This window comes from Chloroflexota bacterium (assembly GCA_034717495.1).
Classification (GTDB): Bacteria; Chloroflexota; Anaerolineae; order JAAEKA01; family JAAEKA01; genus JAYELL01.
The window spans coordinates 29,875-145,217 of sequence record JAYELL010000001.1; the positions used below are offsets into that span (position 1 = coordinate 29,875).

The following is a 115,343-nucleotide window of genomic DNA, read 5'->3' on the forward strand; positions in this document are numbered from 1 at the left end:
CGACCGGCTCCATGCCAGAAACCAGGACGGCGCAGGCCGTCCACTGGCCGTAGGCCCACAGAGCCGGACTTTATTTGGTGCTGCCTCTGCTTCTCGCCGAGTAAACTCGGACTTTTCAGGTGCTTCGCCCCAGCGGTCGACCTGCGTCGACCGGCTCCATGCCAGAAACCAGGACGGCGCAGGCCGTCCACTGGCCGTAGGCCCACAGAGCCGGACTTTAGTCGGCTCAGTATACCGCAGAATCGGAAGGATGTCAGGCCCTATGGCGGTCTCTCAGCAATTCTCAATATGACGAAACAGGGCGATGGAGTCGAGGCTTCAGGCGGTTCGTCAGCTGTTCTTACGCAGGACAAACGCGGCTAACCCAAAAAGGGGGCTGCGCACAGCCTCGACTCTTCTGCATATTGAGAATTCCCCCTTTTGCAAAAAATGGCTTGACAAGGATATGCAAATCTGTTATTATGGTTGGGAACGTTCCCAATCTCCACGTAGCACCCTGGAAAAAGCGCAACGTGAAATCAAGACCCACCATCATCGATGTAGCTGAAAGAGCCGGCGTCTCCAAGAGCACCGTCTCGCGAGTCGTTGCGGATGATGGTCAGGGGGTGAGCGACAGGGCCAGGGAGCGGGTGCAAAAAGCAATCGAAGAGCTGGGCTACGTGCCTAATGCGGTGGCCAGCAGCCTGCGCACGGCCCGCACCAACATCATCATGTTGACCATTCCAGACATCGCCAATCCCTTCTGGCCCGATCTGGCCCGTGGCGTGCAGGATGTGATGGATGAGGAGGGTTACGCGGTCGTATTTGCCAACAGCGACTGGGACGGCCAACGGGAGGCCACATTCCTGCAGATGGCCGGTCGCAATCGCCTGGATGGTATTCTGATCAACCCCATTCAGGTCAGCAACGAGGAACTTAAGGCGACCGGCATTCCCACGGTCGTGATCAGTTCCAGTGAACGATATCCTGACTTCGATGCCGTAGGCTCAGATAGCTTTGGCGCCGCTCAGCAGGCCCTCGCACACCTGACAGTCCTGGGGCATCGCCGCATCGGCCTGATCAGGGGGCGGCGCGTTCACCGGCTGCAGCATTCACGACTGGCCGGTTACCTGCACTATCTTCACGAGCATGGGTTGCCCATAGATGAAAACCTGATCGTCGAGGTTACTTTTGACGAGACAGGGGGCTTTCAGGCCATGGAACAGTTGCTGGCGTTACCCTGTCCACCCACAGCTGTCTTCGCCTCCAATGATCTCCTGGCCATCGGTGCCCTCCATGCAGCCCACGCAGCCGGTTTGCAGGTTCCAAGGGACCTATCCATCGTCGGTCTCGATGGTATCTTCGCTGCCTCTACCACCATCCCACCGTTGACTACCGTCGCCAAGCCCAAAGAAGTGATCGGCCGGCGAGCGGCTTGCCTGCTTCTGGAGCGAATTCGCCGCCTGGCGCCCTCGACGCCGAGGCGGGAAATCGTCGCCTGTCATCTTCAAGAGCGGGGGTCCACCGCCCTGCCAGGGGCCAGAAGATCCGATCAGGGCGGTCTGTCGTCTGTCACTCGATCGCTCAGGCAGGTAAGGTGACGGAAACACTGAACTGGCGAAAGGATCCATCAGATGATCGCACGTGCAACCTTGGCGCGCAACCGGAGTCTATGCGAGGACAAAGCCCTGGGCTGTATGCTGGGCCTGGCGGCTGGCGATGCCCTGGGCGACATCGGCCGCGACGATTCCTACCGCCAGCGCTATGGCATCATCACCAACCTGTATGCCGGTGCCAAAAGCACCGACGACACCGAGTTCGCCCTGCTCACGGCCCGCACCCTCATCGACAATGACGGCAACCTGACCACCGACGCGCTGCTGCGATCCTGGCAGCGTTATATCCTGGATCAGGGTGGCGTCTACGAACGGGGTGGAAAACCGCTGTACGGCGCGGTCGAGAACCTCAAGCGGGGTATGCGGCCTCCCCTCTCCGGCATCGACAATGTGGCCAACAACGACGACGGTGCGGCTATGCGCATCGCCCCCATCGGTATCGTGTGCGCGGGAGAACCTGAACGGGCTGCTGCCCTGGCCGAGATTGAGGCGCAAATCAGCCATCACGCCGACGGCATTTGGGCTGCCCAGGCGGTGGCCGCCAGCGTCGCTGTTGCGATGGTCGATGGCAGCACCGATGAGATCATCGAGGCCGGTTTGAAGCAGATTCCAACGGATAGCTGGCTGGGGCGAGCCATGGGCCGCGCCATGGCCATCTGCGACCAGGAAGGCACCATCGAGGACGCCTGGGAACGCCTGCATATCGACCTGTGGACACCATCCCATTCGACCAGTGCCGAGGCGATTCCCCAGATATATGCCCTGTTTCGGCTGACCGACGGCGATTTCCGCCGCAGCATGTTCTGGGGTGGAAATTTCGGACGCGATGCCGATACCATCTGTGCAGTGCTCGGCGCAATCAACGGCGCGAAAGGAGGGTTGTCAGTCATTCCGGAGACTTGGATAAAGAAAGTTCAACGGGCGGCGGGAGTCTGTCTTAGATTTGCTGCCCACGAGGATATCCCGACCTTGGCCAGGCAACTGGCCGCTTTCATTCGGTGATTGTTGAGAACCGAAACAAGGTTTGTTCACACATTTTCGAGATCCATCAAGGAGGATGAAAGATGAAGAATTTGCACGCTTCCCGTCATTTCGCTTTCGGCCTGATGCTTCTGGCTATCGTCAGCATGGCTATGGTCGCCTGTGTTGCCCCGGCAGCACCTGCCCCCGCACCTGCAGAGAAACCTGCGGCTGCTGAACCTTCCGCAGAGGAACCCGTTACGGAAGAGGCCGTAACCATCGAGTGGTGGACCGTGTCCTCGGAGGAGTATTCCGAGGAAGCCCAACAGGGCATGATCGACCAGTTTGAGGCAGAACATCCCAACATCAAGGTCGACATGACCATTCTGCCCGACAGCGCTTTCTCCGAGAAGATGACTACCGCCCTTGGCGCCGGTGAAGGGGTGCCCGACGTGGCCTTTTTCTGGGACAACAACTGGTTCCCCGAGGCCCTGGAACTGACGCCCTTCATCGAGGCTGACCCCGACTTCAGCACCGATATCTACTTCCCCGGCTTCTTCAAGACCCGCGCCACGTGGGGCGACAAGATCGTGGGCCTACCCCTGGGCGTTGGCGCCAACTTTGTGATGTATAACAAGGATGTTTTCGACGAGGCCGGTGTGGCCTATCCCAGCGAGGACTGGACCCCCGACGATTTCATCGAAATCGCAACCCAGTTGACCGATACCGACGTGAAACGCTGGGGTGGCGACCGGCCGCGCGGCCCCTACCGCGCCGTCTACTTCAACTACGGCGCTCGCCCTTACAGCGATGACAGCACTACCGTGGAAGGCTATCTGAACGGCCCTGAGTCGCTGGCAGCCTACACCTGGCTGTGGGATCTGATAAACAGCGGATCGACCCCCACCCCAGCCGATATCGAGGTTCTGGGCACGGAAGGCACCGGCCCGGTGGACCTTTTCCTGGCCGGGCGGCTCGCTATGGCGACCCTCAATCAGGGCCACATGCTCAATGCCGTGGAGGCTGACGCTAACTTCGGCATCGTGCCCGAACCTTTCCTGGCGGACAAGGAGAGTTACGTCCATGGCTGGGCGCTGACCTCCTCCATCTGGAAAGACACCGAACACCCAGATGAAGCGTGGCAATTCCTCAGCTACTGGGTTGGCCCTGAGGGACAGAAATACCTGATGGAGAACGGCAACCTCTTCCCCTCAATCCCCTCCGTGCTTGAGCAGTATGAGCACGCGGACGAGGAGTACGCCCAGGCGTTCTTCAAGGTACTCGAGCAGGAGCAGGACGCCGAGTGGCTCATGGAACACCCCTGCTATCGAGGCGCGGTGCAGCGAGCAGTCGGCGACGTGTGGGACAAGATCATGTTCGGCACCATGGAACGCGACCAGATCCAGGCCGAGTTGGATGCGCTTGTGCCCGCCGCTCAGCAGGCTCTCGACGACTGTGTCCCGCGCCTGGGTGGTTGATTCCGACATCTGAGTCCACCTGATTACCTGGTGGAGCTACGCAGTCGATCTTCCGGTAGGGACGGGCCATCCTGTTCCTACCGGCGGAAATCCTAATCGAAGTGCGAAATTCCTCACCCGAAAGGGAGAGATCGACGCAATTGGTTGTTGTTCCCTGTTCCGATGGGAGATCACGGTATGGCAAGTTGGCGTGAAATGTCCCCCAGAGCCAAACGCGAAGCCATCGACGGATACATCAGTATCTCGCCCTGGCTCATCGGGTTCCTGCTCTTTACTCTGGGGCCGATCCTCGCATCCGTATACTTCAGCTTCACCCAGTGGACCATCACCCGTCCGCCTGAGTGGGTGGGATTGGATAACTACGTGCGTATGTTCACCAGGGACCCTCTGTTCTGGACTGCACTCAAGGTGACGTTCACTTTCGTGATTCTGACCTTGCCGCTGCAGATTATTCTGGGCCTGGCACTTTCGCTGATGCTCAACCTCAAAGTGCGGGGCATGAATCTTTACAGAACGATCTTTTACATACCGGCCGTGATTTCGGGCGTGGCCGTATCTCTGATGTTCATCTGGCTGCTCCAGCCCGATACGGGAGTCATCAACACCCTTCTGGAGGGCATCGGCATCCAGGGGCCCAACTGGTTTTGGGATCCCAACTGGGCACTGCCCTCGGTTGCCCTGATGAGCCTGTGGGCGGTCGGAGGCGGCGCGGTGATCTATCTGGCCGGCCTGCAGAACATCCCTCCTCACCTGTACGAGGCCGCTGAGATCGACGGCGCCAACACCTGGTACCGCTTCTGGCGCATCACGTTGCCTCTGTTGACACCAACGCTGTTCTTCCAACTCATCGTCACGATGATTGGAGCCTTCAAGGTCTTCACTGAGGCCTTCGTTATCACGAAAGGTGGTCCCCTGAAAGCCACCTACTTCTACCTCTTTTACTTTTACGAGGAAGCCTTTCAGAATTTCAACATGGGCTATGCCTCAGCGCTGGCAATATTACTGATGTTGATCATTTTGCTTGCCACTGTCCTGGTCAATTTCACCTCAAATCGCTGGGTTTATTACGAATCAGATGGTGAGGGGGCAGCATGACACAGTCTACCGTGGCCGACACATCCCAGGCCCAGACACCATCCAACATCAAACAACCGTTGCTCTCGCGCCGGGCACGTCACTGGTTGGGGCATGGCGCGGCCTACATCTTCATGACCGCCCTGGCGCTGGTCTTCATGATTCCCATTCTCTGGATGCTTTCCACCTCCCTGAAAGCACGTTGGGAGGTCTTCGCCTGGCCGCCCCAGTGGATTCCGGAAACTATCCACTGGGAAAACTACGTCGAGGCCTTCACTCGTTATCCCATGGGCCGTTTCATGCTCAACTCCACCATCCTGGTCGCAGCCACCATTGTGGGCGAGTTATTTGCCGTGCCCCTGGTCGCTTACGGGTTTGCTCGCCTGCGTTTTCCAGGAAAAAATGTGCTCTTCCTGATCATGCTGGGCACCATGATGATTCCGGGACACATCAAACTGATTCCCCTTTTCACCATCTACCACCGCCTGGGCTGGATCGACACCTACCTGCCCCTGATCGTTCCCGCCTTTTTTGGCAGTCCCTTCTTCATCTTCTTGATGGTTCAATACATGAAAACCATCCCACGTGATCTGGATGATGCAGCCCGCATCGACGGCGCAGGCACCTGGGGCATACTCTACCGCGTGTTATTGCCATTATGTGTACCGCCCCTGACCATCGTCGTCGTTTTCACCTTTTTGTGGACCTGGAATGAGTTCCTGCATCCCCTCATCTTCCTCAACAGTTTTGAGCTTTTTCCTGTCCAGGTCGGCCTGGCCCTGTTCAAGGGGCGTTACAGCGTGGAATGGAATCTGTTCATGGCCGCCACGCTAATCTCAATCATCCCGATTCTGATCCTCTATTTCTTCAGCCAGAAACAACTGATCGGTGGCATTGCCTCGGTGGGACTGAAAGGATAGGTACTATGGCCGCACGGCCGATCATTCTGGACACGGACGTCGGCACCGATGTAGACGACGCCTTCGCTATTGCCCTGGCCGCCCGGTCACCCGAGCTCAAGCTGGAAGCCGTGACGACGGTCTTTGGCCATGTAACACGGCGCGCTCGCATGGCCCGCAAGCTGCTCGATCTGTTGGACCAGTCTGCTGTTCCGGTGGCAAGGGGCATGGAGAGCCCGATCACGCCCGGTAAGGAGGTCTATTGGGGTGGTTGGGAAGGGGAGGGTTTTCTTTCCACGGGGGACGAGTCCCTGCCTCTCGATCCCCGCAACGGTGTAGATCTCATTTGCGACTTGCTCGAAACAGCGGCCGAACCTATCACGCTGGTTGCCATTGGTCCTCTCACCAACATTGCCACCGTGATCCTTCTCAGGCCAGATCTGCTGCCTGCTATTGACGAGATCATCTGTATGGCAGGCACCATCGTGCCCGGGCAAGAGGAGTGGAACGTCCAGTGCGATCCGGAGGCGGCTCGGATCGTATTCCAGTCGGGACTGCCGATTACGCTGGGTACCCGATTCATTGTCAACCAGCCCCGGCTGACTCAGCTTCACCGCCAGCGACTGGCCGCCCGCTGCGATGACCCGGCAGTACACGCGCTTGTGGCCATGCTGGACGTGTTCCTGGACAGGAAGCAGCGCGACTCCACACCCATGTACGATCCTGTAACGTTGAGTATGGCGTTTACCGAAAAGTTTGTTCAGACTCAAGCCATGGCCGTTGCCGTTCAACTCGAGGACGGCGTACTGCACCTGACACCGCAGCCATCTGGCGAGCCGAACATGCACATCTCGGTCGGCGTGCAACCGGAACTGTTCGTCGACGCCTTGGTTGATCGCCTCCTTGGCCAACATGAACAGTGACCCTTTCTTTCTGGCACAGGACATATTTCCCGGCCTGTCTACTCATCCCTCGTGCCACGCCCCAACCATTATCGCTCTGCCTGACGACAGTTTGCTGGTAGCGTTTTATGCCGGCAGTCTGGAGAAGGCGTACGACGTCGCTATCTTGACCTCTCGATATCACCCGGCATCTCGGACCTGGTCATTGCCCCGGGTGGTCGTGGATCTGCCATGCAGGTCATTGGGCAATCCTGTGCTTTTCCTGAACCCGGCGGGCGTTCTGCATCTCTTCTATCTCGTTATGCAGGGAGACAGATGGTTCCAGTGCTCTATCCACCAGGTTACCTCGACCGATTTCGGGACCGCCTGGCGTTCAGACACCATGTTCCGCGAGGAAACAGGCTGGACAACGCGCAACAATCTGCTCCTGCTATCGAACGGCAGCATACTCTTTCCGCTCAGCGACAACGTACGGGGTGGGGCGATCTGTTTGTTGTCCGGCGACGGCGGACATAACTGGCAGGAGGGGGAGATGATCGCCTCCTCCCCCAAGAATGAGCAGCCGGCCGTCGTGCAACTCTCCGACAATAGTCTCTTGGCCTACATGCGCACGGGCGGAAAGGGAGGCCTCTGCTGGCAATCCCGCTCTTTTGACCTGGGACAATCGTGGGCGCCGGCCGAGCCAGGACCATTCAAGAATCCAAACTCGGCTATGGCCATGATCCGGCTCACCGGCGGCAGCCTGGTTGCAGTTTACAACGACTCGGACGATCACCGCTTTCGCACGCCACTCAATGTGGCCCTGTCGGTCGATGAAGGGCGCACCTGGCCCTGCGTCCGGTCGCTGGAAACTGGCAATGGCCGATTCAACTATCTGGGGATATCGGTCGATGGACAGGAGAGCGTCGAGTTCTCTTATCCGGCGATCACGCAGAACAGCGAGGGCCTGATCCATATCGTCTACACCAACTGCCGCAGGAACATCAGGCATGTGATGTGCAACGAGGCCTGGCTGCAGGATAGCTATCTGTCCAGGCGCATGGAGGGGCCGCGTGCCCCGGCGCCTGGCGAGCGTGGAGGTCAGGGAGACTGATATGACGACTATCCGGGAAACGAACGTTTCGTCCGAAACTTTGCGAAGCCGTGCCCGGGGCTGCCTGTTGGGCGCAGCCATCGGTGATACCATGGGCGCGCCCTGTGAGGGGCTCAGCGCCGAGGAGATCAGCGCCCGCTACGGCGTGTTGACCGGCTTCGTCAGCGACCGGGCATCAGGCACCGACGACACCGACTTTACCCTCTTCAACGCTCACATCCTGCTGACCTACGGCGTCGACGTTAGCCTGGCCCAGGTGGAGGCCGAGTGGCGGGATAAGTTGCTGGCGCCCGGCAGGGCCTACCGGCCCGGTGGCTTTAGCGATGTTATCTCCACCCGTAACCTGGCTGCCGGCCTGCACGCGCCCCAGTCTGGCCAGTTCGGGCACCAGATGTGGAGCGACGGCGTGGCCATGGCCATCGGCGCTGCCGGAATCATTAGCCCCGGCAAACCCCACCAGGCCGCTCATCTGGCCCGCGTGCTGGGCAGCATCTCCAACGCGCGAGACGGCATCTACACTGCCCAGGCCGTGGCCGCGGCCATCAGCGTGGCCATGATAGGCGCATCGCCTGCGGAGATGATGGCCACGGCCATCCAGCACGTGCCCGTCGACTCGTGGATTTTTCGAACCCTGCAAGAGGCTCGGGAGATCGGCTCCAGATGCGATGACCTGGAGCAGGCCTTGCCCGCCATCGCTGATGCCTTGATCGTTCCCTGGTGGACCTGGGCCGACCTGGCGACGGAAGCCGTACCGCTGGCCTTCGCCGTTTTTCTGGCCACCGATGGTATCTATCAACGCGCTGTTCCGGCCGGAATTCGCCTCGGTCGCGACGCCGATACCATCGGCGCCATCGTGGGCAGCCTGGCTGGTGCTTATGGTGGCATCGATGCCATTCCAGCCCCCTGGCAGGCCCGGGTGCAGGAGTCCACCGGCTACTGCATCGGCTACGTCGCCGGGCGCGATATCGGCGATATCGCTGACGAGTTGGCGCAGGCCGCCGGGCGTTTGTCTTCCGACGAAGAGCCGGTACCAGGCAGGGACTCCCCGATCGAAAAAAACAGGGTTGAGTTGCCCGATTCCGGATTGCCTCCATCCCAATTTCCTTCTGTCAGCGAGTCGCCTTCTTCTCACGTTACTTCGCTGAAAACTGCCACGTCAAGCCGGCGGATCAGCCAGGATCGTGTGGCCGGCGCGTTGCTGGGCCTGGCCTACGGCGACGCCATCGGCTTCCCGGCCATGTTTCATCGCTTCCAGGACCAACGCATGCCGCGCAAGCGCCACAACTTTCTGTGGCGCACCAACCAGGAACTCGATGAAAGGCGAATTCTGCGCTTGATGCTGCCTTTTACCCACCGCGTCGAGCCGCAGACCCTGGAGCCCTGCCCCACTGACGACACCGAGTTCGCCTTGCTGACTCTGGAGGCCCTGCTGGCAGCCGGGTCAGAGCCAAACCAGGATTCCTTCGTCGCGGCCTGGACCGGCAGAGTTTTGCCCGTGGCGGACCAGGTCATCAGCGGTTTTTCAGAGCGTTCAGCTATTGAGAATTTCCAGAGCGGTTTGCTGCCACCGGCCACGGGCAATGACAATCCACTGCACTATGCCGATGCCGCTGTACCCCGGGCCGTTCCCATCGGACTGTTCTGCGCGGGCGATCCCGGCCGGGCTGCAGCCCTGGCCAGGCTGGATGCACAGATCACAAACGCCGAAGACGGCATCTACGCGGCCCAGGCTATGGCGAGTGCAATCGCGCTTCTGTCAGCCGGTGAATCGCTCACCCTGGCGCTGATCCAGGCTCGGGCTCAATTGCCGGCCGGCTCCTGGATCGCCCGCGGCGATGCGATCGCTCGCAACTGTCTGGCCGAGAGCACGACACCCGAAGACCTGGCCCTATTGCTGAGCCGGCGCCTGATCAACACAGTCTACTCCTATGGCAACGCGGCACCGGAGACCTTTCCCGCCGCCCTGGCCATCGTGGAAGCCTGCCAGGGCGACCTGCGGCTGGGCTGCCTGGTGGCAAACAGTATTCCCAAGGCTGCCGATTCCTTACCCGCTATGGTCGGCGCTCTGTGCGGTGCGCATCAAGGCAGCAGCGTCATCAGCCCGCACTGGCAGGCTGCCCTGGTCGAGTGCCGGGGTATCTGTTTGCCCTTCCTCCGGGGTGTGCGCCTGGATGAGCATGCCGCCGCCCTGTTTGAACGAATCGCATAGCAACCGCTATTTTCGGGCCGGTCTTTGCGAAGCACCCCAGAGCGCCAGCGGAGTGGGCCTGACCGCTCTCGCATCGCTCGTTCAGGAGAAGGAAAATGATAACAATTTCCCAACGCCCACTGCCCATCGACTATGAAGAACGCGTCTATGCCGGCTGGCTGGGCAAGTGCATCGGCGTTCGTTTCGGCGCGCCCCTCGAAGGCTGGACCTACCAGGAGATTCGCGATAATCTCGGTGAACTGGACGATTATCTGCCATTGCCACCGGGCAAGGTCTTCAAACCTGATGATGACACAGCGTTTCCCATGATTCTCGTGCGGGCATTGCAGGACTACGGGCCAGCGGTCAGTGCCGAACAGCTTGGCGAGACGATGCTGAACTATCTTGGTGACCAACGAGGAACACTGTGGTGGGGTGGCTACGGTGTCTCTACGGAACATACGGCCTACCTGAACCTGGCCGCAGATATCCCGGCCCCTCTTTCCGGTTCGATCGCCCTCAATGGCGCCGCGCTGGCCGAACAGATCGGTGGCCAGATATTCAGCGACATCTGGGGCCTGGTGGTGCCCGATAATCCAGAACTCGCGGCCGGGTATGCTGCCCGCGCTGCCAGCATCAGCCACGATGGCAACGCCGTCTACGGTGGCAGGTTCATCGCTGGCCTGGTGAGCGCAGCTTTCAGCCAGGTTGATCCGCAGCATTTGATCGAGATCGGCCTTGGCCTGATCCCCGCTGACAGCGAATATTCCCGCGTTGTACGGGCCGTCCTTGATTTCCATGCCGGACAGCCCGACGACTGGCACGCGGCCTATCGTTTCATCAACGACAACTTCGGTTATGACCGTTACCCTGGCGTTGTGCATATCATCCCAAACACCGGCGTTGTCATCATGGCTCTGCTATATGGCCAGGGCGATTTCTCTCGCACGATTCAGATCGCCAACATGGGGGGGTGGGACACCGACTGCAACGTTGGAAACGTGGGCGCCATCACCGGTGTGGCTGTAGGATTGCAGGGAATTTCTCCCAAATGGCGCGAGCCGATGAACGACGAACTGGTAACGGCCAGCCTGATCGGGACCCGTAACCTGCTGGACATCCCGGCTTGTGCCGATCTTTTCTGCGCGCTGGGCCGCCAGATCGCCGGCGAATCTGCTCGGCCTGGCCGGCCACGCTATCACTTCAGCTATCCTGGCTCGACACAGGGATTTCACCAGTGCAGCGGCAGTCGGGGAAAGATCATCTCGCTGCGCCAGATTGGGACTCGCGAATCGAATCCCAGGGCACGGACCGCGGACGGCCCATTTGACCAACCAGAGGGTGCCCTGCAGTTGACCGTGCGTAAGCTCAACAAGAAGAGCGAGGTGCGCTTTTTCGTCAAAACCTCCCTTCGTCCCGACGAGCTGAGCGCCAACTATTACGGGGCGAGCTTCTCGCCCAAGATCTATCCTGGACAGCAACTGCGGGCCCGGCTATTCCTGCCACCCGATGCCCCCGAACAGCTTCAGGCCAGTCTGTTCGCCTGGGATGACAACCACAGCGAGACCCATCAGAGCAAGGGACACCCCTTGCAACCTGGCCGTTGGCACGACCTGCGCTTTCAGATTCCAGCCCTGCACAACGCCTGTCTTTCCGAGGTGGGAGTCCTGCTGCGCAACCTGGGCCAGCCCTGGAGCGGCTCGCTCAGCCTGGGTAGCCTGGATTGGGATGGCTCCCCTTCTTTCAGCAATGACTTTGGCCTGGAGCGCCCTGAATATGATGCCATCAGCCAGTGGACCTTCCTGCGGGGCTTCTGGCGGCTGGACGAAGGTGGTTATCATGGCAGCGGTGTTGGCGTGAACGAAACCTACACCGGCGATATCCAATGGCAGGACTATTCGCTGTCCGTGCGGCTGACCCCGCTGAAAGGCGATCATCACAACATCAACGTGCGTGTGTCGGGTGCGCTGCGATCCTATGCTGCCGGCCTGGCGCCCGATGGCAAAGTGGTACTTTACAGGAACGACAGGGGATACCGGCAGGTGTCTGGCGCCGCTTTTCCCTGGCAACATGGATGCAGCACTCTTCTGACACTGGCAGCGAGGGACAATGGCTTGATCGTCAGCGTCGATGGCCAGGAAAAGATATTCTGGACTGATGATGACCAACCCTATCGTTGTGGCCAGATCGGCCTTTCCAATTTTGCTGGCTGTCGAACCTGTTATGAATTCGTCGAAATCAGTTAACACAAAACGCCTCGATCCCTTTTTCAACCCACGTCGAATCGCGATCGTCGGCGCGTCTGAACGGGGAATGTACCCGGCCGGGGTGTTGCGCAACCTGTTGGACGGTGGCTACGGAGGCGACATCTACCCTGTTAATCCCGGGCGGGAAACTGTGTTTGGCATTCCATGCTATTCCGACCTCAGCCAAACGCCCGAGCCCGCCGAACTGGCGATTCTGGTTGTCCCGCGATATGCCGTGTTGCCTACCCTGCGCCAGTGCCTTGTCGTCGGCGTGCCGGCGGCCTTGATCATCAGTGCTGGATTCGCCGAAGCGGACGAAGAGGGTCGCCGGTTGCAGGCTGAGATGGCCCGCCTTCTCAAAGCTTCGGACAACGCCCTTGCCGTCATTGGTCCCAACTGTGCCGGTTTGGCCAACATCCCCGGCCGGGTCATTGCCACCCGTTTGCCTGCCCCGCCAAAGCCAGGACCCATCTCTTTCATCTCCCAGAGCGGCGCACTGATGATGGCACTCTACGGCCTCTTTGCCGACCGCCACCTTGGCCTAAGTTATCTGTTGTCGCTGGGCAATCAGGTAGATGTTTCCCTGTCCGATAGCCTGGCCTACGTTTCGGGCGATCGGGAAACCACAGCCATTGGCGCATTTATCGAAGGGGTGCGCGACGGTCGTGCCTTTGTCGACAGTGCTCGACAGGCTTTGCTGGCAGGCAAGCCGCTGGTTGTGGTCAAGGTTGGCCGCACAGAGATCGGCCAACAAGCGGCGCTGACTCACACTGCCGCGCTTACCGGTTCGGATCGGGTCTTCGACGCCTTGGGCCATCAGTTTGGCATTGTGCGCGTGGATGACGTTGGTGAGTTGGTAGATACGTTGCAGATCATGGCCGCCGTCGGGTCGAAGCTGTCTGGTCGTGGTCACGTCGCCCTGGTCACGCAGTCAGGCGGCCTGGGTTCGCTAACAGCTGACCTGTGCCAGCTGGCAGGGTTGAAGCTACCGCCGTTGAGCGATCATCTGGAGAGACAATTGCGTTGTCTCCCGCATATCCTTGACTTCGGCGCGCTGGGCAACCCCGCGGATGTGCGAGGCGCAGCCGTGATTGGCCCTGCTACCGGCCAGACCCTGGCGCCCTTCCTGGCTGACCCCGACACTGACGTCGTCTTGCTGCTTTTGGCAAAATCAGCGGTACGCGAGCAAGATGCCGCCACGGCAAGCGCGATTATCGCTGCTGCCCGCCAGAGCGAAAAGCCGCTGATTGTTGTCTGGGTGGGACAGCGACGGTCATCCGGGGCAATGGATTGGCCCGAGGGCCACCGCTTGCTGGTAGAGGCAGGTATTTCGCTTTTCGAACAGCCAGGCAACGCGGTCCGGGCATTGGCCCGTACGATGGCATATTGGCGTTTCCGAAGCCGTTGGCTGGCTGATCCCGAGGTGCCCGATGTCTACCGCTGATCGACTATTGTCATATCAGGCGACCGCAGCGATCCTGGATGCCCACCAGATTCCGCTGGCACCGGCTCGGGTGGTGTCAACACCATCCGAGGCCGCGGATGCGGCGATCGATCTGGGCCTCCCGGTCGCACTCAAAGCGCTTTCGTCGGATCTAACCCACAAGTCGGATGCCGGTCTGGTTTATCTTGATCTACAAACGCCCGGGGCAGTGGAGTCCGCCGGGCGTACGCTGGCAGACAAGACGAGTGGGGTTCAGTTGGAGGGATTGTTGGTGCAGACGATGGTTGCCGGAGGGGTCGAGGTGATCGCTGGCCTCAGCCGGGATCCCCAGTTCAGTCTGGTCATCATGTTGGGTGCAGGCGGTGTGCTGGTGGAACTACTGGATGACATTGTCCTGCGCCTGCCGCCGCTGACGTCACAACAGGCCGGGCAAATGATCCGGGAGATCCGAGTGTGGCACTTGCTGTCGGGATATCGGGGTCAGCCCGCTGCCGATATACCCGCCCTGGCGCAATTGATCGTAAACCTCTCCGACATGGCTATTCGGCAGGCCGACCGGCTTGTCAGTCTCGACCTGAACCCCGTGATCGTTCTGCCCCAGGGTGGTGGGGTGCAGGTGGTTGATGCGCGAATGCTTGTACGGGAATGATGCATGGCATGGAAGGAAGGCAGGCAATGGCTCCAGTTCAAACGTCGATCTCCCAGGTGTTTCCCGATCGCATTCTGATACGCGGCTATAGTCTGGCCGATCTGATTGGGGTCTATGGATTTGGCGACGTGGTCTATCTACTCCTTGTTGGCGAACTGCCGACGGGCCATGAAGGAGGATTGATTGATGCCATTTTGGTGGCCTGTGTTGAACATAATATCAACGCGCCGTCCACCCATACGGCTCGTGTTGTCGCCAATACAGGGACATCCCTGCAGTCGGCTGTTGCGGCGGGCATCAGCGCCATTGGCGAGCATCATGGCGGTGCCGGGGAGGCCTGTGCACGTATCCTGCAGGAAGCTCTCCTGACCGATCCGACCGCGGAGCTTGATGTGTTGGCAGGGCGAATCGTGGCGGACGCGCGACACGATGGTCGCCGTTTGCCCGGCTTCGGGCATCGATTCCACGATCCCGATCCGCGAGCCGAGAGGTTGTTGGGGCTGGCCGATCAGTGGTCACTTAGCGGCCGCCATGTCAGCCTGGCTCGGGCCATCGAAGGCGCGCTGCGCAGCGCCACCGGTCGTTCGTTGCCCATCAATGTGGATGGCGCGCTGGCCGCGCTGATCTCGGATCTCGGTATCGACTGGCGCCATGGCAAGTCGCTATTCCTTATCGGGCGCAGCGCCGGTTTGGTCGCTCATGCCTACGAGGAGACAGGTACTGGAAAGCCATTTCAGTTTGCGGAGAGGGTTGATGTGTCGTATATTGGTCCTGGCGAAAGATCGGTGCCAGCACATCCCGGGGATTAGAGCATTGGTGCTACCCTTTCCATCGCTTTCGACACACAATCCCGTGTCAGGGCGTCCCAAAGGTTATCTTGTGCCATTGCCCATTTTCCCCATTCGTGGTTGACCGGTTACATTGCATCATGCAAACTCCATCGTCAACACGCACCCACCATTCCCACGATCCTATTCGTGCATTCGTGGTCCCATTCGTGGACGGCCTGCGTCAGGAAGGTGACAGCGTGACACTTTTTTCCCACCCCCCGGCCTCGTGCGCTGTTCCTTCCGCTTCGCTCCGGAGTCCTACGGAAGCGAGAGCGATAGGCTTCCCAATCTGGGAGGGGGGGGAGCCCGAGAAGAAATGCCATCCGGCTCCCCTCCCCGAACCGGGGTGCCCTTCGCTGTTGCTCTGGGGGCTGCGCACGGGCTGGGGGAGGGGTCATGCCTGGACTCATGGCGGAGCTTCTTGGAAGCCCCAACCCTCTGTCACCGTCGGTTGACAGGCTGATCCGGGTGATGTAGACTGGAAATCCTAAACTTGAACCCCAAAAAGGAAGGTTGTCATGAACCACAAATCTATCACGTTGATTGTTTTTGCTCTCATCGCCATGCTCACCCTCGGCGCCTGTCAGTCGGAGCCGGATGCAGAGCCGGATATCACGGAATCCATTGACCTGATCGGAGACAACCCGCCGGTCAAGGTGTTGACCCAGCGTCCGGTGAACGAAGTGGTCGGGGAAAAAGATGTGCTGCTACCGGCCCTCTCTCCCGACGGTTCGGCCATCGCCTGGGTCAAGTCAACCGGCAAGCGTCAGAAAACCCGGGTCACCGAAGTCTGTATCTACACATTCGCCGACGCCAGAAACGCCTGTTCTCAGAAGCCCGACGCCTATTCGAGCTATCCTGCCCAACTGGTCTGGTCACCGGATAGCGCCCACATTGCCTTCTCTGAGAATCCCCTGCAACTGGGCGATGAAAGCGACATCTGGATGTTCAGCGTGGCAGATGGATCGTTTGTCAACCTGACCGACGATGGCCTGGAAGGCTTTTGGCGCGATCCGGAGGCTGGCAGCTATTTCCTGGACTATCTGCCCATGTGGAATCAGGAGGACGGCCTGATCTACTTCTGGCGCAGCCTGCCTGTTTCCTTCCAGGAGGTTACCCTGCAATTGATGCGAATCTCCCCTGAAGGGGGTGAGCCCGAGTTGGTAGCCGATGTGAGCGATGAACTCATGGGCCAGTTGATCTGGTGGGACTACGAGTTTTTCTACATGGACGGGCCGTGGGCCGTCTCGCCCGACGGTAGCAGGGCAGCTTTGCTGGTCGGGGCCATGGATACGCTGTCGGGCTCACCCTTGAACGGCCTGTGGACCATTGATCTGGCTGATCCATCGGGTGGACCACAACAGGTTCTCACGACCGATCAAATGCAGGTTGCTCTGCCGCCCTGGCAAGAGGTCCCCGCCAGGCCCATCGCTCTTTCCTGGTCCGCCGACAGTAGCCAGGTGGTGGTCCTCGCTCAAAGCCAGGACCTGAAGAACCAGATCAACCTGTTTTATGTTGTCGAGGTTCCCGATGGCACTGCTATACCAGTCTATGACTTCAGCGGGGTCACCACACGGGAGGGTATGTTTGCCACATCTCAACCAATGGAATTGCCGCCCCTCTATTATTCGGCCTGGACTGCAGGATTGTCGCCGGCCGGTGATAAGTTGCTGATGTACACTGACTTCGCGGCCGCATCGGGCATCCTGTCAGCTTCTCTGGCCGATGCTGGAGATCTGCCAGCTGTGGTCTATGCCAGCGACGACACCACCAGCTATGTGGTGACGCGTACCAGCCGCAGCAGTGACGGCAAAGTGATCCTGAACGGCAGTCTCTATACCGTTGAAGAATGATCGCTCCTTGCCGATTTCTGTGACCCTGGTTGAGGAATTGCCTTTCATATTAGGAAGGAGGAATCGACCCATGCCTACCCGACGACCAATGGATCATATTGGGAAGAATAAATTCAAAATCGAGATTAACGGTGTAACCGTCGCGGCCTTTACCGCCGTCGAGGGAATCGAAGCGCGTACCGCAGTGATTACCTATGTGGACGGCAACGACATGATTGTGCGAAAACGTCCTGGCCGAACGACCTATTCCAACATCATCTTCAAGCGGGGCTACGTCAACACCGATGAATTGTGGCAGTGGTACAAGGCAGTGATGGATGGGCAGGCCGAAAGAAGATCTGGTTCGATCATCGTATTGGATGAGGCTGGTGACGAGATCTTCCGGTACAACTTCTTTGAGGCCTGGCCTTGCCGCTGGAAGAGCCTGGAGCTCGATGCTGCGGCGCCCGGTGCCCTGATAGAGGAACTCGAGGTCGTGGTTGAGAAGATCGAGCGCGGCTAGGATTGAATTGGCATGAACATGATCCAGCTTGCTAAACAGCTTCGAGCGTCCCTGGAGCGGGTGTTTGGCTCAGCTGCTCTGGTTCGCCTTGGTCCACCCCAGGTTGACGAAATCCCGGATCGGCGGGCAGTGGTGTTCGTCATCCCGATTGGCTATCGGGACTTCGGCGGCGTTACGGCCGATGGGGCTCGAATAACCCGGCGTCCGGCTGCTCTGGATTCACCGGCCGAAGGTTTTGCCGAAGAGCGTCCTGGCCGGCTGGTAGTGGAGATACGCTGCCTTGCCGCGGATTACCAACAGATGCACAAGCTCTGTAGCGCCATAGGGGTTCAGGTACTGCGCGTACTGGAGTCGACCCGGACCGTAACCTTGTCACAAGCTCCCGACGATGCCGGTTACCTGCGCTTCGCCGATTTCCAGGCCAGTCTCTATGAGCAGGCTTTCAGCAGCGAACCGCTGGAACGACGTCAGCCCCATTCGGCGAGGCTGGTCTTTCACCTGGACGGGTTTCTGCACGTTCAGATGAAAGACCCTAACTTGACATACCACACTTGATGGGATTTCGTTATCGTTGTCTCCGGACAGAAAGTGGGCACTCCGCTCTGTTAGCCGCCGATCCACTTGACCAGGAAATGTTGGGCAATGGATGTGGCAGCAGGAAGGCACACGGACAGGAGCAGCGCCCGCATCATTCCGGTATTGTAGGGCCAGGTTCTTGCACCCTTTAATCGCTTTTCGTAGGCCGACCATAGATTCAACTCGGTGGCAGCGGCCTCGAAATCCCGATTTTGCGCGCCCTCCTCACCGGCCGGCAACGATCTGAACAGGCCGATGATCTTGCGGTCGACTGTTTTCAATTCCTCTTTTTTCGTCTTTGCCAGCACCCTGTGCGTATCACGCATGCCCAGGAAGAACACCAGCACCGCCACGACAGCGAGGACGGCGTAGACAGCCAGCGCGCGCAGATCGACACCGCCAGCCAGCGGGTTGCTGAAGAGGACGCTGATGATGCTACCCCCAACAAAGGCCAGTGCCATGACCAGGCTGTAGCGGGCAATCGGTTCAAAGGGACTCAGGTCGAAGATATCGATCTTCATCGGAAGTTGATGCAGTGTCGATTTTGGCGATGAACCCAAATATTGCCCCGCCGACGAAGGCCAGTAACTCCGCGCGGTCGTCTATTTCGGAGGCTTCCTGGACCACCTGGCTGAACTCTTCGTCGTCGACCAGGACAATTTGCTGAAAGGCATCTACAGCAGACGAGTTGTCTCCCTACGGAAGGCTGGCAAAGATGCCCGACAGCTTTGTTCTGCTGATCGGAGTTGACCATCAAAAGAGCACGATGTTTCACTACGTGGAAGAGATGGTCGGGGTCGAATACCATATGCAGCCGGGCTTTGCCCGGGCACGGATCATCGTCAACGGTGAGCAGACGTTCCGCCACGTCATGCTTCACCGGTACGGTACGCCACGCGATTTCAACCGAATGGAGCCGTTGTTTTTGGAGCAGGGGATCCAGCGAGACACCAGTATCGGCAACACAGCCGTTCGTCTCGTAAATGTTGCAGGCATGGTCCGAACAACGACCCGCGCCCTTTCCGCGGATACTGGTGTGCTCTGTGCGCGCTGATTAGCGCTGTGGTATCCCGGTATACGGGTCCAGGTCCCCATATCGATACCAGAGACCGTCCACGACCATCCCTGCTTTATCGATTAGAACCGCTGCATCGGGATAAATGTTGTCCCAGATCTCGCCGTAATCGTGGTGGAAATTCAGGCCACACCATTCCGGGTGGTCTTGGTTGGTGAACACCCGGCAGGATTGGCCTGGCTCGAGCACGAAATCCAGAGGGAAGTGGAATATCTGGCCGTCGTCATTGCCCCGCCGGTCGCTTTCCAGGCGCCAACCGGTCAGGTCGCGCGACGTGCCACCCAGATTCGATATCTCGACCCACTCATTCGGTTCGTTTTTCCCCTTGCTTCCGATCTTTCGGATCGCCGTGATACGAATCTCGTTTCTGGGCACCTGCTCAAAATCGGAGCTCGGTTGGGCAGCGCTGGCCTGGGTCTCTTCCTCCGGTGCAGCAACCGGCAGGTCCTCTGGCGGGTCTTCCAACGCATCGGCGGCGATCCACTCGCCACTTTCAAGTTGATACCATTGGCCATCCTCTGAGGTGGCCACCAGGTTCAACTCCTGGCCCTCGGCCACGCTGCCTGCGGTGTCACTATCCTGGCCGGGGCGGGCTCTCAGTTCGGCAGCGAAATTGGCAACCGCTGCGGCCAGGGCTTCAAGCCGCGGACGGACACCGTCAGCTTGTGTTTCCTCAGCCGGTTCTTCCTCCTCTGTTGTGGAAGGTTCGTCAGCAGTGGTCTCTTCCTCGGTTGCAGCAACCGGCAGGTCCTCTGGCGGGTCTTCCAATGCCTCGGCTGCGATCCACTCGCCACTTTGCGCCTGGAACCAGTTGCCATCCTCAGATCTGGCGACCAGAATCAGTTCCCTGCCCTTGGCCATGATGCCTGTCACGGCAGCATCCCAATCGGGATTCGCCTTTAATTCCGTTGCCAGGTTTGTCACAGCCGATGTCACCTGGCCGAGGGTTGGGCGGAAGTCGCCTGGTTCTTGCTCGCCCGCCTCGGTCAATTCCTCCGAAGAAGCAACGGGTAAATCGGCCGGCGGGTCTTCCAATGCATCGGCGGCGATCCATCCGCCACTTTCAAGTTGATACCATTGGCCATCCTCTGAGGTAGCCACCAGGTTCAACTCCTGGCCCTCGGCCACGCTGCCTGCGGTGTCACTATCCTGGCCAGGGCCTGCTCTCAGTTCGGCCGCGAAGTTGGCAACCGCTGCGGCCAGGGCTTCAAGCCGCGGACGGACACCGTCAGCTTGTGTTTCCTCAGCCGGTTCTTCGTCCTCTGTTGTGGAAGGTTCGTCAGCGGTGGTCTCTTCCTCCGGTAGAGCAACCGGCAGGTCAGCCGGCGGGTCTTCCAATGCATCGGCTGCGATCCATCCGCCACTTTCAAGTTGATACCATTGGCCATCCTCGGAGGTGGCCACCAGGTTCAACTCCTGGCCCTCGGCCACGCTGCCTGCGGTGTCACTATCCTGGCCAGGGCCTGCTCTCAGTTCGGCAGCGAAGTTGGCAACCGCTGCGGCCAGGGCTTCAAGCCGCGGACGGACACCGTCAGCTTGTGTTTCCTCAGCCGGTTCTTCGTCCTCTGTTGTGGAAGGTTCGTCAGCAGTGGTCTCTTCCTCGGTTGCAGCAACCGGCAGGTCGGCCGGCGGGTCTTCCAATGCATCGGCTGCGATCCATCCGCCACTTTCAAGTTGATACCATTGGCCATCCTCGGAGGTGGCCACCAGGTTCAACTCCTGGCCCTCGGCCACGCTGCCTGTGGTGTCGCTATCCTGGCCAGGGCCGGCTCTCAGTTCGGCAGCGAAGTTGGCGATAGCTGGCGCCGTTGCTGCGCTGGGTTCGACGGAATCGTCGGGCTGCGCCTCGACCGCCGTTTCATCCACCTGAGGTGCAGTTGGTTCATCTGAATCGGCCTCAGCAACAGCTTCCTCTACCGGCAGTTCAGCCGGTGGCTCGGCCACTGCGTCGGCAGCGATCCATTCGCCGGTGTGCAGCTTGTGCCATTGGCCATCCTCTGAGGTAGCCACCAGGTTCAACTTCTGGCCCTCGGTCACGCTGCCAACAGGATGAGAGTCCTGTCCCGGACCGGAGTGTAATTCGCTTTGCGAAGCAACGATAGAAACCACTACAGCCTCATCGGGCGATAGTGAGTCGGTCTGTTCCAGAGAATCCAGGCCTGATGCCAACTCGGCGATCAGCGGGGGCGGTTCTGAAGAAGAGAGCAGCGCAATCGGGAGGATGACGGCAGCGATGATGATGAGCAAAGATATGAACGCGAATGCAACCCTGTCGAGGGTCCTCGCCTCGCGAAATATCTCGATGAACCAGTCTGGAAGGTATTGTTCCATAGGAAGCAGCCTCTCGTGCTAAACGAATCTCAAGGAGTCTCTTTCCATGATACCATCAGATCGTCGACCGCGCAATGCCAGATCGAAGGAGATAGTGTATCGAATTCGATGGGAATCAGTGGTCAGAGGTTGTAAGGCAGGGATTATCTGCTCGCGCGGGTAGTAAGCGGCTGGATTCCCGCAGTCATCCTCGCGGACGCGGGAACCGCGGGAATGACGGTTACGAGGCGACGTCACTCCCGAAAACGCTAGCAAGCGTGCCGGCCTGGCACGCCACGGCAGCAGCCGATGCGAGAGCTAGCAGGCGTACCGTGACGCTAGCAAGCGGTGCGAGAGCTAGGTAAGGCCACCGAGAGGTGTGAGGTAGTTCGATACGCAACTTCGAAGGAAGATACAACTTGAGGTGCCGGACGCGCCGGGAGCAGGCTGCCGGGAAGCTTGCATCGCTGGCGGCTCCCTCATTCCGGCCGCCCGGCACCTGGTTTCCCTAATCCTGGGTAAGATCCAGCTCGGCGAAGCAGACGATGGAATCGTCTTCATAGGTCACCAGGATGGAGTCCAGATCGCCCATCTTGTTGATGAGATTCTTTCCATTGACGTCCGGGAGAGCGGAAAGCAGATCCAGTACCGCGGCGACGGGTACCCCAACGGAAGATGGCACGCTCGACGGCATTCTGATCGCGGAAAGTCCACCTGTCTTCACGGTGTCGCTGTACACATCGCTTCTACCCGGTTCCAGCAGCAGCGTGAGCCTGGCTTCTGTTAGCTCAACGTCTTTGGAAAAGTTTTCGATATTCGGATCTTGGAGGAAGTCAAAGGTCCACGATGTAATTTCGTTGATGCCATCACCCACCGACTGCGCCTCGGATTTTCTCGTGATCTCGAAATCCCCATTCGGAACTGAGTCTTGGTTTTTTGCTTCAAGGCGCAGCGTTCCACAGGCGGTTCAAACTCAATAATCATCACCTCCTCAAGCGAACCCGACCGCTGGACTTCCAGGCCTATCCTGGACAAACGATTGTCGACTCTGCTTACTATAGCATAGTGGGTCTACAAAATGTCCACACGCGAAAAACCGCTCATCGAGCCATTGACCCCCGTTGGGCGCGGTGGTATACTCAGCTATGCCCGCGAGCGTTCTGACCAGGAACCCGGCTTTTCGATGCAATCGGAGGATATCCCATGTTTGTACGTGACCGCATGAACGCGAATCCAGTAACGGTGACCCGCGATCTCCCCTTTCAGGAAGCCCTGCAACTCATGCGCGAGAACAAGGTTCGACGACTTCCAGTGGTGGATAAGAAGGGAAGACTCGTCGGAATCGTGTCTGAGCGCGATCTGTTGTATGCCTCCCCGTCCCCCGCATCTTCTCTGAGTGTTTGGGAACTGCAATATCTGTTATCGAAGATCGATGTTGGAGAACTCATGACCAAAAACGTCGTTTCGGTCTCCCCGAACACACCTATCGAAGACGCGGCGCGCTTGATGGTCGACAACAGGATCGGTGGCCTGCCCGTGATCGACGACAGCCGGCAGGTGGTCGGTGTGATCACCGAGACCGATATCTTCAAGACCTTCGTGGAAATGTTCGGCGGCGGCGAGTCTGGTGTGCGCCTGGCCCTCAAAGTGCCGGAAAGGAAGGGCGTATTGGCAGCATTGTCGCAGGCCATACTCGATCTGGGTGGAAATATCGTCTCTGTTGGGTCCTTCGGCTACCAGACGCCCGGGGAACGGGAACTTGTGGTCAAAGTTCAGGGAGTGAGCCAGGCCGAGCTGGTGGATACACTCGAATCGCTTGGCGATCATGTAGTGGATGCCAGGGAAGTCTGATTTCCCCAGTCGCTCGATCTCCTAGCTAGCTCACGCACCGTCTAGCTCTCGCACCGCCTGCTACCTCACGGTACGCCTGCTGGCGTGGCGTGCTGACGTGGCAATCTCAGAGTCTCTCCAAAAAACCATCTTCTCAGCCGTGTATGAGACTGCCGCGTCGATCTCGCTCGCTAAAGTGATTCCTGAAAGAGACCAGGAGTTTGCCAGCATCATCACCGCTCGTGTGGCCACCTTCAGACCCCTGGTTTCAAAGTGGTATCACTTTAGTACCGTCGGGCGTAAACGACCATTGCCCAATTATCGCCACCTTGACCAGCTTCGCTTCTATTGGGCGTGATTCCTGGCGGGCGGATGGGCACGCAACCGGGGTTCTTGACGGTGAGCCATTTCAGCCGTCCCGGGCTTTGCTGCGTCGAATTTTCGCATGGTATCTCCGTAGCGCTTCGACAGCGGTGCTGCAGTGATTCCATGGGCGAAAACGCTGAGAAAAACGGTCAACAGGGCTGCACTGAAAATGAGATCTGATCCAGCGACCACTTTAGATTCAAGCACGGTGAAAACGTAGATTATGGATGCCGTACCGCGCGGGCCAAACCAACCCAGGAACAATGTCGTTGCTGGTCGTACTGTGGTGCCTCGCAGACTGATGGCCACCGGTACCATGCGAATCAACGTCAGACTGATTATGGCATAGATGACCACAGCACCATCGACTTGATCCAGTGCCTGGGGCAACAACACCGCGCCGAACAGGACAAAGGTCAACAGGATCAAGACCTGTACCTCGACCTCGACGAACTCGACAATGTCCTCAGCCGCATCGTCTCGTATTTTCAGGTTACCAGCCGTGATTCCCAGACAAAATGCCGCGATGAATCCGCTGCCTCCAATGAGTTCAGCCAGTGCATAAGCCAGTAGAATGACTGCCACGCTTGCCGCTTTGCGAAACGCACGCGACATCCACTTGCTTCTATTACCCCACGCGATGAAATGGAATCCCAGGTAACCGACAACGACGCCGGCGATAAGACCGAGAACCATCTGTCTGACTGCAAACATTATCCAGTCAAGTGGTCCTGAAAAGGTATTACTGGCCACCGCCAACGCGATCGCAAGGAACAGAAAGGGCATGGCGATGCCATCGTTCAGGCCGCTTTCGATGTTCAGTGCCTGGCGGATTCTCACCGGGACCTTCGGATTGCTCACGACGGCCAGGCCCAAACTTGCGTCGGTCGGAGCCAGGGAAATGGCCAGAATCGCTGCGGTCCAGATATTCAGTCTTGGGAACATGACAAGCGCCACCACGGTCCCCAGCAACATTGTCAGGGGTAATCCGATGCCCAGCAAGCGGGCTGGAAGCTCATGCTCCCGCAAGAGCCGCTTTGCACTGATACGGGAGGCGTCGGAGGCCAGCACGATTACCAGCGTGAGTTCAGCAACAAGATGGATCAACTCACTGTCGCTGGCAGGCGTCACCAATCCCAGGCCTTTGCTGCCGATCAGCAAGCCCAGTGTGACATACACCATCGGCAGGGTGATGATTGTACCCTGAATCCGTCGGGAGATGGCCGCGGAAACAAGAAGGGAAAGCAGGATCGCCGCAAAACCGATCGTGTCCATGTGCTGGTCCTTACGAGATCAACTTCACCCTGGAAGAATTTGCTCAAGCGGAGAGAATTGGGCGGGAAGAGTTTGGTGCGCAGCTATATGGGACGTTTTCAGCGAATTCACAACTATCGATTGACCATATCCCATTTGAGCAGGTGCCGCCAGCGGAACATCTCGACGTATTCACACGTCGAGACACTTCGCTGGCGATAGTTGGTGGTGTGAATCCTTCGTCAAACCCGATCAATGTGACATATGACAATGGACCACTGACAATTGCCAATCAGCTAGTCCTTGGGCTTTTCCAGTGTATCGCGCAGCTGGTCCTCAGTCTCTTGATCAAGGGTTGTCTGGTAGATATGCCCTTCGTAGTTGCGAAGCACACCCAGCGCATAGTTGGGGTCGGCGTCCCGTACGATAATGAACAGGGCCGAAGTGCCCGGAGTAAGCTGATCGCTTACCTCCTTGACGAAACTCTTGCTGATGCCCTTATCCAGAGACGCGCCGATCAACCCGCCGCCGAGGACACCGAGCACGATGCCGCCGATGGGGAAGAAGATGCCTGCCAGGAGCAAGCCCAGAAGACCGCCGCCGACGGCTCCGATTTTTACGCCACGGTCCATCTGGTTTTTGACATGGACCTTACCTTCTTCGTCCTTGACGACGACTGCAGAGTCGTCAAGACTCATGCGGCCGGCATGTTCCCCTTTGCGAATGGACTCGCGAACCTGTGCAGCCTCATCCGCGTCGTCGAAAGTCATTACAATCAAGTCTGACATGGTTACCCTCCTGGGCGGTTATTTCCAGGGATGGCCCCTGGGCTAAAAAAACTATTGCCGTGTATCGTAGACAAAGGTGACGACTTGCTTGTTTTCGCCATCTCGGAATTCCAGACGAGCGCCCTGCAAATCGAAGGTGGCGGCGAGTTCCAGCGCAGCAAGGTAGTCGCTTTCCTGGTCCATGACTCCGCTTGGGTCCGAGCACGCCTTTTTTGTCGTCGCGGCCGGCGCAACCTTGATGGTTTCACCTTCAACCCGGTAAGTGCCTGTGTAGTCGTTGCAACCACCAAATCCGGTCAGGGAGTCATCGGTGCCAAAAGCGGCCGTGATGACCGAGCCTTCGATCACAGTTACCATGCCACCCTTGCTGTTGAGGTAGCCGGTCGCTCGCCATGCCGTGTCGGATACAGTGGTGGGCGCGGCGACCAGGGTTGCCAGCTCATTGCTAGCTTCATCACGCAGGATCAGGACCCCGTCCACGATTTCGTAGACGGCTGCCGTTTCCAGGGCAGACACAAAAGCCAACTCTTGCTGGGTCAATGCTGCCGGGCAGAAGATCGCATTGATGGTCGGAGGAGCGATATTGATCGTATCGCCGGTGGCGGAATAGGTTGTGGAATAGGTGTTGCAGGTGGCGACACCCTGCACGATGTTGTCGCCGAAGTTTGCCGTGGCAGGAGCGATTGGCAGGGCGTCTTGCCCTTCGATGGTGTGCAGGATCCAGCTGGTAGCAGCCAGCGGTGATGCAGAGTCTGCTGCCGCATCATTATCATCATCACCCGCCGCTGGTTCCGTTGCGGGTGCCGCACACGACAGGATCACGGTCAGAAATAACGTGCCCACAATAAGCAGACTCAGCGTGCGGGAAATGGATCGAAAGGCATTCATGGTTTCCAGGTTCTCCTGCCGGCATGGCATGTCATCATATCTGCGGTAAGTATACCACTCAGGCCGTCAAAGGAAAAGAAGCGGGCTAAATGTCAATTGTCAATTGTCAGTGGTCAATGGTCAATTGTGGCCCCTCGCCGATGCGAATGCCCACCTTCCGGCGAGGCATCCCTTTGGGAACGGGGGCAGTTCAGCCGGTGCATCGGCTAACTTGTCTACTGTCCTGAAAATTGCTACTCGCTTTACCTCACGGATCGGCTAGCTAGCTCACGCACCGTCTGCTGACGTCACGCACCGCTTGCTGCCTCTCGGCACGCCTGCTGGCGTAGCGTGCTGCCGTGGCCGGTCTTTGCGAAGCACCCCGCAGCGCCAGCGAAGTGGGCCAGACTGTGCCAGCCTTCATTTTCATCGTTGCTGGTGCTCCAACGATCATGCTGACTTGTCTACTTGTTTCCTTGTCTACTTGTTTCCTTGTCTACTTGTCTACTTGTTTCCTTGTCTACTTGTCTACCTGTTTCCTTGTCTACTTGTCTACTGGTGTCCTCGTGTCCTCGTGTCCTTGTTTCCTTGTCTACTTGTTTCCTTGTCTACTTGTTTCCTTGTCTACTTGTTTCCTTGTCTACTTGTCTACCTGTTTCCTCATCTACTTCCCCACTTCCCCTCTCCAGACCATAATGCCTGATCACGCTGCGCACCCGCTCCAGCGCCAGCTGCGGGTCCGCCATGCGTGATGAAAAGCGTTTCTGCAGCCTGCGTGAAATTTCCTCAACGGCTGTCTCGCCATCCATTTGCTGCAGAATGAAGAGATCAATCGTAGCGTTTTCGTTCAACGCGGGGCTCAGGTTCTTCAAGCCCGGCTTCTTTACGACGATTTGTCCGTTCAGGGTCGTGTGTTGGTCGCTTGACAGGACTCTTTTTTCCCCGTTGCTTCGTCTGATCCGATTGACCTGCCAGTGCCAGTGGGCCGAGTTGGCACTGGTGTGAATCGCCAGTTCCAACTGGTCGCCAGCGGAAACTTTGCACGGTTCCTCCAGCGGCAGAAAAGCGTGGCCCCAACTGGGCGCTCTGTCCGGCGGTCGATTGGAGAGTATCAGACCTGGGACCAACTCGGCGCTGAACCAGCATCCCAACCCATGCACCCAACCATCCCGGTTTACCGAAGCAATGCTCGCACCGCCCGCCCTGTCACCATCTCTCGTGCTATCGTTCAACACGACATGGTCCAGGGTAACCGGTTTGCTTAGAAACGATGCGGGAGGCAGGTAGGTGAAGACCATCTGATTGGCGGCCAAGCGCCGGGCGGGTCCGAAATCGTAGCCATAAAGATCGTCCGACCAGTCGGCCACCGAGTCATAGGCAGCCTTGCTTTGCATGGGTACGGCGATCAGGTCGACGGCGTAGGGAATGATTTTTCCGTCGGGCGAGAGCAAACGCTTTCTGGCGTCATTCACCCAACCGATGATGCCTTCGTCGAAGCCGGCGTTGCCGATGGTTTCCGTAATCAGGACGTCTGCCGCTTCTGGTAGCTCGATGTGAGTGGACCAATCGTTGAGAAAGGTCACGAGATCCTGGCAGCCGTTGTGCCGGCAGAGCGCACGTGCCAGTTCGATGACCGACCCTTGCTCTACCGCATAGACATGACGGGCGCCCGCCAGGCAGGCGAAGTAGGCCAGTATGCCGGTACCACTGCCGATATCCAGCACCACGTCACCTGGCTTTACGACCTCAAGTATCGCCCGATAGTAGGCATCCATGCGTTCCCTGTCGTCGAGCATGGAACGATGGAATTCAAGGGTGTCGACAGAACTCAAGTCGTACATTTTGGATCACAGTTCGCCGGTCACCGACGTGTTTTCATCTACGCGCTCCGGCTCGGCCAGAAACGCGTCGACACCATCCTGTATTGTTATGTAGAAGTGTTGTGGTTCGACCGCTTCCTCGATACCGGCCCGGCGCATGATGTCCATGACATGGGTCTTGACGTGCGCGAAACGTAGATCCACACCCACACGCTCGAACTCTTCTTCCAATTCCTTGATCGTAATCACCGCCGTGGCGTCGATGTCGTTGATCGACTCGGCGTCCACCAATATCACCCTGGGCGAGGGCTCGGTCACTTCCACCCCCATGCGCAACTCGTCGGCGAACTCAGGGGCGTTGGCAAAGAACAATGAACCGTCGAAACGGGCAATCAACAGGCCCGGATAGGTTTCTCCCTCGGGGAAGTTCTCCAGGGCGCGGTAAGCGACTTCGCCAGGCACCTTGCCAAGAACGGACGTGGTCCTTTTCTTGGATCCAATAAGCAGGCCGAGCAAACCCAGGAAGACGGCCAGAAGAAGGCCCTGGAGAATACCCAGGGCAAGCACGCCCAACGTGGCCACCAGGGCCGTCCAGAAGTCTAAAGGGGTGACCTTGCGGTACTTCCAGACCGGCCTATAACTGATCAGGTGCAAGACCGCGTGGATGACGATAGCAGCCAATGTAGCCTCGGGCAGGTAGTAAAACAGGGGCGTCAGAAAGGCAGCGGTGATCAGCACGGCGATGCCTGCGATGATCGACACCATCTGGGTCGTGGCACCCGCATCTACCGATGCAGCCGTCTTGGAGAGGCTGCCGTCCACCACAAAGCCGCCGCTGAAGCCGGAACCGGCGTTCGATGCGCCGAGAGCAATCAATTCTTGATCCGCTTGAACCTTGTAGTTGAACCTGGTTGCATAGGTGCGGGCTACCGCGATTGACTCGGAAAAGGCCACCAGGGCGATGGCCGCTGCTCCTGGCAGCAGGGCAAGAATCTCGTTCAGCGGGATTGCCCCGGGCAGGCCAAATGGTGGCAGGCCGGCCGGGATCTCGCCCACGATATGAATGCCGTAGGATTCCAGGTCCAGCAGCCCGGAGGCCAGGATGGCCAGCACCATGACCGTCAGGGCCGCGGGGATCTTGGGCGTGTAGCGGTGCATGAGGAATAGGGCCGCCAGGCTGATCATCCCCACGATAAAGGTCGGCCCGTGCGTTTGACCGAGATTGCCGATGAAGGCCAGCAGTTCCGGAACAAAGTTCGGATGCTCCGGTATGAAGCCCAGCAGCTTATCCAACTGGCCCACGGCTACGGTGATGGCAACGCCTACTATGAAGCCGTCCAACACCGGGCGGGAGAGGAAGTCGGCCAGCACGCCCAGCCGCAACAGACCGCCGATCACCAGCAGAATGCCGGTCAGGATGGCCAGGGCAACAGTGAGGCTGATGAACTCAGGGCTGCCCACCGCGGCGAAACCGACTACGACGCTCAGGGAGAGTGCTGCCACGGTGGAACTGGGTCCAACGTTCAGGTGTCTCGATGTGCCGAAGATGGCGTAGCCGAGCAGGGCCAGCGGGGCGGCATAGAGTCCGGTTTCGGGCGGCATGCCGGCGATGCCGGCGTAGGCCATGGCTTCAGGCACCAGCAGTGCCCACACTGTCAGGGCGGCGATGACGTCCACTCTCAAATAAGATGCCTGATACTTGGGCAGCCATTGGAGAATGGGAAAAAACGATTTCAGGCTGCGCCTGGACTTCTGGCGCGTGAGGGTGGTTGCGCTCACAATATCTCCTTGTCATACTCATCTGGCAACTGGAGTTACGCAGGTAACAATATGCTCAGAAGACAGCAGACGACGGACGGCAGACCGCTAACTATTGGTTGTTACCGGCGGTCCGCGGTCTGCCGTCATCGGTCAGAAGCCAGCAGGTGTTCAATTATAGCATGAAACGATTCAATCCTGAAATGCTTGTTCCGATTTTGACCGCTCCCCCAGCCCGTGCGCGGCTCCTTCCGCTTCGCTCCGGAGTCCTGCGGAAACGACAGCGAAGGGCTCCCCGAACCGGGGAGGGAAGTTGGTATGACGCTACTTCGCAGGCATCTCCCCCTCCCAGTTTGGGAGGGGGCCGGGGGGTGGGTTATCCGACCTTGCCCCTTATTGGCGCCTCAAACGCGGCATTTCTGTGATACGTGGCACATACGCGCACGGTTTGACGAACTGCCATGTTGCGGTTATAATCGAGACCGATCGTGTAGGTTTCAGGAGCGGTGTGATTTTTTGAGTAGGTACCCCGACCTATAGCGCCATCAACGAACCCAACGCTTGCTCTGCGTCACGACCTGAAACCACAGGCCAGAGATCGTCGAACGCTGCTATTTTGACCCATAGGCCACGCCAGAAGCGCTCTGGATTCGCCCTTCACCTCAGGAATTCCGCCTCTGCCGGCTTATCCGCGTTCGCTTTCACAGTCGTAGCCTTTACAGGCTATCTTCGCACATGTCGAAAAGGAGGTGGTGTTCTCCCGAAAAGCCTGGCCCCCTGTCGATAAGCATCGGATTTTGATGCCCATCGAACAGCTCAACGGCGACGTTGAGTTGCTTTCCGTTTTTTTCCACTCACTTTCCAAACCTGCACCTACGAAGGAGTAGAAGTCATGCGAACCTGGAAACCCCGGATTTACCTTCTGATTGCCGCCATGATGATCTTTGGCCTGGTAATCACATCTTGTGCCGTTCCTGCAGCCCCTGCAGTCCCTGCAGCCCCTGCAGAGGAAGCCGCCCCTGCAGAGGAAGTCGCTGAGCCTGAGGTCAGCGAGCGCGCCAGGACCCTCATCATGGACATCGACGGTGGCCGCGCTGCCGATCCTGAACTTTGGAATGCTTTTACGCCTGGCGCCCGCCTCGACGCAGGTTACCACCAGACGATTCTGGAGCCCCTGTTCATCCTCAACTACCAGACAGGTGAGATCGAGCCCTGGCTGGGCACTGAATTCACCTCCAACGACACCTTTGACGTGTGGACGTTGAAGATCCGGGAAGGCGTCAAGTGGAGTGACGGTGAGGACTTCAACGCCGACGACGTCGTATTCACCATCAACATGATGTTGGACAACATCGAACTGCAGCGAGCAGCCGCTATGGCGGACTGGGTGACCAGCGTCGAGAAGATCGATGATCTTACCGTCCAGTTCAACCTGAGCAGAGCCAACCCCCGCTTCCAGTTGGACAACTTCTCGGTGCGTATCTGGGGCGGCCCCAACATCGTGCCCGAGCACATCTGGAAGGATGTCGATCCCCTGACCTTCAAATTCTACGACCCGGACAAGGGTTGGCCGGTCGGCACTGGCCCCTACACTCTGGGCAGTGTGGGCCCGACCGAGTTCGTCTACGAGCGCGACGACAACTGGTGGGGCGCCGAAACAGGCTGGAAGGAACTGCCCGCGCCCGAAACCGTCGTCTGGACCTGGGCCGGCCCCGAGGAGACCCGCGCCGCTCTGATGGCGGAAGCCGAACTGGACAGCCTGATGGACATCACCCTGGGCGCCCTGCTGGCGCTGCAGGAGGCCAACCCCAACGTCATCACCTGGTTCGACGAAATGCCCATGGCCTGGGTACCCGATCCCTGCTCCCGCACCTTCTACATGAACCACACCGTGGAGCCCTGGGACGATCCAGAGATGCGCTGGGCGATCAACTATGCCATCGACCGCGACCAGATCGTAGAAATCTCCTACGAGGGCACTACCCTCAAGTCGCGTCACTTCTTCCCAGCCTATCCACCCCTGGATGCCTTGGTAGATAAAGCCATCGCTGCCGGCGCCTGGGATCTGGACCAGCTTTGGGACTACAACCCTGAGAAGGCCAAGGAGATCATCGAATCCAAGGGCTACGTGATGAACGAGAGCAGTGGCTACTATGAGAAGGACGGCGAGGAGCTTGGTCTGGACATCTCCACCCACGAGGCCTTCATCGAGAAGCAGCGCATTGCCCAGGTGCTGGTCGAGCAGTTCCAGGCCATCGGCATCAACGCCGTCCAGCGCAACGAGGCCGGCGGCACCTGGACGGACAACCGGCAATTAGGCACCTTTGACGTACAGATGAACTGGCATATGTGTGCGTCGGTCAACGAGCCCTGGGCATCCAGCGATACGGTCAACGTCAAATGGCTGAAGCCTGTGGGCGAACGCTCGGAACGGAATGAAGTACGCTGGTCTGGCGAAAAGGCTGAGGCTTACGGCGCCATCATCGACGAGATGGGTGTTTTGCCGCTGGGCGACCCCAAGATCGAGGAGCTCTTCGTCGAGGCTTCCAGGATTTTCTTCGAGGAACTGCCGGTGATTCCCATCACCCAGGCCAAGAAGATCATCCCCTTCGATACCACCTACTGGAGCGGATGGCCCACCTTCGAGAACGACTACATCCATCCGCCTACCTGGTGGCAGCATACCCACGTCATCATCCACAACCTGGAGCCCACCGGCGCCCAGTAAACGTGGAGACGCGTGAGTAAGATCGTTTGAGTGGTGTCATGGGCGTTGGCGTTTTTTCCACGTCGCGCCCATGATGCTGCCGCTGACTGAGGACCACCGACCGCCGACCGAAGACCGCCGCCTTCTGGAAGCGGTCTTCTGGAAGCCGTCCGCCGTCTGTCGTCTGCGGTCTTCTGGAAGCCGTCCGCCGTCTGCCGTCCGCGGTCTTCTGGAAGCCGTCCGCCGTCTGCCGTCTGCGGTCTTCTGGAAGCCGTCTGCCGTCTGTCGTCTGCGGTCTTCTGGAAGCCGTCCGCCGTCTGCCGTCTGCGGTCTTCTGGAAGCCGTCTGCTGTCTGTCGTCTGCGGTCTTCTGGAAGCCGTCCGCCGTCTGCCGTCCGCAGTCTTCTGGAAGCCGTCTGCTGTCTGTCGTCTGCGGTCTTCTGGAAGCCGTCCGCCGACCGAAGACCGCGGTCTTCTGGAAGCGGTCTGCCGTCTGTCGTCTGCGGTCTTCTGGAAGCCGTCTTCTGACCACCGAATCACAAGAGGACAACCCTATGGGTGGCATGTCGTTACCGTATATTCTAAAGCGCCTCGGTATGTGGTTCATTACCATCTGGCTGGGCGCCACCATCATCTTTTTTGTGCCCCGGCTGGCGCCCGGCGATCCGGTGGCAGCCATGGTCAGCCGTCTGAGCGCCCAGGCTGGTTTTGTGGAAGGTTCGGCCCAGATGATCGAGGCCTGGCGTGTGCGTTTTGGCCTGGATGAGCCGCTACTCATCCAGTACTTCAACTATCTGAAAAATCTGGCCACCTTTGACATGGGATACTCCCTGGCCTCCTTTCCCAGCCGCGTCAATGACATGGTGGCCGATGCCCTGCCCTGGACTATCGGTCTGCTCACCATCGCCACCTTGATTTCCTTTGTCCTCGGCAACATCATCGGTGCCCTCATGGCCTGGCGCAGAACGCCCAGTGCGGTTCGTTCGTTGCTACCCGTGAGCCTGACATTTACTTCCATTCCTTTCTTTATGTTTGGTATTCTTCTGATCTACATATTTGCCTTTGGCCTGGGCTGGTTCCCCCCCTCCGGGGGCTATGGGCGGGGGGTTGAGGTCGGCTTTAACTGGGAGTTTATCAAGAGCGTCATCTATCACGGGACCTTGCCAGTTATTGCCATCGTGGTCACCTCCATGGGCTTCTGGGCCCTGGGCATGAGAGGCATGATGATCACCAACGATGGCGAGGACTACATGATCCTGGCCGAGGCCAAGGGGTTGAAACCGCGGCGGGTCTTCTGGCGCTACGGCATGAGAAACTCGATCCTGCCCCAGATCACCGCTCTGGCCCTCAGTCTGGGCCTGATCGCCGGCGGCTCCACCCTGGTGGAGTACATTTTTGCCTATCCGGGCGTGGGCTACCTGCTCTATCTGGGCATCGTCAACAACGACTATAGCCTGATCCAGGGCATTGTCTTTATCATGATCGTGGGCACGGCCACTGCTGTGCTGATCCTGGACCTGTTGCTGCCCATGGTCGATCCTCGCATTACCTACCAGAGAGGCTAACGATTCATGACAGTTGCCACCGCCGAAACAACCGCCACGTCGACAGCCAGGGGCATGAAACGCTGGGATTCCCCCTGGGTGAATTCGAAATTCCTCATTGGCCTGGGGATGGTATTTTTTATGTTTTCGATGGTGCTGTGGGGACCCATTGTCTGGGATACGACCCTGGCACGCGTCGCCAGCTCGCCCCTCAACCTGCCACCGCCCTGGGCGCCGGGCTACCGGGTAGAGGAGGAGCAGGCCACTGTCGACACCGCGGAAACCGAGGAGAAGATTGAAGGGGCCCTTACCGGGGTCAACCCCTTTGAACAGCAGGAGTCGCCAGGTGAGAAAAAATCGCTGAAGGGCAGTCGTTTTGGCACCCCGTCCTGGGACCACCCCCTGGGAACCGAGAGCAGCGGCCGAGATATGCTTGCCGTCCTGCTGGTGGGCGCGCCCCGCTCGCTGATGATCGGCCTCATCGCCGCCGGCATCGGTATGCTGGTCGGCATCATCCTGGGCTTCACCGCCGGCTTCGTGGGCGGCTGGGTAGACACGGTGATCCGCACGGTGGCCGACGCTTTTGTCACCATCCCTGCCCTGGCAGTGCTGATCGTCATCTCCGCCTTCGTCGCCCTCAACAATATCATCTTCATGGCCCTGCTGCTGGCTCTCTTTTCCTGGCCCCAGCCTACCCGCTTGATTCGTTCTCAAGTCCTCTCCATGCGAGAGCGGGGTTATGTGCAGATGGCGCAGTTGTCAGGCGTGGGCCTGTTTTCCATCATGTTCTTCGAGATGATGCCCAATCTGCTTCCCTACCTGGCGGCCAGCTTCACCGGCAACGTCTCCGCCGCCATCCTGGCGGCTACCGGTCTGGAAGTCCTTGGTTTGGGCCCCACCCGCATTCCGACCCTGGGCATTACCATCTTTTATGCCATCCGCGCGGCGGCCATCCTGCGCGGCATGTGGTGGTGGTGGGGGGTGCCCATCGTGGCCCTGATCGTCATCTTCTCCGGCCTCTTCCTCATGACTGTCGGCCTGGATGAGATCGCCAATCCCCGCTTGAGAGGAGTGCAAACCCAATGACCGTCGACTGGCAGACGGGAGAGCTTCAAGAGACCACCAACGGTACAGACAGCTCCAACGTGATTCTCGATATCAAGGATCTCCGTGTCCATTACGCAACGCCCACCGGGGATGTGATCGCGGTCAACGGGATCAGTTTTAAGATCTACGAGCGGGAAACGATCGCTTTGGTGGGCGAGTCGGGCTGCGGAAAGACGACCACCGCCATGGGCATTCTGCGATTGGTGCAACCTCCTGGCCGTATCGTAGGTGGCCAGGTGATCCTGGAGGGCACCGACCTGGTCCCGCTCGACGACAAGCAGTTGCGCGATATCCGCTGGCACAAGGTTTCCCTGATCCCCCAGGGGGCCATGAACTCGCTGAATCCCATCATGCGTGTCAGGGATCAGATCGGCGACGCCATCGAGACGCATGAAGGCAGGCAGCCGAAACAGGCCTTGAAGGAACGAATCCTGGAACTGTTGAATTTGGTCGGCCTGCCCGGACGGGTCTACGACATGTATCCCCACGAGCTGAGTGGCGGCATGAAACAGCGGGTTTGCATTGCCATGGCCATCGCCCTGAACCCGACCCTGGTGATCGCCGATGAGTTCACCAGCGCTCTCGACGTGGTGGTGCAGCGGGTTGTGGCCCAGACCATGATGGACGTCAAGGAACAGATGGGGGTTTCCATGATCCTGATCGGCCACGACATGGGGCTCGTTGCCCAGCTGGTGGATCGTGTGGTCGTCATGTATGCCGGCAATATCGTGGAAATCGCGCCGGTCCAGGCAACTTTTGCCGAACCGCTGCATCCCTATACCCAATTGCTGATCGAGTCCATTCCCTCCATCAAGGAGCGCAAACCCCTCAAGGTGACCGAGGGATTGACCCATGATCTGCGCGATCCACCGCCTGGATGCATTTTCCAGTTTCGTTGCCCCTTCGTCATGGATATCTGCCGCGAGGACGCGCCTCTTCTACAGGAACTGAAGCCGCGGCACGAGGTCGCCTGCCACCTGTACGAAGAGACGGCAACAGGTTTTATCAATATCGCCACCCGGAGCAGTTTTGATGTCCCAACCCCTTCTGGAAATTCGTAAAGCCACCAAAATCTACGGTGGCGGCTTTCTTCAGTCCGGTCCCCAGACCATTGCTCTTCAGGACTTCGACCTGACCATCGAGGAACGGCCGGCCTCCATTACCACTATTGCCGGCGAGAGCGGCAGTGGCAAAACCACCCTGGCCAATCTTGTCCTGGGTTTCATCGAGCTGACCTCCGGACAGATTCACTACAAGGGCCGGGACATTGCCGACATGAACAAGGCCCAGAGGATGGCCTACCGGCGCGAGGTCCAGGCGGTCTTCCAGGATCCCTACGCAGTCTATAATCCCTTTTATCGGGTCAAACATATTTTTGACATCGTGATCAAGAACTTCAAGCTGGCCCGCAACAAACAGGAGGCCAAGGACATCATCGAGGATGCGTTGAATGTGGTAGGCATGCTCGGTGAAGAGGTGCTGGAGAAATATCCCCACCAGCTGAGCGGCGGGCAGCGCCAGCGCATGATGGTGGCACGGGCCTACATGTTGCAGCCAAGCCTGATCGTGGCCGACGAGCCCGTTTCCATGGTGGATGCTTCCCTGCGAGCCATGATCCTGGACATCATGTTGCGGCTGCGGGATGAAAAGCATATTTCCTTCCTCTACATCACCCATGATCTCAGCACTGCCTACCAGATTGGCGATGAGATCGACATTCTCTACCAGGGATCAATTGCCGAGAAAGGGGATACCGCCAAGGTCATCGAGAATCCCAAACACCCCTACGTGCAGGAATTGATCGGCTCCATTCCGGTACCCGATCCCAATGAGCGCTGGGACACCGATCTGGTCCTGCCCACCGAGGAGGAGTTGCGGGCCCATGCCGACAGCGGTTGTCGTTTCTACCCCCGCTGCCCCCATGACATGGAGCGTTGTCTTGAAAAGCAGCCCTTCCTCTATCAGATCGATGGCAGCGAACACCTGGCTGCCTGTTATCTCTATGATGATCTTCCTGTCGGCGAGTGATTCTGCTCGCGGACAGAAGCGTTTCGGCCTGATCCCCCTTGATGAGCGTACCGTCAATACGCGCTACTCGACCATGATTGGTGTCCAACATTCCCCCCCAGCCCCCCACAGGGGGGAGCTGCCGGAAATTCCCCCCGTTGGGGGGTTAGGGGGGCAAGTCTGGACTCCCGCGTTCCCCGCGTTTGCGAGGATGACAGCGGGAGAAAAGCGTACACGCAATGATCGGTATCCATTCCCCCCTCCCAGCCGCTGCAGGGGGGAGCTGCCGGAAATTCCCCCCGTTGGGGGGTTAGGGGGGTCAGTGGTGGTTCCCAACTATTTTCCGAGGCTTCGTTATGACTGACACAAGGTCCCTGGACCCCACACAACGAGCCAGAATAGCGATCATAGCCATTCTCGTGATCCCAACGCTTGCCCTTATTGCCTACTTTGCCTACGTTTTTGTGCTGCGCGACAGGCTGGCAACCTGCCCTCCCGACTGTCAGCAGACCGATCTGACCGATGCCAACCTGCGGCAAATGAACCTTGCCGGTGCCAATCTGAGTAGCGCCACCCTCTCCGGTGTTGATCTGGCCGGGGCTGATCTGAGGAAGACCAACCTCTATTTTGCCAACTTCAAGGATGCCAACCTTCAGGGCGCGGATCTGCGGGAAGCTGATCTCAGGGGTGCCTTGCTTCATGGCACAGACCTCAGTGGCGCCAATCTTCAGCAGGCGGACCTGGGCGGCAGCCGGATGGCCTGGGCAAATCTAAGCGAGGCGGACCTGCGCGGGACGATGTTTCGAGGCACTGAACTTTCGGGAGCCAACCTGAGAGGGGCGCGCCTGGACGTGTCGACCACGCTCAGTCCCAAGTGGCGACAGGTGTGGGAAATCGTCAACAACGACCAGACAGGCCGCCAGCTTGCAGGCGTGGATCTGCGGGGTGCCAACCTGAGTGGAGCCATCCTGGAGTCTGCTGATCTGCGGCAGGCCGACCTGCGAGACGCTGTTCTGTCCGGAACCAACCTTGCCGGCGCTCAACTGGAAGGCGCCCGATTGCAGCAGTCAAGCATCGATGGCCTGACCCAGTTGCCGGCCAAATGGTTCCAGACCTGGCAGATCGTCAACGAGACAGAGGAAGGCCGCAGCCTGGCAGGTATCGATCTGTCAGCGGCCAATTTGCAGGCGGCATACCTGCGGGCTGCAGACCTCAGTGCGGCAAACCTGGATGAGGCTGTTCTGCAGGAAGCCGATCTGCGCCAGGCCGATCTGCGCCAGGCCAGTCTACGCGACGCGGATCTCACCGAGGCCAGCCTGCACCAGGCTGATTTGCAGGGCGCCGACCTGACCGGCACCAACCTCAGTGGAGTCGATCTGCGCGAGAGCGATCTTCGGCAGGCTATTCTGGATGAGACAACCCTGATCTCGGACGGTTGGCGTACTGTCTGGCAGATCGTCAACGGCGGTGCGGTTAATGGGCAGTTCTCAGGGGCTGTGCTAAGCTGGGCGGACCTGGTGGGTGCCGACTTGTCGGGTGCCAACCTGCAGGGCGCCGATCTCAGTAACGCACTGCTGAAAAGCGCCGATCTGGCTGACGCCGATCTGTCGGGCGCCAGCCTATGGGGTGCCGACTTGACAGGTGCAGACCTGACGGGTGCCGATTTACGCAACGCTGACCTGCGCTGGGCTGTTCTGGAGAGAACCCTGTTGAACGGTGCAATGCTCGAAGGCGCGATCATGCCGGAGTGATCGGAGGTTCAGAGGTTCAGAGTATCAGAGGACAAGAGTATCAGAGTATCGGAGAAACAGAGTAACACTATAACAGGGAGTTGGTGGGTCTCGCAGATTGTTGACACTCCGACCCTCTGACACTCCGAGACTCCGACTCTCTGACATCCTGACATAATGATATTATACCATTTTGACACTAAAAGGAGCCCCCCATGCTACATGAAATGCGTTGGACCGAAACGAAAATCAGGCAGCGTCTTGAGCTGATCGAGCCGTTGGTTTACCGCCGACGTCAGCCGTTGGCATCCTTCAGGCACATGACCTTGCCTGATCCCCTGACAGATCCGCCCATCGGCATCGAGGTGGATGACAGTGATTGGGAGACCATTGAGCCCGACTCCTATTGGGGCATCTGGATGACCGACTACGCGCTGCGCACGTCGTTCCAGGTGCCGCAGGACTGGGATGCCGACAGCCCTGTTGCCCTCTACTTGCCTTTGGGCGAGGCAGGAGACTTCAGCCATCCAGAGGGGCTGGCCTATATCGACGGCGAGCCCTACGCGGCCTGCGACCGTCATCACCAGGAGATACTACTACCCGACAAATGGCGCGATGGAAAGTCGCACCTGCTGGCCTTGCATACCTGGACCGGACTGGGTGGCTGGCGATTTGATTCCCCGGCTACCAAGCTCTTCATGCGCACGTGCGAGGTAGTTCAGCTGGACCAGCCGACCCGCGATTTTGTGGCAACAGCCAGGGTAGCCCTGGGCATCGCCAGCGCCCTGGACGAGAACGCACCGGCCAAGGGAAACCTTCTCAACGCCCTGGACGAGGCGTTCAAGATCCTCGATACGCGCGCGCCACTCGCCGACCGGTTTTACAACAGCGTTGCCCCAGCGCACGCCGCCCTGCAAGCAGGGATCGATCTGGCCGGGGCACCGATGGACGTGGACGTCGTCGGCGTGGGACACGCCCACATCGATGTGGCCTGGTTGTGGACCCTGGGCCAGACTCGCCGGAAATCGGGCCGCACCTTCCATACGGTATTGCGCCTGATGGAACAGTTTCCCGATTATCACTTCGTCCAGAGCCAGCCCCAGCTGTACGACTATATCCAGGAGGACTATCCCGGGTTGCTGGATGCAATCAAGGAGCGTGTTGCCGAAGGCCGCTGGGAACCTCTGGGGGGCATGTGGGTAGAGGCAGACTGCAATCTGAGCGGCCCTGAATCCCTGGCGCGTCAGTTTTTGCTGGGCCGCACCTTTTTCCAGGAACACTTCGGCCGCGATGCCGACTCTCCGGTGCTGTGGCTGCCTGACGTTTTCGGCTATGCGTGGGCATTGCCCCAACTCATCAAACAGGCGGGCCTGGACTACTTCATGACCATCAAGATCGGTTGGAACCAATACAACCGGCTGCCCTACGACAGCTTCTGGTGGCAGGGGCTGGATGGCACCAGGGTATTGACCCACTTCAGCACGACGCCGGACGTGGGCGGTGGTTTTGGTGCCAGCACGTACAACGCCATGGCGGTACCCGAACAGGCCATTACCACCTGGACCAATTTCCAGCAGAAGGAGCTGCAGCAAGAACTGCTGATGATCTTTGGTTACGGCGACGGTGGCGGTGGACCCACGAGGGAGATGTTGGAGAATTTCCGCGAGCTGGAGGCTTTTCCGGCGACACCACGGATGCGGCAGGACAGCGCCGGTGATTTCTTCCGCAACCTTGAAACGACCTCCGGAGACCGCCTTCCGACCTGGAATGCTGAGCTCTATTTCGAGCTTCATCGCGGCACCTACACTACCCAGAGTCGCAATAAGCGAGCCAACCGCAAGAGCGAGTTCTTGCTGCATGATGCCGAATATCTGGCCACATTAGCCGCCATGCTGGATTCTGGATATGAGTATCCTGCTGCTACCATACGAAAGGCCTGGGAGTTGGTCTGCCTCAATCAGTTCCACGACATCATCCCGGGAAGCAGTATCAACCCTGTGTACGTCGAGTCCCTGGAACAGTATGCCGAGATCGAGGAGATGGGGTCTGGCGTGCGAGACAAGGCTTTGCAGGCGGTGGCAACAATAATCGGCAGCGATATCCTGGTTGTGAACCCCACCTCCTTTGTCCTGGATGATCTGGCCTACCTGCCCGAGCAACTGCAGGCTGGTGAGCGTCTGCAGCGGCCCGATGGCGTGCCGGTACCGACCCAGGTGGCTGACGGTGGCACATGGGCCGCTACGGGCGAACTGGCTCCATTCAGCGTAACCCCGCTCGCCGTGGCCGGCGGCAACCCACCGGAGTTGGACACAGAACTCAATGTTTCGCCCACGCTGCTCGAAAACGCCTACCTCCGGGTGGAACTTGACCCGGCCGGTGACATCGTGCGCATTCTCGACAAGGCAAACGATCGGGAGGTGCTGCCGGCTGGTACGGTTGCCAATCAGTTCCAGGCCCTGGAGGACCGGCCAATGAACTGGGATGCCTGGGATGTGGACATCTTCATCGACGACAAGATGTGGACTGCAGAACCGGCAACCTCGGTCGAGGTCGTGGAGGCGGGTCCGCTGCGGGCCACCCTGGAGATCCGCCGGCGCGTTCTCAACAGCAATTACGTTCAGCGCATCTCGTTGAGTCACAACAGCGCTCGCCTGGACTTCGATACCCAAATCGACTGGCGGGAACGTCATATCATGCTCAAAGTGGCCTTCCCGGTGGAGGTCTTCTCACCGGTGGCGACCTATGAGATCCAATGGGGCAACGTCGAGCGGCCCACCCACAGCAACACCAGTTGGGATTGGGCCCGCTTCGAGACCTGCGCTCAGAAATGGGTCGATCTTAGCGAGGGTGGCTATGGTATCAGTCTGCTCAACGACTGCAAGTATGGCCACGACATCAAGGACAATGTGATGCGCATTAGCCTGCTGCGCGGTCCAACCAGTCCCGATCCCGAGGCCGACCAGGGTGAACATCGTTTTGCGTACAGCTTGCTTCCCCACGCCGGTGGTTGGGGCGAGACGACAATCGCGGCAGCCTATGCCTTGAATGATCCGTTGATTGTGTGGGTCAACCCAGGTGAACTTGAATCGTCGGCTCAGGCTACTCAGGTTGATGACTCTGGTGATCGCCGCGTTGCCGTGTCTTCCCATCCCTCCTTCGTCTCGGTCGACCAGCCCAACGTGGTGGTGGAGACGATCAAACGAGCCGAGGATGGCAATGGTTTGATTGTGCGTCTTTACGAAAGCCAGCGCCGCCGTGGTCTTGTCACATTGACGGCGGCCTTTGAGGTTGCAGAGGCCTGGCATGCCAATCTCTTGGAGGAGAATGAGACGGAGCTGGAGGCCAGCGGCAACCAGGTGACCCTGTCCATCAAGCCCTACGAAATCGTGACCGTGCGTCTCATCCCGGTCGCCTGACGTCCCGGTAAGGGCATGATATCCCAACTACGGAGCCTTGCCACGCGTGACGCCGCCCCACGGGATATCATGCCCCTGGGTACCCGCCGACGCCCGGCCACACGTGACGACGCCCCATGGGATATCTTGTCCCCTGGGTACCCGGTGCCTGTCATCAAGGAGATCATCACCATGCCAAATCCCATCGGTAACGTCCGTCAAAAGGTAAAGATCGCAGCCGGCCTGTTCTGGGCGGATTACGCAGTGCTGGGCGCGCAGGTTCAGGAATTGGAGGCGGCCGGCGTCGACTGGTTGCATATCGAAGTGCGCGATGGCACCTATATGGACTTCGGCATGCCTCGCGGTGGCTTCGATATCATCGAGGCGGTGCGCAAAAGCACCTCCCTTCCGATCGAGGCACAGTTACAGATGGTGCGGCCGAGCTTCGATGTCTTTCGGCAACTGGCAGACCTGGGCGTGGACCTGATCACACTGCCGGTCGAGACGATGGCTGAACTCACAATGCAAGCCATCACCTTCATCAAGGACGCTCTCGATCTGAAGGCCGGCGTCTGGGCCTGGCAGGGTGTGCCGATAGCCGCGTTCGAGCAATACCTGTTACCTTTCGTCGACATCATCGAGTACGAGAGTCGGGCTCATTTCTGGGTCAAGGAAACTGGCAAGAGCCCTCACACCATGGACCCGATCATGGTCGAAAACATCCATCGTCTGCACACCATGATTCTTGACGCGGGGCTGGAGGAAAGAATCGATCTGATGGAGGACGGTGGCTTGAACGCCGGCAATGTGGCTGAGTTCATCGAAGCAGGCATGACCGTGGGCGAGTTTTCATCGCCGCTGCTCAAGGGACCCGATGGCAAATATCAGCCTGGCATCGGCCAGATCGAAGCAGCTGTGGCAAGGCTGCGTGCAGTGATGGATAAGGCGAGCGATACCTATCGAAACGAAGATGGGCTGATCAGCAGCCAACAGAAGAGGTAGGCAGATGAAACAACTGGGAATCGCCATGATCGGCTATGGCGGAATCGGCCGCGTGCACGCGATGGCCTACCGGACGATCCCGTTCCATTATGGCCTGGCCGCAGACACGTTCAGGATCGTTGGTGTTGCCACCACTCAGGAGACTACAGCCCGCAAGGCCGCGGCTGAGATTGGTTGCGAAAACTGGACGAGCGATTATCGGGACCTGCTGGCGCGCGACGATGTGGATCTGGTCGACGTCTGCGTGCCAAATCATAAACATGAGGAAATCGTCGTAGCGGCTGCCGAAGCTGGAAAACATATCTACTGCGAAAAACCACTCTCGATGGATGTTGCAGAGGGCAAGCGCATGGTAGCTGCTTGCGAGCTGGCGGGAATAAAAACCCAGATGACCTTCAATTTTCGCTTTTTCCCGGCGATTACACGGGCGCGGCAGTTGATGGAGCAGGGCTTCCTGGGGCGCATCTTCTCCTTTCGGGGCCGCTACTACCGCTCCAGCTACATTGACACCAATAAACCCCTCTCCTGGCGATTGCGCAAGGAGATCGCCGGCGGCGGTGCCCTCTTTGACCTTGGGTCCCACGTGCTCGACCTGGTCACCTACCTGTTGGGTGATTTTGGGTCGGTACAGGCAACCATCGACACATTGATCAGGGAACGCCCGATAGCTCCCGGGTCGGATGAGATGGCCCCGGTGGATGTGGATGATATTGCTCTGATGCATCTGCGCATGGCCGATGGCACCCTGGGTCTTGTCGAGATCTCCCGGATGGGTACAGGTGCCACCAATGACCTCCAGATCGAGATATTTGGCGATCGGGGCGCGATGCGCTTCAATTCGACCGACCCCAGTTGGCTGGAAGTGTATGATCTGCGGGACCCTGGTCAACCACTGGGCGGCATGAGGGGATTCCGTAAACTGGAAACGGTGCAGCGCCACGAGGGTCAGAAGTCGCCCGACTGGTCGATGCCGCCAGGTTTTGTGCGGGCTCATGCCGAGTGTCAATACCAGTTCTTGCGTGCGATCGTCGACGATGTCTCTTCCAGCCCGTCGCTGGCCGACGGCTTGCGTGTGCAGGAGGCCATGGAGGCGGCCCTTCAGTCCTCGGCCCAGAATCGCTGGGTAACGGTGGAGGAAGTGAGGTAGGATGACACGGAGACGCGGCGACGCAGAGACACGGCGATATTCTGACATTCCGACATTCTGACACACTGGCATGCTGAATCCCTGGGTTATCGGCGCCGATTTGGGCGGCACCAAGATCGAGTTGGGCCTGGTTGATCCTGAGAACCAGGTTGTGGCCCGGAGGCGCATTGCCACCGAGGCCGAAAAAGGGCCCGATCACGTGGTCAACGGAATCGCTGGCAGCGTCGGCGATCTTCGCGCTGCCCTGCCTTCAGGAGCGAAGATAGCAGCTCTGGCCATCTGCTCGCCCGGTCCGCTCGATCACGAAAGCGGTGTGTTGATGGACCCGCCCAATCTTCGCGGCCTTCATAACACACCCTTGCGCCAAATGCTGGAGGATCGACTGCAGATGCCGGTTGCCCTGGAGCATGATGCTAAGGCCGCTGCTCTGGGTGAGCTTAACTTCGGTGCCGGCCGCGGGGCATCCAGTATGGTCTATATCGTCGTCGGTACCGGTGTGGGTGCGGCCATAATCCTGGATGGCAACATGGTCCGCGGCGAACATAACTTTGCCGGTGAGGTAGGGCATATCACCATTGACCGCTACGGGGAGTTGTGCCACTGCGGAAGCCGGGGCTGTGCCGAAACCTTTATCAGCGGTCCTTCCCTTGCGAAACGATATCGCCAGGCCATGGAGAATGAGGGCAGCGCTGTAGATGCCCGGCCCATCTCGGGAGAGTTTGTGTCGGAGCTGGCTGCCCAGGGTGACCACCTGGCTGAAACCGTTATGCAGGCCGCCGGCGAGGCGCTGGGACTGGTCGTCGCTTCCCTGGCGATGACTGTCAATGTCGACCTGTATGTCATTGGCGGTAGTGTGGTCAATGCAGGTGACCTGCTGCTCGAGCCCGCGCGCCGTACTGTCCCCCACTATACCTTCCAGTCGGTGGGTGACAACGTGCGCATTGTTGCAGCCGGGCTGGGGGGAGTTGGACCCGTTCTGGGCTGTGCGTGGCTTGCCCGGCAGATCGACCAGGAGGATTTGCTGCAAAAATGAGACAAACCTTGCACCAGCTCAACGAAAATCCCCTATCAGCCTTTCCTCCAGAGTTGTGGCATTCTACACGGCCCTCTGAACGGGCGGCCCGCATCAAGGGCCGGTTGCTGAGCGATGAACGCCAGGTTGATATCGAGCGGGCTCGCTACGCGACAGAGAGCTACAGGGAAACCGAGGGACGGCCCATGCCTCTGCGTCGGGCCGCCATGCTGCTTCATCTGGTCCGCCACATGAGCATCGGCATTGAGCCCGACGAGTTGATCGTGGGCAACCGTTCCTTGTTACCCAGAATGGGAGTCATTGCGCCGGAGGGCGCCGTCGCCTGGATCGATCGGGAACTGGATATCCTTTCCACTCGTCCCCAGGATCGCTTCAACATTCGTCCGGAGCAGCGTAGTGAGCTCCGCGAACAGATATTTCCCTATTGGCAGGGCAAAACCCTGGAGGATATGGTTGCCAGGCGCGTGCCCGATCATGTCAAGGTAGCGGTGAAGGGCAAAGCCTTCAGTCTGAACCAGACCGATCATGCTCAGGGCCACATCCTGCCTGACGTCGCCGGTTGGTTGAGGCTTGGGATCGGCGGCTTCAGGCGAAAAGTGATCGAGGCTCAAGGTGGTGCTGAAACTGCCGGGCAGGAGGTGTTTTACAGGGCCTCGCTGATGGCTCTTGAGGCGGCTCAAACCTTCATACGCCGTTACGCCCATCTCGCCCGTCAGCAGGCCAACGACATGGCCGAACAGACCAGAAGGGCTGAGTTGGAAGAGATCGCCTCGGCGTGCGATCTGCTTTCTGAACGGCCACCTCGAACCTTCGGGCAGGCATTGCAGGCGGTCTGGTTTCTTTTTGTGCTTCTGCAGATCGAATCAAATGCCAGCAGTTTTTCGCCCGGGCGCCTGGACCAATACCTGTTGCCCTGCCTGGAGCGGGATATTGCCTCGGGTCGCCTCTCCCTTCCCGAGGCCCAGGAACTGTTGGAGCATCTTTGGTTGAAGTTCAATGAGATCGTCTTGCTGCGAAGTAGCAGCAGCGCCCGCTATTTCGCCGGTTTTCCCATCGGTTTCAACATCTCCCTGGGAGGACAGCTGGAAGAGGGCCGCGATGCCACCAATATGCTCAGCTACATGTGCCTCAGGGCCCAGGCCGACCTGGGTCTGACTCAACCCAATCTGTCGATCCGTATCCACCAAAACAGCCCTCAGGAGTTTCTGATGGCTGCCACTGCTGTCATCAGCAAGGGCAGTGGTATGCCCCAGGTGTTCAACGATGAGGTGGTGATCCCGGGCCAGATAAACCGGGGGATTGCCCCGGTCGACGCCCGAAACTACGCGGCCGTCGGCTGCGTTGAGCTGTCCACACCGGGCAAGGCATTGGGCTGGAGTGATTCCTCTATGTTCAATATGATCAGGGTGTTGGAGCTGACGCTCTTTGGCGGCAGAGACCCAAAGAGCGGCGACCTGATCGGCCTCGAAACGCCTGCCGTGGACGAGATGGATAGCTTCGATGCCCTCGAGGCTGCCTATGACTTGCAGTTGGCTCACTTCGTCGATCTGATGGTGCAAGGCTGCAATGTGGTGGACCGCATTCATGCCGAGGTTCTGCCGTCCCCCTTTCTGTCGCTGGTTATCGAGGACTGCATCGACCAGGGGGTTGACGTTACTGCCGGCGGTGCCCGCTACAATTTCTCCGGTCCCCAGGGTGTGCAGATTGCCAACGTTGCCGATAGCCTGGCTGCCATTTGCCAGGCCGTTTTCGAGGAGGCGTGGCTCTCGGGCAGTGAGCTGCTCGACGCGCTGCAAAACGATTTTGCCGGCGACGAACAACTGCGGCAACGGCTGATCAACCGGGTTCCAAAATATGGCAACGACGACGACCGCGTCGACAGGTTCGCCAAAAAATGGGCAGGCCGTTTTTGCCAGGAAGTTGGCCAATACCCGACGATGCGGGGCGGGACCTACCAGCCTGGTTTTTATACCGTCTCCGGGCACATGCCCATGGGCGCCCATGTAGGCGCGACGCCGGATGGCCGTCATGCTGGCACACCGCTGGCGGACGGCGGACTTTCGCCCGTGGCCGGCCAGGACCGCAAAGGGCCGACGGCGGTACTTAATTCGGTCGGCAAAATCAACCTGGAACTGGCTTCCAATGGCACCTTGCTGAATATGAAGTTTTTGCCTTCTTTTTTCGAGGGACAGCAGGCACTGGAGAAGTTCGTCTTGTTGTTGCGAGGGTTCTGTAGCTTGCGAATCCCTCACGTGCAGTTCAATGTCGTCTCGGCTGATACCCTGCGCCAGGCTCAGATGCATCCCGATCAGTATCGCCACTTGGTTATCCGGGTAGCCGGCTACAGTGCCTACTTCAGCGACCTGGACAAAGATCTGCAGAATGAGATTATCCGCCGTACCGGGTTTCCCGACATTCCGACATGCTGACACGGTGACACGGCGACACGGTGACATGGCAAATGTGCAGGAGTCGAGGCTGTGCGTAGCCCCCTTTTTGGGTTAGCCGGGAGAGAGACACGGCGACGCGGTGACACGGCGACGCGGCGACGCGGTGACACGGCGACGCGGAGACGCGGTGACACGGCGATGCGGAGACGCGGTGACACGGCGACGCGGAGACACAGCGACACGGCGACATGCTGACATTCCGACCTGAGGAGGTGACAAATGCTAAGTTCGCGTGAACGGGTGATGATGGCTGTTAACCACCGGGAGCCCGATCGCGTACCGATCGATCTGGGCGGCCATCGCTCGTCCGGGATCATGGCGATTGCCTACAATCAGCTGAAGCGGCAGCTGGGAATCGACTCGGGCGACATCTACGTCTACGATTTTCTGCAGCAATTGGCGATTATCGAGCCTGAGGTGTTGGACCGCTTTGGCGTCGACACAATCGAAATGGGGCGCGGGTTTGCACTTGAGCCGGAAGACTGGCAGGATTGGGTGTTGCCTGACGGGACCCCGTGCAAGATTCCCTCCTTCATTCACCCTGTTCGCGAAGGCAATGATTGGTACGTCTACCACGAGGATGGCACTCGAATCGCGGTTCAGAAAGAGAGCTGTTTATATGTGGAGCAGACCTGTTTCCCGCTTGCTGAGAGCGACGATCAGCTCTTTGACGATCTGGCAACGCCCCTGGAAAGGGTCATGTGGGCAGCCGTGGGTACCCCTCCGGCGCCCATTGGCTACGACGAACAGGGGCTGCAACAACTGGCTGCCGGGGCGAAGGCTCTGCGCGAGTCGAGCGATCGGGCCATAATCGGACTCTTCGGCGGGAACATCTACGAGTTGCCCCAGTGGCTCTTCAGCATGGAAAACTTTTATTACCTCATGGGCGCGGAGCCACAGCGAGTACACCGGCTGTTGGACCAACTGGTAGCCATGCACTTGGAGAACCTGGAGAAGTTCCTGTCAGCGGTTGGGCCCTACATCGACATCATTCTTTTCGGCGACGACCTGGGTATGCAGAGTGGCCCCCAGTTCTCGCCTCGCATGTTCGAGACCTACTTCCAGCCTCGTTACACTCTGATGTGGGAAACGGCCAGACGCCTTGCCGATGTCAAGGTAATGCTGCATTGCTGCGGCAGTATCACGCGGTTATTGCCCGGCCTGATCGAAGCGGGGTTGGATATCATTCAGCCTGTCCAGACCAACGCACGGGATATGGAACCTGACCGGCTCAAGCGCGAGTTTGGCAAGGATATCTGTCTCTGGGGCGGTGGATGTGACACACAGCAGGTGTTGCCCTGCGGGTCACCCGAGGAGGTGGCCGAGAATGTTCGTCAGAACGTAGAGATCCTGGCGCCGCAAGGCGGCTACGTATTTCAGCAGATTCATAACGTGATGGCCGATGTTCCGCCCGAAAATATCGTCGCCATGCTGGATGCTGTTAACCCCTGAGAACGGAGGCTTCATGGCTGGAGCACAACGCGGGAATTCCAGATTGCTCATCGCCTTGGCGTTCCTGAGCTTCATCGCAATGGGTCTGTTTGTCGGCTTGATGGGCGTGGCCTGGCCATCTATTCGCCTGAGCTATGGCATCCCTCTCGATGCCATAGGGGCTTTGTTTCTGTTTTCCATGGCCGCATCTCTGATCTTTAGCTTCAGTAGTGGCCGTCTGATAGCTGGCGTCGGATTAGGTGTCCTTCTGTTAATCGGCGGAATCCTGGCCTCTCTGGGTTTTTTGGGATACGCGGCAGCGCCCGCCTGGTGGACGATGATTCTGGCCGCGGCCATCGCCTCGGCGGGCACCACACTCATAAACACCGGCCTCAATACCTACTTCGCCATCATTTCCACGGCAAGTCTCATGAGCTGGCTCCACGCCAGCTTTGGTCTGGGCGCTACCATCAGTCCGATCGTGATGGCTGCTATGCTGAATGCCGGATATTCCTGGCGCTGGGGTTTCGCCTTCGTGGCACTCTGTTTCGCTGTTTTGTCCCTCCTCTACCTCTTCACCCGCAGGCACTGGCCTCTGCCAGAGCACAAGGCCTCCGACCAATCCACCGACGTACCGGTGCAGTCCAGCTACCGGGACAGCCTGAAACTTGCAGGCGTCTGGCTGAGCCTGTTGCTTTTTGCCGCCTTTACCGGCATGGAGGGGACCGCGGGCCAGTGGCCCTATGTGCTTTTCACCGAATCACGCGCTATAGATCCTGTCGTCGCCGGCCTGTGGGTCAGTATCTTTTGGGCCAGCATCACGATGGGCCGGCTGTTCTTTGGCGCGATCGTCGGTCGAACGGGCACCGTCCCACTGATTCGCGCTTGCGGCGTGCTGATCGTCGCTGGATCGGCTCTGCTCTGGTGGAATCCCAGCAATACACTCAGTTTCGCAGGCCTCATCCTGATCGGTTTCGCTGCGTCCCCGTATTTCCCGGTGCTTGCCTCGGAAACACCCAGATTGTTTGGCCAGGAGAACGCCGCCAACATAATCGGATTCCAGATTACTGCCGTTCGTCTGGGATTGGCTATCGTGCCGGCTTCCGTCGGGGTTCTGGCCCGCGCCGCCGGCCTGGAGACCATTGGCTTGTCGATGTTTGCAATTGCCGTTGCGGTTGTCGTATTATATGAGTTGACCCTGCGCACCACGGCGCGTGCCGAAACGGCGCTGCCCGAAGGCGAGGGGAGTTATGGAAAGGAACTAGCATGACCAATTTATTGAAGGTAGGAGTTATCGGTGTCGGTGGTATCGCCAAATGGCACATGCCAGGATGGCAGGCATCTGAACATGCCGAGGTCGTTGCAGGCAGTGATATCGCCGGGGATGTGCTCGCTGGCTGGGGTGCAGAGTTTTCTGTCGACCGGCTCTACACCGATCCGGCGGATCTCTTTGCTGATCCAGACATTGACATCATCGACATTTGCACGCCCAATATGTCCCACACGCCCCTGGTGATTGCGGCGCTGGACGCGGGAAAAAACGTCATCTGCGAGAAGCCGTTGGCTGCCACACCGGGGGAGATCGAGCAGATGATTGAGGCCCGCGATCGTTCCGGAAAACTTTTGATGACCGCACAACATTTCCGCTTCAAGGGTGTATCTCAGACCATGAAGCAGGAGATCGAGGCGGGTGCGCTGGGAGATGTGTATCACGCGCGCAGCTGGCAATTGCGACGCAATGGCTTGTTTGTGCGGCCCAGTTTTACGCGCAAGGAGTTCAGCGGGGGTGGCCCCTGTATCGACATCGGTGTACATATCCTCGACCTGTCGCTTTGGTTGATGGGCAATCCCCGGCCTGTGGCAGTGAGCGGTGTGGCCTGGGCGCCGTTGGCCCATCACGACAGGGCTTTTGCCAGTTGGACTGGCGAACTTATCCGCCCCGATTTCGATGTCGAGGACTATGCCGCCGCTTTCGTCAGATTCGACACCGGTGCCACGTTGATTCTTGAAGTGAGCTGGCTGCTGCATCACGATATCGAAGGGGAGGATTCTCAAGTGTGGCTCTACGGCACCGAAGGTGGATGCCATTGGCCCAAGGCTCTGTTTCTCGAAACCAACTACGATTCAAAACAATTTTACAATCGCACGCTCAAGTTGACCGGGGATGCCATGGAACCTCACGGGCTGGAGTGTGTGGCCTTTGCCGAGGCTGTGGCGGAAGGCAGGCCCTCACCCGTGCCGGCCGAACAGTCTCTTCAGGTCATGACCATTTTGGATGGCATCTATCGCAGCCAGGAGACTGGACGCGAAATCTGGTTCGAATAAAGGAATGACAATTATGTTACGCACCGCAATGCTCGGCGTTGCCCATGTCCACGCCAATGGCTACGCCCGTCAGATTATCGAACATCCCGAAGCGCAGATCGTTTGTGTCTGGGATGACCAGGCTGACCGGGGAACGGCGGCCGCCGCCAGGTATGGAGTCCCGTTCGCCGATGACCTGGAGGCCCTTTTGAGTCGCCAGGATGTGGATGGTGTAGTGGTCAACGCGCCCACCGACCAGCACCCTGAGATTCTAATAGCCGCAGCCGCTCATGGCAAACATATCTTCACCGAAAAAGCCCTCACGATCGCGACAGCCGACGCCGACCGGGTTGTCGACGCCGTCCACGCCAGTGGCATTAAGTTCATGATCTCCCTGCCAAGACGTACCTGGCCGGAAAGCCTGTTTTTCAAACAGGTGCTCGACGAGGGTTGGTTGGGCCGCGTCACCATGATGCGCGCGCGCCTGGCCCACCCCGGCGCGCTGGATCGATGGTTCAGCGGGCCGACCGCCTGGTTTGGCGACAGGGAGCAAGCGGGAGGCGGTGCATTGTTCGACCTGGGCTGTCACATCGTCGATCTGATGGGCTGGTTTCTCGGTGAGCCTGCCAGCGTCGTGGCAGTGACTCAGAATTTCAGCGGCGAATATGACATCGACGACCAGACCGTGGCCATCGTGCAGTTCAAGCAAGGTGCCCTGGGAATCCTGGACTGCACCTGGGTCCATCGGGCGGGCCCAAATCCTATTGAGATCTACGGCACGGAAGGCTACGCGGGCTATGATGGCCGGCGCGAGTCTATCCAGTTGATCAGCAACGAACTGCAGCCTGAGGGGATTCGCGGCAGCATTCACCCTCTGGAACTACCCGAGGCGCTGCCCTCTCCCATGGATCAGTGGATCAGCGCCGTGCTGCACGATACACCGATGACCATTGGCATCGAGGACGGCCGAAATCTTACGCGGCTCATGGAAGCGATCTACCAAGCTGCTGACAGTGGCTGCCAGGTTGTGGTTTGATGTCAATATGTCAGCATGTCAAAATGACACAATGACATTCTGGAGAAAACCTATGCCTTTCCCGGCAATCGACACATCTCTCGTCCGCACCTACGCGCTGTCGGAACGACCGAGCCTGGTGGCCCTTGACCACCTTATCACACCGGAAATGCCGGTGCCGCCATTCGACAACCCGGAACTGGTCGAAGTAGCTACGCGAATCGTGGCTGCGCGCCAGGCGGGACGGCCTGTGATCTGGATGATCGGTGCTCATGTTGTGAAGCGTGGTCTGGCTCCGGTGCTCATCGACCTGATGCGGCGGGGCGTGATTACCCATCTGGCCAGCAATGGCGCAGCGCCGATCCATGACTTTGAGATTGCCTTGCTGGGCAATACCAGCGAGGATGTGTCCACAAGTCTTGAGGATGGCAGTTTCGGCATGGCGGAGGAAACGGGCGCTTTCATGAACCGGGCAATCCAGGCAGGCGCCCGCAGTGGTATCGGAGTTGGCGAGGCCCTGGGCCAATGGATTGCAGGGCATGATCGTTTTCGCTTCCGGGATCAGAGCCTGCTTTACTCTGCCTTCCACCTTGGAATCCCCTATACGGTGCATGTTGCGATTGGCACAGACATCATCCACCAGCACCCGGAATGTGATTTCGCGGCCCTCGGTTGGGCCAGTGGTCAGGACTTCAAGGTCTTCACCAGTTCGGTCAGTCAACTGGAGGGTGGAGTCTTCTGTAACTTCGGTTCAGCGGTGATAGGTCCGGAGGTCTTCCTGAAGGCCCTTTCCATTGCTCGCAATCTGGGGCATAGGGTGCAGGTCTTCACTACGGCGAACTTCGATATATTGCCCCTGGAGCAAGACTATCGTAAGCCCTCAACCGACGACCAGCCGACCTACTATTATCGACCGAAGAAGAATATTGTTATCCGGCCTACCTCCATGGGTGGACGTGGCTACCACATCGTCGGTGATCACCGGGATACCATACCTAATTTGCATCATGAGGTAGTTCAAGGGCTCGCCGGTACGACCCTGCCCAACCCACTGGATCGACGAAATGCAGCATTCGAAGGAGCTGGCGACCTGGAGATGCAATTTCCCAGGGCGGCCGCGTGCCTGTTGGGGGCGATCGAACGGCAACCTGCTCTTGAGCCGGTGACGACCGCACTGATCGATGCTTTTCGTGTAGTAAATCTGGCTGAATCGACCGGTGGCACGCTTTTTCTCTGCGGAAACGGCGGAAGCATGGCAGACGCGCTGCACATTTCCGGCGAGCTACTGAAATCCTACGCCAGGAAACGATCTTTGGAGCAAGGCAGGTGCGATCGCTTGCTTCAGCAGCCCGATGGGGAACTGTTGGCTCGAAACCTGGAGCCTGGCCTGCGGGCAGTGGTTCTGGGCATCAACCCGTCGCTGGCCAGCGCCGTCGCCAACGACATGCCCGATCGTGATATGAACCTGGCTCAGGAGTTGATGGCCCTGGCTCGTCCAGGCGACGTGCTGTTGGGCATCAGCACAAGCGGCAATGCCCGAAATGTGGCCTATGCCGCGCAGACTGCCCGCGCCCTCGGCGTCCATGTAATCGCTCTTACCGGCGAGGCCGGGGGCCTGCTCGCCGGCCTCGCCGATGTGGCCATCAAGGTTCCAGCTCAGCGCACCGACCGGGTCCAGGAGTTGCACATCCAGTGCTATCATACCCTGTGTGAAATGCTGGAGGAGCAGTTTTTTGGCGAGGAGGTTGGGCCATCGCAGGGATGTGTCCATCAACCGTTGGCCCTGTCACCTTGAGCGGAAGTGCCTGATAGCTCATTGGACACGGAAAGTTGTTAGCGAAAGGTCCCAATCATGTGGGGCGAGATGCTTCGCTAGTCGCGCGTACGCGTGGTGTGCGACCTGTTCCACCGCTCAGCTTGACACGAGCCCACCACCCAGGAGAAGTTGAACCATGCAACCACGAGATCGTTTCATCGCCGCCCTGGAGCGACGTCCCTTTACGGGCCGGGTACCCCATTTTGAACTGGTTTTTTATCTGACCATGGAGGCATTCGGCAGGGTTCATCCCGGACACCGAAGTTATCACCAGTGGATGCAGATGGATGAGGAGGAACGCCAGTTGCACCGGGTCGATATGGCCGGTCTTTATATCGCCACGGCAGAACGCTATGAGCACAGCGCCATCTTTCTCCATCCCAATCCAGACTCGCTGGAAGAGACCATTCGTCTGGTCGATCTTGTTCGGGAGCGTACCGGTGACCGCTACTTCCTCATGCGGCACGGGGACGCTACCTTCAGCATTCCCGACGGCACCACGATGGTGGATTTCGTCTACCGACTGGCCGATGAGCCAGACAAGGTCAAAGCTGAGGCCCAGGAAAATGTAAACCATGCTCTTGAGCTCGCGGAGCAGCTGGCGAAACATGGAGAACTCGACGGATTCGCACTCTGTGCGGATTACTGCTTCAACAGCGGGCCCTTTCTGAGTCCCAGGATGTTCTCGGAATTCATCACGCCCTATCTCACACAGCTTGTTCGCGGTTATCGCCAACTGGGTTTCTACGTCATCAAACATACTGACGGCAACATCATGCCGATTATCGACGATCTGTTGGAGGGCGAACCCCATGCGCTGCATTCTCTGGATCCGCAAGCCGGAATCGACATCGCCCAGGTTAAGCGGGATTTCGGCCATCGGGTCTGCCTGATTGGCAACGTCAATTGCGGGCTGTTGGATACCGGTACCGAGGAAGAAGTCATCGAATCGGCCAGCTATGCGTTGAGGCACGGCATGCCCGGCGGAGGTTACATCTTTTCCACCAGCAATTGCATCTACACCGGCATGCGTCTCTCCCGCTACGAGTTGATGCTGGACGTCTGGCGCCGCGAGGGCAATTATGACGCGTAGCGCGTAGAATGAATCCTATGAAAAAACATCTATCGACCGCTCGTCTGCAGGATATCCTCGATCGTTTCGGCGAGCTGCAAGTCGGCGTTATCGGTGATCTTGCACTCGATGCTTACTGGTATGCCGATATGACCCAGTCCTATCTTTCCCGCGAGACACCGCTTTTTCCACGGCCCGTGGTGCGCGAAGTGTACGCGCCCGGCGCGGGCGCCAACGTGGCCGACAACCTGGCGGCTCTCGGTGTGCGCAAGGTTGTCGCATTCTCCGTCATCGGTGATGACTGGCGCGGCCAACTCTTGCGACGGGAATTGACCGGGCGCGGTATCTCCGTCGAACAGCTGGTGGTCTCGGATCAACGAACGACCAGCTGCTACGTCAAACCGATCTTGATGGGCTTTGACTCGCAACAAGAGGACCCGCGTCTTGATTTCAGCAACGCTGTCCCGCTCGATGGTCCGTCGGTGGAAGCGTTGATCGATCGGATTTCCAGGGAAATAACAAATCTGGACGCGCTGCTGGTTGCCGATCAATTCGAGCTGAATGGCATTATCGCGGACCCGGTTCTCGACGCGCTCAACCAATTGGCCGCCGATCATCCAGCTACCCACTTTGTTGTGGATTCGCGCCAGCGAATCGGCTTGTTCAGCCACATGGTGCTCAAGCCCAACTGGGTGGAGGCGGGGGCAGCAATTTACCCCCACCGTGACCCGCGGGATCTGAGCCAGGAGCAACTCGTTGAGGTCGGGAAACTATTGAGCCAGCGCAGCAGCCGGCCTGCTTTCATCACATTGAGTAACCGGGGCGCTCTGGTTTGCACGGAGGCTGAACAGGTCAGGGTACCGGCAGGACCTGTCCAGCCACCACTGGATCCGGTGGGCGCAGGCGATACATTTGTCGCTGCGCTGGCGGCATCTCTTGCAGCTGGGGCCGCGCCGGCCGAGGCGGCCGCGGTCGCCAATCTGGCGGCTTCCATCACCGTCGAAAAACTCAACCAGACCGGCACCGCTACACCCGAAGAGATCGTGGTTCGCTACGAATTGGCCAGCACTCAGGAGGATTCCCGTTGACCTTATCCCCAATCATCACTGCCGGCGAACTGCCGCCCCTGCCATGGCTGGAGGTCATCAATCCTTTGGCCCGTCTCGGGCAGGTGCGCCACGCCCTGTTCGACTTCGACGGTACTATCTCGGTCATTCGCAGGGGTTGGGAGCAGATCATGATTCCCTTGATGGTTGAGATGATCTGCGAAGATCAGCCACCGTCGCCGGAGATCGAAGCGCAGGTGGAAGACTATGTGGATCTTTCGACCGGTATCCTGACAATCAAGCAGATGGAATGGCTCGAACAAGCCGTGGTGCGGCACGACCTTGCCAGCAGAAAGTTGACTGCCCGCCAATACAAAACGATCTACAACGAACGATTGCTTCAACCGGTGCGAGCGCGCATGGCCCTGATGGAAGGAAGCGGCGATTCCCGCGAGACCCTGATGATTGCCGGAGTCCGGGCATTCCTGGAAGACCTTCAAGAGCGGGGCGTGAGTCTCTATCTGGCCAGCGGCTCCGATCACGTGTACGTGGTGGAAGAAGCCACAGCTCTGGGTGTTGCCGACTTTTTTGATGGACACATCTACGGGGCGCGCGATGACACAGAAGCCTATTCCAAGGATCGAATCATCTACCGCATTCTGGACGACCATGATCTGGCCGGCGAGCAGTTATTGGTTGTAGGGGATGGTCCGGTGGAGATCCGTCATGCCCGGGACAGGGGTGCCCTGGCCCTCGGTATTGCCGCCGACGAGGAACTGCGGCAGGGGCTCGATTCCCGTAAACGCCAACGGTTGTTGCTGGCCGGTGCCGACCTGCTGGTGACCGATTTTTTGCACCACGAGCAGTTGGCCGGGATTTTGGCCGGCGACGGGTAGGGGGGCGCGGCGACGGTTTGGACCACGAAGGCGCGAAGGATCGCGGATGACACGAAGCGCGAAGGAGACGAAGGACACGAAGGACACGGAGACATGGCGATAGGGCGACGGTTTGGACCACGAAGGCGCGAAGGATCGCGGATGACACGAAGCGCGAAGGAGACGAAGGACACGGAGACACGGCGATAGGGCGACCCTGCGACTCTGAAACTCTGAGACTCTGAGACTCTGAGACTCGGGAACCCTGGAAGAAGGAACAACCAATGCTCGACTTGAACGGATCCTGGAAACTCATGGACTTTGCACCCGGCCTGGGTGTGGCCGCCGGCGCGTTTAGCAGCGACTTCGATGATAGCGACTGGCCGCCGGTCGGCGTGCCGGGCGATGTGCACACTGCCCTGGTCCGGCAGGGACGCATCGAACCACCCTTTTTTAACATGAATGTCGAGACCTGCCAATGGGTCGAGGACCAGGAGTGGTGGTACCGGCGAAGCTTTCAGATCGATGAACCAGTCCTGTCGCCAGGCTCGCGTTTCATTTTGCGATTCGATGGCCTTGACACATTTGCCACGATTTATCTAAACGGCGCCGAAATAGGCCAACATGCCAATATGTTCATCGGCAAGGAACTGGATGTGACCAGCGATCTCCGGCCGGGTGATAACCTGCTGGCCGTCTGCTTCGACCCGGTGATGCAACAAATAGGCGATCACTCGCTGGACGGGCAGTGGGCCAGCTATGGCGCCGAGCGTGTCTGGGCTCGCAAGGCCCAGTACAACTTCAGTTGGGACTGGGCACCTCGCCTTCTCAGCGCAGGCATCTGGCAGGATGTGATACTTAAGCGTTTTGAAGGTGCCCGGTTGGCGGATGTGTTTTTCAAGACCGTCATGTTCAACGAAGATCTGGCGCGTGTTGCCATCGATATTGACATAAACAGATGGACGAATAACCGCGAACTCGGCGTCGAGATCGTTCTGAGTCGAGGCGAACAAGAGTTGGTTGCAGCGGCACCTGTGTCCGGGAACCGGATAGAAATGGCGCTTGATGTTTTCGACCCGGCCATTTGGTGGACCCACGATCTGGGTGAGCCTGCACTTTACGACCTGGAGGTGCGTCTGCTGGGGCAGGAGGGGCTTCTGGACGTTTACCGGGACCAGGTTGGTATCCGTACCATCGAGGTAGACCAATCCCTCGATCCGGAGGAACCGGGCACCCGGTTCTTTACCTTCGTCCTTAATGGCGTGCCCCTCTTTGCCCGGGGTGCGGACTGGATTCCGGCCGATTCCTTCGTTGCCCAGGTGGATGAGGATCGCTACCGCGACCTTCTGAGGCTGGCGGTGGAAGCCAACATGAACTGCCTGCGGGTGTGGGGTGGTGGCATCTACGAGAAACGGGCCTTCTATCAACTGTGCGACCAGTTTGGTCTGCTGGTCTGGCAGGATTTCATGTTTGCCTGCGCGCTCTATCCCGATTTCGATCCAGACTTCGTGGCGCAGATCGAAGTGGAGGCAGATGCCGTGGTTCGCCGTTTGCGCAACCATCCCTCCATCGCCATGTGGTGTGGCAGCAATGAAAACATATGGATCGACGACCTGGTCAACTGGGATGAGCCAGGCCGCGACTTCCCCGGAAAAACGATCTACCACCAGGTTTTACCGGACATCGTCGATCGATTGGACGGCACCCGTTTGTACTGGCCCTCCAGCCCCTTTGGCGGCAACGATCACAACGACGAGCGTCAGGGAAACCGGCACAATTGGCAGGTCTGGCATGGTGCTGAGTTGCCGCGTCGCTTTGGCGAGGAACCCCGGCGTGATTTCTCGCCGGACGGCGTTTCCTTCCGGCACTATGGGCACGACATGGCTCGATTTATCAGCGAATTCGGCATGCATGCTTCGCCGGTGCTGGAAACTTTGCGGCGCAATGTTCCCGAAACCGGGCTGCGTTTCGCAAGCCCCGAGCTGCTCTATCGCAACAAGGACCGGCCAAAGGACAAGGGAAACATGTTGATGCGGGCCCACACGGGCTTACCCGCGTCCCTTCAGGAGTACGTCGATTTCTCCATGATTGCCCAGGCGGAGGGGCTCAAGTTCGCTCTTGAACATTACCGGCGGCGCAAGTTTCACTGCAGCGGCACTCTCTTCTGGCAACTGAACGACTGCTGGCCCGGCCTGAGTTGGAGCGTTCTTGACTACTATCACTTTGCGAAAGCCGGCTATTTTTACGCAAAACGGGCCTATGCCCCGCTGATGGCCTCCTTTCAGTCGGAAGTCGACGGCAGTGTTTCCTTGTGGGTTGTCAATGACACGTTGGCTGAGTTGCATGACTCGGCCCTGTGGACGCTGGCGACATTTGATGGCGAAACCATTCATCAGGGATCGCAAGGCTATTCCCTGGACGCAAACGTATCCCGCCTGGTGACCAGTATCCCTGCCGAGCTTTTGCGCCGGGCCGATCCCAGGGCAAGCTTTCTCCATGTTCGCTCGCAAGGCAGCCTGTTTCCAGATAACCGGCACTTCTTTGTGGAAATCAAGGATCTGCTTCGGCCGCAAGCAAACCTGGAAGTAGGTATCAGCGAGGCGGAAAGGGGGCTGGATGTCCAGATATCCAGCGACCTGTTCGCCTACTTCGTTCAAGTCGTGGTCCCCGTCCAAGGCACACGCTTCTCTGACAACTACATCGATCTACTGCCGGGAGAGAAACGGCTTATTCAGGTCCGTCACGCCGGCGACCGTGCCTTGACGAAGGATGACGTTGTCGTATCCTGTCTCCCCGGAACCAGCGCCACGATATGACAGATCGGCCCGTAGCAATAGACCTGTCGCTGGCAGAAGAGCCGCTGGCGACATCCGGCGAAAGCGACACATTCCAACTCGATCAGGTGCTCACCATCGGCGTGGGGCACCTGACCCATGATATCTTTACCGCATTTCTTGCACCCCTGCTTCCTCTGATCCAGACCAGGCTCGGCCTGGGCTACGCTATGGCCGGAAGCCTGGCGATTTTCGCCCAGCTGCCCAGTCTTCTCAACCCCTTCATCGGTTACATGGCGGACAGGGTCAGCGTACGCTATTTCGTCATTCTGGCGCCAGGTGTCAGCGCGACTCTTTACAGCCTGATAGGGCTGGCGCCAAGCTACGCTGCATTGGCCATTCTCTTGTTCGCAGCCGGTATCAGTATTGCTGCCTTTCACGCCCCCGCGCCGGCCATGGTTGCCAAGGTGTCTGGTCCCCGGGTCGGCACGGGAATGAGTGTCTTTATGGCTTCTGGCGAGTTGGCCCGGGCCATTGGTCCGATCTTCGCTGTGGCAGGGGTGGCGTGGTTCGGTTTAGAGGGCATATGGCGATTGGCCGTGCTGGGTTGGCTGGTATCTGCCTTCCTTTTCGTGCGCCTTCGGCGGGTTCCGGCGACGCCAAGGACCCCGGGAAACTCCGACATGGCTGACTTCTGGCATACAGCACGGCGTGTGTTTCCCTCTCTTACCTGGCTGGTTAGCGGACGAATCTTCATGTTGGCGGCAGTGACAACCTATTTGCCCATCTATATGAGCGATGAACGGGAGGCCGGCCTCTGGATGGCAGCAGCAGCCCTGACGATTCTGGAAGCCGCGGGGGTAGCCGGCGCGTTGCTGGCCGGTACGCTGAGCGACCGGCTGGGGCGTAAGCGGGTCCTGCTGGTGCTCATGAGCGTGGCGCCGCTTCTTTTGTTCGCTTTTGTGTCTGGCCCCGAGTGGCTGGCAGTACCCCTGCTGGTCGCTCTGGGGTTTACAGCTATTTCCCCGCAGCCGGTGCTGTTGGCTCTGGTGCAGGATCAGTTTCCCAGAAACCGCGCCCTGGCCAACGGCACCTTCCTGGCCATCAGCTTTGTCGTCCGGGCCGCGGGCATCTGGCTCGTTGGTGTTATTGCCGACAGCTACGGGCTGAACAGTGCCTTTGCCTTCAGCGCCTTCTTTGCCTTGTTCAGTATTCCTTCAGTGTTTCTGTTGCCGTCGAAAGAGGTTGAATGAGGCAGGTTCGGCCTGGCGGTCTGCAAAGAAACTCGCGATTTCCCGACCAACCGAGTGTCATCCCCGCGCGGGCGGGGATCCAGGGCGTGAACTCCTGGACTCCCGCGTTCCCCGTGCTCGCGAGGATGACAGCGGGAGTGACGGATACGTGAGTTTGTTGTACCGGCGATCCCGTTGCGGCGGTGGGATGGGTAACTCTCAATGACAAGAGAGGGCCTGTCACTGCGAGGAGATCGAGCGACGTCAGCGCGAGAGAAAGGGCTGCAGGAGCAATCCAGCGAGATCGACGTGGCAGTCTCATTCACGGTTGAGAGGATGGTTTGTTAACCGACTCTGAGATTGCCACGTCAGCACGCCACGCCAGCAGGTGTACCGTGAGGTAGCAGGCGGTGCGTGAGCCACGCCGGCCCGAACCCCGGCTCGCAATGACAGCAGACCTCTGTCACCGCGAGGAGTTCCTCTGAATTCCAACGAGATCTGATGAGTCCCTACGCCGTTGACGTCAATAGAACCTCTCGAATCCGTCCGGCATACGCTGCGCTTTCCGCATCACCGGTAACAAAGCTGATCTGATCTGGCGATTTTACACCCAGGCCCAACTCCACCGCCCGGGCCAGCTGCTCCTGTTCGAACACGGATCCGCGCTCGACGTCGCGGGTGGTCTCAAACATGCGCAAGATGGCAACACCGGCAGCATCGATGGCAACGCGGTCGGTGCCCGCCAGAATGACTCCGGTTTCGGCCTTGGTGCCGGTGGCCGGTCCTCCCTTGACGAAGGCCTCCACGCCATCCAGAACGATAAGGGCCGGATCATAGGCCGTATTGATTTCGGCGATCATCTTGCGCTGGTCGCTCGTGCCGTGCAGCTCGTTCATGAAGTTGTAAGAATCGTGATGTTTGGCGACGAACCCCACCGAATTCTTTAGCGAAAGGGTGAAATGCCCACCGTAGCGGTGGGTCTTCAGATTGCAGGTCTGCACCACGCATTCGGCATCCCGAAGCATCCTTGGTACAGGAAACCCCCGTGCCCAGTGGAACCCGTCGCCATCGATGATGGTCCAGGCATCGGCCGGCAGGTCCTCAAAGGCCACCGCCTCTGCACCAAATTCATCAACTAATTCAAAGACACCTTTTTGCTCCATTACCCGATGGGTATTGCCCATGCCACTGCGATCAGCCAGGGTGATGGCGTGGGCCTCCATGTCGCTCAGGCTGGCAAGCAGTATTCGTAAAACGTCATCATGCGTGGAGCCGGGCGCGGGGTCAGCGCTGTTGAAGTTTGGTTTGAACAGCACATGACGGCCGCGAACAGGGTTGATGCCCAGCAGCTCAAGCGCCTGGCGTACACCTGCTGCTCGATCGGTGGTGCTGACGAGAGCGATGGTTGCCAATGATTGATCAGGCGCGGCCGCGGGCGAAGATTGGGCTTTCGGCTTAGCGGAGGTTCCGGAAGAAGCCGGCTGGCCGGAGGCAGCGGGCGTATCGGTGGATCTGGCTGTCTCCCCGGGCGGAATCGGGTATGTGCAGGCGTCGGTCAGTGGCGCCAGGACCGCGGCGCTGCCCAGCGCGATCAGGTTCCTGCAGAATTGTCGGCGATTCATCGGAGCACCACCTTTCGATCCGAATCCGCGAAGTACTCGATAGTGCTTACCAGACCCACTGATCACGGTTTCCGGTGGCAGTTCCGGCGAGACCGACTACGGTGCCCCCGAACCAGGACCAAGATGCTTCAACATGACAATTGGGTCTGAACCACTGGGGTTGTGGATGGTGACCCCTTCCTGCGCAGCCCGGTAGGAGACGAAGTACTCGTCGTAGGTCAATTGTCCGAAGCGAATCAAGGCCGGCGTCTCAATGGGCCACCTCTGGGCCGCTGGCTGGGACGACCCGGTCCCCATCGAGCCATGCCCTTGCACCACGATCAAACCGTAGGGACCGCTGTCCCGAATCGTAACCGTACGCCCTGGCAGAACGGTGAGTTCCTTGGCGGCGAAATATTCGTTGCCGTAAGTGATCCAGTTCTCCACGTACCCGGCCTCTTTCATCTCCTCCGGCGGTTTCACCGGAAGCGGATTCCTGAAAAATACCGCTTTGAAGTCGGGAATCGTGTTGATCTCCCAGTCCAGCATGGAAATGATGTAATCCATATCCTGTTTGTGCTTCTCGGGCACATGCATGACCAACTGCTCCCATCCGATGGGCATGTCGTTGGTCATCGACTCGAACATGGCATAGATATCGCTGGCCCACTGGGGCTCGTAGGTGCAGAGGCTTCCTGGTGCGTGCAACAGGCCCGGCGGTATGTACCAGCCTGTGCCCGTTTCCAGGCGATAGGCCCTGGACAGGTCGGTAATGCGGTTGTCCCCCTCGTTCCAGATTTCCAGGCAACGGATCACCTGTTCTTTGCTGGTTCCTGGCTCCAGGCCAAAGAAGGTGTGGGGGAAATCAGCGCCATAGTTGTTGAGTTGCGGCGGAAAGAAATAGGCCTCGGGTTTGGATTTCTGTCCCACATTGGCAGCGTGTTCCTCCATCTGATGCATGTGGTGGGGCAGTGGTCCTTTGTTGTCGAAGAACTTGGAGTAGATGGGCCAGCCGCCGTGTTTCTGCCACATGGCTTCGCCCAATAATTCAGCGCCCTCGTCCGCTACCAGGTCCGCCAACAGAACCCGCTGGGGATCGTCATTTTCCCCAGAAACCGCGTAACTCAAACCTTCATTGGGAGTGGTCAACGGGCCGTTGTCCGCCCTGGTAGTGGATGACAACCAGCGCTCATCGATACCGCCCCGATGCGCACCGAAGGCGTAGTAGTCGTTTGGATGAAGTTTGATACGCCTGCCTGGAATGCAGAATACTCGAGGCACCCAGGTTGGTGCCAGCCGTAGAATACCCTTTCCTTGTTCAAGGATGTTGTTGGTCATGGTTGTTTCCTATTTCAGTTCAATGGCCGGAAGCTCGCCGACTGCCGCCTTGTCCAGTCGCTCGGAAGTTTTTCGATCGCTTTCTTCGACAAACTCAAATATACCACCCCTTGCTCGATATGGTCAATCTGCTCGACCGGAACGGTGACATGGCTGATCGCCGATGACCGCCCGCAACCGACCACAAACCGCGGTCTGCGGTCCGCCGTCTGCTGTCTTCTGAAAGCCGCCTCATACCTGACCGAACTGCAGGTTCACCTTGTAATCATGTTGATCGATGATTTCTACCGCGAACAACTGTTCGTCCCGATCGTACACACCCCAGACCAGGTTTGGATCGATCGGAATCTCTGGTGTACCGGCGCCGGCGAGTTCAATGGTCAGGTGGGGGTGCCGTCGATGATGTTCGTAATCCAGACCTACAAGGGTAATCGATCCTGTTTGAGCTACGGGAGTCATGGAGCCTGTGCCTTGCTCTACATGAACCGATTTTCCACCGAAGTTCTGATTGAGCTCCTCGAAGAAAGCTGTCCATTGGGATGCGGGAATCATCCTGGGTTGGTGGGTGGGATCGTGATCCATAAGATTCTCCTTTTCGCCGGTAGTATTTTGGGGCCATCGAAGCTGAGCCGTCATGGGCCGGCATCATACCAATTTTACCCAGCTTCGTCGACCCCGCAAGTAGGTTTGCATCGGTTGTTTCGCATGACCCGATCCGCCAATGCACCATCGCCCTGTTTCTCTTTTCGCCGCGTCCCTCTATTCCAGTGATTTTCGGTACTCCAACCAGGCCGGTAGTTCCTGGAAACCAAATCGAAGATTCAGCAGAAACATCGGGTTGTCTTCGTGATTGTCAGTACGGATTTCGGGCGGCCCACCTTCGGACGATGTCAGGGATTTGGCATAGGAGATCGCCTGCACCTTGAGAGCGGTTGCGATACCCTGGCGCCGATAGTCGCGCAGAACGCCGGTTAGCCCTGTATAGAGGATGGTGTCGGTTGCCTCGCTTGCCCAAAGGTTTGTCAGACCTATGTAGCGGTCTTCGTCGAGCGCAACCAGAAAGCCGTTGGGCATCAGGTTGGGGTTATCTTCGAGCCTCTTAGCGAAATGTTCGAAGGGTACGGGTGTAAAGTCGTCATGCCACGGGATATCCTGCATGATTATACGATCCAGATCGAATAATCGCCGGAGGTGGTCGGGATAGATGGCATCCAACTCGCCAAAGGTTCGGATGGTGATACCCGAATCCTGCATGGCCTGAACCACGCCGGAGAACCGCTCAGGCTCAAACGCTGCCGGGTCCAAAACCGAGCATGGCGAACGGGAGGCCATCTGGAAGCCACGGTCTTCCAGAAACCGTTGGCCTTCCGGCTTGTCCTCCCGGGTGAGGGCATCGATTGAACGGGGATCGGAAGGCTGCAGCTCTGCAATAATATGGTCGTAGAGCATCCCGCCGATACCCTGTTGCTGGAAATCTGGAAGGATCAGGATTTCCAGGTAGTACTTCCGGGGATCGAACGCCCAGGACATGTGGCCATATTCGGCGAACGCAACACACTGAACGGGCTCGGCGGCAATCTTTTCCCGAATCACCAACACCCGTCGAAAGAGATGCTCCGGTATCCGTTGCCTGTCCCGGCGTGCCTGGAAGGAGACGTTGACAGGCATATCGGGCCAGATGGCGTTTCGGATCGCCACGATGGCCTCGTAATCTTCGGAGCTGCCATTGAAGGGTCTGGTACTGAACATCGTTTCCTCCAGTCGAGAATAGATATCCTGTCAGCTGCCTATGGCAGCATGTCGGAATGTCAAAATGCCAGAACGGGAACAGGAGTTTTCGTAGGTCCGGCTACCAGCCGGACGATCTGGTGTACCAGAGATGTCACGCTGATAGCGATGACCTACAAAACTCGCGTTCGCAAATTGGCTTCAGTTTTTTTCACCGGTTCACCGTGTCCTCGTATCGCCGTGTCGGACAAGGGCTTGGATTCCGATGGGGCCGAACTGACGCCAGACGCGCAGACTTCCGGTCCCGCCAGGAGATCGGAAGTCTGATTGAACGATGGCTTTCAGGCCGGAATCCGATCGGCCTGCCGGTCTTCGGGATTAGCCCAGATCCTCTGTCGCTGCTGCTGCGCCCAGTTCGGCAGCGCCTTCGGCGATCTCGGCGATTCCTTCAGCCTCAATCTCCGCGGCAATCTCAGCATCCTCGGCGGCCATTGCCAGCTCGTCGATGCCCTCCAGGCCCAGTAAGAATCCCCCAGCAGCCAGTTCGGCCGCGCGCTCCGAGGCCAGCTCGGAAGCAGCAATCCGAAGCGCTCCCTCGTCGATCTCCTCAATGCCCAACTCGGCGATGTGCAGACCGGTGGCATCCATTAGTTCTGCCAGGCTCTGCTGAGCGGCTGATCGCAGAATAACATCCCCGGCGATCTCCTGCAATCTGGCTCCGCGATCACCCAGCACTGCGCTCAACACCGGCATCTCCAGCGCATCCACCACATCACCGATGGTCTGAAGCTCTCCCGCCATGCGGCCCAGCTCCAGGCCCCGGTCCAGGTCTCCCAGGCTCATCAGACCAACCGCAGCGCTCATGGCGCTGACATCGTCTGAGGCCATCAACAGCTCGGCGCCCTCAGCCAGATCGGTGACCCCGGCCTCACCGACCACATCGGCCAACGCCGCCAGGCGATCTGCCACGATCTCGGCGTCAACCGCCCTGGTCAAATCGGAGGCGGCGGCCATTGCTTCGGCCACGGCCAGATCGGCCACTTCCTCTCCCAACTCGAGGGTATCGAGACCCTCTTCCACCAACTCATCACCTTCTGCGGCTATAAAGGTTGCAGCTGCTTCAGCGGCCGTATCCTTGTCTTTCTTTGCCATGTTCCATTTTCTCCTTTTGGAATATTGATTGCCCTCGCAGGCAAGCGAAAACTGATTGAACTCTACAAGCCCAGACCTGAACTGAGTTCCGCCAGGGCAGCCTTCTCCTGGTCACTGACGCGCACGCTGCCGATTCCTAAGAATCCACCCTCGCGTCCCGCCTCGGCCGTCGCCTGAGCGACACCCATTATCCACTTTTTGTAGCCCGTGGCTTCTTCTGCACTGCCTTTTTCTGCCACCAGGTTGGCGGCTTCTTCGATCTCGGTCAGCATGGCGGCCTTGGTAGCTTCCGGATCCTTCTTCTGCTCGTCGGTGAGGTCGAAATCCGATTTGGCGTCCTTGTCCTTGGATTTATCCTGGAAATCGGCCACCAATGCACCGACCAGGTCTTGAGCGTCCTCGGGCACGGGCTGTGCCAGGATCGCCTTGCTCATACCGGCGGTCTCTTTGAATACACTGGTCACGGCCAGATCGGCGATGATAAGATAGGTGCCGGCCAAAATCGGGGCCTGCATGAGTTGGCCCCACTCTTCCGCGGTATAATCTGTTTTCGTGGTCACAATTCTCTCCCTGGTTTGGATGGCGTTGAGGCTTCAGCCGGTTTCGTGTCTGACCGACCAAAGCATACTGAACAATTGCCGTTTCGTACATGGATTGCTCCGATTATACCCGCGGCATGCTGATAGCGCAAAAAATCAGTTTCTCAGACCTGGGTTATTCCCGCAGATAGCGCATAGTCCCTGTGTATTCCCAGGCGGGATTTCATTTGACAGCGCGACACCGCTGTGTTATCATCTCTTTGCAACATCTGTTCAAGCCTGTTCATCTGTTCAAGTGAGGCGCCGATGCGTTCCGATGCCGACAGGCACACGCTCTTGTACAAGATCGCCAAGGCCTATTACGAGGACGGGCTCACCCAGCACCAGATCGGTCGACGCTTTAGTCTCTCCCGCGTCAAGGTCTCGCGCCTTTTGCAGGAGGCACGAGATGAACGAGTTGTCCAGATTGCCATCGTTTCTTCCATTGACTCCAACGCGGACCTCGAACGTGAACTGGAAGCTCGCTTTGACCTTCTGGAGGCCGTCGTCGTCACCCCTGCGGACTACAGTGCTCCCGTGATTCTTCAGGAACTGGGTACTGCAGCGGCTAATCATCTGATGCGCTGCCTGCAGGGCAAGGAGATTGTGGCCCTGAGCTGGGGCACTACCCTGCATGCCGTGATCGAGGCGCTGCCCGCTCAGAACTGGCCCGATCTGAAGGTCGTGCAGATCCTTGGTGGCGTTGGTGATCCAGAGGTCGAAGTTCATGGCAACGATCTCTCCCGCCGGATGGCTCAATCCTTTGGCGCCCAACTTCGTTTCATGCCATCCCCGGGTATCGTTGGCAGCAGGCAAGTGCGCGACGCGTTGATCGGCGATCCCCAGATTGCGTCAAGCCTGGCATTGGGCCAACGGGCCGACGTGGCGCTGGTAGGCATCGGTGTGCCTATCCCGGGATCGGTGGTCGACCGGGCAGGTATTCTATCGAAGGATGAGATCGTCGAGTTGGCGAACCTCGCTGCTGTGGGTGACATTGCTCTGCGATTCTTCGACAAAAACGGCCAACCCACCCAGCACGCGATCAACGATCGTATCGTTGGCCTGGATATCGACCAAATGAGGCGGATACCCCGCAGGATCGGTGTGGCTGGTGGTAGTGACAAACACCAGGCGATTGGCGCAGTGCTGCGTGGCGGCCTCGTCAATGTTATCGTGACCGATGAGCGCAGCGCCAGATATCTGCTCACCAGCTCCGGAAAGGCCCCGGATTCAGCCAACGGGATAGCAGCTCAGGCGACGATTGGCAACACCGTGCGATCGCCTGGCGAACTGGTTCATGGGTGAAGGATTATCAGGATAACCTCCTGGAAGGGTAGTGGATTCATGTCAGATTATCTTCTTGGTCTCGACTATGGCACCGGCGGTGCCAAGGCCTGTATTATCGACCCGGAGGGCAACGTCCTGGGCTTTGCTTTCGAGGAATATCCTTTCTATCATGACCATCCCGGCTGGTCGGAGCACGATCCCGATCGCTACTGGACTGTCGCCTGCCAAATGATCCAGGAATGCATCTCGCAGGCTCGCATTCAACCAGCCGAAATCAAGGGGCTTGCAGTTTCTTCCGCCTTGCCTTCCATGGTAATGGTGGACGAGCAGCACCAGCCAATTCATCGCGCCTACAACCTGATGGATAGGCGTGCAACCCGGGAGGTTGAATGGCTCAAGGAGAATATCGGCGAGCAACGGATCATGGATATCACGGCCAATCGTATCGAGGATCATCCTGCCCTGGTCAACCTGTTATGGGAAAAGACCAACCGTCCCGAGTCCTATGGGCAGATCTGGAAAGCCCTTACCATCGATGGTTTTATCACCCTCAAGTTGACCGGCAGGCCGGTGGTTTGTCACGGCGGCGCGCCCTTCTACGGCGTGGCCTACAACCTGGTCGAGGAGAGCTTCGACCAACAGATGTTGAACGACATCGGGATCGATGGCAGCCTGATACCGGAGATCCATCGCAGCGAGGAGATCATCGGCGAGGTGACCTCTGCCGCCGCCGCTGAGACGGGCCTGGCAGCGGGCACGCTGGTCTGCGCCGGACAGGTTGACTTCAATGCCAGTTGCATCGCTGCCGGCATCGTCGACGAAGGCGACATCATGAGCAACCTGGGCACGGTTGGCAACTTCGGCGTCATATTCACCGACAAGGCCTTCCCCTATTCACCTGTGGGCCTCTCCATGATTAACCTGGCCTTTACCGTGGACTCGGCCAATACCTTGATGACCATTCCCTCGACCACCACCGGCGGCCAGTCGATTCGCTATCTGCGGGACGAATTTTCCAAGTACGAGATCGAGGTGGAGCGGGTGCTGGGTATCAGTTCGTATGATCTGCTCAATATGCAGGCAGCCGAGGTTCCCTTGGGCAGCGACGGTTTGATCATTCTCCCCTACCTGATGGGTGAACGAACGCCCATTTGGGATACCACTGCCCGGGGTGTCATCTTCGGTCTCTCGTTGAACCATACCAAGGGCCACATCGTACGTGCCATGATGGAGGCGGTAGCCTTTGCCCTGTACGACTCCTACCGCCTGATCGAAACATCTGGATTGAAGCTGAACACCCCCATGGTGCTCAACGAGGGTGGCGCGGTCAGCAAGCTCTGGCGCCAGATCATTACAGATGTGTTCAACGTGCCCACAGTGCTGGTCAAACGACGGACAGGTGCTCCCTTTGGCGACGCAATCCTTGCCGGGGTGGCTACTGGTGTTTTCGACGATTATTCAGTTGCGAAGCAGTGGGCAGAATATGTCGACCGCATGGAGCCGATTCCAGGCAACCACCAGCGCTACATGCCTTATTTCGACCTTTACAAAGACCTTTATGAACATGTCAAGGAGGATTTCAAAACGTTGGCGAAGCTACGAGGACAGCTATAGCAGATGAAAGGAAGAAAATGAGCACCTCCCTCGGCAAGCAGGTGCGGCTGCACAGGTTGCAGAACCCGCAGTCGGGCCGGATCCTGACGATAGCCATTGACCATGCGCCCAGCTATGGCGTGCTGCCCGGCCTGGAGGATATCCAGGCGGTGATCGACCGCGTGGCCGCTGGCGGCCCCGACGCGGTCATGCTGATGAAAGGTCCTGCCCAGCGCTGTTTTGCGCCGTATGCAGGTGATATATCGTTGATACTCAAGTCGTCGACGCTGTCCCCATTCCATCCGACGCAAGACGTTTGGGTGAACCCGGTTGAGGATGCGCTTCGTTTGGGTGCAGACGCGATTTCCATGGCTCTGACTGTGGGCAGCGAGCAGCAGGCGGCGCTGGTGTCCAACCTGGCAGCGCTGGTACGGGAAGCGGAGCAGGTTGGGCTGCCCGTGATCGTACACGCCTACCCGAACGGCGAACTGGTGCCGCCAGACCAGATCTATTCGGCGGAACAGGTCAGCTACGCGGCTCGCCTGGGCATGGAGTTGGGCGTCGACATTGTCAAGACCTTCTACACCGGTTCGGCTGAGAGCTTCGGCACCGTAGTGGAGGCGGCCGCGCCTGCCCTAGTCGTGGCTGCCGGGGGACCGCGCCTGGATAGCGACGCCGATGTGTTGACTATGGCGTTCGCGGTCAAGGAGGCGGGCGCGGCGGGCCTGACGTTTGGGCGCAACGTGTGGCAGAGTGACAGCGCCCCATCCACGATCCGCGCGCTGGCGGCCGTGCTGCACGAGGAGGCTTCGGTAGACGAGGCGCTGGCGTTGTTGCCATCACAGGAAAGTGTTTGATCATGCCGCTGGTCAATTTCAGGGAAATCCTGCAGGATGCCACCGATGACCGATACGGTGTGCCATGTCTTCTCGGTGGCAACCTTGAAATGGTCGTTGGCCAGATCAGGGCAGCAGAGGCATGTAATTCGCCCTTGATCCTCGCCTTCAATCAGGCCGTTACACCTGATGTGCCTATGTCTATCGGTCTGCCGATGATTGTCAATGCGGCGCGAGAGGCTGCCGTGCCGGTAGCAACCATCCTGGATCACGGGATGCACCTTGAGCCAGTGGTGCAGGCCATTCACCTGGGAAGTTCCTCGGTGATGTACGACGGGTCTGGCCTGCCCTTCGAGGAAAATGTGCGACAGACGGCGGAAATCGTGCGGATCGCCCATTCCGTCGGGGTCGGCGTTGAGGCAGAACTGGGCGGCATAGGTGGCTCGTCACTGGAGGTAGGTGCGGCTGGACCCGAGCCGAGTTTCACCGATCCCGAAATGGCTGCAGAGTTCGTCGAAAGGACCGGCATCGATGCGCTGGCAGTCTCTTTTGGCAATGCCCATGGCCCTTATCAGGCAGATCCCGAGCTTGAACTGGACAGGGTTAAAAGAATCCGTGAACTGGTCTCGATCCCGCTGGTGATGCACGGCGCCTCCGGCCTGGTTGACAGCCAGTATCGGGAGATTGTAGAGAGTGGAATCAGCAAGATCAACTATTACACAGCCATGGCTCGCGATGCCGCCCGGGATTTACGGGACTTGATGCTTGAGACCGAAGAGAACGGCCTCATTTATCACCACATTATTAAACGATCTATCGATTTCTATTATCAGGAAACAGAAAGATTACTTGTTGTTTTGGGTTGTGCCGGCAGGATTGCTGCCGGTGAGCGATTCAGGACTTACTGAAGGAAGTTCAGAATGGAACTCTATGAAAACCTGTCGAAGCTGGAAGCAGCCGGTACGCCGATCCGGGTGGGCCTGGTAGGTTGCGGCCAGATGGGATCGGGCATGGTCCATGTCACCAATCAGATGGCCGGCATGAAAACCCGCGCGATCGCCGATATCGATGTCCAACTTCCCATCAAAACCTTCCGCAAGATCGGTGTTCCGGAGTCGGATATCTGCGTCACAGCCAATCGTGGCGAGGCGCAGGATGCGTTGGCCCAGGGCAAGGTATTGGTGACCGAGGATGCCCTGCTTCTGACCCAGCTGGATGGCCTCGACAGTATCGTCGAAGCGACAGGATACACGGAGATCGGCGCTCAGGTCGCGTGGCATAGCATCATGAACGCCAAAAACGTAGTGATGCTTAACGTGGAAACCGATGTGACGGTCGGCGTATACCTTAACGAGTTGGCCAGACAGGTGGGTTGTGTGTACACAGTGGCCAGCGGCGACGAGCCCGGTGTGTGCAAGATGTTGTACAACTTTGCCCGCAGTCTTGGCTTCGAAGTGGTATGCCTGGGCAAGGGTAAAAACAACGTCATCGACTACTATGCCACGCCCGATACCTGTCGCGAGGAAGCCCTCGGCAAGGGCATGAATCCCAAGATGTTGGCGGCATTCAAGGATGGTACCAAGACCATGGTTGAACTGGCTGCCATGTCCAACGCTACTGGACTGGTACCCGATGTGCCTGGCACCCATGGCCAGAAGGTCGACCTGCCCGATCTCAACAAGATGCTTGTGCCGGTGAAGGACGGCGGCATCTTGAGCCAGCCCGGTTGTGTTGAGTACACCACTGGAAAGGTGGCGCCAGGTGTCTTTGCCGTCATTACCTCCCCAGACCGGCGAATTCGTGTCGATATGAAGTTCCTGGCCATGGGTGATGGTCCCTACTATACGCTGTATCGGCCTTATCATCTGTGCAACGTCGAGACGCCCATCTCCATTGCTGAGGCGGTCATCTACGGTGAAACAACGCTTGTTTCCAGGGACCTGGTATCAGAGGTGGTTGCCATCGCCAAACGGGATCTGGCGCCCGGAGACGTGGTAGATGACCTGGGAGGCTTCGATTTCTTCAACCGTATCTACGCCTACGGGCAGGCTAAGGCGGCCAGGGGCATTCCCATGGGCCTGACGCCGGGCGGCACCGTGCTGAAGTCTATTGCCAAGGGCGAGATGTTCACTGAGGATAATTTCGCACCCGATTCCAGCCGCTTTGCCTTCAAGTTGCGCACCATTCAGGACGAAATGCTGGCGAGACGTGATTCGTGAAACCTGAAGCGCCGTGCGTGATCCGGTGTGCGCGGGACGCCATACCTGACACGCATCACGCACTAACCAGCATATCTTTGAGAAATTACCTATGACACCCACTACCATGCAAGCTGTAGTCGTGCGAGCGCCGATGGAATTTGGCGTGGAGGAAGTGCCCCTGCCTCAGGTGGACCCGGGTGGCCTTCTCCTTCAGGTTGAGGCCTGCGGTCTATGTGGTTCAGACCTGCGCACGTTGAGGGGCGGCCATCGTAAGGTGACCTTTCCCTGGATCATCGGTCACGAGATTTGCGGCACCGTTGTCGAAACGGGCACAGACTACCGCGGTCCCTGGCAACCCGGTCAGCAGCTTGCCGTAGGGCCCATCGTCTACTGCGGAACCTGCGACTTTTGCCAGGATGGGCGATACGAGTTGTGCGAGAACTACCGCGAGATCGCCCAGGCCTGGCCTGGCGGCCTGGCAGATTACATCGCGCTTCCCCCGGAGAGCATTCGTCTCGGCAACGTTCGGGCAGTGTCCGCAGGAGTCGACCCTGCCTTCGCTGCCATCACCGAGCCTATCTCTTCCTGTCTGAGCGCGCAGGAGAAGGGCCAGGTAGGCTTGGGCGATACCGTGATGGTCATTGGTTCGGGACCAGTCGGTTGTATCCACATTGCCCTGGCCCGTGCACGCGGTGCCTCGAAGATATTCATTGCCGATATCGTCGATGAAAGGCTCAGGCTGGCGGAAGCGTTCGAGCCTGACGCAACGATCAACGTTTCCGAACGCGATCTGGTGGAGGAAGTGCGAAGACTGACCGGCGGCAAGGGGGCCGATGTGACGGTGACAGCAACCCCGGCGCCTGTTGCCCAGGTCCAGGCTGTCGAACTGACCAGAAAGGGTGGTCGTATTCTACTGTTCGGTGGTCTACCCAAGGATCGCAGCAAACCCGGCGTGGATATGAATATTGTCCACTACAATGCCTTGCATCTCATCGGCACGACCATTTTTGCTCCCCGGCATCACCGGCTGGCGGTGCAGTTGGTCGAGTCGGGGCGGTTTCCCATGGACAAACTGGTTACCCACAGGTTTCCACTGTCCGAGTTCAACGCCGGCGCAACTATGGCGCTGGAAGGAAAGGTCTTGAAGGCTGTTTTCCTGCCTGGTGTTGGCTGATACCGGCTGTCAAGCAGCTAACTGGTGATTTCGTGATCGCAAACATTACACAATCTCAGGTTCTCCAACGTCTTCAGGAGCATGGATTGCAGCACACTGTCGTGGAACTCGATGGCGGCGCGCGTATTGTTGTAATGCAGCGGGGCGGCCGAATTCTGGGCCCATTCCTCCCTGGCGACGGTGGCAGCATTCTCTGGCTCAACGATGTTTGGGCCGACTCCGATGCCTTCAGTGCCTATCTTGCCGGCAACGAGTGGAACCTGGGTGGTGAACGTGTATGGATCGCACCGGAAATCCAGTTCAGTGTACGCGATCGCTACGATTTCTGGAACACGGTGCAATGTCCCCCGGCAGTTGATCCGGGAAACTATTCGCTGGATCAGGCGTCAGCGGGCGAGGTCACACTGTGCCAGCGCATGGTGTTGGAGGCCTACAATATTGCCAGCGGGAGCAAAGAACTGTATCTCAAGCGGCATATCCGGCCAGCAGCCAACCCGTTGCGGGCATTGAGCCAGTTCAAAGAGCTGATGGATGGTGTCGGCTACGCGGGCTACGAGCATGCTGTTGAGCTGTCGGAAACGACATCAGATGACATTGTGAGTGAAGGCTGGAGCCTGCTCCAGTTGCATGCGGGTGGTATTCTGATTATTCCGGCTTCCCCCAAGGTGGAGTACAGTGATTATTTTGACCCTATTGACTCGGATCACCAGACAATTCATCAGGATGCTGGTTATGTGGCCGTTCGCATCAGCGGCCGGCGGCAATTCAAGGTGGGGTACAAGTCGGCGCACGTGCAGGGGCGACTTGCCTATCTCAGTCGCCTGAACGACAGCCATTTCTACCTGCTCATCCGCAACTTCTTCAACAACCCTTCGTCACTCTATGCGGAGGAACCACCTCATCTACCGGGTTGCCGAGGCCATTCGATTCATGTCTACAACGACGATGGTGATTTCGGCGGCTTTGGCGAACTGGAGGTCATGGCGCAGACGATCGGCGGTGAAACGGGCCGGCGCAGCAGCAGCGAGCAGTTCCTGTTCTGGCTGTTTGTAGGGCCGGGCGATCGGCTAGAGCTGCTGGCCGAACATCTGTTGGGCGTGCGCTTGATCGTGGACCTGCCCTGATCCCAGTCAGGCTACGGCTTGAACAGTTGGAATCCACTAACAAATCACCTGCTACTCACAGTGAACCGGACACCTTTCAAAGGAGAAACGATGCGATGAACGTCATGGACAGGAAGACCACCTTTGGCCTGATCGTAGGCTCGCGAGGGTTCTTCAATTCGGAACTGGCGGTGCAGGGCCGCAAGGACCTGCTGGCAAAGCTGGACGAACTGGGCTTCAACTACGTCATCCCGCCCGAAGATGCCACGCCCAACGGCGTTATCGAAACCTACGCCGATGCCAAGATTTGCGCCGAACTGTTCAAGCAGCGCCGGGATGATATCGATGGCGTTGTCGTGGTGCTGCCCAACTTCAGCGACGAGATGGGCGTTGTGTTCACCCTTGATATGGCCAGGCTCGACGTGCCGGTGATGGTGCAGGCTTGCGACGATGAGGATCCCATGAAGCTGCTCATCGACCAACGGCGGGATTCCTTCTGCGGAAAGATATCGGTCTGCAACAACCTCTACCAGTTCGGTATTCCCTTTACCGACACAACCTATCACACCTGCACGATCGGCAGCGATCTCTTTTCGAAGGACCTGGACAGGTTCGCCCGCATCTGCCGGGTCGTAAAGGGCCTGACCAACATGCGGATCGGCGCCATTGGTGCCCGTCCGACTCCGTTCCACACCTGCCGTTACAGCGAGAAACTGCTCCAGAGCACCGGCGTCACGGTAGTCACCGTCGATCTTTCCGAAATGATGGCTTCAGCCAATGCGCTACGCCAGGGCGGCGCGCAGGCGGTGACCGACAAGGTGGACCAGATCCGGGCCTATGGCACCATCCCGGACTATATCCAGGATGAGGCCATCATTCGACAGGCTGCCTGGTCCGTTGCCGTAGAGACTTGGATGGCCGAAAACGAGTGCGATGCCAGTGCCATCCAATGCTGGACCTCGATCCAGCTCAACTATGGCTGCGCCACCTGTTTGACTATGAGCATGATGGGTGAGAAGTTGATGCCCAGCGCCTGCGAGGTAGACATCACTGGAGCGGTGTCCATGTATGCCTTGGTACTGGCCTCGGGCAATGCCGCTGGCTTTCTGGACTGGAACAACAATTACGGTGAAGACCGGGACATGTGCATCAACACTCATTGCAGTAACTATCCCAAGAGCTTTATCGGCGAGACTCCGGAGATCTCCAACCTGGACGTGATCGGCGCGAGCGTTGGGGCTGACAAATCCTTCGGCGCTGTCAAGGGCCAGGTGGTTGCCGGGCCGATGACCTTTTTCCGCATGTCTACCGATGATACCCGGGGCGTGATCAAGTCGTATGTGGGCGAAGGTGAATTCACCGATGATCCCACCAATATTCAGGGCGGCTCTGCCGTCTGCCGGATCGGCAACCTGCAGCAGATGATGAAGTATGTCTGCAAGAACGGCTTCGAGCACCACGTTGCCCAGGTACGCGGCAATTGGGCCGACGTCCTGGAGGAAGCGATCGCGACCTACCTGGGTTGGGATCTGTACCGGCACCGGTAGCGCACTGTGGTCAGCAATCAGTGATCGCTTATCTGTGACCTGATCACCGAATAGCGATTACCGGTGACTGAAAAGAAGGAGGTGATGCCAGGAAAGAAAACATCAATTCGGCCGAATCGCTCATCGCGACCATTCACTTAGGAGGATTATGATGAGCAAGAGCGATCTAAATCGACGCCAATTCCTGCGCTACAGCGCCATCGCTGGTGCGGGAGTGGCCGCGGCTGCCTGTGCACAACCTGCAGCTCCACCGGCAGCGCAGCCGGTAGAACCTGAGGCTGAAGCGCCGGCGGCTGCTCCTGAAGCGGAGGCCCCTGCTGCCGAGGAAGTGACGCTGGATGTCATGTCCCTCGCAGAGTACGAGGGGCCCTACCGGGAGATATGGAACATCTTCGAGGCCGGCCATCCGGGCATCAAGATCAATGTGTTCTCGATCAACGAGGACACGGCTGCTGCCTACGAGGCCAAGGTTGCCGGTGGTTACCTGGCCGCTATCGAGCTGACCCAGGAGATGCAGATCTTCTTCGACAAAAACAACTACGAAATGGCCATCAACCTGGGCGAGCTGGACTTCCCCTGGTGGGATCGCTGGCAGTTCGATGTCAAGAACATCTGGGCAGATCTGCACGGCCTGCCCGGACCGAGGTCCCTGGACGTCTTCCAGGGTTTTGTGATGACCTGGCAGTACAACCAGGAACTCATGGAGCAGTCCGGCCTGGATCCCCATACCGACGTCAAGTCATGGGATGATCTGAAGAAATGGCTGGGAGATGGCGCCGAGTGGGTTGCCAAGACCGACGGCGTGGACTGGTTCTACAACCAGGCCTGGCACAATTGGGTCTTCGGCAATAACTACATGGATGCCCTGCCCCTGGCCTTCGCCGATGGTCAGCGCGATCGCCAGGTCGATTGCTGGCTGGGTCGGACCAAGTTCAATGCGGAGGATTCGCCCTATCGCCATGCCTACGAGTTCTTCCTCGCGGCCAATGACGAAGGTTGGATGCCGCCCAGCATGTGGACCCGCCAGTGGGAGGGCGACATGGAAGCCTCCTACATCGCCGGCAACTCCGTCATGATGTTGCACGGCCCCTGGGTGTGGGACAAGGCCCTGGCCGCCGGTTCCGACTTCGCTGTCAACGACATGCAGGAAGGCTTACCGGTCACACCGCCCGCTGAGGGACAGGTTCCGTGGATGCAGAGCGCACTGCCGCCTAACATCGACAACCAGTGGTTCCTGCGAATCGGCAACGAAGATACCCCCCACTGGGCACAGACCCAGGAGGCCTGGAACTGGTTCTGGAGCCCCGAGGCTGTGCCCTTCAAGGCTCAGGCCGAAGGGCGCTGGCCGCTGTATGACCTGGATGAACCGCTCGAACTGCAAGGACCGCAGTTTGTGCATGTCCTCAGTCAGATCGGCACACCCGGTGGAATCTGGGAAGATGCTCAGTTCGAGCAGAACCCGACCGGGAACCTGATGGCAAGCCCTTATCGCCTCAAGGGTTCCAAGGGTGTCTGGGACTGGGAGTCAAACAGCAACAACGAGGTGTTCGCCGACGTGTTGCAGGGCAAGATCACCGTTCAGCAAGCTCTGGACATTGCCCAGCGCAACTGGGAAGAAAGCTTCGAGATTCCGGAAGAGGTCACCAACGGCTGACATTCCTGCGTTCGTGGTGGGTGGCCTGGTGTCACCAACCGGTCACCCACCACATTCCTGAGGCGTGGTAAGCCTTACGATTCGCGTACCAGGCAGTTCGCCAGCGGAGATGCTTATGGCACCAACAACCGGACAGCAGTCCAACGGGATTACGGATAAATCAGGCAATCAACCCAGGATAAGCAAGCTGGAACGACGGCGTATTCTTCGTGATTGGGCCTTCATCACGCCGCAGCTCTTTCTTTTCGTCCTATTGACGATTGTGCCCTTCTTCGTCGCCATCCCGATCCTGTTCACCGACATGTCCCAGTTTAACGATCCAGCGATCAATCCGGTTGGATTGCGCAATTTCACGGCAATTTTCGATAATCCCAGTGTGCAACGTGACTATTTCCCGGCGCTGCGACGCACCCTTATCTTTGTGGTCTTTAATTATACGACGGTATATATCTTTGGATTGTCGCTGGCATTGCTCATGTACGAGGTTGGTTTCCGGGGCGGATTCTTCACCATCGTCTATCTGCCACTCATGGTGTCGGGTCTGGCGGTTGGTTACATGGCCGTGATGCTCTTCAGCCAGGAAACCGGAACGGCAAACCTGTTGCTTCAGGAAGTTGGGTTGTTGAAAAAACCGATTGATATCTTTTCTGCCGAGGGGACTGCCTTTATCTTGCCGGGCCTGGTTGGCTGGCGATACGCCGGCTACAACATGGCGATTTTTCTGGCTGGGCTTTTGGCGATTCCCAAGGAAACCATCGAGGCATCCATCGTAGACGGCGCGAGTTACTGGCAGCGCCTCTGGAAGGTCTATTTTCCCCAGATGCTGCCATCCTTTGTGCTGGCCACGACAATGTGTTTGATCGGCTCCTTCGCCGTTTTCGACGAACTGGTGGCCATGGGTGCTCTTTACGTCAATCCAGAGGCCAAGCTGTTAAGCATTCTGTTCTTCACCTATGGGTTTCAGGTTGAACGGCTGGCCATGGGTATGACACTGGCAGTCGAGACCTTCCTGCCCCTGGTGGTTCTTGGTGTCGCTCTGCAGCGACTGCAGCGACGGCTGCAATACTAACAGCGAGGAGATCAGTTGCCATGTCAGGCTCTGCTACTGCTTCGGATCAGCGATCCATTCGGCAACCCATGTTGTCCTCTACCAATCGCAAACGACTCGTTCGGATACTTGCCGTCACGGTGATGCTAGTCTATACTCTCCTCACATTGTTTCCCTTTTACACACTTTTTATCCGGTCGTTCGTCAGCACCAAGGACTCGACTGATCTCCACCTTTGGATCCCGGAGGCGGATGAAGTAAATTTGGACGCCCAGGTCGGTAACCTGGCGGTGTTCTACGATCTCGACCTCAAGGACCTGAAGGAGGCCTTCGGTATTCCGCAAACGGAATTCCTGATGGCGCGTACCTCGCTGCGCCAAATCGGTGAGAGGTACGACGTTCCTGAGGCACAAATCCGAGACTTCTTTGCGGGATTCTATACCTTCAACGGCTGGAAAACCTTGCTAACGGGCGAATTGTATGGCACCAGCTTCTGGGGCGCACTGTTCAGAACGCTTATTGTGACGGCCACCAGTCTTGCCCTGGGCATAGTCCTGTCAATATTTACCGGGTATGGCCTGGCAGGGTTGAGACGCAAGGATCAGATGCTTGTCTACAATCTATACCTGCTGCAGATGGTTATCCCAGCCATGCTTATCTTATTGCCTCAGTTTTTGATGATTCAGTGGTTCGCCAAGCTGATCCCCGGTTATGGCGATCCCGGAACCACGCGTCAAGCGCTGCAGCTTGGCTCGATTGTGCTCATCAACATCAAGGGCACTGCCCTATCGACCATGATTCTTACGGCAGCCATCTCCGGTATTCCCAAGGAACTGGAGGACTCGGCCCAGATCGACGGTGCCAGCAGTATGCAGTACATTCGTTACATCCTGTTACCGCTGTTGAAGGTGCCAATCGTCAGTCTGATTGTTATTATGTTGCCCCTGATCTATAACCAGTTCCTTGAGCCCTACGTGTATCTGGACCCCGCCAACTCAACCCTTTTGCCCTTCACCCAGAGCGCCGTGGGTCAATTTTCGACCAACTTCCAACTCATCTACTCCGCTATCTTCGCCTCGGTGGTGCCGTTAGTGATTGTTTATCTGCTTTTCCGCAGCTTCTTCGTGGAGGGTGTGATGGCGGGGGCAATCAAAGGATAGCATATGCCGAGAGGCAAACCCCAACGCGTCGTCTTTCAGCCCAATACCTATCGCGGCTTCCAGCGCGGAGCTAACCAGATTGTCAATGCAGTGCGTCCTACATTGGGCCCGCGCTCGCGCACCGTGGTGATTCAGCGAGAATTGGACGACAAGACCCCCGAGATGCTGGATGACGGCGGCACCATTGTGAAGCGAATCATCGCGCTTGCTGACCGGGACGAGGATGTGGGCGCCATGTTCGTTCGCGAGATGCTCTGGCGTTTACATGATGAGGTGGGAGATGGCACAGCCGCCGCCGCCGTGCTGTTCCAGTCGATCTATAACCAGGGCATTCGTTACCTGGCTTCCGGCGGTAACGCCCGGATATTGGAGAAGCACCTGACGGAAGGACTCCAGATCATACTGGACCAACTGGGCGGGATGACCGAGCCGGTATCCGGCAAGCAGCAGTTGGCCCACCTGGCCGAAACGATCTGCTACGATCCGGCCATGGCCAGGCTACTGGGTGAGATATTTGACATAATCGGCGAGTTCGGAAGGCTCGAGATCCGCAAAGGGCGGACCCGGGATATGCGGCGTGAGTATGTGGAAGGGATGTACTGGGAGCGCGGCCTGATGTCCCGCCAGATGATCACCGATCACGCCAGGACGCGCAGCGAACTGCAGAACCCCCATATTCTGATCAGTGATTTGCAGATAGATGATCCCGCGCAATTGCTGCCGTTACTGGAGATGGCGAAACGGGAAAACATCAAGGGACTGCTGATCGTCGCGGGCAAGATCAGCGACAACGCGCTCTCCATTCTGTTGGCAAATCGGCAAGAGGAGGGATTCCAACCGGTTGCTGTCACGACGCCTGGCTATGGGGTGGAAGCGCAGCTTTGGGCCCTGGAAGACCTGGCTATCCTGACCGGTGGTCGTTCCTTCATCCAGGTGGCGGGAGATACCTTTGACGGTGTTCAACCCGAGGATCTGGGCAACGCCCGGCGCGCCTGGGCAGATTTGAAGAACTTCGGCATCATCGGCGGTGGCGGCGGCGCCAGGGCGTTGCGTAATCACATTGCTACCGTGCGCGCCTCTTATGATAACACGAAAAACCTGGTGTTGGTCGATAAGCTGAGAGAGCGGATCGGTAAGTTGCTGGGCGGATCGGCAACGCTATGGGTTGGCGCCAATACGGAATTGGAAGTGGATTTTCGAAAGGCAGTGGCCGACCGGACCGCGGCGGCCATGCGTACCGCCATGCTCGACGGAATCGTTCCTGGAGGGGGCGTTGCCTTGTTGGCCTGTCGCCCCGCTCTCCGGGAGCGATTGCAGCAAAGCGAGAGCGTCGACGAACGAGCAGCCTTCCAAATATTGATCAAGGCACTGGAGGCACCGATTCGTGCCATTCTGCAGAACGCCGGGCTCGACGCAAGCGACGTGATGGCCGACATCCGGCTGGCCGGAAATGGCTACGGATTCGATGTGACGACTGAGACTGTAGTCAACATGAAGGAGGCTGGCATCGTCGACGCGACCGCCGTGCAAAAGGCAGCTGTCTTTTCAGCCGTTTCCGGTGCAGCTCTGGCCCTGACGGTCGATGTTATCGTCCACCACAGGCAGCCTGAACGGCAGATCAAGCGCGAGCCTGCCACGAGAAAGCGCCTCTGAGGGAAGCAGCTCGTTATGACTAACGAAACCCAACTCCAGAATTACGTTCACTTGCTTGTCGTCTCCCCAGACTTTGCAGCCGACAGCACTTGCTTTGCCGCTCGGAATTCGGGTCTCCTGCGATCCACTGATGGCGGCCGTAGTTGGCAGGATGCCTATGAATCGATGGACCTCCAGAGCCAGCTGCCGACGTCAGCCGTTGCGCTCTCTCCCGATTTTCAGCGTGATGGGCACCTCTTTGCCGGCGCGCCCGGTGGCATTCTGCGATCCCTGGATCGGGGCGATACCTGGCAGGTAGCCCTCCTTGGCTCTCCCCCTCCCTTCGTGTCAGATCTGGCTGTGTCACCCAACTACAGGCGCGATGGCACGCTGTTTGCCGCGACTCTCGATGATGGCGTCTTTCGCTCCGCAGATCGCGCAACGAGCTGGGCATCATGGAATTTTGGCCTGCTTGATTTGGCCGTGATGGCACTGGCAATTTCCCCCGGTTATACCGACGACGAGACTCTCTACGCTGCAACGGAAACGGGGATCTTTCGCAGCACCAACGGGGGGCGTGCCTGGCGCGAGCTGGCTTTTCCCACCGATCTTGCACCTGTTCTCCGCCTGGCCATATCACCCGATTTCGCCGAGGATAAAACGATCTTCGCCGGCACAGAATTGAATGGTTTGTTCCGCTCCAGGGATTCTGGTCAGACATGGTTCCCCCTGGGTCAGGATGAGCTGGCAGGCGCCATCAATGGCATCGTGCTTTCCCCTCAATATCCGGAAGACCCGTCGTTACTTGTGCTGCGGGGGGACTCTGTCATGGTCTCGCGCGATGACGGCGAATCCTGGGAGGCGCGATCGCTCGATCTGACTCCCCAAGGGGTTGTCTCTGCGGTGGCCGCTCCCTGGGGTTTCCATCCTTCGGCACCCCTGCTGCTTGGTTTGATCGGCGGCGAGCTCCTGCGGCTTTGACCAGTTGCCTGCCGGGCAGCGGCCTCTCTTGGGCCGCGTTTAGGGTAACGATTTGGCTGGCGTTTTCGCCGATCTCGGTGCCCATGACGTGGGTGCCGTGGCTGGGGAAGCCTGGATAGGCGCCAACCGGGAAAGGAGACGGTGTACCAGAGACACTGGCCAGGCTGCGGGCATCCCACCAGTTGTAGTCATGGTCAAAGGGACCGGACAGCGTGCCACTCTGGTTGCCTCGATACTGGCGCACCAGGGCCTCGTGGCTGTAGCGAACGCCCGTATCGATATTGGCTGCAACGATACCCTCGCCGCGAACGCTGTAGGTGTTCCATACCTGATCGGCGCCGATTTTGGCCACACGCCAGGCAAGCGCTTCGGAGTTTCCCGGGATAGCTTTTGTTGGCTCGATAACGGGATTGGGTGCCTGCACCCTGGGTTCGGCGATAATTTCCCTTACTTCCGGATAGGTGGCAAGGGCATTGGCTGCCTGCCGGTCCCCCTGAACCACGATCACGTTGGCGATCCAGTAGGGCTTTAAGTATGAAACCGTGCCAGCCAGGGCTTCGGCTTGCAGCGCCTACATTATTATTCTCCGTTGGCTGCTTTCCGCTGTGTCCCGCAGGGTGTCCTACACGAACTGGCCCCGGGCTGCCCAATCGTCGATCTCTTTGGCCCGACTCAGATTGGCCCGTGCATTCATGATCACGAAGAACCGCGCCTGGCCACTTTCTGATGTGGCAATTGCCTCGATGAGCGTGCTGTCGACTGGGGCCGCATGGGCAGACGGGAGAAGGCCTGTCGGACTCGTCAACGGCATTCGAGAGCCATAAAATGGGATCAGGAAGATCACCGTCATCGCCGAAAGGAGAGCGACAATTCTGCCAAGCGTCATGAGCACCTCCTGGTGCGGGCATGGGGACGCGCTGAGCGGAAATCTGACCTTAGGATGTTTGTTCGCGCGTCCTGACAACGGGGCATTCTAACCCAGAAAATTCAGGGCAGGCAAAGGAACAATAGAGTTTCTCTCAAAGATCGTCTCGCACCAGAATCCCTTTCTGAACCATGCCCGGGTTTTCCGTCATGGCTTTGAAGACCTGGGGTGCGTCCCAGAGGTTGAACTCGGTCGCCACGCGGGGATAGGTGATTGCCCCCGCCGCCATCAGCTCCAATGCCTCCGGAAAACAGTCTACCGACGCCCGGGATCCAAGGATGGTCATCTCCTTGCGGGTGAAATCGAGGGCGGGCAGGCTGACGGTTGTCCCCTGTTTAACCAGGCCAAGGATCACGATTCGCCCACCGGCGGCTACCAGGTCGACGGTTTGTTCCATGACCCGGGGGCTACCGGTGGCTTCAATCACCACAGGGAAACCCTCGCCGTCGGTTCGGTCCAGCACAGTTTCCAGCAAGTTGGCGTCAGCCAGAACTGTATCCGCACCAAATTCGGCGGCAGTCCTCAGGCGTTCGGGCACGATATCTGTCGCCAGGACCCTGGCGCCGCGGGCCCGGGCCACCTCGATCACGGACAGGCCGATAGGCCCTGTACCCAGCACCAGCACATTCTCGCTACCCACGCCGCCGCGACGACAGGCCTGCACGCCGATGGCGACCGGCTCGGCAAAGGAGGCTTCGGACAACGACAGGCCAGGTGGCACCGGATGTATCAGTTCAACCGGCGCTGTCAGATACTCGGCATATCCGCCTGGAAGATGGGCTCCGATGATGCGTAGATTGGCACAGCAATTGGACTTGCCGATGCGGCAGGGATAGCACTCGCCGCAGCCGATGAAGGGTTCGACGACCACCTGCGTTCCTGGAATCAACTCCTCGACACGGTTGCCAACCTCAACTGCTTGTCCAGCGATTTCATGTCCACAGATCATGGGGTAGATGACGTAGGGGTTTTTGCCCGTGTACGCGTAGAGATCGCCAGCACAGATTCCTGCTGCCCCGACCTCGACCAGGACCTCTCGGGGTCCAGGAACAGGTTTTTCCCAGCTGCCGATCATTGAGTCGAAAGGGCCATTGATGATGAAAGCGCGCATGGGTGATCTCCTGTTCGTGGGAACTCATTAGAGCGCATTGGTTCTCGTCGGAGCTTGGTGGAAACTCCTAAGAGCTCCCTACTCCGTACTCATCCAAACTGACAACCTGGTTCCGCGCCGCCGACTCGTAGGCGGCATACACCAATTGCATCGTTTTCAGATTGTCCTCGCCAGTGTTTTCGGGCGGTTCACCCGAGCGAAACGCCCGCAGGAAATCCTGGTGAATCGGCACCATGCTGGCGTGGTTCACATCGTAAGCAGGGTCGGCCCAGGCATAGTGGGGGGGAGGAATGCGCCAGACCCGGGTGCCACCGTCCCTGGTCAGATGGATCCAGAAATCTGCCTTCAATTCCACGGTTCCCAATTCTCCCTCGATGAAAATGATTTCTTCGGGAAAGTGCTCCCAGGCGACCTTGCTGACGAAACTCATGTCCACGCTACAGATGATGTCACCCATTCGCAGCAGGGCCGAAGCTACATCCTCTGCCAGGATATCATCCCGCACCCGGGAATGCTGGCAGTAGATGCTCTGGGCCTCGCCGAAAAAGAAGCGCGCCAGGTCGAACTGGTGGCTGCCCTGATCGGCCACGATCAAACGAGGCAGTGTCTTGAGCAATGGCTGATTATCCCAGACGAAAGGCGCCAGGGCATGAAGGAATTGAAACCTGCCCCGGAACGGCTTGCCGATCTGGCCCTCGTCGATGACCCGTTTGACCTCGCGAATGGGGTGTTGCCAGCGATAGTTTTCGTGTACAAACAAGGAAACACCTGCATCTCTGCAGACGGCCACCATCTGCTGTGCAGTCTGGTAGTCAGGTGCCATCGGTTTTTGGCAGATAACCGGCACCCCATACTGGGCTGCCAGTTCCACCAGGGCAGCATGGGCTGCCACTTCGGTGATGATATCGACAAAATCCAGCTGCTCCTGTTGGAACAGGGTTTCGGCATCCCGGTAGACCTGTGGCACGCCAAACTTTTCGGCCACCGCCAGCGCTCTGCTGTGGGTTCGATTCCAGACCGCGACCAACTCCACACCACCGACCTCAAACCAGGCCGGGATCTGGTAGTGTGACCAGAAACCGGTGCCAAGCACCGCAAACCTCAACTTATCGGACATGACAACAGCTCCTCTGTCCAGCAATGCGTTTACAGAACATGCATTTCCTTGTCTACTGTTCTCAAAGTGGCGCTCTACCTCACGGATCGGCTAGCTAGCTCACGCACCGTCTGCTGACGTCACGCACCGCTTGCTGCCTCTCGGCACGCCTGCTGGCGTAGCGTGCTGCCGTGGCCGGTCTTTGCGAAGCACCCCGCAGCGCCAGCGAAGTGGGCCCGACCGTGCCAGCCTGCATTTTCATCGTTGCTGGTGCGCCAACGTTCATGTTGACTTGTCTACTTGTTTCCTTATCTACTTATCTACTTGTTTCCTTGTCCCCCCTCACAACTCAAACAGAACCTTCATCGTCTCACTCGACCGGACCAGTTCAAATCCACGCTCATATTCCTCCAGTGGCAAGACATGGCTGATGAGCGGCTTCAGATTGATCATTCCTGCCTCCACCAGCTGTACCATGCGCCGCCAGGTCTCCCACGTGCGGCCCATGGTGCCAAATAGCTTGATCTCGCGGCGGGTCAAGGCGAAGAAGGGATTGATTGACACCGGTGCATCGAAGGTGCCGATCGTGACCACAGTACCGGCATTGCGAACCAGAGCCAGGGCCTGTTCCAGTCCCGATTGTGTGGCTGCTGCTTCGATTACGAAGTCAGCGCCCCGCCCATCGGTCATCGCCTGAACCCTGGCGACGGGATCCTCCCGGCTGGCATCGACCACGGTGCCAGCACCGATCGTTGTGGCCAGCTCGAGACGGGGCGCTGACAGATCGGTCAGGATCACGGTGGCGCCATAGGCTGCCAGCGTCTGGCCTGCCAGGATTCCAATGGGTCCACAGCCGACCACTACGGCGGTGTCGCCTGGATCGTGGGGCTCGACTTCGACCGCGTGGACGGCGATACCCAGGTTCTCCAGCAGCGCACCCTCGGCCATCCCCAGGCTGTCGGGCATTCTGCAGAGCGACCCCTCGGGAAGCACCCCGTATTCGGCGAAGGCTCCCCGTTGTTTGCCGTAGATTTCCCGTTCCAAACACATGTTGGTGGCACCTTTGCGGCAGAGAAAACAATGGCCGCAATGGATCAGTGGATCGACTACGATGCGGTCGCCCGGTTGGAAGCGCTTGACGGCATTGCCAACCTCGGCCACAACACCCGATACCTCGTGGCCCAGTACTGTGGGCAGCTTCAATGTCGAATCGTTGGCGGCCCACTCGTTCCAATCGTAGACCTTGACCTCGCCCACGCAGATGGCGCAGTACGCGACCTTGAACAGAACGTCGTTGGGATGTTCGATGCCGGGCCTTGGAAGGTCTCGCAGCCAAAGCCCGGGCCCCGGCCGCTCTTTCACGAGGGCCTTCATGTCAGCATCCCTCCCTGTCTACGACTGGCGCGGCCAGCTGGGCGTATCGCTCCGTATTTTTTCGCATCTGCTCAAGATTGTCGCGCATGGCCTGCCGGGCTCCCTCGGCATCACGTGCTTCGATTCGTTCGAGCAGCCGTCTGTGATGGGGGATGTTGTCTTTCCAGGGATCGAGAAAGACCGTCACCAATGCAATGTATTCGTACAGGAGGTCGCGGATGGAGTCCATCAGGACGATCAAGAGAGGATTGTGGGTCATTGCTGCGATTGCCCTGTGGAACTCGGTGTCGTGGACCGCCAGCAGTTCGACGTCGGCCTGAGCCGCTTCCATGCTTTCGAAGATTGCCCTGAGGTGGGCTAATTCTCCGTCGGTGGCCTGGCAGGCGGCAAGGCCACCAGTCTCTACCTCCAGTATCGACCGCACCTGGTGAAGGTCGTGAAAGGAAATCGTTCCGCTTCCGTGGGCTCGCAAGTAGAGACCCAGGGGCTCCATCACCTGTTGGCTGGTCAGCTGCCGGACCTGGGTACCGACGCCGTGTTGTGTTTCCAATAAGCCCTTGGCTACAAGGATGCCCACCGCCTCACGCACGACGGTACGGCTGACGCCGAGTTGTTCGGCAAGTTCCCTTTCCGGGGGCAGTCGCGTTTCCGGTGCCAGGTCACCCTGGACGATCAGCCCTTCGATTTCCAGGACTACCTGGTCAACCAGGTTTTCTTTTGTTCCGACTGCCCGAAACGGGCTGCCTGGGTTCATGGAGTCTCTCCCGAAGCTGTGGTCTTGGACATCAGCCGATCCTTTGCGCCATCAGAGGCATGTACAGGCTTTGAGCGCCATCGACGCTGACAACCTGACCGCTAACGTGCCCTGCGTCTTCTGAGGCAAAATAAGCGACCAGATGGGCATGGTCGCTTGGATCTGCCATCTTGCCGGCTGGGATGAGGGCCGTCATGGCGTCCAGATCGAGGTTGCGGTCGACCGCCGATTCTGCGAGCATCTCTGTCCAGGTCATTCCCGGGCAGACGGCGTTGACGGTAATCCCGTGAGGTGCCATTTCTACTGCCAGGCAACGGGTGAAGTGATTGACAGCAGCCTTGGCGGAACAATAGCCGATCTGCTTTTCGCGGGCGATGATTCCGGCAATAGACGATATGTTTACGATTCTCCCGCCGGATCGGGGTATCATGCGCCGGATGGCAGCCTGTGAACAGAGGAATACCCCCTTGGCGTCCACATCGAAGCAGGTGTCCCAGTCGGCTTCGCTCATATCCGCGGTAGGTCCGGTGCGCAGGGCGCCTGCGTTGTTGACAAGCAGCCACAGGGGACCCAGCCGATCTTCAGTTTGTGCCACCATGCGCTCGACAGCGGTTTTTTGGCTGACGTCGGCGCGGATGGCGATGGACTGATAGCCTGCGGTCTGGAGGGTTTCGGCGGTCTGCTCGACCTCCCTGGAGCGTGCGGCCACTGCCACGGCCATGCCCTTCGAGGCAAGCACCCGGGCGATCTCGCGGCCAATCCCTTTGCTGGCACCTGTTACCAACGCTACCTTGCCTTGCAGATCCATAATAATTCACCTCCACCGGTGCCTCACATTGCAGTCATGCCACCATCCACCACGTAGAAACCGCCAGTGCAAAAACTGGACTCGTCGGAGGCGAGGAACACCGCCAGACCCACCACATCTTCGGGCTGGCCGATTCGGCCCATGGGAATGGCTTCGGCCAGGCGTTGCGGGACCCCCTCGTCCTCGAGCACGGCGGAGATCATCGGCGTTTCGGTGGTGCCGGGACAAAGAGAGTTGACCCGAATGTTGTCGCGGGCATAATCTATGGCCATGATCCGTGTCAGCCCGATCACGCCACCTTTGCTGGCGCTGTAAGCGGTGTACCCTGGAGCGCAGGCGCGATAGCCGGTCGGAGACCCGACGAGGATGATGGACCCTCCGCCTTGCTGAAGCATAAACGGGATAACGGCCTTGGCGCAAAGCCATGAACCCTTCAGATTCACGGCAACCGTGCGGTCCCAAATATCCTCGGACAGCTCGTGGGCCCGACTATCGGCGCGCATAAACTGGATACCGGCATTGTTGTAGAGAATATCGACCCTGCCGAATCGTTGAATGGCCACGTCAACCATGGCCTGCACACCGGCGAATTGCGTGACATCGGTCATGATGAAGGTGGCTACGCCGCCGGCATCCTGGATGATCGAAGCTGTCTCGCGGCAGAGGTTCCGCTTGATGTCAGCAAGCACCAGTCTGGCGCCCTCTTTCGCATAGCCAGTGGCTACAGCTCGACCCATTCCTGCGCCTGCGCCAGTAACGATGGCTACTTTATCCTTCAATCTCATGGTGGACTCCTCTTCATTTTCCACGCCATTGACGCCAACTATCCATTCTTAGTAACCCATCGATCGAACACTTTGTTTACGCGTCAATGTCGCGTAGCCACGATCCACCAGCTTCAAAACCACCGTCGATGATGATGTTTTGGCCGGTGATGTAGGAGGAGGCGTTGGAGGCGAGCAGCAACGTGACACCAACCAAATCCGATGGGTTCCCCGGGCGCCGTGCAGGAATCCGCTGTCGGAACCAGCGTGCTTTTTCCTCATCTTGCCAGAGCGGCCGGGAGAGGGGAGTCAGCATGAAACCAGGCGAGATGCAGTTGATCTGGATGTTATCCGGTGCCCATTCCACCGCCATCGCCTTGGTCAGCTGAGCCATTCCTCCCTTGCTGGCGCCATAGACGGAAACAGTGTCAAGGGCAAAGGTAATGTTGATCGACCCGACATGGATAATCTTGCCGCCACCCTGAGAGCGCATGATCGCGTGGGCAGCCTGGCTCAGGAAGAAGACGCTACGCAGATTGACCGCCGTGATGATCTCCCAGTCCTCCTCGGTGACTTCGGAAATTGGCTTGCGGCGATTGGTAGCCGCGCAGTTGATCAGGATATCGAGGCGGCCGGTGGCTGCGACCAGGTCGTCCACGAGATGGCGGCAAGCATCGACATCGGCCACGTCCGCGACCAGTGGCACGGCCTTTTGACCGGCTTGCTCGACCATGTCGCAGGCGATTCGCACCCGTCCGAGATCGCGGCCGTGTACGCCGACGGTTGCGCCTGCATCAGCCAATGCCCCTGCCAGCACTTGTCCGATACCGCCTGAGGCGCCGGTGAGCAGGGCTGTCTTGCCGCCCAAAGAAAAAAGTCTCTCAACAAACGAGCTCATGATTTCCGTTTCCTTGCCTGCTGATTATTGCCTGGAACCCGATCCGGATTGTTCGGCCAACCTTGTTTCTACGGGCAGCACATCAATCCGGAATCAGCGGTACCATCTAGACCACCCGGTACAGCGGTTCGTCGCCACGCAGCGCCCGCAGGCAGTTTTCCAGGCACATTTTCCCTTGCTTGCGCTGGGCGTCGACGGTACGGCCGCCCAGGTGAGCGGTGAGCACGACGTTATTGAGGTCGAGCAGGGGACTGTCGACCGGGGGTTCCGTGACAAAGGCGTCCAGGCCGGCTCCTGCAATCTGACCTTCCTGAAGAGCAGTGACCAGCGCCTCTTCGTCCACCAGCGCGCCGCGGGCGGTATTGACCAGTATTGCCGTTGGTTTCATCATGTCCAGCTCGCTGGCTCCAATCAGTGGCCCATCGATCATTTCGACTGCCGCGTGCAGCGACACAACGTCGGCTTGAGCGATCAGCTCGGCAAGAGACGCGAAAGTAACCCCATTTTCGGCCGCCCATGCAGAATCCGGGTAAGGGTCGAAGGCCAGAACGGTCATGCCAAAGGATCGTGCCCGCAAGCAGACTTGCTTGCCGATTCGTCCCAGCCCGACGACTCCCATTTTTTTGTCCTGCAATTCCATGCCATAGACTGCCTGCCAACCACCCTGGCAAACATCGTTGTGGCTGCGCACCACACCACGTGCCACAGCCAGCAACAGGGCCATGGTCAGGTCTGCTACCGAGTGATGGTTGGTGCCCGGCGTGGCGGAAACGACAATGCCTCGGGCCTGGGCTGCATCCAGATCGATGGTCTCCAATCCTACGCCATGTTTGGCAATCGTGCGTAAACTCACGGCCGCGTCGATCACCTCGGCCGTGAGTTCATCGGTGCCGGTGATGATGGCGTCCATGCCGGGCAGAATCTCAAGCAATTCCTCGGCCCGGTAGGCTCGTCCGACGCTGTTAGGGATGACCTCGCAGCCAGCTTGTTTGAGTTGTGTGATATGCTCGGGAATTCGTTTTCCAAAGGAACGAGAGCCGATCAGCACTCGCCATTTTCTTTCGGTCATCCGTTGTCCTTTCGTTATGTCGGAATGTCATCATGCCATCATGTCATTGCGCTGTCACCGCGTCACCGTGTCTTCCTTTCGCCGTGTCTCCCTATCTCTACGTCTCCGTGTCTCCCTATCGCCGCGTCCCCGTGTCGCCCTATCGCCGTGTCACCGCGTCTCCCTATCTCTACGTCTCCGTGTCTCCCTATCGCCGCGTCCCCGTGTCTCCCTATCGCCGCGTCACCGCGTCTCCCTATCGCCGCGTCACCGCGTCTCCCTATCGCCGCGTCACCGCGTTTGTCTCAAGAATCGTTCAACCTCACCGCTGCTCCTCTATCAGATTCCGCATCTCCACCACCTCGGCTGCCATGTCAGGCACACGGTAGATGCCACCACCAAAGGCGATGGATGTGGCGCCGGCTGCCAGGAGATCAGGAAGATGTTGGCGCTTGACGCTGCCAGCAATCTGAATGTCGAACGCCACGCCGGCGCTATCGGCCAGAGAGCGAGCCGTGCTTAGCCGTGGCAGAACCAGGGGATTGAACACAGCCCCTCGGCTCCCCTCGCCCGTCACCCGGGAAAGCAGAAGGATGGCATCCACCAGGGTGATTACGGGCTCCAGCAAGGCCAGCGGCGTTCCCAGCGTGAAGGCCAGGCCCACGGTCACGCCCAGCTCGCGCACGAAGAAGAGATCCTCGTAGGGCATGGTCGAACTCTCCACATGGAAGAGTATCAGATCTGCGCCTGCGTCGGCCAGTTGCGGCGCCACATGGCGTACATTAGTCACGCCCAGATGTACCTCAAAGGGTAACGCCGTCAGCGGTCGCAAGGCAGCAATGGTGCGGGGTGAAAAACCCAGGTCGGCGACAAAATGACCGTCGAAGACGTCGTGATGGATGAAATCGAGCCCGGCCGCTTCCAGCCGTGCGATCTCATCAGCCAATCGCCCGTGATCGCCATTGAAGAGAGCCGCACCCAGCCGCATGCCAGTGCCATTTTTGAATTGCTGCTCCATAGGTAAATCCTCGATTTTGCCACTCCAAAAAAGCCTGAATGTGTCAGGTCCTAAGCCTCCGGCTCAATGGCTATGGCGCGCACCGGACACGAGTCGAGGCCTACGACCGGCCATGGCAGAGCGATCAGGAAGATCCGCTGCTGCTGCAATTCGGTCAGGTTGGTCAGGCATTCGATGATAGGTACGCCGGCGTTCATGGTCAGGCGGTGGTTGGGATGATGGCTGACACCGCGTACCTCGAAACCGGAACTATCGGTGCCCAGGCAGTTGATTTTTCGATTCTCCACCAGCCATCGTACCGCCTCTTCGGTGATATAAGGACGATCGTGGGAGGTTGGCGTTCGATACTGGGTGTGGCGACCCGTCATAGTCAACACGCGGTCTCCAACCTGGATATTGCCGGCGTCCTGCATTTCCTCCAGCGTGATTGCTTCGTTGACGCCCTTGTGGCGGAAATCCAGGACGATGGCCGGGCCCATCAGGTTTTCAATGGTGAGACTGGCAGTGTCGCCGCCATCTTCGACAAAGTGCAGGGGTGCTTCCACATGCGTCCCGACATGGGACCACATGTACACAGTCTTCATGATATCGCCTTCGGAACCCTTGCGTTGATCGCGCTGGGAAATCTCCAGCGTATATTGTTCTTTGAAGGGATGCAGAACGTGGGTAAGATCTACGATCCTGCCTGTCGGAATGCTGACCTGGTTGAACATCTGTGGTATGTGCTCCTTTTGCTACTGTCGGTCCGGGCAAAACTTCAGCCCGGCCTCGTCTGATTCACTGAAGTTACGCAGGCTGTTGCCGGTCGCCTGACCGACCAGACTCAACTCTGATACCCGGCGCACCAGTGGTGACCGGAAGACCCCGCCCGCCGGCTTCGTTGATGGCCGCTACGACGCCGGCCTGGTCGTCCGGTGCAGCCAGCGCGATGATAATGCCTCCGCCGCCGGCGCCGGATATCTTGGCGCCCAGTGCTCCCGCGCCGATCGCCGCCTCGATGAGAGCGTCGTTTTCGGGGGCCGATGTTCCGATTTTGTCCTGGATCAGTTGGTGGAGATTGAATAAATGGCCAAGGCTGAAAAGGTCGTGATTGCTCAACTCCTTTTCGATCTGGTTTGACAACCAGCCCATGTCGCCAAAAAGATGCATCTTGGCAGGATGGGCTTCCAGATATTTTCGTACGATGGTGTTGAGTTTGGCGGTGCTGCGATCCTCGACGAAGGCCTGGCCCACCACCAGTGGCAAGGCCTTCTGTATGGCCAGGGGCTGCGCCCCATCTTCTACTGTGTAGCGGACCAGACCGCCCAACGCGATAGTGCTGCTGTCCAGACTGGAGGCGATACCTCCGTGGGCAATGATATCGCCCTGCCAGGCCACAAAGATTACATCGTCCGGAGTTGGCTGGTAGCCAGCCAGATGGAAGGCTGCCAGCGCCATAGCAGTGGAGGCTGCGGCGCCGGACCCGAGGCCTGAACTGATAGGGACATCGGAAAACCATTCGATGTCCAGGCCCGGACCACCGACCTGCTCGATCACGTGGGCCAGCACGTAGCGGGTAGGTGCAAAAAAGTCCCTGGCCATCTCCCGTATCGCGTCCAACTGCCCGGTCTCCCGTAACCTGTCCACGTCAGCTTTGAAGGCGAAAAGACGATCCCGGGAACAGGTTTCGAAGCGTTCTCCCGATCGCAAGGTGAAATGTTGATCCGAGCGAGTCTTTGCCCGACAGGTCGTACGCATGTCGACGGCGGTGCAGAGTGCCGGCTGCCGGCGGTTTACCCCATGATCGCCGCAGAGGATGATCTTGGCGGGCGCTGATGTGACGATGCTTGTCATGATCTCATTTTTCGATGGAATCGATCCGGGCGATGGCGTAAGGTCGGAGATTCAGAGTCAACGTGCCCGCAGAGGTTTCGGTGACTTCTCCGTCGCTCAGGCGGAAGGTTTCAGGGAATCGCATCGCCTCCTCGCCATTGGTTTCATCCAGGACTCTGACGTCGACCCTCCCGGGTAATCCGGAGGTGGCTACCTGCTGCATTTCATTGCTCAGGTTGGCGACCAGCACCCTGACCCTGTTGCCATAGCGCATTGCAAGTGAATCCACAAGAAGAGGGTTGCGGGATTCCGTCGGGATTACCTCTCCGCCGGCGAACTCGCCTACATCAGCCAATACGTGATACACAGGAAATACGGAGCCGGGGATCGATTGAAAATACTCTGGAAGAGGCGAACCCGCTTGTGTCTCCATTACCCCTCGCCACCCGACAGTCTCGAAGTAGGTCGTGCTCAGAGCGCCGGCCTCCGCGAGGAATTTCAGGCTGCCCAGGGTCCAGCCTGCGCCAAAGAGGGACATCTGTCGCTCATCCACTTCGGCAGGCAGTTGGCCGGTGGGCCTCTGCTCTTCCGGTTCGCTGGCATAGGGATTGAAGCGCATCTTTAGTGTCACTGGTGTAACAGCAATGGGCAGGTTGCCTGTGATCTGTTGAGCACTTTTGACCGTAGCTGCCTGGGCTGCCAATGTCTCCATCAGGGAAGAATTGTCGAAGGCGTGGACCTGTGGATTGACCGAATAACAGGCCAAATCAGATGCTTGCATTTGTGGACGCACCTGGTTCAGCTGGGTGAAGAACTGGTTGGTTCCCGCGCCGAAGCGGGCTGTCGGATCATAAGTTGCCAGTCGGTCACGAGCCAATCCGACCCATCTGTTCGACGTGGCAGCCTCATCATCATGGAAGATGAGCCAGGCCCAGACGGGCGGCTTCAAATTCTGGAGGATCCGTGCAAATTCCGTAAGTTCTTTCTGAGCGTTGTTGGAGAGAAAGAGGGCAATCTCCAGTGCTACATCGAGTTGCCTGGCTTCTGCAATGGCCTGCCGTAACTTGGATTGGTAACCCGAATGTGAAAGCCTTACTCCTACCCGAAGATGGGCAAGGTTGAGAGCCGCTAAACGCTCCAGTTCATTTTCTGTCAGAGGCATTCCGTGGCTTGCGATTCCCAGCCCGACCCGCGGCAGACGCCTGCCGGCGTCTTTGCCAAGCGAGATCGTCACGGCAGACTGCCCGGCGGACTGAGCCTGCAGCGGAACATTGCCCTCCAGGGCCAGTGATATCCTTTGAAAAATCCTGGTGCCCTTGGAGACTTCGACCGGGAAGGGCAAGCGAAGGGGCGTACTATATGTCTTGAAGGAGGCGTCGGTCCAATTGCGCTGATCCTCCATCTCGAAGATATCACCCTCAAACCGTAGCCCGGCCCACAGATTCGCTTGGACCTGGTGCTTCACGGCTCTCATTTCCTCGAATGGGTGAAGCGGTTTCACCTGGCCGTCGACAATCAGTTGGGGGGCGATGGACATCGGAAAAGCGCTGTCGTCTGTGGTGCCATCAACGTGTTCTATCTGGCAAAGGGCGCCGGCGCACCTCATCGGATGCAGAACGCAGAAGCCGATCCGGCTGCGAAGAAATGTGGAATGGGCCTGTCCATCCATGCTGAAGGTGATCGTGCCATCCGGCGCGCCCGTGATCACTCCATGCCAGCGGAAGTCGATGCCGCCCTCCCGGTTGTGGGCGTCGTAGGTGATCTGGAAGCGGTCGCCATCGATTTCGAGGCGTTCGTTGGTCAGCACCGGTGCGACCGTGCCCCAGTTTTTGTCTCGCACGGCGACATACACCCTGCGCAGGATCTCCTGGTCACCCAGCCGCACGTAGCGCAGATCGCCGGCTTGATAGATTAGGGCCAGGGGGCCGGCGCGCAATGAAACCTTCTCGGGAAGAGAATCCTGGGCACCGTAGCGAAGCACATTTCGAGGGAGGCGCATAGGGCATGGCTCCAAACTGTGGAGATCGGCAGCTGATGTGGTAGGAGGTATGACCACTTCCACTATATCATATCGCGAGCTCTTTGTCCAGGTCAGATTGATGTCGCCGTCGATGCGGCTCATTGCTCATACGGAGTTGGTCGCCAAAACCGGATTCGCTTCATGTCTCTGGCTGCTATTCCATTGATCATCCTTCGGTGTGGTATAATTTGTGGCGTTCCGAATCCATCCAACCTCCCCTAACCGGCGAGGGCAGTTTTCCACTACCCTCTCGGAGGAGCAAGCGCAGCAACTCAAGGATGCCCTCAAGGAAAATGAGTGAGCCCTCTGATCTCAGCCTTTTTCATCGGCTGTTCGACAAATCATATCCTGCTATCCGTTTCTTTTACGAAAGGGTCATGGGTCACGTCTGGTTCAGCCAGATCACGCCACAGCTCTGGTTGGGTGGCGCGCCCACCTACAAACGTGACTACCAGGTACTGCTGGAGTATGGTATCAGCGCCGTGCTAAACGTACGGGCCGAACGGGCCGATGAAACCTTCTTTTATGATCAGCACGACATTACCCACGTGCGCTACCTGGTGCCCGATGTTTCGATACCGGACGAGAAAATCCTTAGCGAGGCGGTCGATTGGATCAAATCCCAGGTGGAGGATGATCGGGTTGTTCTGGTTCACTGCGCGAAAGGCCGGGGTCGGTCTGCGACCCTGCTGGCCGCCTATCTGATGCGTGAAGAGGGCATGACCTTCGACCAGGCCAATGAGCTGTTGAAGACCAAACGCTCCCTGACCAAGTTGCAGTCGCGACATCGCCAGGTTTTAGAGGGATGGATGGAGACGCAGCAGCAAGGGGGAAGTAAATAAGTAGAGAAGTAAACAAGGAAACAAGTAGACAAGTCAACATGATCGTTGGCACACCAGCAACGATGAAAATGCAGGCTGGCACGGTCGGGCCCACTTCGCTGGCGCTGCGGGGTGCTTCGCAAAGACCGGCCAGAGCGGCTATTCACAGTACAGTGGGAAGTAAACAAGAGGTAAGTATGCAAGTATGAGTGAGGACTTTGTGATTCTGGAACAAGAGCGGTTGTATCTGCAATCCTCTATGAACGGCGTGTCTCGTTCCTTCGCCATCGTGGTGCCAAATCTTGAACCACCGCTTGATGACTATTTTGCCACCGCCTATCTTATCTGCCGGGTTGTCGATAACATCGAAGACTGCACCCACCCGTTTTACTGGCAGCAGCAGCGTTTTAGCGAATTCCACCAACTGCTTTCCCATCCTGAATCGGCCCGAGAGATCCTGGCTGTCTGGGATCAGGAATCCTGGCCAGGCTTGACGATCGAAGAGGTGGCCATGATGGGAACGCAGTACGGTGCGCCACTGTGGAAGATCTACGCGGCCATACCCGAAAGCGAAAGAGCGTCGATAGCCAAATGGGCTGGGACGATGGCAGATGGCATGTGTCGCGTTGAAGATCCTGATTTGGTGCCTCGGCTGATCGACCATGATGGTGTGTCGATGCTGGCCGACGCAGAGGACTATAATGGTTACTGCTATTATGTTGCCGGGACGGTCGGGCAAATGGCCACGGAACTGGCGATCTCCCATTACCAGTTTCCAGATGACGTTGCGACCCTGCTTTTCGATAACGCCGAGGCCTGTGGACGCAGTCTGCAAAAGACCAATATCGTCAAGGATTTCGTCAAGGATCTGGAACGGGGTGTTTCCTACCTTCCCGATCAATGGCTACGACAGACCGGCTATAGCCCATTACGCCTGGCGGGAGCCCCGGTGGCGTGGAAGTATCAGGTGCTTGACGATGTCATGCAAGAGCTTCGCGACGCCACCCGTTATCTCGTTTCACTGCCATACAGCGCTTCCGGATATCGTATGGCCGCGCTGCTATGTCTGCTTCCAGCCTACCAAACACTTTTGCTGGCAGCGAAAAGGCAGGACAAACTGTTTACGGAGAAACATCAGATCAAGATTTCTCGCACGACCATGGCAAAATGCAAGTGGGATGCCAAATCCATGATTGCCGATAATGAGGCTGTTCGACGTTACAGCCAGCGGATGGAGACGGCGGTTGCCGCTGCCTTTGGCGCAGCCGTTCCTGCCCCTGGGCGTCTGTAAGCTGATTCAGCAGGTGCCGGTTTGACCAACGACATTGGTTTCGAATATTATCAAACTCCAAAGGGATTGGTGCGGCGTTACTTTCAAACGCTGGGCCAGCTGTCCGGTCTTTTTTATGGATACAGCTATTCCTACGTACAGGAGAGAAAGGCAGCGGGCACGGCGCGGGCGCTCAAGGTTCTGCTTCTGCGATTTTATCTTTTCATTGGCTGGCCTTTTGTCGATCGGAACCTGGTGCAGCAGCCCTTTAACGAACAGTTTCGCGTTCGCCTTGAGAGGATGGGACCCACTTATATCAAATTGGGCCAGATTCTGAGCCTGCGAGAGGACCTTCTGCCGAAGGCATTGACCGACGAATTGAAGAATCTGCTCACTGAACTCCCCGCAGTGTCCTTTGATCGATATGTCCTGATAATCGAGGAGGACCTCGATCGCCCCGTCGAAGAAATGTTCGCTTCGATCGACCCTGAGCCGTTGGGATCTGCTTCACTTGCCCAGACTCACCGGGCCTGGCTAAAAACGGGCGAGGATGTGGCGCTCAAGGTGCTTAAGCCAGGTGTGCGGGAAACCGTCGAGATGGACACCAAGCTGCTGCGTTTTTATGGTTGGTGGCTTCAGTTGTTTCTTTCCCGTTTCCAACCTGCCCAGCTCATCAACGAATTCTCCCGATATACCTTGCTGGAGGTCGATCTTCGCAACGAGGCGACCAATGCGGAGGTTTTTTCGGCCAACTTCAGCGAAGAGCCAGACATCCGTTTCCCCGAAATCTATCGTGAGTTCAGCAACCGCGATGTGCTCTGCATGGAGTTTTTTGAGGGCCGAATGCCCAACGCCGAAACGGCTGTTCAGTTGAACGATCAGGAGAGTCGAAAGGTTGTCGATCTCGGGGTCCAGGCGATCATTGAGATGATTTTCCGCGACGCCTTCTTTCATGCCGACCTGCATCCAGGCAACTTGATCATATTCGAGGACGCCTCTGTTGGCTTCATCGACATGGGCATGGTGGGGCGTTTCGACAGGGCCACTCAGCGACTGATGCTTTATTACATGTACTCGTTGGCCCAGGAGAACCCTGCCGACGCCGCCAGGTACCTGACTGCCATGGCGCAAGCGGGAAGAGGGAGCGACGTTGCAGGTTTCCGCCGGGCGGTTGAGGATCTCAGCACCCGCTGGTTGCGAACACCAACCTTCCACGAGTTTTCCCTGGGACAACTCATACTTGAATCGGTTCTGTTGGCAGGAAAATACCGGATTGTGTATCCGGGCGAGATCATTTTGATGGTCAAAGCGTTGATCACCGTGGAAGGTGTCGGCAATCAGCTCGTACCAGACGTCAATGTCACCGATGTTTCCAGGAAGCACGTCCGTCAAATCATCTTCCACAGGCTGAACATCGTGCAAATCGCCAAGGATAGTCTTCTGGTGCTACCGGAGTTGATCGAAGTGATGCAGCGATCACCGCTGGTAATCAACCAGGGCCTGGAGTTTCTTGAGTCCCGGTTCAAGACAAAGGAGTCCGGGCCTCTCACTGATGCGCTTGGCACGATCTTTGGCGTAGGCCTCGTGATCGCTGCAGCCATCATGGCTCTCGGTGATGTCAGTCCCATCATTTGGGGTGGCCTCATTGTACTGGCCTTCATGTCTGCCGGCGTTGATCTCATTCGAAAGTGATGACCGGACGCCGCAAACCAGGGCAGCCACCATGCACTTCACAGACCTTTCAACCACGAGTGGTATTCCGACGCCATTTTGAGCATGATCTGAATCGAAGGAGGCGGGTGCATGCAATTCGTCGGTTTGGATATCGGAACGACCGGCTGCAAGTCAGTGGTTTTTGACCAGGACGGCACCATCCTGGCGGCGGCCAGCCGCGAGTACCCGGTGGAGTTTCCTCATCCAAACTGGGCTGAACAGGACCCTGAGTCCGTTTGGGGACTGGCTCAAGAGTCCCTGCGGGAGGCATTTTCCGCCAGCGCGAACTATGACATCACTGCTCTGGGACTCTCGGTGCAGGGTGAAGCGGTCATGCCGGTTGACGCGGCCGGACAGGCCATGCGACCGGCCATCCTGGGCATGGACACCCGAACCGATCCCCAGAACGACTGGTTGAGAGAGCGCTTCGGCGCGGCCTGCTTGTTCGAACGCACCGGCATGCCGATCCATACGGTCAATACGCTGCCCAAACTCCTGTGGCTGAAAGAAAATGAGCCTGAGCTTTGGGCCAAAGCGGATCGTTTTCTGCTTTACGAGGATTTCCTCATGGGCAAGATGACGGGCCAGGCAGTGATCAGTCGCTGCCTGGCAAGCCGCACTCAGCTCTTTGATATTCCGCAGGACCGTTGGAGCGAAGAGATACTGTCTGCCCTCGATCTTTCCCCCGAACGGTTGGCTACCGTGAAACCATCGGGGATTGCCGTCGGTCCTATGCGCGATAAGCTCGCGCAGGCTCTTGGTCTCCCTGCCGCTCCCCTGGTGGTGACCGGTGGCCATGATCAGGCCTGTGGAGCGCTGGGCGTCGGCCTGATCAGGTCAGGGCTGGCCATGGATTCTACCGGGACGGCCGAGGTGGTGGAAGTTGCCATGGGGTCGCCGGTCCTGAACGACACCCTCTTGCGGGGCAACATCTCCGTGTACGCTCACACTGCTCCCGATCTCTATCTTGCCATGACGCTCAACCACAGCGGTGGCATATTGCTTCGCTGGTTTCGTGACACGTTAGGCCAGGAAGAAATCAGGGAGGCGCAAGCGTCCGGTGGCGATGCTTACGATTTGCTCCTGCAGGCGGTATCGCCTGAGCCGACGGAGTTACTGGTGTTGCCCCATTTTGCCGGCAGCGGCACTCCCACCTTCGACACCGCGTCCAAGGGCGCAATCCTGGGCTTGACCTTCAAGACCGACAAACAGGACCTGGCGAAAGCCATCCTGGAGGGCTTGACCTACGAGCTGCGATTGAACCTCGATCTGCTCAAAGAAGGTGGCGTAGCGATCGACGAGCTGCGCGCGATCGGTGGCGGCGCCCGATCCGATCTCTGGTTGCAACTGAAGGCTGACATCACCGGTATTCCGGTCGTCGTCCCTCGAATCACGGAAGCCGCCTGTTGGGGCGCCGCGCTGCTGGCTGGGGCTGCGGTGGGTTGTTTTGCCAGCGCCGCCAGCGCATCCGAAGATCTGTTGGTATTGGATCGCCGATTCGAGCCCGACCCGCAGATGGTTGAGCGTTACGATCGGCTTTATGCTCTCTACGGGGAAGTCTACCCGGCCGTGGCATCCATCAGCCATCGATTGTAGAGATCATCGACCTATCTTTTCTTTTTTGTCTGGTTTTCCAGGAGTTACCCCATGAAGGCAGTGAGAAAGACGGCAACTGGAGTCGGGCAGGTCGAATTGACCGATGTTCCCATGCCGGAAATCGGACCGAACGATGTTCTCATGAAGGTCTATGCTGCAGGCATCTGCGGCAGTGACCTGTTGATCGAGGAGGACAAACACTTCTACCGTGCGCCTGTCACGCAGGGGCACGAATTCTCCGGAATCGCCTATGATGTCGGCAGAAACGTCAGCCGGGTCAAGCAGGGCGATAAGTTCGTTGCCGATATCGAGTGCGGCGACGGTGACTGGCTTGGTGTGACCATCGACGGTGCCATGGCTCCCTACATGCGAGTGCCCGAGCATGTGATCTACCGCGTGTCCGAAAATGTTGCCCTCAGAGATGCCGCGATGACCGAACTGATCGTGGCGACGCACCATCTGATTCAGGAACGAGCCCAGGTCAGGGTCGGTGATGACGTCGTGATCGTTGGCCCGGGCCCCATGGGCATTGTGGCGACCCAGTATGCCAGGATCTGCGGCGCGCGGCGGGTATTCCTGATCGGGTTGAAGAGCGATGACATGCGGCTGAATATTGGCAAACAGGTGGGGGCCGATTACACGCTCTATTCTGAGGAGAATCCCCACGAGGCCGTGATGGACATTACAGGCGGCAAGGGCGCTGAGTTTGTTCTGGAATGCTCGGCCAGTGCTACGGGCGTGCAGCATGCCATCGATTGCGCCCGCAAGGCTTACGAGGGACCGGGTGGCAAGGGTGTGGTTGTCTTTATCAGCCTGTGGGGCAGGGAGATCAATATCAACCTGGACCAGGTTAGCCTGGGGCAATTGGATATTCGCGGCAGCTGGAGCTGGAATGGCCAGGAGACCTGGGAACGGGCCGTTGACCTGCTGGAGCGCGGGCTGTTCGACTTTGAGCCAGTAATTACCGCGCACTTTGAGCTGGAGGATTGGGCGGATGCCTTCGCCAGCCTGCGGGCCAAGGAGAATCTGAAAGTTCTGTTGCATCCCAACGGAGTCGACTGGGATGGCACCGAGTCATAGAGAGCTGTGGCGGTCATTCTCGAATTAATGTTGCACCGGCTGAATTGCCCCGCTCAACCAATGATAATCGACAATAATCAAGGAAATCGATCATGACAGGTCTGAAATACAGTTACTTTCAGCTTACGTTTGGCCAGGAGGAGGCGTATCTTCATCCGGAACGGACCTATCGACGACTCCAGCGTTTGGGCTATGACGCCATCGAGATTTGTCCTCCCAAGGGCCGCTATGGGCTCGGTGTTTCCATGGAGGATTACGTTGAGACCCACAAACAGCTCAAGGCCGACTTCGGGCTACAGGTTTCCTGTATCAACGAATGCTGGGGCGAGATGTGGGATCCCTACACGCCCAACTACAAGACGTTGACCGAAAAAAAGACGGCCGATCTGGCCGTTGCCGAGACTCGTTCGACCATCGATTTTGCCGCAGAACTGGACGCGCCGTTCGTTACCATTGCCGTGGCCATTCACGATCAGATTACACGGGAAAACGTGACGGACGCCACGGCAATTGCCATCGATGCGCTGCAGCGTGCCGCGGATTACGCGCGCATGCGCAATGTCAACCTGGTGTTTGAGGCTACCAACCATCTTGAGATGGGAAAGTTCGTCAATACGGCGCTGAACCACAAGCGCATGATCGCCCTGACCGGCCGCGACAACATCGGCATCCAGCTGGATTGGTTTCATGTCAATCTGGAGGAGCTGAATCCCTACGAGGCGGTCATCGATGCCCAACCCTTGCTATGGCACATGCACTTCCGCGATTCCAACTCACTGACCCCTGGCTACGGAAAAACCGATTTCAAGGCGGTGATGCGGGCTCTGTTGAAGACAGGATATGACGGCTATTGCACCATCGAAAGCGCACCGATGATTCCTGATCCCGACACTGCTGCCAGAGATGGCATTGAATACCTGAAGTTCGCGGAGCGTATCGCCTGTTATCAGATTAGTCCTGAGTTCCCCAACGGTTACAGTCTACCCGATAGACACTCAATCAACTTTGAATATGGAGGAGATATTCCCAGTGGAAAGCAATGAAATCCTCGAATTGGCTCGAAATCAGGTTCGGGCCGAGGGCGAAGTATTGACCGAATTGGCCGATCAGCTTGACGAGTCCTTTGTCAAAGCCGTGGTGATGGTCGCCGAGTGCCCGGGAAACATCCTGGTCAGCGGAGCAGGTACCTCTGGTGCGATGGCCCGCCGGCTGGCACACCTGCTGGCGACTTGTGGGATGCCGGCCTTTTACCAGCATCCAGGTGAGGCGTTGCACGGTCCATCCGCCATGATCACCGATGGCGATCTGGTTATCGCCTTCTCCAAGGCTGGCAAGAGTGCCGAACTCAACGAGTTCATCCGAGTTGCCAGGGAGCGGGGAGCCAAGGCAATGGCCTGGACGTGGGAGCCCGATTCTCCATTGGGCCAAATGAGTGATCTTGTGCTGCTTGTCCGCCCCGATGAGCGAGGCGAGGGTGAAGGAGTGCTGCCCTTTGGCAGCTCTCTGGCCAACGGTGTGGTCGGCGACGCACTGACGTTGGCGGCCAAGCGTATGCGCGATTTCGACCTGCGCACGCTGGTGCAGACTCATCCCAGTGGCGCCACTTCGGAGTTGGTTCGCTGAGCTGGTTTTACTTCCTTCATGATCATCGAGGGACAAATACCGTGATGACTGGCAGAAGGTCACAACTTGGCTGTTATTCCGTTGAGTATCCCCAGGTGCGAGTGTCGATGGTCGGACCCGCTGAATGCCTGGGGATTCTGCTGTCAACGACCTGACGATTATTCAAGGAGTCAAAAAAGGTGAATGCTGCATTCTTGGTAGGAGCACGGGAGTTTGTTGTAAAGGATATCCCAGATCCCGTAGTGCCGGATGACGGGCTGCTGATGGAGGTCAAGGCGTGTGGTGTCTGCGGTTCCGATATCCGGCGATGGAAAGAAGGCCCGCCGGTCGGTGTCGATGCTATCATACCGGGACATGAGGTGGCCGGGCAGGTGCTCGCGGTTGGCAAGGATGTGCTAGGTTATACCCCGGGAGATCGACTGGCGATTGCGCCGGATATTCACTGCGATCGTTGCTACTATTGCCATCGGGGGTTGTACAACCTGTGCGACAACCTGCGGCTGGTTGGAATCACGCCCGGTTATCCAGGTGGATTCGCCGAAAAGATGGTCCTGACGGGCGAGATCCTGGCGCGGGGCATTGTACACCACATGCCCGATGGAATGTCCTATCCCGAGGGCGCGCTGGCCGAGACGCTCTCCTCGGTTCTGGCTTCACATCACAATGCAGGTACCAGTCTGGACGATGTAGTGGTTGTCATGGGCGCCGGTCCCATCGGCTGTCTTCACATTTCGGTGGCCAAGGCGCGCGGTGCCCAGGTAGTTGTTTCCGAGCCCAGCGAGAACCGACGGGAAATTGTACAGCGTTTCGAGCCTGATGCTGTGGTCGATCCTTTCAACGAGGACCTGGTAGCCTTTGTCAGGGACTGGACCGATGGCCTGGGAGCAAGCATCACGGTCTGTGCAAACCCTATCGCTGCGACCCAGACCCAGGCGGTAGAACTGACCCGGAAGGCTGGCCAGATCGTTCTATTCGGTGGCCTGCCCAAGGCCAATCCTATGACGACCCTGGATGGCAATAGAATCCACTATGGCGAACAGATCGTGGTGGGTGCCTTTTCCTATCATCCCACCATGCATGAGTCGGCTTTGAACTTGCTTCACCGAAAGGTCATTGCGGCCGAACGATTGATCACCCATACCATGCCGTTGGAACAGGTCGGTGAGGCTTTCGAAAAAGCAGCCAGTGGCGGGGGGCTGAAGGTTATCGTCACTCCGTAACCTATGATGACAGCGGGAGTCCACGAACAGTTGTTCCCTTGACGAAACGGACCGGGCAATCAGAATTCACAATGAGGTGAGAACATGAGTGATCAAACAATTCCCCAAACCATGGGCCAGCAGTACGGCCGGCGTTCCTGGGCAGAGCCCTGGAAGATTAAAATGGTAGAGCCAATCAGCATTCCATCGCGCAGCGTTCGGCAGCAGGCCATCGAGGATGCGGGTTACAATACCTTCCTGTTGCGATCGGATCAGGTATATATCGATTTGCTCACCGACAGCGGCACCAGTGCCATGAGTGATCGCCAGTGGGCGGGACTGATGCTGGGCGACGAGGCCTACGCCGGCAGCCGCAATTTCTATCACCTGGAAGACGCCATTCAGTCGACCTACGGGTATGCCTACATTGTGCCTACTCATCAGGGACGAGGGGCGGAGCATCTGATCAGTAAGGCGCTGATTCAACCAGGAGACTTTATTCCAGGCAACATGTATTTTACCACCACGCGCCTGCACCAGGAGTTAGCGGGAGGCACCTTCGTGGACGTCATCATCGACGAGGCCCATGACCCGAGCAGTTTGCATCCCTTCAAGGGAAATGTTGACATGGACAAGCTCAAAGCCCTCATCGAACGAGTTGGCGCCGAGAAGATCCCCTACGTCAGTCTGGCCGGAACCGTCAATATGGCCGGGGGGCAACCGGTGAGCATGGCCAATGTGAGGGCGCTGCGCGAGCTGTGCGACAACCATGATATTCGCATCTACCTGGACGCGACGCGCATGGCCGAGAACTGCTTTTTCATCCAGGAGCGGGAATCAGGTTACTCCGACAAGCCAATCGCCGCCATCCTCAAGGAGTTTTGTAGCTTTACCGATGGCGCCTGGATGAGCGCCAAGAAGGACAACCTGGTCAACATCGGCGGCTGGCTGGCGGTCAACGATCACGAGGTCTTTGACCGGGCCCGCAACATGGTGGTGATCTATGAGGGACTCCATACCTACGGCGGCATGGCGGGCCGCGATATGGAAGCCCTGGCGATCGGCATCCGGGAGTCGGTGCAGGATGACCACATGCAGGCTCGCATCGGCCAGGTCCGTTATCTGGGTGGTCTTCTGATCGATTGGGGAATTCCCATCGTTCAGCCTGTTGGCGGACATGCCGTTTTTTTGGACGCTAAACGCATTTATCCCCACATTGCGCAGGATCGATTTCCCGCGCAAACCCTGGCGGCTCAGTTGTACCTCGATTCCGGTGTCAGATCGATGGAGCGGGGGAATGTTAGTGCCGGTCGCGATCCGCAGACTGGCGACCATCGCTATCCGGCGTTGGAACTGGTGCGCCTGACTATTCCTCGTCGCGTTTACACGCAGGCACACATGGATGTAACTGCTGAGGCGGTCAAGGCAGTTTTCGATGCCCGCAAGCATACCACCGGCATGACGATGGTTTATGAACCCGAATACCTGCGCTTCTTCCAGGCCAGGTTCGAGCCCATTGCTCCGCCGACGATCCAGGCCGGCACCAAAGATGAGGTCCTGGCACCGGCTTAGCCGTCACGAAGGCCATTGAAATCCTGCAATCCGGGCTGCGTTGCGGCTGGCGCGATGCAGCCCAGTCTGGTATTGGGGGGAAAGATACCAGACTGGGCCACAATGGGATCAAGTTTACCACACTCTTGGCAAATTGGGAAACTCGGAGTCAAGCGATTCCAGAGTTTGTCGAAATGTCTCCCTCAGCCTCATCCGGTTTTCTGACGCCGCCCACCAGCTCTTCCTTCAAGGCCTGCAAGCCGGCCCAATCTCGTTTGGCTGCCAGACGGGCCTGGCGCGGCCAGCTATCGGGATTCGCCATTTGGTAGGGGGAACCGGCCTCGTTCAACAGTGCCTTCAGGTCCGTTATCTCACTGTCCGCCAACTGTTCGAAGGTCACGATGCCGCCGTCGTTCAGTAGAGCCATGATTTTGGGGCCAATCCCCTCGATCACGGCGAGGTCCTCATCCTCGACCGGGTCGCCCTCAGAGTAGCGAGCATCTGCGGCGGTTTCCAGTGCGGTAATTTGGACCACCAATGCTTTTTTCTGCACTGTGGCGTCGCTCAACTTTTCCTGAGTCATCTCCAGGTCGACGACAGCCCTTGCCAGTTCGGCAGCCAATGTGTTCACAACGACCTGGTAACCACGTCTGAATTCGGTCAACTGGGAATCGAGCATTGCAATATTGAGATCAGCATTGCTTAACGCACCGCTCAGATACTCGTTTTCGGCCGTGCAAGCCATCAGATCTTGCTCCCGTTTCTCCAGAAGGCTTCGCAGGGATTCCGACCGATTGGCAGCCAGCAGTTGGGAGCGAAGCGCATCGATGTCCGCTCCAGTTTTTGCCAGTTCCCCGCTCAAGCTGTCAATATTGGCAAGCTGTGTTGCCAGATCATCGTCAGGGATGGCGGTTTGGCTGGGTTTTGTTGCCTGGTCCGGTTGCGTCTTAACCGGGCTCTGGTGGGTTGCAGCAGCCGTGGCGGCAAAAGTTTCAGCTGCTGGCGGGCTCGCAACGCCTCTTGTATCGCCTTGAGGGTCAGCTGAAACGCCGCGCGTCGCCGAAAGCTGCGCCAGTTGTTGTTTCTGTTCCGCCAATTGCCCGCGCAGTATCTTGAAATCATCCTGGGCATCGGCGATTTGTTTGCGCAGTTGCGCCTCTGTCGTCCTGGCCTGCTCCAGTTTTCCTCGCCAATAGAGCCATGCAATGATCAAACCGACGACCAGGCCAATAAAAGAGCCAATTAACAGACTTTGCCAATCCATCCTTTCTCCTCCTTCGTTCTACAAAAAAAGCGCCGACAAGGTAGGCGGTACAAGTTGGTGGTAAACCTGTGCCTGGCGGTTTGCTATGCGGGGCCATTCTAAACTCTGCGACCGCTCGTGTCAAGACCAGCTGAATCAGGGCAGCGCAGGCCATATCGGTTCGGTCAGCAGGAACAGCTTGAACCAACCCGTTTGGCGAAAGCCCAGAGCCTCGTAAGCGCGCCGGGCAGCTCGATTTTCGTTGCCCGTGAAAAGAATCGCTTGCGGTACGCCCTGCTGCCGGGCTTCCAGGAGAGAAGCCGCCACGACCGCTCTGGCATAGCCCCGACAACGTAACGGCGGTGGGGTGAAAACGCCACCAATCTGAACGGCCTCGTTGATGGACGCGTTGAACGCCGAGCAGGAGACTGGCTCGCCATCGACCTGCAGAACCCATAGTTGCCGTGATAGTATGTAGTGCTGAATGGACTGCCGGCAGGCTTCCCTCAGTTCCGGTGTATCGCTGTCGCCAAGATTCTCCAGCGAATAGGCGATACGCCAGCGGGTCATCAGCTCTTCATCGCCGGGCTCGATCCGCCGCGCGACGACTTCTGGCTGCTTGAGTCCTTGAGGCAGCACCAGGTCCGACAAGGAGAGGTGATAGAGAGATTCTGTTTCGTGAAGCTTGGCCAGGGTCGGGTCGATACTCAATGTCTCAACTATCATGTCGACCTGGCCAGCTGGTCCCAGCACACCGTACACCGGCCGGCCGCTCGCTCTTAACAGCGTTTCGAGTAATGGTTCCAGGTGGGAGGGCGCCTGGGGAATGATATTGCCATTCCAGTAGTGGGCGATGACACCGGTCAAGGTATCATCTTTGAAGACGCCGGCGTAGGTTCCACTGAAACGACTTCCGTCGTCCTTCAGCCCGCTGGACCTGGCATTTCCGATTAGAAACATGGAGGAAGCAAGGTGGGAAGCCAGAAACCGCTCCAGCGCCTGATAGTCATTTTGGCCGAGAAGTCGAATGCCCGGGTCTGTCATGTAGCAATTCTCAATATGCCTGGAAGTGCCCTGTCATTGGTATTGCTGTAGAATGGCCACGACCTCTGCATGGCCTTTCTCCCGGGCTATTGCCAGTGGTGTGTTCCCACCAAAGTCCTGCACTTCCGCCAGGGCGCCGCTCGATAGCAGCCAGCGCGCCATTTCCGGCTGGTCGAACAGGGCAGTGCCATGAAGTGCAGTTAAGGTGCCGTTCCCGGCATTTGGATCAGCGCCCTTTTCCAGGAGCAACTCCGCTACGCCCGTCTCGGCATGGATCATGGGATAGTAGAGAACAGGAATCCCGTGGGCACCGGTTGCCTGAACGAGTCCGGGATCAGCTTCAAGAGCCTTTTTGATATCGTCGACGCGGCCCAGCATAGCAGCCGTGCAGATGTCGAGGTGTGCGCCTTTCTTTCTCAGATAGTCGACGATATCGCGCCGGCCCATCTGGGCAGCCGCTTCGATCGGCGTCTCACCCCAACGGGCACTGGCATTGACCAGTTCGGGGTGGTCGGTCAACATTCGCTCGACTCTTTCGAAATTGCCGTGGGCAGCACCGACGAGTTCGTCGATCAGTTCCTGTTCAGCCATTGGGGATCAAGTCCTTCCACTCTGATCCTGTTTAACGCGTTGCCGACGACTTCCCGGGCTTCCGCCGCCAGCTGGATCGGATCATCATCGGGTTTCGGTTGGATTTCCGCTAACGGAATGAGCCACACCCGGCTGGTATCTTGCTCGACGATGCGCCGTATGGTTGTCATCAGGCTTTCATCCCGGCTGTGCCAGGTCATCGCCTCCGTATCTTCGTAGTGGATTGCGCATAACAGATAGGGCGCGCCGGAATCGATGGCGATCTCGAAAACGCCGTAGCGAAAGGGCAACAGGGTGTCTTCAGGATTGCGGGTTCCTTCGGGGAAGATGACGAGCGGGGGATACTGTTTGTCCCGGATTTTTGCTGCGATCGTGCGGCGAACATTCGCCCGCTGGGACTTGTCGCTTCGATCCAGGAAAATGGTTCCTGTAGCCGTCGCGATCCGGCCGATGAGAGGATACTTTCGCACCTCAGCTTTTGACAGAAAACGCGTCGGCAGCAAGTAGCTCATCACCAGGGTGTCGAAAAAGGAAATATGGTTCGGAAAGATAAATCCGTGATGTTCGATAACCCTTTGGGGGTCGTCGCAAACAAACCGAATTCCCAGGGCACGCATCAATGGGCGAACACCCAGGGAGAAACACCAGGCAGAGACAGGGATTCCACGAATCTCGATGGGAACCCATGCCAGAAGCGTTGTTCCAAGAGCGATTCCCATCACCATAGTGGCTGCTGCCGCCATGCGCAGCAATCCGCGCAGGGTTTTCATGATTCCGACCTGGCAAGCAGGGCGAGCCAGTCGAGGTTCTCGACCGTTTTGCCCATTCCATGATCGTCGTCGACGATGTTGAAGCTCAGATTCTCAAAGATCTGTCGCGCGATCTCCTGGGTCGACTGTAGCGGAACGACCTCATCCTGCCGGCCGTGAAAAATGATAGTGGGGATCTCCACTGAATGGCGGTGCCCGTTGGGAAGCCAGGGAAGCGCGGGGGCGAACAAAACCAGTTTTTCTACCTGCCTGGATTGGTGAATGGCGTACTCCGTTGCCATGAGGCCGCCAAGGCTCGATCCTATCAGGGTCCAGCCGGTGGTTGTGCCGATGACCTGGCTCAATTTGACCATTCGTTGGTCGAATTCTCCCGGGAAGTCGGGAATGAGCATGTCAGGAAACGCTTGCCGCAACAACGTGGCTTTGTAGCCCTGGCTGCTGCCCATCAAGCCATGGATAAAAAGAAGGCGGGATTGATCGATCATTGTTGTCATAGTTCAAATAGGAGCGTTAGGACCTGGAGCGGCGGGAAGGTCGTCAGCACGGGTCCAGCGGAAAGTATAACACGTGAACGTATGTCATACAAACCGAATGGCAAAGACTTTCGAAAAACTCAAAAAAGCACCTGGGAGATGTTGATCAATCGCTGTCCTCAGCGAAAAGCGCAAGTTGTCCCGTCGGTTTGCCGAGCTGTTGGGCGCCAACGCCGAGCAGACGAACCGGACGGCCAATCTGCCAATTGCGTTCCAGCAACACAAGGGCGACCCGGTAGATCTCCCGCGCATCGCTGGTTGGCACCTCAAGACTCATCTGACGGGTAAGGGTGGTGAAGTCGCTGTAACGGATCTTGATGGCAATGGTGCCGGCGGCCGTGCTCTTCTTCTGCAAATAGCTTGCCACCCTTTGGCTCATGCGCCATAACTGTCGTTTGAGGTCGATCAACTCCACCAGGTCTTTTGAGAAGGTTCGCTCCTGGCTGATCGATTTTCGCTCCCGGGCGGTGATCACCTGTCGGGTGTCGATTCCCTGAGCGCGGCGAAGCATTTCGGGACCATGTTTGCCAAATGCTGTCTGCAACGCGGCTTCCGGCTGTATCGCCAGCTCACCCACTGTTGTCACGCCCATGGCCTCCAGGCGCTCTGTCGTTACTGGACCGATACCCCAGAGGGCTCGCACGTGCAGGGGCGCCAGGAACGCAGGCTCATCGCCAGGGCGCACGACGGTCAACCCGCCCGGTTTTTCGTAATCGGAAGCGACTTTGGCAACCTGTTTGTTGCTGGCTACGCCCAAAGAGGCCGACAGGCCAATGTCGTTCTGGACCTGTCGCTGCAATTGCCGGGCGACCTGGATAGCTTCGTTCCAGTGCTGGAGTTGGTCGCTGATGTCAAGGAAAGCTTCGTCGATGCTAAGCTGTTCTACCTCGGGGGTGATTTCGTAGATGAGGGCCATGACCTTCGCCGAGTAGGTCCGATACAGGTTGTGCCGCGGCGGGAGCACGACGGCCTGTGGACACAGGGTGAGGGCGCGCGCCATGGGCATGGCTGAGCGGCAACCATGTGCCCGGGCCGGGTAGGAGGCTGCCGCCACCACGCCCCGCTGTTCCGGCCTGCCGCCCACCAGCACCGGCTTGCCTTCCAGCAATGGGTCTTCCAATATCTCGACGGCGGCAAAAAAGGCGTCGAGGTCGAGGTGCAAGATAGCGCGTGCCGTGTCGGTCAAAGATTCCTGTGATGCTCGCTGCTTGTTCATGCCGGATTGAATTCTAACGCCTTTTTGACTAACTCGCAATTGGCGTCAAGGCAGGGGAAGCACAACAGAAGGTTTTCTCGCGAATCCCGGCACTGGCACGATCGCTGGTTTTTTGGTAGAATGGCCCGGGAAAGGTAGTTTGCATTTACGAGAGCGTTTTAGATTTTGTAGACGCATTACCGTGCCTGGCAAAGTGAATCAATATCCACATTTTCCTGTCCGGAGGAGTTGTTATGGGTCCTGGCTTTCGGTTGCTTCTTGCAGTCATTTTGATCGCCCTGATCGGCTCGGTGTCTGTCGTTCAAGCGGGACCGAACCCTGTCGAGCCCGAGGATCAACTGCTGATACAGATATGGCTGCCCGATCCGGTCAAAGATGTCGTGGTTATGGCTGAGGGGCCTTTACTACCCCTGGCCCACGAGCCGGGTGAGCCCTCCTACCTTCTGGCGCGCATGTCGCCCGGAGATATTGACTGGTTAAAAGGGTCAGGTTATTCGTTTGAGGTGATTGACAGGGACGCTGCCGGAGCAAGCTATTGTATGGAAGATATGCGCGCTCCTGGCCGGGTTGTGCTGGAAGCAGCGCGTGAAGTGCTGCGAACCGATGATCGGGTGTTGTGGCGCCTGCCGGCCGAAACTGGCCCTTCCGATTGCACAGGTTGGGCATGGATGCTGCATCCCATTCGCCTGATTCCGCGTCGCGCGCCGGAGATTCCCTCCGATATCGGTCCTTTGCCCTTTGTCCAGGATATCCTCGGGATGATCGATCTTCCTCACATGATGGCCTATGCAGAGGAACTCAGCGGCGCG

General features: G+C 58.3%; 95 protein-coding genes (1 of these 95 running past the window's edge). 62 read left to right on the forward strand and 33 right to left on the reverse strand.

The features are described from left to right. Window positions 1-512 precede the first annotated feature (512 nt). From U9R25_00135 to U9R25_00205, 15 genes are all read left to right on the forward strand, one after another. Window positions 513-1,580, forward strand: a complete 1,068-nt coding sequence (locus tag U9R25_00135) for a LacI family DNA-binding transcriptional regulator (GenBank protein ID MEA3334286.1) — start codon at window positions 513-515, stop codon at window positions 1,578-1,580. A gap of 33 nt (window positions 1,581-1,613) precedes the next feature. Continuing rightward, window positions 1,614-2,597, forward strand: coding sequence for an ADP-ribosylglycohydrolase family protein (locus U9R25_00140; protein MEA3334287.1), 984 nt, complete (start codon window positions 1,614-1,616; stop codon window positions 2,595-2,597). Between the two features lie 62 nt (window positions 2,598-2,659). Further along, window positions 2,660-4,033 carry a sugar ABC transporter substrate-binding protein gene (locus U9R25_00145; protein MEA3334288.1) on the forward strand — a complete coding sequence of 458 codons (1,374 nt, stop codon included), beginning with the start codon at window positions 2,660-2,662 and terminating at the stop codon, window positions 4,031-4,033. A gap of 177 nt (window positions 4,034-4,210) precedes the next feature. After that, on the forward strand, window positions 4,211-5,128 hold the full coding sequence (locus U9R25_00150; GenBank protein ID MEA3334289.1) for a sugar ABC transporter permease: 918 nt from the start codon (window positions 4,211-4,213) through the stop codon (window positions 5,126-5,128). Continuing rightward, window positions 5,125-6,027, forward strand: a complete 903-nt coding sequence (locus tag U9R25_00155) for a carbohydrate ABC transporter permease (protein MEA3334290.1) — start codon at window positions 5,125-5,127, stop codon at window positions 6,025-6,027. Before U9R25_00150 ends, U9R25_00155 begins: the two co-directional genes overlap by 4 nt. A gap of 5 nt (window positions 6,028-6,032) precedes the next feature. Continuing rightward, complete coding sequence (locus U9R25_00160) at window positions 6,033-6,929, forward strand: nucleoside hydrolase (GenBank protein MEA3334291.1); 897 nt, start codon at window positions 6,033-6,035, stop codon at window positions 6,927-6,929. Further along, complete coding sequence (locus tag U9R25_00165) at window positions 6,919-8,001, forward strand: sialidase family protein (GenBank protein MEA3334292.1); 1,083 nt, start codon at window positions 6,919-6,921, stop codon at window positions 7,999-8,001. Before U9R25_00160 ends, U9R25_00165 begins: the two co-directional genes overlap by 11 nt. Before the next feature lies 1 nt (window position 8,002). Continuing rightward, complete coding sequence (locus tag U9R25_00170) at window positions 8,003-10,210, forward strand: ADP-ribosylglycohydrolase family protein (protein ID MEA3334293.1); 2,208 nt, start codon at window positions 8,003-8,005, stop codon at window positions 10,208-10,210. Between the two features lie 95 nt (window positions 10,211-10,305). Further along, window positions 10,306-12,435 (forward strand): ADP-ribosylglycohydrolase family protein, encoded by a 2,130-nt coding sequence (locus U9R25_00175; GenBank protein ID MEA3334294.1) that lies wholly within the window; start codon window positions 10,306-10,308, stop codon window positions 12,433-12,435. After that, window positions 12,413-13,879: a CoA-binding protein gene (locus tag U9R25_00180; protein MEA3334295.1), complete on the forward strand. Its 1,467-nt coding sequence runs from the start codon at window positions 12,413-12,415 to the stop codon at window positions 13,877-13,879. The genes U9R25_00175 and U9R25_00180 overlap by 23 nt, the downstream gene beginning before the upstream one ends. Continuing rightward, window positions 13,866-14,528: an acetate--CoA ligase family protein gene (locus tag U9R25_00185; protein MEA3334296.1), complete on the forward strand. Its 663-nt coding sequence runs from the start codon at window positions 13,866-13,868 to the stop codon at window positions 14,526-14,528. The genes U9R25_00180 and U9R25_00185 overlap by 14 nt, the downstream gene beginning before the upstream one ends. Window positions 14,529-14,554: 26 nt before the next feature. Then, window positions 14,555-15,337 carry a citryl-CoA lyase gene (locus U9R25_00190; GenBank protein MEA3334297.1) on the forward strand — a complete coding sequence of 261 codons (783 nt, stop codon included), beginning with the start codon at window positions 14,555-14,557 and terminating at the stop codon, window positions 15,335-15,337. A 539-nt stretch (window positions 15,338-15,876) separates the two neighbouring features. Continuing rightward, complete coding sequence (locus U9R25_00195; GenBank protein MEA3334298.1) at window positions 15,877-17,211, forward strand: hypothetical protein; 1,335 nt, start codon at window positions 15,877-15,879, stop codon at window positions 17,209-17,211. A gap of 70 nt (window positions 17,212-17,281) precedes the next feature. Further along, window positions 17,282-17,713: a phage tail protein gene (locus tag U9R25_00200; protein ID MEA3334299.1), complete on the forward strand. Its 432-nt coding sequence runs from the start codon at window positions 17,282-17,284 to the stop codon at window positions 17,711-17,713. A gap of 12 nt (window positions 17,714-17,725) precedes the next feature. Beyond that, window positions 17,726-18,268: a hypothetical protein gene (locus U9R25_00205; protein MEA3334300.1), complete on the forward strand. Its 543-nt coding sequence runs from the start codon at window positions 17,726-17,728 to the stop codon at window positions 18,266-18,268. Between the two features lie 50 nt (window positions 18,269-18,318). Here the strand turns inward: U9R25_00205 and U9R25_00210 are convergent, their stop codons facing one another. Next, the gene (locus tag U9R25_00210; GenBank protein ID MEA3334301.1) at window positions 18,319-18,810 is read right to left on the reverse strand and encodes a hypothetical protein; all 492 of its coding nucleotides are present in this window, start codon (window positions 18,808-18,810) and stop codon (window positions 18,319-18,321) included. Window positions 18,811-18,977: 167 nt separating this feature from the next. On the opposite strand from U9R25_00210, the gene U9R25_00215 reads away from it, so the two are divergent. After that, a complete protein-coding gene (locus U9R25_00215) occupies window positions 18,978-19,343 on the forward strand; it encodes an AAC(3) family N-acetyltransferase (GenBank protein ID MEA3334302.1) in 366 nt (121 codons plus the stop codon). Here the strand turns inward: U9R25_00215 and U9R25_00220 are convergent, their stop codons facing one another. Continuing rightward, complete coding sequence (locus U9R25_00220; GenBank protein MEA3334303.1) at window positions 19,344-21,695, reverse strand: lamin tail domain-containing protein; 2,352 nt, start codon at window positions 21,693-21,695, stop codon at window positions 19,344-19,346. It abuts the gene before it with no gap. A gap of 487 nt (window positions 21,696-22,182) precedes the next feature. Beyond that, window positions 22,183-22,548, reverse strand: coding sequence for a hypothetical protein (locus tag U9R25_00225; GenBank protein MEA3334304.1), 366 nt, complete (start codon window positions 22,546-22,548; stop codon window positions 22,183-22,185). A gap of 329 nt (window positions 22,549-22,877) precedes the next feature. Between U9R25_00225 and U9R25_00230 the strand changes: the two genes are divergently transcribed. Continuing rightward, the gene (locus U9R25_00230; GenBank protein MEA3334305.1) at window positions 22,878-23,525 is read left to right on the forward strand and encodes a CBS and ACT domain-containing protein; all 648 of its coding nucleotides are present in this window, start codon (window positions 22,878-22,880) and stop codon (window positions 23,523-23,525) included. 324 nt (window positions 23,526-23,849) lie between these two features. Here U9R25_00230 and U9R25_00235 read toward each other — a convergent pair whose 3' ends face one another. From U9R25_00235 to sulP, 5 genes are all read right to left on the reverse strand, one after another. After that, entirely contained in the window at window positions 23,850-25,145 is a 1,296-nt protein-coding gene (locus U9R25_00235) for a sodium:proton antiporter (GenBank protein ID MEA3334306.1), read from the reverse strand. A 275-nt stretch (window positions 25,146-25,420) separates the two neighbouring features. Then, the gene (locus U9R25_00240; GenBank protein ID MEA3334307.1) at window positions 25,421-25,912 is read right to left on the reverse strand and encodes a DUF1269 domain-containing protein; all 492 of its coding nucleotides are present in this window, start codon (window positions 25,910-25,912) and stop codon (window positions 25,421-25,423) included. 51 nt (window positions 25,913-25,963) lie between these two features. Beyond that, window positions 25,964-26,800 carry an META domain-containing protein gene (locus U9R25_00245; GenBank protein ID MEA3334308.1) on the reverse strand — a complete coding sequence of 279 codons (837 nt, stop codon included), beginning with the start codon at window positions 26,798-26,800 and terminating at the stop codon, window positions 25,964-25,966. A gap of 587 nt (window positions 26,801-27,387) precedes the next feature. Then, window positions 27,388-28,620 carry a 50S ribosomal protein L11 methyltransferase gene (locus U9R25_00250; protein ID MEA3334309.1) on the reverse strand — a complete coding sequence of 411 codons (1,233 nt, stop codon included), beginning with the start codon at window positions 28,618-28,620 and terminating at the stop codon, window positions 27,388-27,390. Between the two features lie 6 nt (window positions 28,621-28,626). Beyond that, window positions 28,627-30,378 (reverse strand): sulfate permease, encoded by a 1,752-nt coding sequence (sulP, locus tag U9R25_00255; GenBank protein MEA3334310.1) that lies wholly within the window; start codon window positions 30,376-30,378, stop codon window positions 28,627-28,629. Between the two features lie 871 nt (window positions 30,379-31,249). Between sulP and U9R25_00260 the strand changes: the two genes are divergently transcribed. From U9R25_00260 to U9R25_00360, 21 genes are all read left to right on the forward strand, one after another. Next, window positions 31,250-33,085, forward strand: a complete 1,836-nt coding sequence (locus U9R25_00260) for an ABC transporter substrate-binding protein (protein ID MEA3334311.1) — start codon at window positions 31,250-31,252, stop codon at window positions 33,083-33,085. Window positions 33,086-33,626: 541 nt separating this feature from the next. Continuing rightward, complete coding sequence (locus U9R25_00265) at window positions 33,627-34,628, forward strand: ABC transporter permease (GenBank protein ID MEA3334312.1); 1,002 nt, start codon at window positions 33,627-33,629, stop codon at window positions 34,626-34,628. Window positions 34,629-34,634: 6 nt separating this feature from the next. Further along, window positions 34,635-35,693 (forward strand): ABC transporter permease, encoded by a 1,059-nt coding sequence (locus tag U9R25_00270; GenBank protein ID MEA3334313.1) that lies wholly within the window; start codon window positions 34,635-34,637, stop codon window positions 35,691-35,693. Beyond that, on the forward strand, window positions 35,690-36,775 hold the full coding sequence (locus tag U9R25_00275; GenBank protein MEA3334314.1) for an ABC transporter ATP-binding protein: 1,086 nt from the start codon (window positions 35,690-35,692) through the stop codon (window positions 36,773-36,775). Before U9R25_00270 ends, U9R25_00275 begins: the two co-directional genes overlap by 4 nt. Then, window positions 36,747-37,742 carry an ABC transporter ATP-binding protein gene (locus tag U9R25_00280; protein MEA3334315.1) on the forward strand — a complete coding sequence of 332 codons (996 nt, stop codon included), beginning with the start codon at window positions 36,747-36,749 and terminating at the stop codon, window positions 37,740-37,742. The genes U9R25_00275 and U9R25_00280 overlap by 29 nt, the downstream gene beginning before the upstream one ends. 335 nt (window positions 37,743-38,077) lie before the next feature. Continuing rightward, window positions 38,078-39,472 carry a pentapeptide repeat-containing protein gene (locus U9R25_00285; protein MEA3334316.1) on the forward strand — a complete coding sequence of 465 codons (1,395 nt, stop codon included), beginning with the start codon at window positions 38,078-38,080 and terminating at the stop codon, window positions 39,470-39,472. Between the two features lie 194 nt (window positions 39,473-39,666). Continuing rightward, window positions 39,667-42,867 carry an alpha-mannosidase gene (locus U9R25_00290; protein MEA3334317.1) on the forward strand — a complete coding sequence of 1,067 codons (3,201 nt, stop codon included), beginning with the start codon at window positions 39,667-39,669 and terminating at the stop codon, window positions 42,865-42,867. A 171-nt stretch (window positions 42,868-43,038) separates the two neighbouring features. Then, window positions 43,039-43,848 carry a hypothetical protein gene (locus U9R25_00295; GenBank protein ID MEA3334318.1) on the forward strand — a complete coding sequence of 270 codons (810 nt, stop codon included), beginning with the start codon at window positions 43,039-43,041 and terminating at the stop codon, window positions 43,846-43,848. A 4-nt stretch (window positions 43,849-43,852) separates the two neighbouring features. Continuing rightward, a complete protein-coding gene (locus U9R25_00300; protein ID MEA3334319.1) occupies window positions 43,853-44,995 on the forward strand; it encodes a Gfo/Idh/MocA family oxidoreductase in 1,143 nt (380 codons plus the stop codon). A 70-nt stretch (window positions 44,996-45,065) separates the two neighbouring features. Continuing rightward, a complete protein-coding gene (locus U9R25_00305; protein ID MEA3334320.1) occupies window positions 45,066-46,028 on the forward strand; it encodes an ROK family protein in 963 nt (320 codons plus the stop codon). Beyond that, window positions 46,025-48,457, forward strand: coding sequence for a glycyl radical protein (locus U9R25_00310; GenBank protein MEA3334321.1), 2,433 nt, complete (start codon window positions 46,025-46,027; stop codon window positions 48,455-48,457). Before U9R25_00305 ends, U9R25_00310 begins: the two co-directional genes overlap by 4 nt. Before the next feature lie 240 nt (window positions 48,458-48,697). Next, window positions 48,698-49,930 (forward strand): uroporphyrinogen decarboxylase family protein, encoded by a 1,233-nt coding sequence (locus tag U9R25_00315; GenBank protein MEA3334322.1) that lies wholly within the window; start codon window positions 48,698-48,700, stop codon window positions 49,928-49,930. 13 nt (window positions 49,931-49,943) lie between these two features. Beyond that, a complete protein-coding gene (locus U9R25_00320) occupies window positions 49,944-51,179 on the forward strand; it encodes an MFS transporter (GenBank protein ID MEA3334323.1) in 1,236 nt (411 codons plus the stop codon). After that, window positions 51,176-52,234: a Gfo/Idh/MocA family oxidoreductase gene (locus U9R25_00325; protein MEA3334324.1), complete on the forward strand. Its 1,059-nt coding sequence runs from the start codon at window positions 51,176-51,178 to the stop codon at window positions 52,232-52,234. The genes U9R25_00320 and U9R25_00325 overlap by 4 nt, the downstream gene beginning before the upstream one ends. Before the next feature lie 13 nt (window positions 52,235-52,247). After that, window positions 52,248-53,249, forward strand: a complete 1,002-nt coding sequence (locus U9R25_00330; GenBank protein MEA3334325.1) for a Gfo/Idh/MocA family oxidoreductase — start codon at window positions 52,248-52,250, stop codon at window positions 53,247-53,249. Between the two features lie 52 nt (window positions 53,250-53,301). Next, window positions 53,302-55,023, forward strand: a complete 1,722-nt coding sequence (locus U9R25_00335; GenBank protein ID MEA3334326.1) for an SIS domain-containing protein — start codon at window positions 53,302-53,304, stop codon at window positions 55,021-55,023. A 157-nt stretch (window positions 55,024-55,180) separates the two neighbouring features. Continuing rightward, window positions 55,181-56,137: a uroporphyrinogen decarboxylase family protein gene (locus U9R25_00340; protein ID MEA3334327.1), complete on the forward strand. Its 957-nt coding sequence runs from the start codon at window positions 55,181-55,183 to the stop codon at window positions 56,135-56,137. A gap of 17 nt (window positions 56,138-56,154) precedes the next feature. Then, the gene (locus tag U9R25_00345; GenBank protein ID MEA3334328.1) at window positions 56,155-57,204 is read left to right on the forward strand and encodes a PfkB family carbohydrate kinase; all 1,050 of its coding nucleotides are present in this window, start codon (window positions 56,155-56,157) and stop codon (window positions 57,202-57,204) included. After that, window positions 57,201-58,058, forward strand: a complete 858-nt coding sequence (locus U9R25_00350) for an HAD family hydrolase (GenBank protein ID MEA3334329.1) — start codon at window positions 57,201-57,203, stop codon at window positions 58,056-58,058. The genes U9R25_00345 and U9R25_00350 overlap by 4 nt, the downstream gene beginning before the upstream one ends. A 263-nt stretch (window positions 58,059-58,321) precedes the next feature. Next, window positions 58,322-60,853, forward strand: coding sequence for a glycoside hydrolase family 2 protein (locus tag U9R25_00355; protein MEA3334330.1), 2,532 nt, complete (start codon window positions 58,322-58,324; stop codon window positions 60,851-60,853). Then, window positions 60,850-62,064 (forward strand): MFS transporter, encoded by a 1,215-nt coding sequence (locus U9R25_00360; protein MEA3334331.1) that lies wholly within the window; start codon window positions 60,850-60,852, stop codon window positions 62,062-62,064. The genes U9R25_00355 and U9R25_00360 overlap by 4 nt, the downstream gene beginning before the upstream one ends. Window positions 62,065-62,552: 488 nt before the next feature. Here the strand turns inward: U9R25_00360 and U9R25_00365 are convergent, their stop codons facing one another. The 6 genes from U9R25_00365 to U9R25_00390 all read right to left on the reverse strand — a co-directional run bounded on the left by U9R25_00365 (window position 62,553) and on the right by U9R25_00390 (window position 68,422). Further along, complete coding sequence (locus U9R25_00365; protein ID MEA3334332.1) at window positions 62,553-63,665, reverse strand: DUF362 domain-containing protein; 1,113 nt, start codon at window positions 63,663-63,665, stop codon at window positions 62,553-62,555. Window positions 63,666-63,761: 96 nt separating this feature from the next. Next, window positions 63,762-64,982, reverse strand: a complete 1,221-nt coding sequence (locus tag U9R25_00370) for a hypothetical protein (protein MEA3334333.1) — start codon at window positions 64,980-64,982, stop codon at window positions 63,762-63,764. Window positions 64,983-65,213: 231 nt separating this feature from the next. Continuing rightward, window positions 65,214-65,564: a DUF5335 family protein gene (locus U9R25_00375; protein MEA3334334.1), complete on the reverse strand. Its 351-nt coding sequence runs from the start codon at window positions 65,562-65,564 to the stop codon at window positions 65,214-65,216. A gap of 177 nt (window positions 65,565-65,741) precedes the next feature. Next, on the reverse strand, window positions 65,742-66,731 hold the full coding sequence (locus tag U9R25_00380) for a GNAT family N-acetyltransferase (GenBank protein ID MEA3334335.1): 990 nt from the start codon (window positions 66,729-66,731) through the stop codon (window positions 65,742-65,744). A 357-nt stretch (window positions 66,732-67,088) separates the two neighbouring features. After that, window positions 67,089-67,862: a hypothetical protein gene (locus U9R25_00385; GenBank protein ID MEA3334336.1), complete on the reverse strand. Its 774-nt coding sequence runs from the start codon at window positions 67,860-67,862 to the stop codon at window positions 67,089-67,091. Window positions 67,863-67,924: 62 nt separating this feature from the next. Further along, entirely contained in the window at window positions 67,925-68,422 is a 498-nt protein-coding gene (locus U9R25_00390; protein ID MEA3334337.1) for a hypothetical protein, read from the reverse strand. 285 nt (window positions 68,423-68,707) lie between these two features. Here U9R25_00390 and U9R25_00395 point away from each other — a divergent pair, with 285 nt between their 5' ends. The 14 genes from U9R25_00395 (at window position 68,708) to U9R25_00460 (ending at window position 85,188) form a co-directional block, all read left to right on the forward strand. Beyond that, window positions 68,708-69,745, forward strand: coding sequence for a sugar-binding transcriptional regulator (locus tag U9R25_00395; GenBank protein ID MEA3334338.1), 1,038 nt, complete (start codon window positions 68,708-68,710; stop codon window positions 69,743-69,745). A gap of 39 nt (window positions 69,746-69,784) precedes the next feature. Continuing rightward, complete coding sequence (locus U9R25_00400) at window positions 69,785-71,341, forward strand: FGGY family carbohydrate kinase (protein ID MEA3334339.1); 1,557 nt, start codon at window positions 69,785-69,787, stop codon at window positions 71,339-71,341. Window positions 71,342-71,358: 17 nt separating this feature from the next. Beyond that, a complete protein-coding gene (locus U9R25_00405) occupies window positions 71,359-72,177 on the forward strand; it encodes a fructose-bisphosphate aldolase (GenBank protein MEA3334340.1) in 819 nt (272 codons plus the stop codon). Window positions 72,178-72,179: 2 nt separating this feature from the next. Beyond that, a complete protein-coding gene (locus tag U9R25_00410; GenBank protein ID MEA3334341.1) occupies window positions 72,180-73,064 on the forward strand; it encodes a class II fructose-bisphosphate aldolase in 885 nt (294 codons plus the stop codon). 12 nt (window positions 73,065-73,076) lie between these two features. Next, on the forward strand, window positions 73,077-74,375 hold the full coding sequence (locus U9R25_00415; GenBank protein ID MEA3334342.1) for a hypothetical protein: 1,299 nt from the start codon (window positions 73,077-73,079) through the stop codon (window positions 74,373-74,375). A 91-nt stretch (window positions 74,376-74,466) separates the two neighbouring features. Next, window positions 74,467-75,531: an alcohol dehydrogenase catalytic domain-containing protein gene (locus tag U9R25_00420; protein ID MEA3334343.1), complete on the forward strand. Its 1,065-nt coding sequence runs from the start codon at window positions 74,467-74,469 to the stop codon at window positions 75,529-75,531. 32 nt (window positions 75,532-75,563) lie between these two features. Continuing rightward, on the forward strand, window positions 75,564-76,655 hold the full coding sequence (locus U9R25_00425) for a DUF6786 family protein (protein MEA3334344.1): 1,092 nt from the start codon (window positions 75,564-75,566) through the stop codon (window positions 76,653-76,655). Window positions 76,656-76,750: 95 nt separating this feature from the next. Then, window positions 76,751-78,181, forward strand: coding sequence for a fucose isomerase (locus U9R25_00430; GenBank protein ID MEA3334345.1), 1,431 nt, complete (start codon window positions 76,751-76,753; stop codon window positions 78,179-78,181). A gap of 148 nt (window positions 78,182-78,329) precedes the next feature. Next, entirely contained in the window at window positions 78,330-79,835 is a 1,506-nt protein-coding gene (locus U9R25_00435) for an ABC transporter substrate-binding protein (protein MEA3334346.1), read from the forward strand. A gap of 115 nt (window positions 79,836-79,950) precedes the next feature. Further along, a complete protein-coding gene (locus U9R25_00440) occupies window positions 79,951-80,904 on the forward strand; it encodes a sugar ABC transporter permease (GenBank protein MEA3334347.1) in 954 nt (317 codons plus the stop codon). 20 nt (window positions 80,905-80,924) lie between these two features. Continuing rightward, complete coding sequence (locus U9R25_00445; GenBank protein ID MEA3334348.1) at window positions 80,925-82,043, forward strand: carbohydrate ABC transporter permease; 1,119 nt, start codon at window positions 80,925-80,927, stop codon at window positions 82,041-82,043. Between the two features lie 3 nt (window positions 82,044-82,046). Beyond that, complete coding sequence (groEL, locus tag U9R25_00450) at window positions 82,047-83,696, forward strand: chaperonin GroEL (GenBank protein ID MEA3334349.1); 1,650 nt, start codon at window positions 82,047-82,049, stop codon at window positions 83,694-83,696. A 15-nt stretch (window positions 83,697-83,711) separates the two neighbouring features. Then, a complete protein-coding gene (locus U9R25_00455; GenBank protein ID MEA3334350.1) occupies window positions 83,712-84,656 on the forward strand; it encodes a hypothetical protein in 945 nt (314 codons plus the stop codon). A 52-nt stretch (window positions 84,657-84,708) separates the two neighbouring features. Beyond that, on the forward strand, window positions 84,709-85,188 hold the full coding sequence (locus U9R25_00460; protein MEA3334351.1) for a hypothetical protein: 480 nt from the start codon (window positions 84,709-84,711) through the stop codon (window positions 85,186-85,188). 90 nt (window positions 85,189-85,278) lie between these two features. Here U9R25_00460 and U9R25_00465 read toward each other — a convergent pair whose 3' ends face one another. From U9R25_00465 to U9R25_00525, 13 genes are all read right to left on the reverse strand, one after another. Further along, entirely contained in the window at window positions 85,279-85,542 is a 264-nt protein-coding gene (locus U9R25_00465) for a hypothetical protein (GenBank protein ID MEA3334352.1), read from the reverse strand. A gap of 133 nt (window positions 85,543-85,675) precedes the next feature. Further along, window positions 85,676-86,692 carry a zinc-binding alcohol dehydrogenase family protein gene (locus U9R25_00470; GenBank protein MEA3334353.1) on the reverse strand — a complete coding sequence of 339 codons (1,017 nt, stop codon included), beginning with the start codon at window positions 86,690-86,692 and terminating at the stop codon, window positions 85,676-85,678. Between the two features lie 67 nt (window positions 86,693-86,759). Then, on the reverse strand, window positions 86,760-87,809 hold the full coding sequence (locus U9R25_00475) for a Gfo/Idh/MocA family oxidoreductase (GenBank protein MEA3334354.1): 1,050 nt from the start codon (window positions 87,807-87,809) through the stop codon (window positions 86,760-86,762). Between the two features lie 321 nt (window positions 87,810-88,130). Beyond that, window positions 88,131-89,162 carry a zinc-binding dehydrogenase gene (locus tag U9R25_00480; GenBank protein ID MEA3334355.1) on the reverse strand — a complete coding sequence of 344 codons (1,032 nt, stop codon included), beginning with the start codon at window positions 89,160-89,162 and terminating at the stop codon, window positions 88,131-88,133. Between the two features lies 1 nt (window position 89,163). Then, on the reverse strand, window positions 89,164-89,916 hold the full coding sequence (locus tag U9R25_00485; protein ID MEA3334356.1) for a FadR/GntR family transcriptional regulator: 753 nt from the start codon (window positions 89,914-89,916) through the stop codon (window positions 89,164-89,166). A gap of 31 nt (window positions 89,917-89,947) precedes the next feature. Further along, window positions 89,948-90,724, reverse strand: a complete 777-nt coding sequence (locus U9R25_00490; GenBank protein MEA3334357.1) for an SDR family NAD(P)-dependent oxidoreductase — start codon at window positions 90,722-90,724, stop codon at window positions 89,948-89,950. 23 nt (window positions 90,725-90,747) lie between these two features. Beyond that, window positions 90,748-91,509: a glucose 1-dehydrogenase gene (locus tag U9R25_00495; protein ID MEA3334358.1), complete on the reverse strand. Its 762-nt coding sequence runs from the start codon at window positions 91,507-91,509 to the stop codon at window positions 90,748-90,750. A gap of 76 nt (window positions 91,510-91,585) precedes the next feature. Next, the gene (locus U9R25_00500; protein ID MEA3334359.1) at window positions 91,586-92,386 is read right to left on the reverse strand and encodes an SDR family oxidoreductase; all 801 of its coding nucleotides are present in this window, start codon (window positions 92,384-92,386) and stop codon (window positions 91,586-91,588) included. 106 nt (window positions 92,387-92,492) lie between these two features. Continuing rightward, the gene (locus U9R25_00505; protein ID MEA3334360.1) at window positions 92,493-93,455 is read right to left on the reverse strand and encodes a phosphoglycerate dehydrogenase; all 963 of its coding nucleotides are present in this window, start codon (window positions 93,453-93,455) and stop codon (window positions 92,493-92,495) included. Between the two features lie 301 nt (window positions 93,456-93,756). After that, the gene (locus U9R25_00510) at window positions 93,757-94,452 is read right to left on the reverse strand and encodes a hypothetical protein (GenBank protein MEA3334361.1); all 696 of its coding nucleotides are present in this window, start codon (window positions 94,450-94,452) and stop codon (window positions 93,757-93,759) included. A 50-nt stretch (window positions 94,453-94,502) separates the two neighbouring features. Then, the gene (locus U9R25_00515) at window positions 94,503-95,165 is read right to left on the reverse strand and encodes a cyclase family protein (GenBank protein MEA3334362.1); all 663 of its coding nucleotides are present in this window, start codon (window positions 95,163-95,165) and stop codon (window positions 94,503-94,505) included. A 73-nt stretch (window positions 95,166-95,238) separates the two neighbouring features. After that, the gene (locus tag U9R25_00520) at window positions 95,239-96,285 is read right to left on the reverse strand and encodes a hypothetical protein (protein ID MEA3334363.1); all 1,047 of its coding nucleotides are present in this window, start codon (window positions 96,283-96,285) and stop codon (window positions 95,239-95,241) included. A 4-nt stretch (window positions 96,286-96,289) separates the two neighbouring features. Continuing rightward, entirely contained in the window at window positions 96,290-98,263 is a 1,974-nt protein-coding gene (locus U9R25_00525) for a hypothetical protein (GenBank protein MEA3334364.1), read from the reverse strand. Window positions 98,264-98,577: 314 nt separating this feature from the next. Between U9R25_00525 and U9R25_00530 the strand changes: the two genes are divergently transcribed. From U9R25_00530 to U9R25_00570, 9 genes are all read left to right on the forward strand, one after another. Beyond that, on the forward strand, window positions 98,578-99,126 hold the full coding sequence (locus U9R25_00530; GenBank protein ID MEA3334365.1) for a dual specificity protein phosphatase: 549 nt from the start codon (window positions 98,578-98,580) through the stop codon (window positions 99,124-99,126). A 184-nt stretch (window positions 99,127-99,310) separates the two neighbouring features. After that, window positions 99,311-100,396, forward strand: a complete 1,086-nt coding sequence (locus U9R25_00535; protein ID MEA3334366.1) for a squalene/phytoene synthase family protein — start codon at window positions 99,311-99,313, stop codon at window positions 100,394-100,396. 21 nt (window positions 100,397-100,417) lie between these two features. Next, window positions 100,418-102,067 (forward strand): AarF/UbiB family protein, encoded by a 1,650-nt coding sequence (locus tag U9R25_00540; protein ID MEA3334367.1) that lies wholly within the window; start codon window positions 100,418-100,420, stop codon window positions 102,065-102,067. A 111-nt stretch (window positions 102,068-102,178) separates the two neighbouring features. Then, the gene (locus tag U9R25_00545) at window positions 102,179-103,684 is read left to right on the forward strand and encodes an FGGY-family carbohydrate kinase (protein ID MEA3334368.1); all 1,506 of its coding nucleotides are present in this window, start codon (window positions 102,179-102,181) and stop codon (window positions 103,682-103,684) included. A gap of 51 nt (window positions 103,685-103,735) precedes the next feature. Next, window positions 103,736-104,764 (forward strand): zinc-binding dehydrogenase, encoded by a 1,029-nt coding sequence (locus tag U9R25_00550; protein MEA3334369.1) that lies wholly within the window; start codon window positions 103,736-103,738, stop codon window positions 104,762-104,764. 92 nt (window positions 104,765-104,856) lie between these two features. After that, entirely contained in the window at window positions 104,857-105,807 is a 951-nt protein-coding gene (locus U9R25_00555) for a sugar phosphate isomerase/epimerase family protein (GenBank protein ID MEA3334370.1), read from the forward strand. After that, on the forward strand, window positions 105,794-106,387 hold the full coding sequence (locus tag U9R25_00560) for an SIS domain-containing protein (protein ID MEA3334371.1): 594 nt from the start codon (window positions 105,794-105,796) through the stop codon (window positions 106,385-106,387). The genes U9R25_00555 and U9R25_00560 overlap by 14 nt, the downstream gene beginning before the upstream one ends. 179 nt (window positions 106,388-106,566) lie before the next feature. After that, entirely contained in the window at window positions 106,567-107,607 is a 1,041-nt protein-coding gene (locus U9R25_00565; protein MEA3334372.1) for an alcohol dehydrogenase catalytic domain-containing protein, read from the forward strand. 84 nt (window positions 107,608-107,691) lie between these two features. Continuing rightward, window positions 107,692-109,158 (forward strand): tyrosine phenol-lyase, encoded by a 1,467-nt coding sequence (locus U9R25_00570; protein MEA3334373.1) that lies wholly within the window; start codon window positions 107,692-107,694, stop codon window positions 109,156-109,158. Window positions 109,159-109,306: 148 nt separating this feature from the next. Here the strand turns inward: U9R25_00570 and U9R25_00575 are convergent, their stop codons facing one another. From U9R25_00575 to U9R25_00600, 6 genes are all read right to left on the reverse strand, one after another. After that, on the reverse strand, window positions 109,307-110,401 hold the full coding sequence (locus U9R25_00575) for a hypothetical protein (GenBank protein MEA3334374.1): 1,095 nt from the start codon (window positions 110,399-110,401) through the stop codon (window positions 109,307-109,309). 135 nt (window positions 110,402-110,536) lie between these two features. Continuing rightward, entirely contained in the window at window positions 110,537-111,424 is an 888-nt protein-coding gene (locus U9R25_00580) for a GNAT family N-acetyltransferase (GenBank protein MEA3334375.1), read from the reverse strand. A 33-nt stretch (window positions 111,425-111,457) separates the two neighbouring features. Next, complete coding sequence (locus U9R25_00585; GenBank protein MEA3334376.1) at window positions 111,458-112,015, reverse strand: ankyrin repeat domain-containing protein; 558 nt, start codon at window positions 112,013-112,015, stop codon at window positions 111,458-111,460. Next, complete coding sequence (locus U9R25_00590; protein MEA3334377.1) at window positions 111,997-112,785, reverse strand: lysophospholipid acyltransferase family protein; 789 nt, start codon at window positions 112,783-112,785, stop codon at window positions 111,997-111,999. The genes U9R25_00585 and U9R25_00590 overlap by 19 nt, the downstream gene beginning before the upstream one ends. After that, on the reverse strand, window positions 112,782-113,270 hold the full coding sequence (locus U9R25_00595) for a YqiA/YcfP family alpha/beta fold hydrolase (protein MEA3334378.1): 489 nt from the start codon (window positions 113,268-113,270) through the stop codon (window positions 112,782-112,784). The genes U9R25_00590 and U9R25_00595 overlap by 4 nt, the downstream gene beginning before the upstream one ends. 154 nt (window positions 113,271-113,424) lie before the next feature. Then, entirely contained in the window at window positions 113,425-114,534 is a 1,110-nt protein-coding gene (locus tag U9R25_00600; protein MEA3334379.1) for a DNA polymerase IV, read from the reverse strand. 233 nt (window positions 114,535-114,767) lie between these two features. Between U9R25_00600 and U9R25_00605 the strand changes: the two genes are divergently transcribed. Further along, window positions 114,768-115,343, forward strand: partial view of a M20/M25/M40 family metallo-hydrolase gene (locus U9R25_00605; GenBank protein ID MEA3334380.1) — the 5' end (the start) only. Its footprint extends 990 nt past the window's final position; the window shows 576 of its 1,566 coding nt (coding positions 1-576); it begins with the start codon at window positions 114,768-114,770; its stop codon lies off the right edge, out of view.

What these genes read in the sequence shown, in the direction of transcription:
- U9R25_00545 (MEA3334368.1), top strand. Translation starts at nt 102,179, where the DNA reads ATGCAATTCGTCGGTTTGGATATCGGAACGACCGGCTGCAAGTCAGTG.
- U9R25_00200 (MEA3334299.1), top strand. Translation starts at nt 17,282, where the DNA reads ATGCCTACCCGACGACCAATGGATCATATTGGGAAGAATAAATTCAAA.
- U9R25_00555 (MEA3334370.1), top strand. Translation starts at nt 104,857, where the DNA reads ATGACAGGTCTGAAATACAGTTACTTTCAGCTTACGTTTGGCCAGGAG.
- U9R25_00290 (MEA3334317.1), top strand. Translation starts at nt 39,667, where the DNA reads ATGCTACATGAAATGCGTTGGACCGAAACGAAAATCAGGCAGCGTCTT.
- U9R25_00220 (MEA3334303.1), bottom strand. Translation starts at nt 21,695, where the DNA reads ATGGAACAATACCTTCCAGACTGGTTCATCGAGATATTTCGCGAGGCG.
- U9R25_00530 (MEA3334365.1), top strand. Translation starts at nt 98,578, where the DNA reads ATGAGTGAGCCCTCTGATCTCAGCCTTTTTCATCGGCTGTTCGACAAA.
- U9R25_00600 (MEA3334379.1), bottom strand. Translation starts at nt 114,534, where the DNA reads ATGAACAAGCAGCGAGCATCACAGGAATCTTTGACCGACACGGCACGC.
- U9R25_00150 (MEA3334289.1), top strand. Translation starts at nt 4,211, where the DNA reads ATGGCAAGTTGGCGTGAAATGTCCCCCAGAGCCAAACGCGAAGCCATC.
- U9R25_00240 (MEA3334307.1), bottom strand. Translation starts at nt 25,912, where the DNA reads ATGTCAGACTTGATTGTAATGACTTTCGACGACGCGGATGAGGCTGCA.
- U9R25_00175 (MEA3334294.1), top strand. Translation starts at nt 10,306, where the DNA reads ATGATAACAATTTCCCAACGCCCACTGCCCATCGACTATGAAGAACGC.
- U9R25_00280 (MEA3334315.1), top strand. Translation starts at nt 36,747, where the DNA reads ATGTCCCAACCCCTTCTGGAAATTCGTAAAGCCACCAAAATCTACGGT.
- U9R25_00160 (MEA3334291.1), top strand. Translation starts at nt 6,033, where the DNA reads ATGGCCGCACGGCCGATCATTCTGGACACGGACGTCGGCACCGATGTA.
- U9R25_00590 (MEA3334377.1), bottom strand. Translation starts at nt 112,785, where the DNA reads ATGAAAACCCTGCGCGGATTGCTGCGCATGGCGGCAGCAGCCACTATG.
- U9R25_00340 (MEA3334327.1), top strand. Translation starts at nt 55,181, where the DNA reads ATGCAACCACGAGATCGTTTCATCGCCGCCCTGGAGCGACGTCCCTTT.
- U9R25_00475 (MEA3334354.1), bottom strand. Translation starts at nt 87,809, where the DNA reads ATGTCCGATAAGTTGAGGTTTGCGGTGCTTGGCACCGGTTTCTGGTCA.
- U9R25_00405 (MEA3334340.1), top strand. Translation starts at nt 71,359, where the DNA reads ATGAGCACCTCCCTCGGCAAGCAGGTGCGGCTGCACAGGTTGCAGAAC.
- U9R25_00170 (MEA3334293.1), top strand. Translation starts at nt 8,003, where the DNA reads ATGACGACTATCCGGGAAACGAACGTTTCGTCCGAAACTTTGCGAAGC.
- U9R25_00535 (MEA3334366.1), top strand. Translation starts at nt 99,311, where the DNA reads ATGAGTGAGGACTTTGTGATTCTGGAACAAGAGCGGTTGTATCTGCAA.
- U9R25_00360 (MEA3334331.1), top strand. Translation starts at nt 60,850, where the DNA reads ATGACAGATCGGCCCGTAGCAATAGACCTGTCGCTGGCAGAAGAGCCG.
- U9R25_00260 (MEA3334311.1), top strand. Translation starts at nt 31,250, where the DNA reads ATGCGAACCTGGAAACCCCGGATTTACCTTCTGATTGCCGCCATGATG.
- U9R25_00315 (MEA3334322.1), top strand. Translation starts at nt 48,698, where the DNA reads ATGCTAAGTTCGCGTGAACGGGTGATGATGGCTGTTAACCACCGGGAG.
- U9R25_00515 (MEA3334362.1), bottom strand. Translation starts at nt 95,165, where the DNA reads ATGTTCAACCAGGTCAGCATTCCGACAGGCAGGATCGTAGATCTTACC.
- U9R25_00335 (MEA3334326.1), top strand. Translation starts at nt 53,302, where the DNA reads ATGCCTTTCCCGGCAATCGACACATCTCTCGTCCGCACCTACGCGCTG.
- U9R25_00310 (MEA3334321.1), top strand. Translation starts at nt 46,025, where the DNA reads ATGAGACAAACCTTGCACCAGCTCAACGAAAATCCCCTATCAGCCTTT.
- U9R25_00440 (MEA3334347.1), top strand. Translation starts at nt 79,951, where the DNA reads ATGGCACCAACAACCGGACAGCAGTCCAACGGGATTACGGATAAATCA.
- U9R25_00250 (MEA3334309.1), bottom strand. Translation starts at nt 28,620, where the DNA reads ATGTACGACTTGAGTTCTGTCGACACCCTTGAATTCCATCGTTCCATG.
- U9R25_00400 (MEA3334339.1), top strand. Translation starts at nt 69,785, where the DNA reads ATGTCAGATTATCTTCTTGGTCTCGACTATGGCACCGGCGGTGCCAAG.
- U9R25_00140 (MEA3334287.1), top strand. Translation starts at nt 1,614, where the DNA reads ATGATCGCACGTGCAACCTTGGCGCGCAACCGGAGTCTATGCGAGGAC.
- U9R25_00505 (MEA3334360.1), bottom strand. Translation starts at nt 93,455, where the DNA reads ATGACCGAAAGAAAATGGCGAGTGCTGATCGGCTCTCGTTCCTTTGGA.
- U9R25_00355 (MEA3334330.1), top strand. Translation starts at nt 58,322, where the DNA reads ATGCTCGACTTGAACGGATCCTGGAAACTCATGGACTTTGCACCCGGC.
- U9R25_00550 (MEA3334369.1), top strand. Translation starts at nt 103,736, where the DNA reads ATGAAGGCAGTGAGAAAGACGGCAACTGGAGTCGGGCAGGTCGAATTG.
- U9R25_00585 (MEA3334376.1), bottom strand. Translation starts at nt 112,015, where the DNA reads ATGGCTGAACAGGAACTGATCGACGAACTCGTCGGTGCTGCCCACGGC.
- U9R25_00245 (MEA3334308.1), bottom strand. Translation starts at nt 26,800, where the DNA reads ATGAATGCCTTTCGATCCATTTCCCGCACGCTGAGTCTGCTTATTGTG.
- U9R25_00500 (MEA3334359.1), bottom strand. Translation starts at nt 92,386, where the DNA reads ATGAGCTCGTTTGTTGAGAGACTTTTTTCTTTGGGCGGCAAGACAGCC.
- U9R25_00165 (MEA3334292.1), top strand. Translation starts at nt 6,919, where the DNA reads ATGAACAGTGACCCTTTCTTTCTGGCACAGGACATATTTCCCGGCCTG.
- U9R25_00490 (MEA3334357.1), bottom strand. Translation starts at nt 90,724, where the DNA reads ATGGATCTGCAAGGCAAGGTAGCGTTGGTAACAGGTGCCAGCAAAGGG.
- U9R25_00155 (MEA3334290.1), top strand. Translation starts at nt 5,125, where the DNA reads ATGACACAGTCTACCGTGGCCGACACATCCCAGGCCCAGACACCATCC.
- U9R25_00330 (MEA3334325.1), top strand. Translation starts at nt 52,248, where the DNA reads ATGTTACGCACCGCAATGCTCGGCGTTGCCCATGTCCACGCCAATGGC.
- U9R25_00275 (MEA3334314.1), top strand. Translation starts at nt 35,690, where the DNA reads ATGACCGTCGACTGGCAGACGGGAGAGCTTCAAGAGACCACCAACGGT.
- U9R25_00465 (MEA3334352.1), bottom strand. Translation starts at nt 85,542, where the DNA reads ATGACGCTTGGCAGAATTGTCGCTCTCCTTTCGGCGATGACGGTGATC.
- U9R25_00415 (MEA3334342.1), top strand. Translation starts at nt 73,077, where the DNA reads ATGGAACTCTATGAAAACCTGTCGAAGCTGGAAGCAGCCGGTACGCCG.
- U9R25_00300 (MEA3334319.1), top strand. Translation starts at nt 43,853, where the DNA reads ATGAAACAACTGGGAATCGCCATGATCGGCTATGGCGGAATCGGCCGC.
- U9R25_00370 (MEA3334333.1), bottom strand. Translation starts at nt 64,982, where the DNA reads ATGACCAACAACATCCTTGAACAAGGAAAGGGTATTCTACGGCTGGCA.
- U9R25_00445 (MEA3334348.1), top strand. Translation starts at nt 80,925, where the DNA reads ATGTCAGGCTCTGCTACTGCTTCGGATCAGCGATCCATTCGGCAACCC.
- U9R25_00235 (MEA3334306.1), bottom strand. Translation starts at nt 25,145, where the DNA reads ATGGACACGATCGGTTTTGCGGCGATCCTGCTTTCCCTTCTTGTTTCC.
- U9R25_00575 (MEA3334374.1), bottom strand. Translation starts at nt 110,401, where the DNA reads ATGGATTGGCAAAGTCTGTTAATTGGCTCTTTTATTGGCCTGGTCGTC.
- U9R25_00525 (MEA3334364.1), bottom strand. Translation starts at nt 98,263, where the DNA reads ATGCGCCTCCCTCGAAATGTGCTTCGCTACGGTGCCCAGGATTCTCTT.
- U9R25_00195 (MEA3334298.1), top strand. Translation starts at nt 15,877, where the DNA reads ATGAACCACAAATCTATCACGTTGATTGTTTTTGCTCTCATCGCCATG.
- U9R25_00485 (MEA3334356.1), bottom strand. Translation starts at nt 89,916, where the DNA reads ATGAACCCAGGCAGCCCGTTTCGGGCAGTCGGAACAAAAGAAAACCTG.
- U9R25_00180 (MEA3334295.1), top strand. Translation starts at nt 12,413, where the DNA reads ATGAATTCGTCGAAATCAGTTAACACAAAACGCCTCGATCCCTTTTTC.
- U9R25_00385 (MEA3334336.1), bottom strand. Translation starts at nt 67,862, where the DNA reads ATGGCAAAGAAAGACAAGGATACGGCCGCTGAAGCAGCTGCAACCTTT.
- U9R25_00395 (MEA3334338.1), top strand. Translation starts at nt 68,708, where the DNA reads ATGCGTTCCGATGCCGACAGGCACACGCTCTTGTACAAGATCGCCAAG.
- U9R25_00510 (MEA3334361.1), bottom strand. Translation starts at nt 94,452, where the DNA reads ATGGAGCAGCAATTCAAAAATGGCACTGGCATGCGGCTGGGTGCGGCT.
- U9R25_00480 (MEA3334355.1), bottom strand. Translation starts at nt 89,162, where the DNA reads ATGAAGGCCCTCGTGAAAGAGCGGCCGGGGCCCGGGCTTTGGCTGCGA.
- U9R25_00410 (MEA3334341.1), top strand. Translation starts at nt 72,180, where the DNA reads ATGCCGCTGGTCAATTTCAGGGAAATCCTGCAGGATGCCACCGATGAC.
- U9R25_00365 (MEA3334332.1), bottom strand. Translation starts at nt 63,665, where the DNA reads ATGAATCGCCGACAATTCTGCAGGAACCTGATCGCGCTGGGCAGCGCC.
- U9R25_00305 (MEA3334320.1), top strand. Translation starts at nt 45,066, where the DNA reads ATGCTGAATCCCTGGGTTATCGGCGCCGATTTGGGCGGCACCAAGATC.
- U9R25_00210 (MEA3334301.1), bottom strand. Translation starts at nt 18,810, where the DNA reads ATGAAGATCGATATCTTCGACCTGAGTCCCTTTGAACCGATTGCCCGC.
- groEL (MEA3334349.1), top strand. Translation starts at nt 82,047, where the DNA reads ATGCCGAGAGGCAAACCCCAACGCGTCGTCTTTCAGCCCAATACCTAT.
- U9R25_00265 (MEA3334312.1), top strand. Translation starts at nt 33,627, where the DNA reads ATGTCGTTACCGTATATTCTAAAGCGCCTCGGTATGTGGTTCATTACC.
- U9R25_00580 (MEA3334375.1), bottom strand. Translation starts at nt 111,424, where the DNA reads ATGACAGACCCGGGCATTCGACTTCTCGGCCAAAATGACTATCAGGCG.
- U9R25_00190 (MEA3334297.1), top strand. Translation starts at nt 14,555, where the DNA reads ATGGCTCCAGTTCAAACGTCGATCTCCCAGGTGTTTCCCGATCGCATT.
- U9R25_00270 (MEA3334313.1), top strand. Translation starts at nt 34,635, where the DNA reads ATGACAGTTGCCACCGCCGAAACAACCGCCACGTCGACAGCCAGGGGC.
- U9R25_00380 (MEA3334335.1), bottom strand. Translation starts at nt 66,731, where the DNA reads ATGTTCAGTACCAGACCCTTCAATGGCAGCTCCGAAGATTACGAGGCC.
- U9R25_00495 (MEA3334358.1), bottom strand. Translation starts at nt 91,509, where the DNA reads ATGAGATTGAAGGATAAAGTAGCCATCGTTACTGGCGCAGGCGCAGGA.
- U9R25_00435 (MEA3334346.1), top strand. Translation starts at nt 78,330, where the DNA reads ATGATGAGCAAGAGCGATCTAAATCGACGCCAATTCCTGCGCTACAGC.
- U9R25_00595 (MEA3334378.1), bottom strand. Translation starts at nt 113,270, where the DNA reads ATGATCGATCAATCCCGCCTTCTTTTTATCCATGGCTTGATGGGCAGC.
- U9R25_00325 (MEA3334324.1), top strand. Translation starts at nt 51,176, where the DNA reads ATGACCAATTTATTGAAGGTAGGAGTTATCGGTGTCGGTGGTATCGCC.
- U9R25_00375 (MEA3334334.1), bottom strand. Translation starts at nt 65,564, where the DNA reads ATGGATCACGATCCCACCCACCAACCCAGGATGATTCCCGCATCCCAA.
- U9R25_00430 (MEA3334345.1), top strand. Translation starts at nt 76,751, where the DNA reads ATGAACGTCATGGACAGGAAGACCACCTTTGGCCTGATCGTAGGCTCG.
- U9R25_00320 (MEA3334323.1), top strand. Translation starts at nt 49,944, where the DNA reads ATGGCTGGAGCACAACGCGGGAATTCCAGATTGCTCATCGCCTTGGCG.
- U9R25_00420 (MEA3334343.1), top strand. Translation starts at nt 74,467, where the DNA reads ATGACACCCACTACCATGCAAGCTGTAGTCGTGCGAGCGCCGATGGAA.
- U9R25_00520 (MEA3334363.1), bottom strand. Translation starts at nt 96,285, where the DNA reads ATGACAAGCATCGTCACATCAGCGCCCGCCAAGATCATCCTCTGCGGC.
- U9R25_00470 (MEA3334353.1), bottom strand. Translation starts at nt 86,692, where the DNA reads ATGCGCGCTTTCATCATCAATGGCCCTTTCGACTCAATGATCGGCAGC.
- U9R25_00230 (MEA3334305.1), top strand. Translation starts at nt 22,878, where the DNA reads ATGTTTGTACGTGACCGCATGAACGCGAATCCAGTAACGGTGACCCGC.
- U9R25_00295 (MEA3334318.1), top strand. Translation starts at nt 43,039, where the DNA reads ATGCCAAATCCCATCGGTAACGTCCGTCAAAAGGTAAAGATCGCAGCC.
- U9R25_00205 (MEA3334300.1), top strand. Translation starts at nt 17,726, where the DNA reads ATGAACATGATCCAGCTTGCTAAACAGCTTCGAGCGTCCCTGGAGCGG.
- U9R25_00145 (MEA3334288.1), top strand. Translation starts at nt 2,660, where the DNA reads ATGAAGAATTTGCACGCTTCCCGTCATTTCGCTTTCGGCCTGATGCTT.
- U9R25_00345 (MEA3334328.1), top strand. Translation starts at nt 56,155, where the DNA reads ATGAAAAAACATCTATCGACCGCTCGTCTGCAGGATATCCTCGATCGT.
- U9R25_00570 (MEA3334373.1), top strand. Translation starts at nt 107,692, where the DNA reads ATGAGTGATCAAACAATTCCCCAAACCATGGGCCAGCAGTACGGCCGG.
- U9R25_00285 (MEA3334316.1), top strand. Translation starts at nt 38,078, where the DNA reads ATGACTGACACAAGGTCCCTGGACCCCACACAACGAGCCAGAATAGCG.
- U9R25_00185 (MEA3334296.1), top strand. Translation starts at nt 13,866, where the DNA reads ATGTCTACCGCTGATCGACTATTGTCATATCAGGCGACCGCAGCGATC.
- U9R25_00455 (MEA3334350.1), top strand. Translation starts at nt 83,712, where the DNA reads ATGACTAACGAAACCCAACTCCAGAATTACGTTCACTTGCTTGTCGTC.